The following is an 88887-nucleotide window of genomic DNA, read 5'->3' as shown; positions in this document are numbered from 1 at the left end:
AGTTCTTTCGATGTAAAGTTAAGACTAGTAAGAAGAAATTCAGAAGTAAAGTTAAGACAATGAAAGAATGGATTAAGAAGAATAGGATAATGCCAGTAGGTGAATTGATTAAGAAAATTAATCAGAAGCTAAGAGGACACTATCAGTATTATGGGGTCACTGATAATACAAGAGGTGTGAAGAGTTATCAAAATGTTGTAAAATGGTTGCTCTTTAAGTGGTTAAATAGAAGGAGCCAAAAGGAGAGCTATACAGAAGAAACATTCTATAAAGGTTTACTGAGAACTTTTCCATTATTAGAACCGAAAATAAGCATAAGCTTATTCTATAGATGATTAAATATGATGTGAAAAGCCGTATGCCTTAATAGGGCACGTACGGTTTTGGTGTGCCACGAAAGGCACTTAGGTGATGGAGGAAGGTCCTCCGATGGGGATTGAGAAGGCAGACCCATCAAACAACCCTATGCTGCTGTAGTCAAAAGCTATGGTAGTGAGCAATTAGGGAAAAGGCTATCAAAAATAGTCATGTAGGATATACGAAGATGAACGAAAGTGAATTACTGAAGAAGTATCGATAGCGTGAGTTTTGTCAAAACCTGTTTTTCAGAACTGAACAGGGATAAGAATAGCAGAAAACCTGAATAGCTGGCTAGTCGGCAGACGGTATTGAGGTGACATGAGCGTATATTAGGCATCTAAGTGAAACGTGGGAACCTATACCATAATGAAAATCGAAAAAGCACAAGTCGCAGAAAGATGAGGCTGAAAGTAGAGAGGTATGGTATAGGGGCGGAGACATCTGTAGTAGTGAGGAAATTGCTGTAATGGCAGTGGAGCAAAGGGATGTCATCATTCGGCTTAAAACTGAAAACAACTGGAAACAGGAGGATTTGATGAAAGAGAGCAAACCTTATAACATTCCCAAAAAGATAGTGTTAGAAGCCTACAAATTGATAAAAGCCAATAATGGAAGCGCAGGTATTGATGGTGTAGACTTTGAAAAATTTGAGAAAAATCTTAAAAACAATCTATACAAGGTATGGAACAGAATGAGTTCTGGAAGTTATTTTCCTTCTCCTGTTATGTCAGTTGAAATACCAAAGAAGTCAGGGGGAACAAGAAGATTAGGAATACCTACAATAACGGATAGAATAGCTCAGATGGTGGTAAAGATGTATGTCGAACCAAAAGTTGAACCGATGTTTCATGAGGATTCATATGGATATCGACCACATAAATCTGCGATTGAAGCAGTAGGCCAGGCAAGAAAAAGGTGCTGGAAATATGATTATGTCATAGAATTTGATATTCGAGGATTGTTTGATAATATAGACCATGAATTGTTGATGAAAGTGGTTGAAAGACATGTGGAGGAAAAGTGGATTCGACTTTACATTGTAAGATGGCTTAAGACACCATTTGAACTGAAAGATGGGACGAAGGTTGAAAGATCAGCTGGAACCCCGCAAGGTGGAGTTATTAGTCCTTTACTCGCAAATATGTTTATGCATTATGTATTTGATAAGTGGATGTGTAGAAACTTTCCATATGCCCCGTTCGAACGATATGCTGATGATGCAGTGGTGCATTGTAGAACTGAGAAGGAGGCAGAGGAAATTTTAAAGATGTTAGATGGCAGGATGAAATCTTGTAAGCTAGAACTACATCCTCAAAAGACAAAAATCATATATTGCAAAGACGAAGATAGGAAAAGAGAATACTCAAATGTTGAATTTGACTTTTTAGGCTATACATTTAAAGGAATATTCATAAAATACAAAACAGGCAGAATGGGAAAGAACTTTATTGCCTCTGCCAGTAAGAAATCGAATAAATTATTTCGAGAAAAGATGAAAGCATTGGAAATCCACAAGAAAACAGGATGTAAAATTGAAATGATAGCTGAAAATATAAATCCTATTGTAAGAGGATGGATAAACTATTTTGGAAGGTACAATGCAGAAGCGATTAAGTATTCACTAGATTGTGTTGAAAGAAGATTGATTAGATGGGCAATGTGTAAATACAAAAGGTTTCGAAGGCATAGAAGGATGGCTGAAAAATGGTTGTCAAATGTTAGAAAGAGAGAACCCAATTTGTTTGCACATTGGAATTATCGAAATAGGAATGTTGTAAAGAATTGAATGATAAGAGCCGGATGAAGGGAGACTTTCAAGTCCGGTTCCGTGAGAAGCTAGAGGCGAAATTCCTTTGGCTTACTCGACTAGAGGAGCATGGGCGGTAACGCCTATGTTTACTCAAGAAATTAGATTTACTATGGGAAATTTTTGATGAGGTTTATATTACAGAAGATGTTTATAAAGAAGTAACAATAAATGAAAAGATTGGGAAAATAGGGTCAAATGAATTAATTGAAGCTGTTAAAAATAACCATATAAAAATATATAGTGTAAAAAATAAGCTTTTGGTGGAGCAGTTATATGGAAGACTTCATAGAGGAGAACTTGAAGTAATGGCTGCAGCAAAAGAATTAAAAATAAAAAGAGTGATAATTGATGATAGATCAGCTAGGCATTTTGCAGAGACAATGTTATTAAGGTCAATTGGATTAATGGGAATTTTATTGTTGGCAAAAGAGTATAAAAAAATTGAAAGTGTAAAGAAATATTTAGATATATTAATAGAAAAGGGATTTAGAATGTCGGTAAAGTTATATAATCAGATTCTAAAATCTGCAGGAGAAATTGATTAACTATTGAAAAAACACAAACTATCGGTAAAATTTCAGGGGTTTTTTTAATGCATCAAAATATTTTAGAGGTACAGTTTATGCCAAGAAAATATCAAAGACCTTGCAGTTATCCAGGATGTTCTGAATTTACAGGTGAAAGATACTGTAGTATAAAAATGGAATGAAAGTTGATTGGTGTAACGGATTTGAGAAATTATTACATTTCTTAGAAAGTAGATAAGGTTTTAGTATAGTTAAAATTAATCATAGTGATAAAAAACATGAAATAGGATACTCTAAAATTTATGTCTTTCAATATAACTATTTGATATAATATTAAGTAATAAGAATTATAATTATATAGAGTGGAGCTAAATATGAAATGGGAAGAAGTAAGGAAAATTTATTCTAATCAGTTCGTTAAACTTCAAATCTTAGAATGGCACATGGAAGGAAACAATAAATACATAGATAATATGGCTATTATTAAGGCAATAAAAGATAATAGAGAAGCTACAAAAGAATTGGTAAGATCAAAAGGAGATGTACTTGTTTATCATACAGGAAACGAAGATATTGTTCTTGAAGTTAGAAATATAAAGGGTTATAGAGGTATAATATAATGAATATACAAATAAATTTAGGCATATAGCTTATATATATGATGGGGTAATTAAATGGGAAAGAGATATAATTCCTAAATGGAGTAGTTACATTTTAAAATAATACTAGTTTAGTATATTGAATATTAAGCTAGTTTTTTTATGTTCAAAATATTAATAACGTAAAATTGAGGAGGTTATTATAATATGGCTTTAATTGAAAAATATAAATTAATACAAGCAATTGAAGCAAAAACAAAAAAGTTAAGGAATTAGGACCAACAGAATTAGTAGTTTTAGAAACTAAAAATATGTTCATGGACTACACTTTTCTAATGGAAGATGACACTTTTATACATTTTGAGTTCCAGACGACTAATAAAGGAAAAGCAGATTTAAGAAGGTTTAGAGCCTATGAATCAATGCTAAATCATCAGACTGGAAAAGATGTGCTTACATATGTTGTTTATTCAGGCAGCATAAAAAATCTAGCAAATACTTTAAAAACAGGATATAATATCTTTAACATTTACTCCTATAATAGGTGGAAAGATAGGTACAGTAGACAAGATAATTAATGCTATAAACGTAGTAAAAGATATAAACAATGACTATAAGTATGATGTGGAATCAATACTATATGCTTTTGCAAATAAATTTTTAAGTGGAAAAGATTTAGAAAGAATAAAGGAGAAATTGAAAATGACTGAACTCGGTAAAAGCTTAATAAATGAGGGCATCGAAAAAGGAAAAGATGAGGGGAAAAAAGAAAAAACTATAGAGATAGTCAAAAGAGCAATAAAAAAGGGCATGGATAATGAAACAATAAAGGAATTAACAGATTTAGACATTGATGAAATTGAGTTGATAAGAAAAGTACTAAAGTAGGATGGTTATAAATACAAAAAATCTTTCACATTAAATTAGCTTATTATGGTTATAGTAAGCTAGTTTTTTTATTACCCCAAATTAAATAGAAGGGAGGTAATAGAAATGATATGCATCTATGATAAGAAAACTACTAAAGGAAACTTTGATAACAATAGTCATAGAAGTTATGGAGAATTAAAACAGCAGCATATTGTTCCGGCTTCATCACATACTCTTCTATCTGAAGCAGTAGCCAAAACACCAACAGGGTTGGTTTGATGGAGCCTTTCTTGTTGATATTTCTTATTTTATAGAAATAGCAGAAATTCTATTATTGAAAGCGTGTAAAAACTTTGTAAAATAATATATAATTATGTATAATACTTTAGCAAGAAAAAACGTTTGCTTTTTAAAGCGAGAAATGAGATTACAAGAAAAGAGGTTTGAATATATATGATAGGCAGAATTAAAAACTATAATAAAATTAAAAAGTTTGGTTTTATAATCGGTGAAGATAATAACGAGTATTTTTTTCACGTCTCAAATGTTAAGTCATTTGAACTTCCACAAGAGGAAAGTATTGTTCAATTTATAGTGTCTAGTAATGAAAAAGGGGCATGTGCTCTTGACGTATTTGTAATAAATAATAAAAAATCTTCTATTATTATTTTGGGGGACGTAAGAATAAAAAGCTCTAATATTAAAAACTATGGGATAACTAAAAAACAATTTCCCTATGAAAAAATATATGAAATTCAAGAAATACAAGGTAAATTAGCTAGGTTTTTACACGGTGAAATAGAGTATGTATGGAAAGGTAAAACACAGATGATAAGTGAGGCACGCTATAAAAATTTAAAAGCGATAAATGATAAGGAAAAAATCCATCAACCTGGGTGTATGCCATTTCGTGTGGATAGAGATGGAATATGTTCAACATATTTAAAATATATAGATTCGAATGGAAGAATAATAGAATCAAAAATATATACTAATGAGTCAGATAACGATGATCCACCTTACGTTATGAAAGATATTGAATGCCTATATATTACTACTTATCAAAATGATAATTATTTATTTAGAAAAGATGAAAGCTCATTTGATATAAATGAAAAATGTGAAGAGATTGATAAAATTTTTTCTTAAGAATAACAAATAACTTATTAAGTCTTTGTAATCTAATAACAGGGAAGTTTATTTCCTGCCTCCAGCATTTTATATATATTCTAGTATTGTTTTTTTCTAAATAGGATTGTGCGACGCCAGATAACGTCAAAGATAGCTGGGGCAATATTTGTTTCCGGGTTTGTATAAATCCTGAAGCCTACATAAGAGTTCTTATTGTTATCAACACCGTATGCTGATCCAGACGGGTTACCAGTACTGTACGGGCATTGAGAAAAAACTATACGTTGGAGTGTTAAAGTAGTAAGAATATGTCTTATGTATATTATAAGTTCCTTTCAAAGACTCTTTATCATATTATGTTAAGTGAGTAAAATATGTGCATTAATATGCAGAAATGATATGTTCTTGTGGTTATATCCAAAATGAGGGAAAAACTTGAAATAATACTTGAAATAATGTATTATCAAATAGTCATCGGATAAAAGTAGGCAAAAACCGAAATAGAAAAGTGAAGAAAATCTTGAGCAAAAGCTTGAAAAAAATCAATAGATTTTTTATTGTATAAGAACATATTATAGACAAAAGTTAATAATATGAATAGCCTGAAGCCCTTGAATGTACACACATTCAAGGGCCTTCCTGTGTGGAAACATATAAATATAGCAAAGTGTTCTGGGTAATATATCTCAAAAGGCAATACATGGAGTGTATTTATTTTTAGAAGAAGAATATGTGAAAAAACACAGTAGGAAGATTAATTTAGAGGAGGATTATTATGAAAATTTCAAAGAAAGATGCGCTACAATGGTTTGAATTTTTTTCAATATTGCCAGAGGATGAGGAAGTTATGACAAAACAACAAGAAATTATTTACTCTACCTTTGCACAAATTGAAGCAGCAATTGATCATAGGAATGATATGCTAATGTCGGAAATTAGAGGTTTGAAAACCTTAAAGAATAGAACTTTTTTGTGGGAAATGAAAGCAAATTTCCAAAAGGATGTCGTTCTTGTTTGCTTGGAACTGGTTTGAGTGCAATTAGGAAAACAAATAAATGTAATTTAGAGTGTAAGTTCTGTTATGATTATGGAGAGATAGAAGATATGCCTCCAATTGGTGAAGGTATGTGGGAAATTGGAGGTACAAAATTTTATGAGAAGGATATTGATTTACTTCTTTCCATTCACCAGAAACCTACTGGCATTTCATATGTTTATTTAGAGCCATTTATGGAAATTGAAAAATACTATTCCATAATAAAGAAATTTAGTGATGCAGGGATTTATCAACATCTATATACAAATGGTACTTTAGCCTCGGAAGAGACATTGAAAGCATTAGGTGAAGCCGGTCTTGATGAAATACGTTTCAATCTGGGTGCCACTAATTGTTCAGATAAAGTTATTGAAAATATTGCAATAGCAAAAAAATATATTAAAAATGTAGGTATTGAAACTCCAATGACCCCTGAGTTTTTCAAAGCTTTTTTTGAGAAAAAGCAAGCTATATTAGATACAAAACTGGATTTTATTAATTGTGCAGAATTACATTTAAATGAGAATAACATAAACAATTATTATGGGGAAAACATGTATATTGCAAGGCAGGGCTATATATCTCCAATTTGGAGTAGGGAATTAACTTTGAAATTTATGAAAATAGCTGATGAAGAAAACTGGGATTTAGCAGTTCATGATTGCTCGAACCATACAAAGTTTGCCAGAGGCTTGAACTTGAGCAGCAAAGAGGGTAAGTGGTTTGGAGCTAGTGATTATTCATGTGAGTTTTCTAGGATACCATACGAAGTATTTTTACCAATACTGCGTGATGACAATTTCAAGTTTTTAAGTGAAGAAGAATTGCCTGAGGGTTATAAACCAGGAGAGTTGATTTTTTAGAGAGTCTTTAATTATGCACTTTTGTAGAAAATATAGATAGGGAGAGTTCTTGAGTGTCAGGGATGCACGAGAGAGCTTTTTTTATGTTTAAATATGCCTTTTAGTTTAGGCATTATCACGTAAAAATATGATATAATTTCCTTAGATGTAGAAAATATATATAAATGGGGATGTTTATCATGGAATGCAGAGTATTAGAATATTGCATTATACACAGGGATGGCTGATTAGCTGTCCCTATATTTAAAGGAGGTTAAGGAGAGAAAATGAAAATTATTAAATATGTAAATAACTATAATATGGCTAGCAAATTCAAAAATGTGATTTTAATGGCAGCTATTTTTAGTCTTTTTCTTCTAATATCATTTAATGTGCAGGCAGCAAGCTTTACTGATAATCAAACAGTAGATTCTAATAAAACATGGACAATTAAATTTACAAGTGATATTGGATTTGACGATTTGACTAAACAAAGTATAACAGTAACAGATAGTAAAGGGACTAAAGTAAATGTAGGATTACAGCTGGGACAAGATGGCAGAACAATTACAGTGACAGCTCCACAAGGTGGATATACATCAGGAAAAAGTTATATATTGAACATTGGAAATAAGGTGCATTCTACAAAAGGTAAGGTTTTGAATAAAGAATACAAATTGAACTTTAACATTAAGAGTAATGGAAATAAAATCTTCAGCGGGAAAAAGATTAAATCAGGTAGTCTATCCATAGATTATGATATTAAACAAGCCTTAAGTGATATAGATAAGTTTAAATTGAACACTTTAAATATACCTGTAGAGATAAAAATAGATAATCTTTCTTCAAGTAATATGATAATCGACGAACTAAGTGAAGAGAAAGCAATAAGTTTAATTAAACAATTAAAAGGTAAGGATATAAACATAATATTAGAACCCTATCCTTGGATAACTGGGGGAAAGAGTGAAACAAAGTGGAATCCAGATAATATGAGTACTTTCTTTTCAAATTGGAAGATGAATGTACTAAAACCATTAATAGATAATATTGCAAATCCATACAATGTAGATGTTCTAAATATAGGAAGTAACTTTGTAAATATAGAACCCGAAGAAAAGAATTGGTGTGATACTATAGATTATGTTAGAAAATATTATAAAGGATTAGTGACCTATAGAACTAATAAGTGGGATACAGCATCATGGGCTCCTAAAAGTATTACTGATTATGAAAATAAGCTAAATAATAAACTGTTTTCAAAATTAGACTTTATATCTATCGCAGCTTATTTTGAGCTTACAAATAATGATACAAATACCGTTGAAAATCTTGTAAGTGCAATAGAATGTTCTCAGGCAGTACCTGATAAAGGACAAGTCAGAAACCAAAATATAAAACGAGAGATAAAAAACTTTTATGATAAATGGAATAAACCTATTTTTTTTGGAGAGCTTGGATTCCCTAAAATTAATGGAGCATCCATTCAGCCTTGGAATCCATGGGAAAATAGCACTGTAAATAATGCTGAACAAGCTAATTGTTTTGAGGCTTACAGGAGAGAGTTTGAGGATGAACCGTGGGTTTTAGGGTTCTCTGTATTTGCAATAGGTAGCCAAAAGGGAGAAAAAATCTATTATCCTAGTAAACAAAGTACATCAGTTATTAGGGATTGGTACAGCAAAGAACAGTAGGTGAATTATTTTTGCTATTAATTTCATAGTATCATAATATATATATTGAATAAAATAGTAAGGTGATAGTAGAGAAATTCTAAAATAAAACTAGCTTAGTATGTTGATATTAAGCTAGTTTTTTGTGATTACGATGATAATAATATGAAAGTAAAAACAAACAGCAAGTAGCTTTAACTGCACAAAGTCAAGCAGAACTTGCACAGAAATTTAATGAACTGGTGATGAAAGTTCCTTCTAAAAAAACATTTTCTGAATCCAGTAGAATAACAAATATAAAGTAAACAGTACTGTAGTAGGGACTACTACAATTGTTACATTTATATATTCTCTCCATGGGACCCTAATATCATTTTTCTTTAGTATAAACATCCACATTAGTGAAGCTAATGTTCCAATTGGCAGAAGCAATGATCCTATATCGCTGCCAATAATATTAGCTAAATAAATTGTTTTTAGTGTAATTGGATTTAATCCCATATTGCTTAATGTTATAGTACCAATCATTAATGCTGGGTGATTATTAAAAATATTAGATAGGACAGAAATTAATCCTCCCATTAAAAAACTTGCATGAAGAAGACTTTTACTCACAATTGGTTTACAGAAGCTTACGAGATAGGCTGTTAATCCAATATTATTCAAACCATAAATAATCACATACATTGAAAAAGCAAATAATAAGATATGCCAAGGAGTTTTCCTTAAAATATCCTTTGGACTTGTTCTTAAATAATACCATCTCCATATTAGTAAGATAATTGAACCTGATGCTGCAACAATTTCTATTGGAATTCTAAAATAGGATGCAACAAATAATAAGCAGCGTATTACAAAAACAAAGGCTAATATTTTTAACATAAAACTTTTTCTTTTTTCTTTTGTATCAAGAGAAAAATTTCCTTTAAAAGAATGAAACTTCTCTGTAAAAAACATTTCATCAAGTTCTATTGTTGGTTTTGGGAGAGTACGTGGCAGCTTGCTTTTTAGTATTAAAAACATTAAGCAAGACATAAATAAAAGCCCAAGTGTACCAGGAATAAACATCATTTTCGTATAATTATAAAGTGTCATATTTATAATATTTAATGATATTAAATTGGTTATATTACTTACCCCTATCGGTGTACTTGAACCTGTTGCAATTAATGCTCCACTTAGCAGATAAGGGATAAATTCATGTGGGTATACAAAACCGAAGTTTCTCAATAACAATATAAGGATAGGTGTAGTAATTAAAATACTACCATCATTATTAAAAAGTAAGGTCATAACAAAGCATAATAATTGTATATACCAATATAATCGATAACCAGATCCCTTTGCAAGCCTTGCTAGTGCAGCTGCAACCCAGTGAAAGAAACCAAAACTTTCTAGAATAACTGCCATAACAATGGTTGATATGATAGTAATAGAAGCTCCGCCAACTTTATTAGTAATATCCTGTAAATTAGCATAGTTTACAACTCCAATTAAAAGTACAATTATTGCTCCTACAGAGGCAGGATATGCTTCATTTATATCTGCTGGCCTTAAAAAAATAATTATTATTGTCATAATAAATACAAAAATTGTTGCTATAACTATATTAAAAGTAGATATAATTAAGCTTCCACCTATTAATATAGAAAAAAGAGCAATCACATTAAAATCCTTCCATGGCTTCACTGGCTTTGGAGGTGGTGGAGGTGGCGGAGGTGGAGGTGGTGGAACGTGTCTATTCTCATCATGCTGAGAAAATTGTTCTATATGACGCGGCGTTTTCCATAGTCCTCTGAGTGGAGATTTAGGTCCGTTATATATATTAAAAATATTATATTTGAAATTTCCTGATTTTCCTTCATATTTATAACACCAAATTGTATACAACAGTATAAAAACTATTATTAGTGTGTTACTCATTTTTTTATCCTCCTGATTTTAATAGGAATCATAGTATAAAAAAGTTATTCATAAGGCTAACTTTTAATATATACTATGATATATAAAGATAATTTGTACGTTTCTTAACAAGGGTTCAATCAAATAAGTCAGATAAACGCAAAAAGGATATGGATTTAATTCCATACCCCATAATTACAGGAGAATTTGATGGTGAGTAACTTAACCTATTTGAATTCAAAATAAATTTTATTTCATATTCTTTATTAATACCATATTAATTTTCAGCATATCTTTTTATATCAACAGTCAGTTCAATTAAAGCTTTATTAATAAATCCTTTTATAAATTTCTGTTTTTCTTCGCCACGCATTATAGAAACAGTTGCTTCTTCTTCATCTTCATCTTCATAAATTGAATTCATAGACATTGATTTCAAGTCATCTAAAACAGCTGAAGATGTAACTGAGCATACATCTCCTTCTTGAGCTTCTTCTGCAGGTATAAATGATTTAAATGGTATCCAAACAGTTGTATGTCGAACAACACCGTCTAAAGCAATGTTATTATCTACAACACCGCAGCTTGGTTTGGGTTCTTCTTTGTTTTTATTATTCTCATTATTTTTATTATTTTCATTATTTTTATTGTTTTGCATGTTTACATAGCCAGGACTGTCAGATTTGTTTGAGCTTTCGCTGCTTTTTTCTTGGTTACTATTTTCCAATGGTGGTCTTTTCATAGTAGTATACATAATACAACTATTTAAATAACCACTTACTAAAATAGTGCCACTAGTTACTGTTACATCTTTTATTTCAATTTCATCTTGGACATTAATTACCTTTAACACCGCGTCTTTTTTAGGAGCATCAAAGATAATTTTTCTTTCGATTAGTTCTTTACGTGTTACTTCCCCAATTGATTTAAGCTCAATACTTTTAGCTATATTATTGTTACTTGCACCCTGTGGGTTTAAGTTTGTTTCCATATGTCAGCCTCCCTCTATAATCTGTTAGTGTAAAGTTTTTCACACTACTTATACTAATATTTATAATTCGATTATTACTTTACGCTGCACTTACTTAGTTTAAAAAATTAATCCTAATTATAATATATTTTGAAATTTTTAAAATGTTCATTGCTAATTGAAGAAATTTCATATTTATTATTTTTACAAACTTTAATACTGTATACAGCGGTTTTTATCAAATTAAATCTCAATATAGAAAGTATTCCTTTTTAATAGAAATTCTTTTATGTTCATTAATAAAGCTGTAAAATTTATAGTAAATAATATTTGAATAAAAATCTAACCTTTTTCAAATGTGTGACATATTATTTTATTTTTGTTAATATAAATAACTTTATTTTTATTATCTTTAACTATAAGATGTTCACAGGTCTCTCCTAAAAATATTCCATTAATATATGAATGTCTATGACCATATTCAATCATTACCGAGACATATTTTCCTTTACAATCTATTTTTTCGTCATTACTTTCATCAAAATGTTCTGACACGGATTTCTCCCCCTTTCTTGTATAATTGGTGATTTACAAAACTCTCAAGATATTGGAATCTTTACGATGTGATGAATGGCATAAGTTATGGGCTTAATACATTATACTAATATGACCAATAAAATGTTAAACTAAATTATTTTATCCAGTGGTTATCATCTACGATTATGTGAGATTTAAAAATTTTTATAGTTGTAGGAATTTTCGTAACATTATTGACTAAAAATTAATAATATATAGTGAAGAAGTTAATTTTTACAATTAAATTTATGTAGATAATAAATAAGCATATTAAGAGAGAGATTTTAAGGAGGATATTTATATGAATATCAAAATGATAGAAGAAACGTATATGGGAACAAATATGACAATCGTAACGAAGAATGGTAATAAAATACAAGGTGAACTTTTAAAAGCTGGTGAAGACACTGGTTTCTTAAAACTTAAAACTGAAAATGGAATAATAATGGTTAATACTAATGCAATTGAAAGTATGTATTAACCTTTACAAAAATTTAATATAAAATAATTTTTTACAAATATAACGTTTATATAAGATTATAGTAATATTCGTAAGGGGAGGAAGAGTTGATGAATATTAATAAAATAAATGAAGGTGAAATTGGCAATAGTGTGACTATCGTTACAATGAGTGGTAATAAAATACAAGGTACTATTATAAAATCTACGGAAGATACTGAGGAAGATACTGATGTATTAAAACTTAAAACTGAGAAAGGAATAATAATGGTCAATTGTAATTCTATAGAAAGCATATACTAAAATGGTACATTCTAATCATAATATTTTATGATTAGAAGTTTAAATAAATACAAGCAATTTAGAGGCTACCTTATAATGGTACCTCTTTTACTTATACAATTACCTTTTAGTTAATATATTAATATTTTATTAGGAGGATTTATAATGGTTGATTGCTATATTAATGATTATGATAAATTTATAGGAAAACATATTACTGTTATTTATGAATGTGGCTCAAAATGTAAAAAACTCCATTGTAAACTACTTAAATATTGTGAAAAAGACTCAAAAGAAAAGTATATTATACTAAAAATGCGCAATAAAATAATTTACTATATGAATTGTAATAAAATTATATATTGGATAGCAGATTATAAAGATATGCTTAATGAGAATCAAGATGCATGTGTGTCTAGCACTAAATCTATGGAATCTAATGCAATTGCTGAGGGTGAAAATTTATTTTTAAAAGAAGCACAGGACAAAGAGATTACACCGTTTGAGACAAATGCTTCCAATATCCAGTTACATGATGTAGAACTTTTAGAGAATGAAAAAACTACTGACTTATGTTCCATAAATCCTTCTGAAGAAAATATATCCTTAATGCCAAATGAAGATACTACTCACGTAGAGTTACAAAATAATGATGTCATACTATCGGATAGTAAAAATAAAATAGATATACCAGAGGATACTATTAGTAATGTCCCAATTATTTCAGAAGAACATGGCATTAATCATATTACGACAGATGTGAAACTTAATGATGATAAAATTGCAGCGGAATACAATCCTAAAAATATCTATAAGAAAAATGTTTTAAGGTATCCTTTAGCAGCATTTATAAACTGTAATTTTCAAGGAGTATATTTAACAATTTATACTACATCTTCCCAAGCAATATCAGGAGAAGTTATTTTTAACTATGATTACTTAATTGTTTTAAAATCTGATGAAAAAACCTATTATATTAATCCTGAACAAATTACCTATTTTTGCTAAATGCCAAGTAATAAATATTAAGTGAACATTTCAATATTTATTTCGTATTATGATAGTGGTTAAAAATATAAGGAGAATGTTTATGTTTTATTGTCCATATGCTCGCAGAATAAATAATTATTATAGGGCTAATCAAATGAATTCTTCTATTAGGGTATTTCATGCCGCACCTAATGCACCAGCTGTAGATGTTTATGCCAATGGAAAGCTTATCGTAAAAAATATTTCCTATAAGGAACTCTCACAGTATATTTCTGTTGCTCCCGGCAGCTACAATATTATGGTTTATCCTTCAGGACAAAAGACAAACCCTGTTATAAATGCTAATTTAAACATTCCTGCAAATACTGTATTTAATGTAGCTGTAATAGGAACTCTTCCTGACATTAGTTTATACCCTATACAGGAACCAACTACCGCTGAGAACTTTGGCAGACCTTGTGTAAGATTTGTTCATCTTTCTCCAAATGCACCAGCTGTTGATATAAAGTTGTCTGATGGTACAAAAGTATTTACTGATGTTGGTTATAAAGGTATTACAGATTATGCCTGTATTCCTACAGGAACATATACTTTCACAGTTAGCCCTACTGGCAGGGACAATGTAGTATTAACTGTTCCAAATGTTAAATTGGATCCGAACAATTACTATACCTTGTATGCAGTTGGCCTGGTTGGAAAATCTCCAACTTTAGAAGTTATGTTAGTGCCAGAACCAAGATAATAAATCAAAAATACTGTAGTTTTAAATAACTGCAGTATTTTTGGTTAAACATTAAATTTGACAAATAACAACAACCTTATAAGGCGTTGTTTGAGCTGGTATACTCTTCGTAGAAGCTCCATAGATTACGATTAGATTACGATTTGCAGGATTTCTAGTAAAAGTTTGATCATTCTCTAGAACTATTTCAGTATCTGGCCCAATGTTTAATTTTAACATATTGTCACTGCTTACTAGTTTACTATTGAAATAGTCTACCTTTACATTTTGATATTGAACATCTCTGGCTATAACAATTGCCCTAAATTGTGGTGGAAAAATAAGAGGAACAGCTGCATTCGCATTATAAAAACCAGTTATTGCATCTCCAACTGACACTGTTACATGATCTACAAAATAAGTGGATGGTCCTACAATAAAGTTTACCAGATCGCCCAGCCTGTTTTCTACAGATATTAATTTGTAACATCCTGCGCTTTCTTCACGCCTATTTATAAAAAAGTCATTAATCATGGTAATTACACCATGGAAAGGTTGAAATTTTTTCATTTTATATTTCTTCACTCCTATTTAAAAAATCTGTTTATATAGACTATGCATTTTTAAAACATTATGTTTATATGAAATTCCATTAACATGATATTAAGGAATGAACATACTTCTTCAAATTGTGTATATTATGTTCGATAACTTAATTGATATTTAATCGATATTGGAGGGGAGATAAATTGAAAAAAATACATATTTTATTTTGCTTTTTATTTATAATGCTTTTTATGGCAGTGCAAGATGCAGCAGCAGCTCCATCTAATATCAGATTTGGTGGAATGGATAGATATGAAACTGCAGTAAATATTTCGCAAAATAACTTTCAAAAATCAGAGTATGTGGTTTTAGTTTCAGGAGAAAATTTTCCAGATGCTATTTCTGCAGCACCTCTTGCAAAAAAATATAATGCCCCTATTTTAATAACAGAAGGCACTAATTTAAATTCTAATGTAGATGAAGAAATTAAAAGATTAGGAGCTAAAAATGTTTTTATAGTAGGTGGTATAGGAGCAGTCTGTAAAACTATTGAAGAACAATTAACTGCCCTTAATATTCAAGTTACACGTATAAGTGGACAGGACAGATACGAAACGAGTGCTAAGGTGGCAGAAAATATAGGTACAAGTAATGGAGTAGTACTAGCTTCAGGAGAAAATTTTCCGGATGCTTTATCTATAGCTTCTATAGCAGCGGCAAAACAAATGCCAATACTTCTTACACCAGCTAAAATATTACCTGATAGTGTTAAAGCTTATATAAATAATAATAGTATTTCTAAAAGTTATGTAGTTGGTGGCATTGATGTAATAAATGCCAATGTTGTTAAAGATTTACCTAATATGAAAAGACTCAGTGGAATAGATAGATATGAAACGAATTTGAATGTAATAAATGAATTTATAGGAGATTTAAATTTTAGCAATGTATATTTGGCATATGGAGGAGATTTTCCAGATGCTTTATGTGGCTCAGCTGCAGCAGCAAAAGACTTTGCACCTATTGTTTTGGTTAATAAAAGTTACACCAAGGCACAGTCCTTAATCAGATCAAAGATGGATTCAATATCTTTATTAAAGATATTAGGAGGTACATCTGTTGTATCGGATGCTTTAGTACAGTCTATCTTGTATCCAGATAAAACTGTACTAGGATATACTACTTATTATTATGAAGGAGATAGTTCTTCCTATAACTCTTTAGTAAATCATTCACAGGCAATTGATTCAATTGCTACAGATACTTATATTATGGATAGTACAGGTAATATAAATGGTTCTGTACCATATAATCAGGTAAGCTATGCAAATGATAATAAAATTAAGACATATGCAATGGTATCAAATAGTTTTAGTGGAGATATAGCAAAAGGTGTACTGGAAAATTCAACAAATAGGCAAAAACTTATAAGTAATATACTTCAAAACTTGAAGTCAAATAATTACAAAGGCGTAAATATTGACATAGAAAATGTTTATTATTATGATAGAAGTTATTTTACGACATTTATGGGCGAACTATATAATACGCTGAGTCCACAGGGATTTGAAGTGACAATAGCAGTTCCTGCTAAAACAAGTGATAGTATGTGGCAGAGCTGGATTGGAGCTTATGATTATGCTGAGATTGCAAAAGCTTCAGATAAGATTGTATTGATGACTTATGATGAACATTGGTCTGGTGGAGACCCTGGTGCCATAGCGCCTATAAGCTGGGTAGAAAATGTAATAGATTATGCAATTACGGTTATTCCTAAAGATAAAATATTATTGGGACTAGCAGCCTATGCCTATGATTGGCCATCAAATGGAGCAAAAGCAAAATCTTATGGCATAAGTGAAGCATATAATATGGCTTCACGAAATGGTGTTCAGGTTAAATGGGATTCTGCAGCTAAAAGTCCATACTTCAATTATACTGATAGTTCAGGCATATATCATACTGTATATTTTGAAAATAGTACAAGCATCTCATATAAACTTGATATTGTAAATAATTATGATCTAGGTGGAGTTTCTATATGGAGATTAGGATTGGAAAATTCTGATTACTGGGAAACTATTAGTAATAAATTTAACAGATACTAATTAAACTTTCCATTTAATAAAACGAGGCACTTGTTACTGTATTGCCCGCTGGGATTAAACCTAACAAATCGAATTTAAACAAAGTTCTATATTTATATGAAAGCTGGCTTCCTGTTCCGGTAAATACGAAAAAACTCAAGGTTGCCCTTGAGTTATATAGTAATTTTATTAGCAGCAATGCTCTGTTCCAGATGTAATTATTGCCCCTAGCATTGCATTGTTGATAGAAAGTGTTCCAACGGTAACTGCACTAGTAACAGTTGCAACCACTGTATACGTACAGCAGTCATTAAAGCAGCTGCAATCACAATCGCAAACGAAGAAGGAAAATGTTTGACTAGAAAGTAATGCTACTAAGTTAAAAGTGTAAGCTGGTCCAACAGGAGTAGGTGTAATTTGATTTCTGCATTGTTTAAATACTTGGAAATTTATAGTACCAGTAAATGCCACAGCTGCAACAAGGTTACTTGCAAATTCAAGCTTAATACATGGATTATCGAATTTACAACCATTTATTGTTAAGGAAGTAAGAGTAAATTGAGTACCCAAAACTGTGGCAGCAGGTATTGTAATTGAACTAGGGCAGCCGCATTTTATAATGGTGGCAGCTATTTTTTCGCTTTTACAAGGGTCAAAGTGATGTTTACAAGGATCAAAATCCTCCTTGCAAGGGTTGCAATCGTCTTTATAATAATATCTTGACATAGAATTCATAAATAAAATCCTCCTTTTTGTATTGAAAAACAAAATAAATTGATTAAAAATAACATCAAAATATATTGGTAATCTTGCTATTATCTTCTACTATAATATATGATTTCATTAAAAAAAGGTGATGATAGTTTTTACAATTTATTTGTTTTATGCTAGTGCTATTCTATCATTTTTGTTATTTCATATGATTTTTGTCGAAATCATCATTTGAGTTTTCTTTGTTACAATAGGAAAATAGCGGCTCTAAATTTTGATCAGGATAGAATTTTGGAACAGGGGATTTTTCGAATATTTCACGTGGATTTTCTTTAGCATTTTCTCCAGAAGCTTCTTTTGGAATAGTGCTGTAACTGTAAGCTGGTATAAGAAGCTGTACAACAAATTCACTTTTTACAACAATATAATATCCTAGAGTTATATCAAGTACGTAATTACTATCGGCATCTTTGATAAGTTCAGCGTCTAATGCATTTGCAACCATTTCCAAATTAATAATATTGGAATCCTGATCTTTGGATTTGATGCTGTTATAAGTTTCGGATACAGGATCAGGACAATATAAACTTTCTATATAATCTGTTCTATTAATTTCATAAAATTCACTCTTATTTACACCGTTAATATCTACATAATCGGCGTAAAATGAAATTATATAAGAAAGAATTATTTTTTTAAAACCTTCTTTCTTTTTTAGAGGAATCTTATCTATAGAAATTAATTTTATATTAAAATCTCTGGAGTCTATATATCTTTTTGGATCGACAATGATATTGCTCCTTAATTCGCAATCTGTTTTATCTGTATCTGGTCCTTCACTGTATACAAGACATTTTTTGATTAAGCATTGATCAAATATTTTAGGAACTTCAATGCAAACAAGTTCAGAAGGATCAGGTAATTGTCCTTGTTTGTTTACAAGACCAGGCCGTGGCTCAAACTTATTGAAATTAATGGACATAAATTATCCTCCTTTTAAATATTAATATAATAGAAAAATATATAATTATCACTTATATATTATGTTTTATTGATATAATTGTGATTTAATAAATTTCTTTATGGAAATAAAAGAGGTGAAATAATATGGAAGATAATTATCCATGGGTATTTATTACCAGTGATAATAATATGTGGAAAGTTTATTTAAATAGTTCAAATGAATTGATGTATAAAATAATATATGAAAATGGGAAGTGGACGGAGGAAAAACTTATTGATACTAATGTAGTTGAGTTTTCTATATGCATACAAGATCAAACTATTCATATAGTATATGTAAATAAAAAATATGAACTAAGATATTGTACTAGAAAATATGAAAAGTGGTTTGGAGAAAAAATTTGTGATATACAAAAAAATAATTTTGAAATACAAACTTTAAAAGCTTTGATTTCACAGGATAAAATGCATTTATTTTATTTGCTTAAATCAAAGGGTGGCAGTAAGCGTGGAATTTTAAAACATTGTATATGGGATGGAAAAAAAGTAAATCAGTATAATATACAATATATTGTTTTGTCAGACAGAATTAAGACATATTATCAAGTTTATGCTGAAAAAAAAAATTTGATCAAAATTTTTTTCGTTTCAAATAACAAAGATGAACTTTCTCTTGGTTATTCTGAATATAAGGACGGATTATGGACAGATTCAAAGAGACTTTATGGAATTCACGGCAGCAATGTAATATTTAAAGTGCTAAAAACTCACTATACGATAAATATAATTAACAAAATCAAGGAGAATTTTACATATTCATTGGAGCATGTATGTATTGAAGAAGATACTATGAATATGAAAAATTATAAAATCTATGAGGGAAAAGAAGAACCTGTTGAACCAATTATATTTTTGGTAGATGGTACTTTATTTACTTCTTGGCTTAAAGAAAATAGCATATTTTGTTCAAAATATAATCTAGATAAGTGGGAAAAACCTATTGAAATTAATGAAGATTTAAAAGAAGTAATTAATGCATATGCTTTTTTAGATAACAAAAAGTTAAATGATGCTTATGTAGTATATGGAATGGAAAATACCAGCTTAAAAATTATTTCCTTTGAAGAAATTTCAAAAAATACAGTTAAAGCATTAAGCAAAAAAAAATCTGATACGTCTAATTATGATGAATATGTTGAGAAACTAAAGCAAAAATCAAAAAACACATATTATGAAAATAATATTCTTAAAGAAAAAATAAATTTTTTAAATAAGGAAATAAAACAAAAAAAGGTTAGTATAAATGAATATGAAAATAGGCTTATGAAAATTGGTGGAGAAAAAAAGATACTGAAAGAAAATTATAATTTTTTTATACAGGTGAAAGAAAATATACAAAAAGAACTTGAAAATACAAAAGAGCAATTGGAAAATTACAAACTATTTATTAATAAATTGCAAAGTAGTTTGGATAAAAAAGAAAAGAACAATAATAGATTGAAACAAGAAATTACTTATTTAATTAAGGAAAATTTAAAAGTTAAACAGGAATTGGAATTTGAAAAAAATAGATCTATTGTAGATAAGCTATTTAAGAAAAAAGAATAGCATTTGTTAAGTATACAATAAAATAAGCTGTCCACCTAGAGTTTAATTCCTAGGTGGATTTTTTAGGGTGCGCCCAGCATGTGTTATTGTCAATAAAAATTCCTTGGATATAAAAATTCCCTGTAGGATAACACAGACTTTTTCTATGTTCATCTTACAGGGTACAGTTTACCGCATTTTATAGATTTTTGGGGAAATTGCATGGTAAGTTTGACTTTAGAGATAATTTACACATGATCCATAATGATTAGTTTTACTCTATTATGAATATTATAATAAGTAAAGTTAGAATTTAATGTTGTTTTGCAATAAACTTTTATCCATAAATTTAATTGCGCACTAGGTTTTCAATTATTCCATAGGCTCATTTTCTCCATAATCACCTTCATTCATTTCATCTTCATTCGCTTCGTCTTCATTGGATTCTGGGAATAGAGGCTCTAAATTTTGATTTGGATAAAATTTGGGTACAGGAGATTTATTAAATCTATTACAAATATTTTCTTCTGGTTCAGGCTGACAAGGTTCTTTAGGTATTGGGCAATAATCGTAAGCAGGTATTAAAAGTTGAACTATTATTTGGCATTTGACTACTATATAATAACCTAAGGTAATATCTAAAAATTTGTTGTTATCACATTTAGTTATCTCTCCATGAAGTGCATCTGCTACCATTTCAAGTTTTATCATACTTGTATCACAATCTTCTAGTTCTTTAGAATGCATTCTACTGCTTGACATCTTGGAAATAGAATCAGGGCAATAAAAATTCCAAATTACATCTTCCCTGTTAATTTCAAAAAACTCACTTCTATTTACTGCATTGCAATCAACATAATCAGCATGAAAGGATATTACATAACATATTACTAGTTTTTTAAAATCCTTTTTTCTTGGTATAGGTATTTTTTCTACAGATTTTAATGAAATTTTGAAGTCTCTACATCCTAAAAATATTTTAGGATCTTCTAAAGGATTACTCCTCAATTCACAATCTGTAGTATTTGTATCAGGTCCTTCGCAATAGGAGAGACATTTTTTAATCAAACATTGATCAAAAACCTTAGGTACCTCAACGCAGACTAATTCAGATGGATCTGGTAAACATCCCTGCTTATTTACACGTCCGGGACGTGGTACGAATTTATTAAAACTTATTGACATAACCTTCCTCCTTTTAAAAAGTATACAATATTTACATTATATATTATGCTTGAAAATTATAGTTGTGATTTTTTATAGTATACTATAGTTAAGAAAATTTAATAACATATATTTACAATGAAAATTTTATATTTTTATTTATAAGCGTACTTTTTAGAAACTTTAGAATAGTATATATCAGGATATAAATTATTATAGTAATATCCTAAGCTTTTAAAAAGGAGATAATAAAATGGATAATGCTAATTTTTGTCCTGAACCTACTTGTAATGCTAGAGTTATAAGCGCAGATACACTATCAGGTGCTAACAATTATCCTTTGCCAAGGGGAGCATACAAGGTTCCAAAGGTTCTTGCAGAATTTGTAGTTCAATTGGATTCAGAATCAAAAATCAGACTCAATGAGCCTGCTTATGAAATAAAAAGAATAGAAAAACAAATATTTTTAACTCAGTGCAGATATATCGCTCCAACAGATAAAATTTTTATTCAGGGCTATATAAGAAAAAATATAGAATATGCTACAAAAGAATGCACAACTCGTTCTGGAATAAGTGGAGTTATTAAGGATACTACTGTTCACATTCCAATTAAAGCATATACTCAAGTAAATTTCACTAATTTACCAAGAGTTTTTCCAAATCTTCCTCCGGTAGTAGCTAGATATTTTGATTCAAAAAGAAAAGGAAAAAATATAAGAGAAGCAGACAGGGGAAACATTGAAATTTTCAATGAACCTGTTTTCTGCGAGCTTGAATGGTCTGCAATTTTTGATGCAGATATCGACGATAAGGGAATTCCAATTGAAGGATTTAACAATGAAGAAGAATTTCAAGAGTTTACTGATAAGTCAGTAGTATATCTATGCTTAAAATTATTGCAAAAGCAGCAAGTTTGGTCTTTAGATAACAAGACTGGTAAGTGCTGTGGTAGAAATGATATTAAAAAATCAACTAGAAGTGATGATACACCATTAAAATCTAATTGGAATTTTTCAATTAATGATTTTATCCAAAGAAAATAGTAATCATTTATCAATGAATCTTACTTAGTGGGAAAAGCAGATATCTCAAATCTTTGATTTGCTGGTAGTCGCTTTCTCTTTAGAGTTTTATTTCTCCCACTAAGTTTAGATGAATTATCTAGGGGCGTAGCTACTGTAACACTCACACTTTGATAGAAGTGTGAGTGTTACAGTAGGTAGCCATCAGATAAAGGGGCTGGTTATTTATAACCAGCCCCTTTAAGTCAACAAAATATATTAAAATGCATACTATAAATGGAAAGCAAAATTGGAGCAAGAATATGCGAAAAAGTAAATTCAAAAACAAGAAATATTTAACTTCTTCGAATTTAGTAAAAAATCAACATAATAAATACTGTGTTAAAACAAAACAAGAGGATACTTCTGAAAATAAAAGCAAGGTTAGTAAAAATAGTGAACTCCATAAGGGGACACTAAAAGTTAATGTTGAGATGAAAACTGATGAAATAAAATCTGTTGATTTAAAATCAAATATGTGTAATTCCAAGATGATTGTAGAATGTAATAGCAATATGGTAAAACCATTTGTCAATAATGGGCTTTTCCCTGTAAGATTACCTGTTATAATATCAGAACCTTCCGTTAGAATTAACATTGAAAATACTGTAAGCTTTTCAAAACCGGCTGCTTATATAAAGTCTATTAGGAGAACAGCTTTTATTACTCAATGTAGTTTAATCCCTGATCTAGGAAAACTTTTCTTAAGTGGAATTGTAAAAAAGAGCATCGAGTACTCAGAATCAATGATAGATAATACTGATTTAGTGGATGGACAAATTAGAAACATTGTAATAGAAGTTCCCTTTGATTGTGTTACTAAAATTAAATATATTGTCAATCCATTGATGTGCGAAAAAAATTATAAAAATAAATCTACATTAGCTAATGCTCAAAATTGTGAGCAAATTTTTTATGAAAGTTATAATGAACCGTCTAAAATATCATGTGACCTCATTCGTGCTAGTTTTGAAGAAATAAATATAAAAGATAGTGAAAGTACTTACAATAATTTTAACGGAAAAACGTTTTTTAAAACAATTAACCAAAAAATGGTTATGATATTAGTTATAAGACTAACTCAAAATCAAAATATTTATGTAGCAAGCCGTATTAATAATTAAGAAAGATATATTCCTTAGATATGTTAAAATTATTCTATCGTGTAGCATAATAGATGGTATTATGACAGTTTATATTAATTATTTGCATGGAAAGTAAAATGAGAAAAGAAAGGTCAAAGTTGAATTGAAAATTTATTATATAAAGATATTCATTTGGTAATTATATGTAGTAAGGATAAACCTTGTATAGTCTATTCTATTTTTAAAATAAAAATAGAATAGGGTATACAAAGTTATTTCACTTGCTTTTTACTTTTATTATGTGATGCAGTTTCTTTTTCAATAATATCTAGAGATTCAGATAGACATTCTTCAATAACATCAGAAGTTATTAATATTGATTCCTTATCGTTTAGTTTATTCAAAGTTACCAACCCCTTTCGTTTTTATTATTATATACTCATAAAAAGAAAATGTCAATTAAAATTATCACTAAAATTAAAAGATTTTTATATTGTAAAATTAAAATTCAGAATTTAATGAATTTTCATATTAAATGTACAAGCTACTATACTTTAAAGAGATTTGGAATAAAAACTCTATTTTTTTATTGGAGAATATAAATGAATTTGCAAAAAAAGTATTATTTAAAATTTATTTATATGAATTTTTATGAAATTTTACATAACATTAAATGTCAATAAATTACTATGAGTAAATTGAACAGGTATGAAAAATTTTTTGGAAACACTACAAAAAATATGTTAATATAATTATAAGCAAGTCGATTACTAAAGTGTAGAAAATAAGGGAATAACATTTAAATTAAGAAAGTTGGTGGAATTATGAAAGATATTAAAGTAGTAGTTGTGGATGATTCACCTTTTTCAATTGCATTACTCAGGGATATGCTTACTGATAATGGATTTGATGTTGTTGGTGAAGCTACTTCCCTTGAGGAGACCATTGAAGTGGTAGGTAAATTGAGACCAAATATTGTAACAATGGATATGACTATACCAGGTACAGATGGTATTGAATGTACTAAAGCAATTCATTCTATAGACCCAAACATAAATGTTATAATAGTAAGTTCAATGATGGATGATGAAATAGTGAAAAAAGCTAAAAAAAATCATGCTTGTGGATATATTCAAAAACCTGTTGACCCTGAAGAACTTACTTTGTTGATAAATAGAATAATGGCAGATGATGAATTATTTAAGGACCTTGATGAAGTTTATTACAGTGTTTATAAAGAATCCTTTATGGATGTTTTTAATAAATTAATGAAAACAGTACCAAAGTTTGGCGAAGAGAGTAACTCAGATGTAGAGCTAGTATCTAGGGGAATATCAATCGTTATGGGCATTATAGGTAAGTATTCAGGAAGAATGTTACTAGACATGTCTTATGATACTGCAGAGAAACTTTCTGAATTTGCATTAAGGAGAAAGCCTAAAGATGCAGAGGAAATGTTAAACATTATGGGAGAAATTTGTAACATGGTAGCAGGGAATGCATCCTCTGTACTCAATAGAAAAGATAAATTGTTAGGACTGCGTGTAGCACCTCCAAGTATATTTTATGGAAATTCCATAAATATATCTAAAGCGGAATTAGATACAACTACATCTTCTGTAGCTAATACTGAATTTGGTGAGATCTATGTAAATGTAGGATTTCAAAGGAGGTCTGGAGAATGGATGTCAAATATATAAATCCATTTTTTGATGCGTTTTTAAATGTCATGCCTGAACTTGGAATAAATGATATAAAAAGAGGAAAGATTAGTCTTAGGGGAAAGACTATAGAAAGTATGGGAGTTTTAATTATCATTGGAATTGTAGGCGATTTGAAAGGTAACATCATATATGAAACTACTATAGAAAATGCAAAAGCTATAGCTTCTAAGATGATGATGGGAGCTCCAGTCAAAGAATTAGATGAAATGGCACAAAGTGCGATTGAAGAACTTACAAATATGCTTACTGCCAATGCATCTACATCATTTTCAAATGAAGGTATTAGGATAGATATATCAACCCCTACATTGATGTATGGAAATTTTAAGGCTTCATCAAATGCAGATAAGACTATATGTGTGGAAATGATTATAGATGGCCTTTCATTTCGAGTAAATGTTGCAATAGAGAAATGTAAGTAAAGGACTGTTTGTTTAAGATTAAGAATTTAATGTATATATTTTGAAAAATTATTATTTAGATATATGAAAAGTGGAGAATAAGGTATATTCTCCACTTTTATTGATGTATTGACATATTATATTTAATGTTTAAAAATATTTTAAATATTTTGGAATGTAATATAAAATTGGGTTTCATTGGACCAAAGTATTTGAAACCTCCTAAAATTATTATAACTCCTGAAAAAATTATTATCGAGCTTAAGATTTTATCTATAAATTTTACATTTTTTACATTAAGCTTATTATTAAATTTACTCATGGTAAATACCAATAGAATCCACCATAACATGCTTCCTATAAATACTCCTATTATTAAAAGTAATTTATGATCTGGTTCTTGTCCAATATGTGCCAAGCGCAGCCCTGTAAATACAGCTATAAAAGAAAAAATTGTTGCTGGATTTGCTAGCGCAATAAAAAATGTTGAGATAAAAGCTTTAAACATAGAACCGCTAGGTGAATAGGATTTTATATTTCCTGTTTTATCTATATCTTTGCCCGGACTTTTTTTAATAAAAGAATAGACGCCGAAACAAATTAATATAAGACCTCCTATTATATGAAAGTACAATTTATGAATAAGAATAAATTTTTCTATTAACATAAAACCTAATGCTGCAATTGTTGCATAAATAGTGTCTGTAAGTGCTGAACCAAGGCCGGATATTAAACCACATTTACGTCCAAATGTGATAGTGTTTCTAAGGCACATTGCACCAATGGGGCCTAAGGGCATACCTGTTATCAATCCTATAAGTATTCCTTTAAATAAACTTAGTAACATATAGTTTCTCACTTTCAATATTGTATTTAAAATTTAGTCTAATGAAAATATTTTATTCATACCTTATTATTTTATCCTTAACTAGATGCATATTCAACATAATATGTTCCATTTCTATAAATTTTATAGTATAAATTTATTGTACCGCAAAATGCGACAATAATTAACATGAAATTTAAATAATATAATAAATGAAAATAGAGCTGATGCATGAATGCTCTTAGGAGCATAAATGAGAGTAATTAAAGATATATTTCAGGACTAGCCCTTATTTTTTTGTTAACAATAATGTAATAAAAAACATGTTGATAAAAAAAAGCATTAGTAGTAAAATATTTTACACATAAAGGTTCGCATACGAAAGATTTGAATACAAAATATTATGGAAAGTTTAATTAAAAATAGAAAAGAGGTGAGTACATGGATGAAAATAAAAGTATTGTAATAATGAGGGAAATGAAAATAATATTATGTTCTTTAAAAAAGAACATGAAAAATAGTTTTAATAATTTTAATCTTACTGCGCCTCAAGGAATGCTTATTGAGATGTTACGCAGATATGGTGAAATGAAAATAAGTGATTTAAGTAAAAGAATGGGACTATCCAATAGCACTGTGTCTGGAATTGTAGATAGATTAGAAAAGCAAGGATTAATAAAAAGGACTAGAAGTGATGATGATAGAAGAGTAGTTTATGTAAATGTAACTGATAAATTTAAAAATGGATTTCAGGAAAATTTTAAAAAGGTTGAACAAGAATTTGAAGATATAATGAGTAAAGCTTCTCCTGAAGAAATTGACAGTATACTTAATGGACTTAATATATTAAAAAAGCTATTTAGTAAGAATGAGTAATCTAAAAAAATTATAGTATTTATGTAAGGAGAATATACAATAATATGATTAAATTAATAAAGTATTTAAAACCTTTTATAGGACTAATTATTGCAGCTATAATTCTTTTGTTTGTACAGGCAATGTGTGACCTTGCCCTTCCGGATTACACATCTAATATTGTAAATAAAGGTATACAGCAGGGGGGTATTGTAAGCTCCGTACCACAAGCAATAAGAGAAAGTCAAATGAAAAAGTTAGAAGTATTTATGAATAAAAGTGATTTAAAAGAGATTTCTAAAAATTATGTTCCTGTTGATAAATCAAATGCAGACTATTATAGATATTTAGAAAAATATCCAAACCTTAAAAATGAACCCATTTTTGTTCTTAAAGATGTTGACAAAAATGAGATGGATAAATTGAATTCTATAATGGGGAAATCTATAATTGATGTTTCAGGTGTTGAAAAAATTAAATCCAATGCAAGAAATGGAATAATTTCATTTAATGGAATGAAATTACCTGCTAGTGCAAATTTATTTGATATTCTTTCTAAGATGCCAGATAACCAGCGTTTGAAGGTAATTGAAGATATAAACAAGAAAACTTCAAGTTTTGGTGAGAGTATGACTGTTCAGATGACTGCTCCAGAAGTTAAGGCAGAGTATAATGCACTTGGAATGAATACAGATAAGATTCAAAGTAAATATATAATAAACATTGGAGTACGTATGCTGCTTATAGCACTTCTTGGAGGTATATGTACTGTTGCAGTTGGATTTTTGGCATCAAAAACTGCAGCAGGACTTGCCAGGAACTTACGTAAAAATATATTTGAAAAAGTTGAGAATTTTTCAAATGCGGAATTTGATAAGTTTTCAACTGCATCTCTTATAACAAGAAGTACAAATGATATTACACAAATACAAATGCTTATGGTTGTTATGATAAGGATGGTATTTTATGCACCAATTATGGGAATTGGTGGTGTAATAAGAGCTATGGGAAAAAGTAAATCAATGTCATGGATTATTGCACTTGCAGTTATAGTGCTTTTAGGATTGATACTTGTAGTATTTGCAGTAGCTTTTCCAAAATTTAAAATTATACAAAAACTTATAGATAAACTAAATCTTGTTACACGTGAAAATCTTTCTGGAATGATGGTAATAAGAGCTTTTAATACACAAAAATTTGAAGAAGAGCGTTTTGACAAGGCAAATAGAGATGTGACAAAGACAAATTTGTTTGTAAATCGTGTGATGGTGTCCATGATGCCTATAATGATGTTTGTGATGAATGCAGTTACATTGCTCATAGTATGGGTTGGTTCCCATCAGGTTGCAAATTCCAGTATGCAGGTAGGAGATATGATGGCATTTATGCAGTATGCAATGCAGATAATTATGTCATTTTTAATGCTTGCTGTGATGTTTATTTTAATACCAAGGGCATCTGTTTCTGCAGGACGTATTGATGAAGTTTTAGAAACTGATATTTCAATTGTAGATCCAAAAGATATAATACATTTTGATGGTAGTTTGAAGGGAAATGTTGAATTTAAGAATGTGTCTTTCAGGTATCCTGGAGCAGGTGAGGACGCCTTAAAGAATATAAGTTTTAAAGCTTTACCTGGAAAAACAACTGCATTTATAGGATCTACAGGCTCTGGAAAAACAACTCTTTTAAATCTGATTATGCGTTTTTATGATGCAGCAGCTGGTGAAGTGCTTGTAGATGGGGTAAATGTAAAGAAAGTAACTCAACATGAACTTCGGGATAAAATTGGATATGTACCACAAAAGGGATATCTATTTAGTGGAACGATTGAATCCAACCTTAAATATGGAGATAAAAATGTAAGCTGTGATGGTATAAATCATGCTGTAGAAGTTTCTCAGTCTGAAGAATTTATAAATGAAAAAATTAAAGGAATTGAAAGTGAAATTTCTGAGGGAGGTTCAAATGTATCTGGAGGTCAAAAACAGAGACTTTCTATTGCACGTGCTCTTGTAAAGAAACCTGAAATTTATGTGTTTGATGACAGCTTTTCTGCTCTTGATTTTAAAACAGATGCTGCCCTTAGAAAGGCCCTTAGAAAAGAGACTACTTCAAGTACATTTATCATTGTGGCACAGCGTATTTCTACAATTATAGATGCAGATCAAATAATAGTTCTTGATGATGGTAATGTGGTTGGAATAGGTACTCACGAAGAACTTATGAAAAGCTGTGAAGCGTATAGAGAAATTGCCTTTTCACAACTTTCAAAGGAGGAATTGGCATGAGTGATAAATATAAAATAAAAAGACAAAAAGTACATCAGCATGGACCTGGTGGTATGATACAGGGTGGCGAAAAGGCTAACAATTTTAAGAGTACTATGAAAAAGCTTATAGAGTATATGAATGAGTATAAACTAGCTGTCATCATAGTATTTGTATTTGCATCTGCAAGTGCTGTGTTTTCTATAGTGGGACCTAAAATATTAGGTAAGGCAACAACTAAGCTTTTCGAAGGGATTATGGGAAAAATTTCAGGTTCAGGGTCTGGAATAGATTTTGATTATATAGCTAGGATATTAATAATACTTGCAGGATTATATGCATTAAGTACACTTTTTAGTTATATTCAAGGATGGATTATGTCTGGGGTTTCCATGAAAGTAAGCTACAAGATGCGAAAGGAAATTTCAGAGAAAATAAATAGATTACCTCTTAAATATTTTGATGGAACAAATCATGGGGAAGTATTGTCCCGTGTCACCAATGATGTAGATACGGTGAGCCAGACTTTAAACCAGAGCTTGACCCAGATAATTACTTCAATTACTACTGTAATAGGGGTACTTGTGATGATGCTTAGCATAAGTTTTACTATGACCATAGTAGCACTTTGCATAATTCCACTATCTATGGGAATCATGATGCTTATAATCAAGCAATCTCAGAAATATTTTAAAGAGCAGCAGGATTATCTGGGGCATGTAAATGGGCATGTAGAGGAAATGTATGGTGGACATATAGTTATGAGAGCTTTCAATGGCGAAGAAGATAGCATTCAAAAATTTGATAAGCTGAATAATACCTTATATAAATCTGCATGGAAATCACAGTTTTTGTCAGGCATGATAATGCCAATTATGAATTTTGTAAGTAACCTTGGATATGTAGGTGTATGTGTACTTGGAGGATGGCTTGCTATAAAGAAGACTATTGAGGTAGGAGATATTCAAGCTTTTATACAATATGTAAGATCCTTTACACAGCCAATTACTCAGATAGCAAATATATCAAACATACTTCAGCAGACGGCTGCGTCAGCAGAACGTGTATTTGAATTTTTAGAGGAGGAAGAGGCAGTTCCTGAAACTTGCAATCCTGTAAAGCTTGAAAACATTGAAGGATGTGTAGAGTTTAAAAATGTTCACTTTGGATATAATTCTGACAAAGTTGTTATAAATAATTTTTCAGCTAAGGTAAAACCAGGTGAAAAAGTTGCAATTGTGGGACCAACTGGTGCTGGGAAAACTACTATGGTAAAACTTTTAATGCGATTTTATGATATAAGCAGTGGAGCTATTTTAGTAGATGGACATGATATAAGAGATTTCAATCGAAATGACTTGAGATCTATATTTGGTATGGTACTCCAGGATACATGGCTCTATAATGGAAGCATAATGGAAAATATACGATATGGAAGACTTGATGCTTCCGATGAAGAGGTTAAAATTGCAGCAAAGGCAGCCCATGTAGATAGTTTTGTGAGGGCCTTGCCAGGTGGATACAATATGATTTTAAATGAAGAAGCTTCTAATGTATCTCAAGGACAAAAGCAGCTTTTAACAATTGCAAGGGCCATACTTGCAGATCCTAGAATTCTTATTTTTGATGAGGCAACCAGTTCTGTAGATACCCGTACAGAAGTTAGAATAAAAAAGGCAATGGACAATCTTATGAAAGGTTGTACTAGTTTTATTATTGCACACAGGTTGTCTACAATACGTGATGCAGATTTAATTCTTGTAATGAATAATGGAGATATTGTAGAACAGGGAAGTCATGAAGAACTTTTGAAAAATAAAGGATTTTACTTTAACCTATATAATAGCCAGTTTGAAGATTCTCTGGCTGCTGAATAAATGCAATTTATTACAATATAATAACTAATTGATAGCATGTCAAGAATATCTTGAAAAAGAATATTTTTGATGTGCTATTTTTTTAGTTATTTAAGGTAAATGTATTTGATGCAAATCCATAAAAAATTATTTCACATAAATTTTATAGTATCAAAATATAATTTAGTGTGATGTATATTAAGTCAGAATTATCACTTAGAAGATTTAGAAATATAAATTGGTAACAATTTATAAAATGTAAAATCTCTAAAGGAGGATAGCTAAATAATGGATAGTAAGGCTAACTTAGTAAAAAATGAATTAAAGGATAATGAACAAATAAATAGTGCAGCTAATAAGATAGATGGCGAACACACACAACCAATTAGTAGTCTAAAACTTAAACTTGTATTTTTTGTAAAACAGGGAATGGATGTTTTTTTGGATGATATTATAAATGGATTATCCAATGAGTATATAAATAGAAAAATTGTAGTTACTGATTACAATCAAATAGATACATGGATGCAGTGGGCTGATATTTGCTTTTTTGAATGGTGTGATGAACTTGTTATATATGGCAGCAGGTTACCCATATCTAAAGAAAAAAAGATAATTTGCAGGTTGCATAGCTATGAGGCATTTACTAGTTATCCTAATAATGTTCAATGGAACAATATAGATGTGCTTATATTTGTGGGAGAGTATATTAAAAAATTTGTAGTTAATAAATTTAAAATAAGCGATCAAAAAGTAGTAGTAGTTCCTAATGGAATTGATATTAGCAAATGGACTTTTGAAGAAAGAAAACCGGGATTTAATATTGCTTATGTAGGATATATTAATTATAAAAAAGGTCCAATGTTGTTGATGCATACTTTTAAGGCCATCTATGATAAGGATTGTAGATACAAATTGTTTATTGCAGGGCAATTTCAGGATGATAGGGATGTTTTGTATTTTCACCAGATGATTAAAGAATTTGGTATGGAAAAAAACGTTGTATATGAAGGATGGCAAGATAATTTAGATAAATGGCTTGAAGACAAAAATTATATTTTGTGTACAAGTATATTGGAATCTCAAAATGTGAGTGTAATGCAAGCTATGTCTAAGGGAATTAAGCCTTTAGTACATAATTTTGTTGGGGCTAAAACAGTATATCCAAAGGAATATGTTTGGAATACAATAGATGAAGCTATAGATATGATTCAATCTGATAGATATGATTCAGGTGAATATAGGAATTATATATCGGATAATTATGGATGTAATAAACAAATGAGTAAAATAAGGCAAATAATTAAAAATATAAAAATTGGTAACAAAATAAAGCAGCAAAAGTTTGATTATAAACAATATTGGAATAATAGATTAAACAGTAAATTTGATATAGAGGGAGTAGGCTACATAGGCCTTGGACAGATTTACAACGAGTTTTTGTATAAATCCAGATTTGAAATATTAGAGTATATTATTAAAAATTTAATTAAAACCATTAAATATGCAAATGTTTTAGAACTAGGCCCAGGAATTGGAATGTTTACAAATTACTTTTATAAAAATGGTTTTGAAAATTATTGTGGAATAGATATTAGCGAAAAGTCACAAAAAGAATTAAGCAGAAAATATATAAAGTATAAATTTATGCTGGGAGATATATCAGAAAAAGGGATTTATCCTAAGGATAAATATGATTTGATTCTCGCAGCGGATGTATTGCTGCATTTGACAGATGAAGAAAAATATAAATGTGTAGTGAAAAACTTATCAAATGTATTAAAAGATACAGGTTATATTATAACTTTTAATCCTATAACAGTGATAAATTCCAAAAGTGAATCTCCACATTTAGTTATAAGAGACATAAAATATGTAGAAAACATTTTAAAAGAAAATGATTTAGAAGCTGCAGGAATGCTGCCATCTACATTTTTCATGAACTATCCTTTTGATAGGAATATTCTTAAAGATAAATCAGATATAGCTCAAAATATATTTAATTTAATACAGAGTATATTTAGTAATCCAGAAATATGTGATGATTCTAAAAGAGATATAGCAGAATGGATATCTCTATTAGACAAACAATGTCTAATCAACAACAAATTTGGACTATCCCAAAAGGTTTTAATAATAAAAAAGAAAAGTAATCAAGAATTATTTAATTTTAGCATCAGTGATGTATGGAATTATAATAATGTAAGGCTGCAGTCAATTGAAAAAGAGACATTATTAAATAAAGATACTCGGATTAGTAAGTATAATTTAATAAATTTATTAAAAAATGATATAGGCAAATTAATTAATCTTAATGATAAACATGATTTAGAAATAAAGCCACTAGTTACAGTAGGAATTACCGTATACAATTGTAAAAAGTATTTAAAAAAGTGTGTAGATTCATATTTGAATCAAAGTTATTCAAATATAGAAATTTTATTAATTGATGATTGTTCAACTGATGGTTCAAAAGAAATTATACGAGAATATGAAAATAATTATAGTAATGTAAAAGGCATTTACCATAAACTAAATTCAGGTGGAGCTTCCCAAGGGTTACAAGAGATTATCAAGAATGCAAAGGGAAAATATTTTCAATGGATAGCTTGTGATGATTTTGCAGAAAAAAATGCTGTAGAAATATTTGTTCATTATTTAGAAAAAAATCCAGACAAAGATTATGTATATAGTAACTTTAATACAGTAGATGAAAATGACATAAAAAAAGGTGAATGGAATTATAGATTACCTGATTGGCAAGATGCTATCAGATATATATTTTTTAATGCATCGGGTATAATTCCAATGAATTGTATGTATAGATTAAAATTCTTTAAAAAGAATGGAATTACCTGGATTGTATATAAAGGAAATGATTTTTCAGCTGACACACTCAATTCACTGCAATTTATTAAGTATGGTTGGAATTATGGTAGAGTAGATAAAAATTTGATAAATTATAGGATTCATTCTAATAATGCATCTCATAATTTAGAAAAAAGGATAAAAACTCTAGTGTCAGTTTTTGATTATATAATTAAGAATTTTTCAGAAGAAATTTATTTCTCACAAATTGATTGGAATAATGTTCAAAATAGAGAGCAATTTAAAAATTATATGATTGCAAAATATTATTATGATCAATTTAATAATAATTTAAGCGGGAAAGCTATACCAGGTTATTTAAATGTCAGTGTTACAAAAGAAGAACTTAGGGCATATTGTGGGGTATTTTTGAAAGAAGGCATGAAATATATTAATGAAGGTTTAAATCAAGGGGAAACATATAAAGCTCAAATTAATAAATTAAAAAATGAATATGAAAATTATACGAAGTAAGTTGTTGGGGGGATAGGGTGTATGTTTAAAGATAAATGTTTATTGATTACAGGAGGTACTGGTTCTTTTGGAAATGCAGTATTAAAAAGATTTTTAAATACTGATATTAATGAAATTCGTATTTTTTCCCGTGATGAGAAAAAACAAAATGATATGAGAAAATTTTATAAAAATGATAAAATCAAATTTTATATAGGTGACGTTAGGGATTTAGCTTCTGTGAAAAATGCCATGCATAGTGTGGATTATATATTTCATGCGGCAGCATTAAAACAAGTTCCATCTTGTGAATTTTTCCCGATTGAAGCTGTAAAGACTAATGTTATGGGAACAGATAATGTACTTACGGCTGCTATAGAATATGAAGTAAAAAAAGTTATATGTCTTTCAACAGATAAAGCAGCATATCCTATAAATGCAATGGGAATATCAAAAGCTATGATGGAAAAAGTATTTGTAGCAAAATCAAAAACTGTATCAACAGATAAAACTGTGATTTGTGGTACAAGATATGGAAATGTTATGGCTTCACGTGGTTCGGTTATCCCGCTATTTGTTGAACAAATCGAGAATGGACAGCCATTGACTGTAACTAATCCTAAAATGACGAGATTTTTAATGAGCCTTGATGAGGCAGTTGAACTTGTAATATTTGCTTTTAAAAATGCTAAGCAAGGAGATATAATAGTTCAAAAAGCTCCAGCTTCAACTATAGGAGATTTGGCACAAGCAATTAAAGAATTATTTCATGCAGATAATGAAATTAAAGTAATAGGTACACGTCACGGTGAAAAATTATATGAAACATTGCTTACTAAAGAAGAATATCTTCATGCAAAAGATATGGGCAGTTTTTTTAGAGTCCCAGCAGATACGAGAGATTTAAACTATGACAAGTATTTCATAGAGGGTGATGAAAAACTTTCTACGGAGAAAGAGTATAATTCTCAAAACACAAAAATTCTGACTGTAGAACAGATTAAAGAAAAACTATTAAAACTTGATTATATAAAACAAGAACTCAAGGCGTCATAAGCTGTAAACGAAGCTGCTTTTATTAAATAAAAATTTATCTTAAAAGAAAGGTAGGCGTATTCATGAAAATACTTGTAACTGGAGCAAATGGATTTGTAGGTAAAAATCTTATTGCAGAGCTCAATAACAGAGGATATAAGTATATATATAAATTCGCTAAAGATACAGATAAATTATTACTTGATGAGTATACAAAAGATTGTGAATTTGTATTTCACTTAGCGGGAGTAAACAGACCTAAAAGTGAAAGTGAGTTCATGGAAGGCAACTTTGGTTCTACACTGGAACTTTTGAAACTTTTAAAAAAGCATAATAATAAGGTTCCAATTTTAATAACTTCTTCTGTTCAAGCTGAAAGAAACAACTCTTATGGAATAAGTAAAAGAAAAGCAGAAAAATTGTTGTTTGATTATAGTAATGAAACAGGAACAAAAATTTTAGTATATAGGTTACCAAATCTTTTTGGAAAATGGAGTAAGCCAAATTATAATACAGTAGTAGCTACCTATTGTTATAATATAGCAAGAGGATTAGATATACAGATAGATAACCCTGATACAGAACTTACATTATGTTATATAGATGATGTTTTAGCTGAATTTATACGAGCATTAGAGGGAAAATATACAAAACAAGTGAAATACTATTATATTTCTACAATATATAAGATTAAGTTAGGAGATTTAGCAGATACAATAAATAGTTTAAAAAAAACCAGAGAGAATTTAAGTGTTCCCAATATGGATGATGAATTGACTAAGAAGTTGTATAGTACGTATTTAAGTTTTTTACCCGAAGGTGAATTTTCATATAATTTAAACATGAAATGTGATGATAGAGGTTCTTTTACAGAATTTATAAGGACATTAGACAGAGGTCAGGTCTCTATAAATGTGGCAAAACCAGGTATTACAAAAGGAAACCACTGGCATCATACTAAAAGTGAAAAATTTTTAGTAGTAAGTGGAAAAGGACTTATTTGTTTTAGAAAAATAGGCTCCGATAAAATTATAAAATATAAAGTAAGTGGAGAAAAATTTCAAGTAGTAGATATACCAACGGGATATACACATTCGATTTCAAATATAGGTGATACTGATATGGTAACTGTGATGTGGGCAAATGAAGCTTTTAATCCTGAAAAGCCGGACACTTACTTTTTGGAGGTTTAATAAATGAAGAAACTAAAGGTAATGACAGTAGTTGGAACAAGACCGGAAATAATAAGATTATCTGCTGTTATAAACAAGTTAGAAGAATCTGAAGCAGTAGAACACATATTAGTGCATACCGGCCAAAATTATGATTATGAATTAAATGAAGCATTTTTTAAAGATTTTAAGTTAAGAAAGCCAGATTATTTTCTAAATGCAGCTGCAGGAACAGCTGTAGAAACTATAGGGAATATTCTCATAAAAATAGATCCAATTATGGAAAAAGTAAAACCAGATGCTTTTTTGATACTTGGAGATACAAACAGCTGCCTCGCAGCCATTGCAGCTAAAAAAAGACATATACCAATATTCCATATGGAGGCAGGAAACAGGTGCTTTGATCAAAGAGTACCTGAAGAAACTAATAGAAAAATAGTAGACCATATATCAGATATAAACTTGACATACAGCAGTATTGCAAGAGAATATTTACTTTGGGAAGGCTTACCGGCAGATAGAATAATTAAAACTGGAAGTCCGATGTTTGAGGTAATTAATTCAAGAAAAGAAGATATAGAAGAGTCAGATGTACTTCAAAGACTACATTTAGAAGAAGGACAATATTTCGTGGCGTCAGCTCACAGAGAAGAAAATGTAAATTCTGAAATAAACTTTTCAAATCTAGTTGATAGTCTAAATACAATTGCAGATAAATATAAGTTGCCAATTATAGTTAGTACACATCCAAGAACAAAAAAAATTATAATTTCCAGAAAAATAAAATTTAATTCACTGATATCACTTATGAAACCCCTTGGATTTAATGATTATGTAAAACTTCAGATAAAGGCAAAAACGGTATTAAGTGATAGTGGAACTATAAGTGAAGAATCTTCCATACTTGGATTTAAAGCATTAAACATAAGACAAACTCATGAGAGACCAGAGGCAATGGAAGAAGCATCGGTTATGATGGTTGGTCTTGAAAAGAAGAGAATACTACAAGGTTTAGAAGTTTTAGAAATTCAAAACAAAGATACTTTAAAAAGAGTATTAGATTATAGTATGCCTAATGTATCTGATAAAGTACTTAGAATAATATTGTCTTATACTGATTATGTAAATAGAGTTGTATGGAAAAGGTGTTAAATATTTATAGAAACTAAATTATTTAGAGTACAAGACGCTGCTGAATAATTTAGTTTTTTATAACACATTAAATAACTGTAAGCATAGTATATGTAATGGGAAATCAAATCCCTAAAATCTTAATAGGAGATGTTTAAATTGGCACTTTCAGCAAGTTTTGATACACCTCAATCTGGTAGTGTTAGTCCTGTAGCTATAAGCGGAACTGTTCCTGCACAATCTCAGTTATATGCGTATGTTACAATTAAAGTTTCTAGCACTAATCCTAGTTCTGCAAGAAGTCAACTGTATTCTAATGTACAGTATTTTAATAATACAACTTTTACAGCAAAAGCATTTACAGCTACAGCTAATATAACCGTTGTACCAAAAGTTCGAACTATAGATACAGTTACAATTTCTAATATTGACTGGGTTGTAGAATAGTATTATTAAAATTTTAAATTTGTTGGAGCCATTTTATTTTGGCTCCATTTAATAATAAAAAGGAGGAATAGATTTGCCAAGTATGATAATTGCAGCCGATAAAAGTCTTACTGTAACCAATAAATTGCCAAAGGAAAATATAAATTCTGATTATATAAAGATAGGATATTATCACAAATTTAAATATATTAGTTATCTGTCTTTTGACATTTCTAATATTCCTTCCAATGCTAAAATTTTAAATGCAGAACTTATATTATTTAAAACAAATAATTTTTATGAAGGCAATAATAAAAAACTAATCATTTACCAATTAAAGGACTATTTTAGCAGCTATACAACTTATGATAATCGTCCAAAAATAAAAAAAGATATAAAAGAAACTTTTTGTCCGTTTACTTCAAAAGTTTATGTGGCAGTAGACATTACAAAATTTGTATTATTATGGGCCAAATCAAAATCGATTTGTACGGGAATAATGTTGACTAGTAAATCTGATTGCCTTCTTTCATCATTTGCTTCTTCAAAAAACGATGATAGTTACAATTACCCTTTTATTAAGCTTAAATACAAGACATACTGTAAAAATTGTTGCAGTGAAAAAGTTACTATAAGAGAAGTTAATGTTAAGGGAACTGTTTCACCTGAATCAAAATATGAAGCAGTTGTGGATGTTCAAGTGAAAAGACATAAAAGTAATGATATAGAAAATTATTATATTACTGATGAATATGATAATTCATCAGGCATTAAACCCCTTCATATAGATAAAAATTACAAAGTTGTTATTATCCCAAAAGAAAGAAAGGGTGATACAGAAGAGGTTCATTTGTATGGTTCTTATAAGGAAGACAAAAAAATGTAAAATTAAAGTGTATAGGCATATTAAATTAGCCAGGTATGCTAGCTAATTTAATTGCTATAATTAACAAATGAAAAGTGTGACAATTAATGTCGTTTTATTTTTTAAAAATAATAATCCATTCTCATTTAGCTCCATATATACTTTTCTGAGTATATTCTTTTTATAAAATCTAACTATTTTCCCTTTGAAATTATTTTATATATTAATTTTCATTTATACACCTTCATTAAAATTTACATATTATATATCGGTGTATATAGTATGTAAATAAAAATATCTAACTATTTCAATATTCTATACCTAGGGGGAATAAATGTGAACAATGAAATAAGTTTATGTATGATTGTAAAAAATGAAGAGAAATATTTGCCAGCATGTCTTGAAAGTATTAAAGATATTGTTGATGAAATAATTATTGTTGATACAGGTTCTACAGATAAAACGGTGGAGATTGCACAAAATTATGGTGCTAAAGTTTATTATTTTAAGTGGAATAATAATTTTAGTGAAGCCAGAAATGTTTCATTAAAATATGCTACCAAGGATTGGATATTAATAATGGATGCAGATGATGAATTACAACCTAAATATAGAGATAATTTTAAATTGTTATTAAATAGTAAATTAGATGACAATGCAGTTTATTTTTTTGAAACATTGAACTATTGTGGGGATAAACCTGATGATAATTGTATTACCATAAATTTGAATCCACGAATGTTTAAAAATGGTCGTGGATTTCATTATGAAGGAGAAATCCATAATCAGTTAATATATCCACATAACGAATATAATGCAATTTATAATGCTGTAAAAATATATCATTATGGATATTTGAATGACAATATAATATCTAAAAACAAGAGAAAAAGAAATATATCAATTTTAAATAAGCTGATCGAAAAAGATCCTGGTAATAAATTTAATTACTTCAATTTAGGCAATGAATATACAGCCTTAGATGATCCAAAAAAAGCACTTGAATATTATTATAAAGCTTATGAAAATTTTAACCCTAATGCAGGATTTAGTCCGTTATTGCTTTTAAGAATAGTCATTTCTAATTATAATATACAAGAATATACTAAAACATTAAATTTTATTGATATTGCTGTTAAATATTACCCTAAATTTACCGATGTATATTTCTTTAAAGCTCTTGTTTACAAAAATTTAGGCAGAGTTACACTTCAGATAAAAGCTTTGAAAAAATGTGTAGAAATTGGAGAGCCACCTTCACAATTAAAATTTTTTTATGGGAATGGAAGTTTTAAAGCATATTTTGAATTAGGTAACATTTATATGAACTTCAAAGATTATGATACTGCATATGATTATTATATTAAATCTCTTAAATCGAAGCCGGATTTCATTGATCCAATATATTGTATTGCCCATATATTAAAAGAAAAGAATACTAACTCTGTTGAATTTAAAAATACAATAGAAAAATTTTTCCATGATTCTATTAAAGCTTATCCTATTATTGCTGATATATTTTATAAAGAAGGACTTTATAAAATATCATTGGAATATGTCGAAAAATGTGAAGAAGCAAAAATATTTACAGATTCTATTAATATGCTAAAAGCGGAATGCCTTATAAGGACTGGCGCTTTTGATGAATGTATTAATATGGATTCTATAAAGGTTGAGTCGTCTTTTTATACGCATTTTTCCATGTATAGGGTTTTAAGCTGTATATTAAGCAGTAAAATTGATTATGCTTCATCTATATTGAGCAGTTTTGAGAAAAATACCTTATCAGATAATGATAAAAAATTATTTAAAGTATATTCTGAACTAGTAAAATTATTTAAAAATGAACCAACAGAAATTATATCTGAAAATGAAAGCCAAATAGAATATGCTATAATTCTTGAAATTTGTGAGATATTGCTTATAAATATGAAATTTGATGAATTAAAGATAACTGTAAATTTATTCAATTTAATAGACAATAAATATGCACTCCTTTACCTTGGAAAGCTATATAATAATTATGGCTTTGTTGATCTTGCTAGAAAAGAAGTATTGAGGTCTATAAAAGAATTTACTATATATGATAATGAAGGTCTTGACATATTAAAAGTATAAAATTTGCTTGACAAATCGAGACTACAAATGTAGTATGATATTAAAGACTACACTTGTAGTACGAAAGGAGGTGAAAAAGTTGAACAAAATACCTAAAATATCGGATTCAGAATGGGAAGTTATGAAAGTCTTATGGAAAAAATCACCCCTTACTTCCAGCGAAATTATTGAGATTTTAAAGGAGCATAGTTCGTGGAATCCCAAAACTATTCATACTCTTATTAGCAGACTGGTAACTAAAGATGCTATCAATGTAAAAAAAGATGAACCTCTTTATTTATATTCCCCTAATATATCCGAGAAAGAATGTAAAAAAGTGGAGACAAAATCTTTTATTAAAAAGGTCTATGACGGCTCAATCAATTTGCTGGTTTCCAATTTTATAAAAGATGAAAAATTATCCGAGAAGGAAATAGAAGAATTAAAACAAATATTAGATGAAAAAAAGAAGTAGGGGGCAATTTTTATGCAGCTTTCTTATATATTTAAAATGGTTGTGTTATCGTCAGTTGTAGGTAGTATAGTTACAATTATAATTCTTGTTTTAAAAAATTTATTAAAAAATAAACTTAATGCTTCTTGGCAATATTTTATATGGTTTTTGCTTATCATTAGATTGATTATACCTACTGGATTTGATACCCCGCTAAGTAAGTTTAATGTATTTGCAAATGCCACTCAGAAAATTCAGACATCTCAAAATATAGTTACAAATACTAACTATGAAGAAAATAATATTAAGAGTGATAGTCAAATTTCGAAATCTGATTTGGAAAAAAGAAATGACTTCAAAGAAACAAAAGTTAAGGATTTTAATTACTATTTTAACGCAGCAAGTGTAGTATGGGCATTAGGTGTTATCCTAATTTTGTCTATTATATTATCTATGAATGGAATATTCTTTTTAAAGGTAAGAAAGCAGTCTTATTGTGAAGATATAGATACAATTACAATTTTAAAAAAATCTAAATCTATTATGAATATTTCTAGATCCATACCTATTATTTATGATAAATATGTAAAGACTCCTTCACTTTTTGGAGTTGTTAATCCTAAGATTTTAATTGATTCGGATTTAGTGCAGAAACTTTCTTTTGAGGAAAAAAAGTGTATTTTTTTGCATGAACTTTCTCATTTTAAGAGAAAAGATATCTTTGTAAACTGGATAACATTGCTTTTAGAAATAATTAATTGGTTTAATCCTGTAATATGGTTTGCTTTTAGCAAGATGAGGGAAGATTCTGAATTAGCCTGTGATGCTCATGTGTTGTCCTATTTAGGGGAAGAAGAGCAGAACAAATACGGTGAAACTATTATAAAACTTGCTCGATTTGTTTCAGGTATTAAGTCGGTTCCTGGAACTAGTGGAATAATTAAAAAAGGGTCAAATATAAAGAGGAGGGTAATTATGATAAAAAATTTTAAGAAACATCCGTTTAAATGGATAGGAGTACCTGTTTCAATTTTAGCTGCTGTGTGCATGATTGGTATAACTAATATACCTGCCCAAGCTATGGAATTAAAAACTAATGATGAAGTATTAAAACCAAAAGAGAGTAAAATAAATTATCCCAATATAGCTAAGGAAGTTTCAACTGGAAGTTCACAAACTACGACTTCCAATAATAAAAAAGAAACTAAAAGTGGATCATTAGAAACAGATCAAAGTAAAACAAATTATGTAAATGTAGTAAAAAGTTTTTTACCTAAAAATGCACAAATTGTAACTTGGGGTAATACCAAAGAAGAGGATAATGTTTTTTTAAGGGATCTGGATGGGGATGGCACGAATGAAATTATTACTTCATATAAGTTAAATGAGAAAAATGAAAAAATAAATGTAATGGCTTTAAAAAAAGTAGGGGAAAATTGGACTAAGATTTTGGATGAGCCTGGAGAAGGTTTTAAAATAGACTTTGTACAGACAGCAGATATAGACGGTGATGGAGAAAATGAAGTACTTTTGGGCAGAAGAATTGGTGGAACTACAGGACAACTTTCCGTTTATAAATGGAATAATAATGCCTTAGGTAAAATATCAAATGAAGATATATATTATTCTAAACTAGACATAGTAGATGTCCCAGGAGAAAATATGAAGGCAATAGCTGTATGGAACCATGATACGGGAGATGCCTATATGGTTGATGTATTAAAGTGGAATGGAAAAACTTTTAAATCAGCAGAAGACCTCTATCCTAATTACTTTAAGCAGTCAGTGGTTCCTTACTATGAACAAAAAGTAAAAGAAATGCCTAAAATAGGATTTTACTGGTACTATCTAGGAGATTCACAAATAAAAGCAGGAGATAAAGAATCAGCAATAAAATCCATAGAAGAAGGTTTGAAATTAAATACAGGTTATCCGTCCCAAGAAGAATTTAACAAACTTAAAGAAAAAGCTTCTAAATAGATACTAAGTGAAAAGTTGATATATACTCGGGAATAAGAGGGTACATTTTCGAGTATATATTCAATTTTACGTATACTTTTATTCAAAGTAAGTTTGAGCTTTAGGAGGATTCATAGTAGTAAATGGTAGAAAGTATAGACAGAGAAGAAAGATTGATAAAAAAACAAAAATTGAAAATTAATAAAAAGAAAGCAGTAAGGTCTCTTTGTATATTAGTTTTATTTATATATGCTTTACACGTAATATGGGTACATTTTTTAGTTAATAGATATAATAAACTCATATATCCAGGAGTTAAAGTTGAAGGTGTAAAATTAAGTGGAAAAACGAAAGAGGAAGCAGCAGACACCTTAAAAAGCAAATATATAAATAAAATATTGAATAAGAACATAATAATTAGAATTGAAAGCAAAATGTATACAATAAATTATTCAAAGTTAAATATAAATTATAATGTAGATGACACTGTAAAAGATGCATTTAACTATGGAAAAAGTGGAGATGTGTCTTACAAATACAAGATCATAAGCAGCGGTAAAGAAAAAAATTTTTCTCTAGAATACAGTTATGATAAAAAGGAAATTGAAAAAACTATATCAAAAATTGAAGGTGAATGTGATAAAAAACAAGTAAATGCAAGTATGACTAAAGACAAAAACGATAAATTTCAAATTACTAAAGAAAAAATAGGATATGAGGTTGAAAAGGACAAGCTTCTTAAAGATATTGATAGGGAAATAGGTAATAGGGATATTAAGGACATTATAGTTGATGTTAAAATAAAAAAAGTGGAGCCTGCTATAAAAAAATCAGATTTACAAAAAATAGATACAAAAATATCCAGTTTTGCTACGGATTTTTCTTCTTCTACAGCAAACAGAGTTAATAACATACAGGTAGCTTCTAAAGCATTGAATGGAACTGTTGTTATGCCAAATGAAACTTTTAGCTTTAACAAAATAGTAGGAGAGAGGACAGCAGAAAGAGGATATGAAGCTGCACACGTTATTGTAGGTGATAAAGTGGAATCTGGTCTAGGAGGAGGAGTGTGTCAGGTATCAAGTACTCTTCATAATGCTGTAGTAGGATCAGGCATAGTGCCCACAGAAAGAGACCACCACAATATGCCTGTAAGTTATGTAGGTATTGGAATGGATGCTACTGTGGATTATGGAAACATAGATTATAAATTTAAAAATACACTGGGGTATCCCATATATATAGAATGTACTACTGATGATAAGAAACTTGCATTTAATATTTATTCAAACTCTAAGTTGACAAAAAAGACCTATAAGCTTGTAAATAGTGTAAAAACAGTAAATAGATCTGGCAAGGATGTATGTGAGGCAAAAGCGTATAAAGTTACTTATGAAGATGGAAAAGAAATTTCAAGATATGAGATAAACAGTGATTGCTATGTAAAATGAGATAGGTTGATATATTATTTTAGATATAGTAATATATAAGATATATTATAGAAAGGGCAAGGTATGTAATTAATGAAGATTAACTAATTCAGCGTTTTTTAAACAAATTGAATTTTATTTTAAGGCTTTTTGTGCCTTTATTTTTGCTGGGTTAGTTTAAATGAAATAATAATTACTATAGATGTTTATGCTTTTTTGGCATAGCTATATACTTATGGATTCATTTATCTTTCCGGCGTTTGCAAAGGAGAGATTTTTTTATGCTTATTTTAGAAGCTGTTAATTTGAAAAAATATTATGGAGATAGATTAATCATATCTACCAATGATTTAAAAATACTAAGAGGAGATAAAATTGGTATTGTAGGAGAAAACGGTGCAGGTAAAACTACACTTTTGAATATCTTATCAGGAGAGACAGATGCAGATACAGGTGTTATTAAAAGGTATTGTTCTGCAGCATATATAAAGCAATTTTCAGATGAAAATGTGAATACGCAAGGTAAGCTTTTTAAAGAATTTGGAGTCAATGATAAATTTGATCGTCAGAAGGCAAGTGGAGGTGAACGTGCTAAGCTTATTATTGCAGCTGAGTTAAGTAAAAACAGTTCTTTGCTTCTGGCAGATGAACCTACATCCAATTTAGATTATAAAAGCATTAAAGTACTGAAAGAAAAGTTGAGTAAGATAGAAACTATTGTGTTAATAAGCCATGATAGAGCTTTTATGGATGCCATATGTAATAAAATTATTGAAGTAAAAAATGGCAAACTTTCCTTTTACGAAGGAAACTATTCTTTTTACAGAAAGCAAAAGAATTTAAAAATAAAGAGACAGAAGATGGAATATGAAGAATATATAATGGAAAAAGCAAGACTTGAAAAAGCAACAAGAGATGTACAGAGTAAATCAAAATCTATGAAAAAAACTCCAAAGAGAATGGGAAATTCCGAAGCAAGGCTTCATAAACGTGCAGTCAATGAAAAAAAGAAAAAATTAGATGGTGCAGTAAAGGGAATAAAATCCCGCATTGAAAAGCTGCAAGTTAAGGAAAAACCCGATAAAATTTTAAAAGTAAAAATTGATTTTTCTTTAACCAATCCTCCACAAAATAAAATTATTATGTCTAGTTATAACTTTTGTTTTAAATATAATAGAAATGAGATTTTTCATAATGCTAAATTTAAAGTTTATAATGGAATGAAGACAGCAGTTGTAGGAGATAATGGCTCTGGAAAAACTACTTTATTAAATCTTATAAATAGGAAAAGCCATCAAATTTACACTGTGCCAAAAGCAGTTATTGGGTATTTCCATCAGAATTTTGAAGATCTTGATTTTGATAAAACTGTACTCCAAAATGTTATGGTTAGTGGCGTTCAAAGTGAAAGCTGTGTGATGACAATTTTGGCAAGATTATTGATTTTTGGTGATACAGTGCATAAAAAGGTTGGAGTTTTAAGTGGTGGAGAGAAAATAAAGGTTTCTTTTGCAAAACTTTTTGCGTCAAAGGCAAATGTACTGCTTCTTGATGAACCTACAAACTATCTTGATATGCAGTCTATTGAAGCACTAGAAGATTTCCTAAAAAGTTATGAAGGAACTGTACTCTTTGTATCTCACGATAGAGCTTTTATAAATTCTGTAGCAGATAGACTTCTTATAATTGAGGATAAAAAGATAGTGGAATTTGAAGGTAATTTAAAAGAATTTGAAGAAAGTAAAAAAGTATCAAAAAACCAAGGAAATATATATATAGAAAAATCAATTTTACAGATGAAACTTACGGAAATTGTCTCTAGAATGTCCTTAAAAAATTGTGATAAAGAGGTACTGGAAAAAGAATACCAAAATGTTGTAAAAGAATTAAATAGGCTGCAATAATGTAGTAATATGGAGTGAAAATATTTATAATTAAAGTAAAATGTAGGAAAATTAATTGCAAAATTTCCTAAATACTATAATTATAGAAAAGGAGCAGAATGTTATATGGTACAAACAAAAAGAAGAGATCAAATATTAAAAGAAGATAAATGGAAGGTAGAGAAAATATATAAAGATATAGAAAACTGGAAAAAGGATTTTGAAAAGTTAAAATCCATGGCACCAAAATTAAGTGAATATGCTGGTAAATTATCTGAAGGCAAGAAGCTTTTAGAATATTTTAAGCTGGATGAAGAAGTTTCAAGATTAGCAGGAAAACTAGCTGTTTTTGCACACATGAAAAATGATGAAGATACGGCTAATCCTACTTTTCAAGTTTTAAGAGATAAAATATATGCATATAATGCTGAAATAAAAAGCATGGAAGCATTTTTTATTCCTGAAATATTGAGTTTACCAGAAGGAACTATAGATAAATTTATGAGAGCTGTTCCCGAATTAAATATGTATAAGTTTTTACTAGAAAGAATTTTGAAAAAGAAGCCTCATGTTTTAAGTGTGGAGCAGGAGGAAATTATAGCTTCAGTATCAGATTGTCTAAATGCCCCAGAGAAAGTGTACAGTATGTTATCTAATGTAGATATGACTTTCCCCAAAATAAAGAATGAGAGGGGAAAAAGAGTTGAGCTTACCGATGTAAATTATTCAACTTTTATAAGATCTAAAAAGAGAACTGTTAGAAAAGAAGCCTTTAAAGCCTTATTTAACACTTACAAAAAATATAAGAATACTTTAGCTGCATCCCTTACCTCAAATATTAAAAATTTTGTTTTTATATCAAAAACTAGAAAGTATAAAAGTTCAATGGAATGTTCATTAAAACCTAATGATATTCCTTTAGATGTTTATAATAATACTGTTGCTACTATAAATAACAATTTAAAATCACTGCACAGATATGTAAGCATTAAAAAGAAACTTTTAGGACTTGATAAAATGCATATGTACGATTTATATGTTCCACTAATAGACACTGTAGAAGAACATATGGAATATGATGAAGCAGTAAAAATAGTAAAAGAAGGATTAAAGCCTTTAGGAGAAGAGTATTTAGATATATTTGATGAAGGAATAAAGGATAGATGGGTAGATGTATATCCAAACAAAGGTAAAAGAGGAGGAGCTTATTCCACAGGGAATTATGATACTATGCCTTATGTGCTTCTAAATTATGACTATAAGCTTACAGATGTTTCTACTTTAGCACATGAAATGGGTCATTCCATACATTCCTATTATTCGAGAAAAAATCAACATTATATATATTCAAATTATTCTCTTTTCTGTGCAGAAGTGGCTTCCACTACTAATGAAAGCTTATTGATACATTATTTAATTGACAACGAAAAGAATGAAAAAAGAAAGCTTTATCTCATAAATCAAGAATTAGAGCAAATTAGGACTACCGTATTCAGACAGGTTATGTTTGCTGAATTTGAAAAAGTAACTCATGAAAAAATAGAAAATGGAACACCACTTACAGGAGAAGATTTATGTAAAATTTGGAGAGAATTAAATGTAAAATATTTTGGACCAGATATGGTTGTAGATGAGGAAATAGATATAGAGTGGTCAAGAATTCCTCATTTCTATTGGGATTTTTATGTATATCAGTATGCTACAGGCTATGCAGCAGCACATTCTTTTGCTAATGCAATATTGAAAAATGGAGAAAAGGCCGTAGAATCTTATAAGGGATTTTTGAAGAGTGGATCCAGTGATTATCCAATAAATGTATTGAAAAAAGCAGGGGTGGATATGACTGCACCTAAGCCTTTAGAGGATACTATAAAGAGGTTTGATGAATTATTAGATATGTTAGAAACTGTGTAAAGTGAAAAGGTTGAACTTTTTATAGACGTATTAAGGAGTTTGAGGTTAATATATAGTTTTGAATTATATTTAGGAAAATAAGTTATCAAGGTAGCAAGAGTGTTACTACCTTGATAACTTAATAGTTGATTTTTGTAAAATATTGTTAAGCTATGATGCCTTTAACTCCGAATATAGGTTGCATAAAAGGTATTTTTGCCTTTTGATAAACATTTATATCACCAACAACCTTTAAATCTTTTAAAACAAATACCTTGATATCTTGATATTTATAAATATCATATAGTTCCTTGTCTAAAACTTCAGTTTCAAATAAAACCTTAATTTTAAGAGTTCTGACGGTAGTATTACAATTTCCACAATCGCAATTTATTGATGTTTTTTTAACGCATACTACAAAGCATAAATTTTCACCCTGAACATAATTCAAAGCCTTGTCATCAATTTTTACCATAATGTATCATCTCCCAACTAATTTTATAATAAATTAAATTACATACGCATTGCCATTGGAAGCATGAATAGTACTATGTTTATAATACCTAGTATTACTATTAAAACACTATATACTATTGAAGTTCCTAAGGACTTATTGTTCTTACTACCATAATTACTCTTAGCAAGTCTATATGCAGTATATATTGAACCTATAGTTCCAAGAGCAATTAAAAGATACTGAAGGACTTGTATTGTTGGAGTATCTAAAATTGCTGTTGAACCCTGCATTTCTATGCCAAATAGCCCCATAAAGGTAAATAATATTGATTTGCCTTCTGCTAGTAGATGGAAAAGGTTATGGGCTATATGAGCAGACAGATCTAGTGGGATGATGGCATATCCAAATTTAGCAAAGTTTTGTTTAATAGAATCTCCATTAAATTTTTTAGCAATTAATCCTGTTGTCGTTAACATTAGTATAGGAATTAACATTGCTATAATAAATGTTATAGTAAAGGTTACATAGTAGCTTGTAGTTCCAGTTATATGTTCAAGCCAACTTAAGATACCATTCCATATATCAACCATGGTAATATTTTGTACAAATACAATACCCATAATTACAACAGCAAGGAAGGATTCTTCAAGTTTTGGCTTGCGAATAAACCACAACTCTCTAGTAGGTACACGTTGTGATATTCTTATAGAGTCATTAGGACAATTCTTTACACAGTTTCCACAAAAATTACATTCTGCATTGGTTTCCATAGCCCTTGGGAACTCAAACATAGGACACCCAGCAGCTTTATCACTGCCTTTGTAACAAGCTAAGGCCTTACATTTAGCACACTTTTCAGGAGTAGCTCTAAGTTCCATCATTCCTGTTCTAGTATAGTTACCAGATAATCCACCTAAAAAGCATAAATATCTACACCAAGTTCTACGTTCAAATATTGCACCAGAAAGTACTACACCAGTGGTAATTAGTAACAATAGTGTTCCAGAACCTCTAGGTGATTCAACAACTCCAAAAACATGGTCACTCCAAGTTATTGCAATAAACGTTGCATCTATAATCCATATTCCATATTTTTTTAAAAACTTAGGAACTGGATGGTTATTTCCAACAAATTTTTGAACAACATCGTTAAGAAGTCCAAAAGGACAGATAGCACACCAAAATCTGCCTAATAGGAATAACATAATTGGCAGTATAGGCCACCATAATACCCATGTACCCGCAGTACCAAAATTATCATGGGCTTCAGCTGGTCCAAAGAGTAGTTGATATACGATAAATGCAAAAACTATTGCTACTGGCCATTGAAAGATACCAGGATACCACTTGCTTTTAATAAAGCTTGCAAATTTTTTATTATTTAAAAGATTTCTATCATCTGATGAGGATGTTTTTTCTTCATCAACTAAAGGTTTCTTTTTTTCTGACATAAAACATTACCTCACTTTTTATGCTTTTATAGTTTTTTTCTTCTTTTTCTTTGTAATCCCAGCAATCACTATTATTAAAGTAATTACAACTAAGAAACCTCCAACAACAAACCAGTTAGGTCCAGAACTTATTACGTCTACATTAAAATCAGCCATTTTTTCTCCATTACTTGCCATAAAGTTTGTTTTAACTTTCCATTTGCCTTTATCGCTAAATTTTACAGTACCAACATATTCACCATCTTTATAGCCTTTTTTGAATTGAACAATATCAGACTTTGAGCTATCCATATTCATATCACTCATACTGTCTTTATCCATTTCTACGGATACGTTCACGTTAGCATTGACTATAGGTTTATCTTTATCATCATACAGTTTCAATGTTAACTTATTTTCACCTGTTTTTACCTTATCTTCTGTGAAAGTGAGAGTTGCTTTAACACCATCAACCTGCTGCTCTATATTTTTTCCACCGCCGGCAGCTAATACTGATGTAGATAAAGTTAGAACTAGAGCTGAAATAATTGATAGTCTTTTAATTAATTTGTTTTTCATTTTTTATCCTTCCTTTACTTTAGTGTAGTATTTTATCTTTGGAAAATTGGCAACATAAAAAGAATTACGTCACTATATTTACATTAGAATTCTTGGGGAAAAGTTTCTTTAACTTAGGCAAGATAAATCTATCAAGGCCGAATAGGTAAGCATTTGTTCCAGCTGCCATAAGTAAAATTGCTACAGTATATAAATTAGGATTTGTACTAGTTGTACCAGCTAACATATAATTTAAATTCATAAATGCCCCAGCAAGTAGACCAACAATTGTTAGAGCACCAAGAATCAATGAAATACCTACTAATACTTCACCAAAAGCTACCATGTAGCTAAAAATTTTTGCATTCGGCAGAGCAACATTTTGAACGAAGCTAGCATACCAACCTTGTACTAAGGGATGATCTCCAGTAGCCTTAGCTAGTGCTCCTTTAAGAAAACCTGTAATTGCTACTCCAGCTTTACTTCCTACCCAAGTTGGATTAGATACTTTTTCAATACCTGAGGATATCCATTCATAACCAAGCCAGATTCTAAGCACTGTCCAAAGAACAGCAAATCTTTTGTCACGGAAAAATTTCATCTTTATACACACTCCTATATTTTAGTTATAAATCAAAGTTACAGAAAATAGTCACTATAATGAGTTCTCTACCTTAGGACTATAAAAATCTAAAACATAATCCACTAATATAATTAAGCTTTGCTTGTACGCTGAGTCTTTTAAATTCTCAATAGAAGATTTAGCAACATATGCAAATTGAAATCCCTCTTCAATAGTTACATTTTTCATTGCAGCGTGATCTTCATCGATATAATCATCTAGTATTTGATATGCCATACCAAGGTTTTCACCGTATTTAGAAAGCATATTGCATTCTTTTTCACTTGCTCCGACTATACTTCCTCCAAGACTACAACAGGCACTCATAAAAGCTGCTGTTTTTCCTAAAATTATTTTCGAATAAGTTTCCCGATCTGGAGAAGTATTGTTAGCATTTAATATTTCAGCCATAGACATTGTTTCAGTAACTCTTCCTATTACCTGCGCAAATTCTCTTGGCAGAGTATCTGAGAAAATAGTAAAGGCTCTTGAGTACAAAGCATCACCAGCAAGCACTGCTATTTTATTTCCAAAGGTTTTATTTAAGGTTTTTTGACCGCGCCTTAGTAAGTCACCATCTATGATATCATCATGAATTAGACTGGCACTGTGAATAAGCTCAATACCTATTGCTAGCTGAATTAAGCTATGTTTTGCAGATGGTGTAAGTTCACTACTAATAGCACCTGCAGATAAAAATGTTAATGTAGGTCTTAGACGTTTGCCCGGAATTGAAAAAAAGTAACTAAATATATCTTTTTTGATAGTCTCATCTAATTCTGTTGCAACGTTTTTTAATTCTAATTCAAATTGATTGAGTTCTTTTATTATTGGAATTGAAATTTCATCGAATCTCATTTTTTCACCACCTATATATTCTAATTAAGTAAGTTGATGTATAATTGATTTTTTATATCCCGACTACAATTGTTATTATAGAGATTTGCTGTGAAGAAAATATGAAGATATTTATTAAAAGCCAAAAATCTATAAAATAAGTTAAAACTCGAATTTAGTCATGAATTTTATAACTAAATTCGGGTTTTAAATTAGAAAAACCTACAATTGTATTTAAATTCTCCGATATAACCGATAGCTGACTAGGAGTTAAGTTAACACCAGTTTTTATTTTAAATATTATATTGGATATAAATCCAATATAATATTTCTATAGGATCTATTTTTTGACTCCGTAATGAATAGAAGCAATTCCACTGGTTAAAGATATATATCCAGTTCTTATAAAACCAGTATCATCAAATAAAAGCTTCAACTTTTTTTTCGGCATAAAATTCTTAATAGAATCTTTAAGGTAAGCATATGCTCCTTTGTTTTTTGTGCCTATATATCCAATAGTAGGTAGAACAAAAGTTAGATATACAGAATGAAGCTCTTTGAGAATAGGAAGTTCTGGATTAGATAGCTCAAGGCAAACTAATTTTCCACCAGGCTTTAAAACTCTATACATTTCCGACAATGCTCTATTTTTATCCTTAACATTTCTAAGGCCAAATGCAATTGTTACACAGTGAAAACTGTTATCTTCAAAAGGCAATTCTAAAACGTTACCTTTTATTAATCTAAAATTATAAGCCTTTATGTTTTGATTAAGTCTTTTATATCCAACATCAATCATTTCTTGATTGAAATCGAGTCCTATAACTTCAGTATTTTTCCCTACTTTTCTGCAGGCATAATTAATCATCTGTCCTGTACCACAGCATAAATCTAAAACTTTGCTATCGACTTTTAGATCACACACTCTTATAGCTTTCTTTCTCCACACTTTATCTATATTAAAAGTTAAGATTGAATTCAACTTATCATAGTTTTCTGCAATAGAGGAGAAAATGTTTTGTACATCTATAGTATTATTCATCATGTGAAGTATACCTCTTTTCATAACTGAATTTAAAATATTCTACAGATTATTTTAAATCTAAATTACATCTTTGTTATTAGCATTAGTTTTTTTAGTATCGCAGCAACTTCCTTTTTTATTACTACCCATCATCATTGGCATCATAAAAATCATCATTATTGGACACAAAAATGGTGCTATTTTCCCAAGTGTATTACCAGCACTAGGACTAAATCTTGTTATTACTGGTAATAATCCTATAATAATTATAGGTAATCCACAGCAGATAACCATATGCAACATATGCTTTAATGGACTATGATTTTGTTTTCCTTGTTTTTCTTTGTTATCTTCATGACAATTCATACTTATCCCTCCAAAATGTTTTTTTAAATTTAGAAAATAATTATATTCTAATTAAACTATATATTGTGTATATAAAGAAGTTATGAAGAAATTCAAAATCTATAAAAATTTATTATTGTATATATTTTATATAAGACCAAAATACTACATTAGTGGAAACAAGACGAATATTGTTAAATCCCAAATGGCATGGGATATAAGTACAGGAATAAGGCTCTTCTCTTTTTTGTAAAGCCACCCCCAGAATAATCCACATACTAAAGCTGCTATAATTAGCATAAAGTTGCCGGTAACAATATGCACACCTGTATATAATAAAATAGATATTAAATACCCTTTGGTATCTCCTAACTTTTTACCTAAAGTATTTTGTATAAACCCTCTCCAGTATAGCTCTTCTCCTGGACCAATTATAAAAAATAGCAATAAGCTTATCAGTGTTAGATTAGCATTTGATTTATTACTATAAACTGATGAGATTTGAGTATCTTTGAATGGAAACAAATATCCTGATATAATATTTCCTACATAAAATATTCCATACAAGGCTACCGCAGAGATTACTCCAATTAAAATATGTCTCGGTTTTATTTTTCCAAAGTGGAATATATCTCTATCAGCAAAGAATGCCATTAATATTAATATTAATATTGATACACTCATTTCTATCCAAAAGTTAAAAGGCTTTATAACAAACATTAAGTACCATAAGATTGCTGCTGAAAATAATGTAAAAGTTAAGTATTTATAATTTTTATTGTTCAAGACAATGCCTCCCTCAATTTTGTATTACTTACGGTGTTTTTAAGTTTTTATTTTCTTCTATAGAAATTTTTAAGTTATAAAGATTTTCTATTAAATAGACCTGGATTTTATTTTATAGAAGAAAATAGTAGTGAAATAATAAGGATAGCTCCAAATTGTGCTTGTAGTTTTGCTGTTTCCTGGTCAAGAGCTTTTAACCCAGAAGCAGAACCATTGGATATACGCAATTTATTTATGTTTTTTAGTGCTGTTGGCAATGTAATTAGACAAAGTAAACTCCAAATAGGGGTAACTCTGTAATAAGTCATAGCTAAAACAGAAATATAGGATAAATAAACTAAACCATAATAAATATAGCAGGCATTAGCTCTTCCAATAATTATAGATAGAGTTTTTATTCCAGCTTTTTTATCATGATAAATATCCCTAATATCATTTGCGTGCAAAATTGCTGTAGTTAAAAGTCCAACTGGTATAGATAACAAAAGTACGTTAGTGCTAATTCTTTGAGTTTGTACAAAATATCCACCTAAGACCATTAGAGGGCCAAAGATTATAAATACTAAAGGAGCACCTAAACCTCTATATTTTAGCATAAGTGGCTTTCCTGTGTATGAATAACCACTTAAAGCTCCTATAGCCCCTAGAATTAGAATAAAAGGTCCTTTTTTGAAAGCTAGAAATAATCCGATGATGCAGCCTAAAGCTAAAACTAGACGCCCACCTTTAGATATTTCTTTAGGAGTTAACAAATTTTCTAAAATAACACCATTAGAAGAGCTTGAATCTTTTGTATCAACTTTATTTATAAAATCATCATAGTCATTAAGCATATTTACTGAAGCTTGTAAAAGTACAGCAGCAAATAGGGAAAGTAGGTAGTACATTAACTGAAATTTTGATTCTTTTGCAGCAAATATAGCACCTATTGTAACTGGAATTATAGAAGCAGTTAAGGAAAAAAGCCTTGCAGCTCTTAACCATATTTTTATTTTTTGTTTCATCTTTTTTTATCCTCCTCATATATTTGTTGCCACTAAGATTATAGTGTTTTTATCAAGTGATTCTTAGACTCAGGTGGAGTTTGCTTATGAGGAATACCTCTCCCATCTGAGTCTTGGAAGAACTTATCCAGGGGCGTATCAGCCGTTATGCACAGCATAAGAACTCTAAATCGCTTTCGCTGTGTGTGATGGGAGTGTTACGGATGGTAGCCATCGGATAAAATAGTAGATTTAAATTATTGATTTATATATACTATAGATTAAGAATGTGAAGATTTTATAAAGATTTTATAGGAATAAAAAATATCCAAATGAGAGAGGTTACTGTAATTTTTATATAGTTCTATAATCTACATAAAATCTTTACAAAATTCAGTTATTATATAAAAATAATATAAAAATAAGTTCAAGAATTTGTTAGTTTTTAACAATATAAAATTGAGGTGAGTAGCATGAATAAAATTTTAATAATAGAAGATGAGGAAAGAATATCCAATGTGCAAAAGGCATATTTAGAAAAGGAAGGCTATGAGGTACATACCTCAACTACAGGATTACAGGGTTTAGAGCTATTTGATTCAATTGAATTCAGTTTGGTAATACTTGATCTAATGCTGCCAGATATTCAAGGAGAGGAAATATGCAAAATTATAAGAGGTAAATCTGATGTACACATATTTATGGTTACTGCTAAATCTGCATTAGAAGATAGAATAGAAGGTCTTAATACAGGTGCAGACGAGTATTTAGTTAAACCTTTTAGTCCAAGAGAACTGGTTGCAAGAGTTAATTCTCTATTTAGAAGATTAGATTCAAACAATAGTTCAGTTTTATCTTTTGATAATGAAAATATCCAAATTTACAAGGATAGTAGAATTGTGAAAGTTAGAGGACAAGAAATACCACTTACCCCTAATGAATTTGATATTTTATATGTTCTTGCAGCGAATAAAGGAAAAGTTCTTACTAGAGAACAATTAATTGATAGGGCTTTTGGTATGGATTTTGAGGGGTTTGATAGGACAGTAGATGTTCATATTAAAAATATAAGAAAGAAGATAGAGGAAGACAGCAAAAATCCTAAGTATATTTTGACGGTTATAAGGCTGGGATATAAGTTTGGTGGTGACAATTGATGTATAGTATTAGGCGAAAGCTAAGCATTATAATTTTAGTTTGCTCCATATTAGCTGCACTATTAACTGCTATCTTTGTAAATATCACAATAAGCAATAAATTTAGTGAATATATGGTGAATACCCAGAATAAAAGAAATGATAGAATAGTACAGTATTTCCAAGAGGTTTATAAAAGAGATAAAAAATGGACAGCAACTTCAGGAAGTGAAATGAAGCATGAGGCATATATGAGTAATTACTGCATAACTCTTTTAGATTCAAATAAAAAGTTGGTTTGGATGATGGATCCAAATGATATTAAAGAAAAAGAACATTTTAAATCCTTAGATGGTAAAAATGGAGTTTTTACCACAAATAGTTTCCAAATTAAATATAATGGCGATGTTGTTGGATATGTACAGATAGGTCAATATTCTTCAATATTATTATCTGCTGATGATGTAAATTTTAAATTATCCATTAACAAAGGAATTATTGCTAGTATTTTTTTAAGTCTTCTTATTGTAATAATTATTAGCCTGTATATTTCAAAGCAGTTTTCAGTACCTATTAGAGATGTATCAAATGTATCGGTAAAACTATCTAATGGAGATTATAATTCTAGAACTAATATAGACACAGACATATTAGAGATTGAGAAACTTAAGATCAGTATAAATACGTTAGGAGAAAAACTTAATCATCAGGATTTACTAAGAAAAAGGCTAGTTTCTGATATATCGCATGAAATAAGAACTCCACTTAATATTCTTCAAAATAACTTAGAAGCCATGATTGATGGAATTTTTCCAGTAAATACAGAACAGTTAATAGGTTTAAATGATGAGGTTATCAGGTTTGGAAAACTTTTAAATAACCTAAATACCCTAAAGGAATTTGAAGCAGAGACAATTTCTATTAATAAAGAGAAGATCTTATTAGATGAATTGTTATCTGCAGTATGTGATGATTTTTCAATTGCATTAAAAGAGAAAAATATAGAACTAATCTATAATATAAGACCAGATAAGGACTATAGTATAATTGGTGATGTAGATAAATTAAAACAGGTATTTATTAATCTTTTATCTAACTCAGTAAAATTTTCAAATTATGGAGGAAAAGTTTGGATTAACTTAACTAGAGATAAAGAAAATATTATTGTCAGTATAAGAGATACTGGGATTGGAATTAGCAAGGAAGATTTACCTTTTATATTTGAAAGACTTTATAGAGGAGATAGGAGCAGAAATAAAATTGAAGGAAGCGGAATCGGATTAACCATAGTAAAGGATATTTTAACTCTACATTCAGCTTCTATTACTGTTGAAAGTGAAGTAGGTAAAGGATCTACATTTACTATACGTTTTATGAATTAATAAAAAAGGGACCTCCTTGTGTTATGTATTTTGTAAAAAAGCTATAGCACAAAGAGGTTTTAGTATTACTTTATTTAATATATGTTTGCCTAATATTTTCTAGGTTAGCTTTTTTGATATCATCCACCACTTCAATAATACCTAACAACTATAAGAGGTTTAAACTCATAGCCAATGCCCTTGATTGTAGCACTTTGATTTTTACTAATTACCATTGCAGTATTAGCTACAGTTTCAGCTGGAACCTTGCTTAGATCACTTCCATATATGCTTTGATTTTGTTATTTAGTTGATGAATTACCACCAGGTGCTACTGCACCACCGCTGCAGCAATTTGGGCCGCCAACTGGTGGAGCTGAAGGATCTGGCTTAGATGTATCAACAGAATCTAAGTTATCTACTACTCGAATTACACCATTTATCATTCCCATCCAACAGCTGAAGTTTATATCTTTGTCCTCTGGTGTAAACTCTATTACATTTTTACCATTATCCAACTGCTTCTTTATATTTAATGATGGTACTACAATTGCATTGTTGCAGGAATTTATTTGTTTTCCATCTATTATCCACTTAACAGGAATACCTTTCTTTACATACAGTACATTAGGTGTATACCCATTTCCATCTGCAGTCATATTCACTACCTGAACTCCGTCCTTTAAAATAGCTTTAGTGCTATTTGCCGCAGAAGCAGCAAGGGATTGATTGGTGCCAGGCAAAAGAGAAGCTACAGATGAAACAACATTTATTCCAGCTAAAGACAGTCCTCTATTACTCATAATTAATCCTAGAACAATTACAAGGACTCCACTAAATTTTAAAATCTTTTTTGTGTACCCTTTGCTTAATAGGCCAGAAACTGCACCGAAAGTTAACATTAAAGGCACTGTACCTAATGCAAAGATGAACATAGAAAGAGCACCTTTAGCAGCGCTGCCTGTACCAAGAGCATACAGCTGCATAGTTTGAAGAGGTCCGCATGGCATTAAACCATTTAAAATACCTAACATAAATGGAGTTTTAGGCTTATTCTTTACGGAACAAAAGGACCAAGGTAGTTTTATTTGCAGTTTTCTAAATAAAGAAAAACCAGCCATATTAAATCCCATGATGATCATAAATAAACCAGCAAACAGTTGAAGAGCAGCTTGAGTTTTTATAGATAGTGAAAGTACGGAACCCAAGGCACCAATAATTCCACCTAGAATTGTATATGATATTACTCTCCCTACATTATAAAGTATTGCAGGTTTAATTGCCTGAAATTTATTGGTACTTTCATTAGATAAGCTTTGAGAGAGCATTATTCCACCGCACATTCCCACACAGTGTATGGAGGTGAGAACTCCAACTACAAAGAGTACAAAATAGGTTGCTCCTTTAAGCATATTGTTCATATCGAAACCACCAGTAGAATTACCTATAAAAATAATAGCAATCGCTACCATTAGTATACCAGCAAATCCGAAGTTAGAGGAGTTTTCAGTACTATAACCAGCACTATTTATACAATCTTTTATATCCTTTAGACTGCAAAGTTCAGAATCATATTCTATGTCGACAAATTGACCACTATAGTTGGCTTTTGCATTAAAAACTCCTACTAATTTTTTTAATGCTCTTTCTATGGCTTTTTCACAAGATGTACAAGTCATATTATATACTTTTAGTCTTATATTTTTTATACTCATAAATTCACCTCATCAGTATATTATTATTGTTATTTTATAAGCTGTGTACATGGGTACAGTCCTCACGGTATGAAGTGAAAACTTGAATCAGATGGAGTTCCAAACTCCACATGATTTTTAGTTGAACGAATCCAGGGACGTAGCTACTCTTTACTTCCACTTTGAAGAAGATGGGAGTATTAGAGCGGGTAGTCATCGGATAAATACATTTAATAGATATAATATTACATAATAGTTGTGTAGAAGTTATGAAGATTTATATAAAAATATTTACGTACCAAAACTTGTTTTAAATAAATTTTTTAAATTATTTAATCTTCATTTTTTCTTCACATGAGACTTATATAATAGAGCACAAATAATGAAAAATGATTGTAAATAATAATTTTAAATAAAAATTGAAGGAGTTGTTGTTTAGTTGCATACTTTAGTTTGTGTGAAACAAGTACCGGATACTACAGAAATTAAAATGGATCCAAAAACAAATACCTTAGACAGATCAAGTGCACCTACAATTATTAATCCTTATGATGAACATGCTGTAGAAGAAGCTGTAAAAATTAAAAATAAGTTTGGTGGTAAGGTTTCTATTATTTCTATGGGTCCACCTCAAGCACAGGAAGTTATTAAAAAGTGTATTGAAATGGGAGCAGATGAAGGGTATCTTCTTTCAGATAGGGTCTTTGCTGGATCTGATACCCTAGCTACAAGTTATATACTTTCAGTAGGAATAAAAAAAATAATGGAAAAGGAGCCTATTCACTTAGTATTTTGTGGAAAGCAGGCTATAGATGGAGATACTGCTCAGGTTGGACCAGGTATCGCATCTAGACTTGGTATACCTCAGTTAACCTATGTGCAAAAAATAAAATCTTTAAATTTAAAAAATAATACTGTGGTAATATACAGAAAAATTGATAATGGTTATGAGGTTGTTGAATCAAAACTTCCATGCTTAATCACAATAGAAAAAGATATAAACGATTTAAGTTTTTCTCCACTACCAAATATGATCAGAGCAGCTCGTTATAAATCAACAGCTTGGGGAATTAATGATTTTGAAGCAGACATGAGTCAGTTAGGACTTAAAGGTTCTCCAACTTCAGTTCGACGTATATTTCCTCCACCTCAAAGGTCAGGTGGAAAATTATTAAAGGGCAATGTTGATGAAATGGTAAAACAGCTTACAGATAGCTTGAAAGGAGGAATAGTTAGATGGCAGTTATAATTTCAAATTCCTGTATTGGATGTGAATCATGTATCCCAAGTTGTCCATTCGATGCTTTGGAGATTAATGGGGAAAGTAAACTAGTAGTTAGTAAAGAAAAGTGTATTGAATGTGGAAAGTGTGTATCTGTATGTCCAGTTTCTGCATTAAGTGTTTTAGATGGCAAAAAGAAAGCTAATGATACTCTAAAGAATGATACTAAGGAAGATAACAAAGTTTCAAAGTCAGAAAAGCATACTGGAGATGTATGGGTTTTTGCAGAACAATTGGAAGGTGAGTTAGCCTCTGTTACTCTTGAACTTATTGGTGCTGCAAGAAAGCTTGCTTCGAAATTAGGGGTAAAAGTATGTACAGTTTTATTAGGTGATAAAGTTGAAGCTATAATATCTGAGCTTTTTTCATATGGCGCAGATACCATATATGTTATAGACGATGAAGTATTTCATTTCTATAGAGCTGAGACTTATAGCAGAGCTTTCTGCTATTTAATAGATAAGTATAAACCAGAAATATTGTTAATGGGAGCAACAACTACAGGTAGGGATTTAGCTGGTGCCGTTGCAACTGCAAAGAAAACTGGACTTACAGCAGACTGTACTCATCTGGACATTGACTTAGATAAAAGAGTACTACTTGCCAGTCGTCCGGCCTTTGGAGGAAATATAATGGCCACTATTGTATGTGAAAAACGTCGTCCTCAAATGGCTACTGTTCGCCCAAGAGTTATGCAGATGCCAGAATCTAAAGTAAATAAAACAGGCTCTATAGTTAAAGAGACCTTTAAAATTGAAGAAAAATCTCTTAAAACTAAAGTTGTAGAAATTATTAAGGAACAGTCAGAAAATGCAAAACTTGAGGATGCTAAAATTATAGTTTGCGGCGGAAGAGGTGTACAGAATGAACAAGGATTTAAATTGCTGGAGGAACTAGCAAAAGTCATTGGGGGAGTAGTGGCAGGAAGTCGTGGTGCAGTAGAGAAGGGATTGGTAGATCATAAACGTCAAGTTGGGCAGACAGGTCAAACTGTATCTCCAAAGCTATACTTTGCTATAGGGATTTCAGGTGCAATACAGCATACCGTTGGAATTCAGGGAGCAGAAACTATAGTTTGTATAAATACAGATACTGAATGTGAAATGATGAAGCTGGCTACCTACGGAATTCAGGGAGACATATTTGAAGTATTGCCTAAGCTAATTATTAGTTTTAAGGAAGCACTTGGAGATATTTCAAAAGCAAAAACTAGAAATTTATCTGCAATTACAAAGGAGGTTTAAAGATTGGCTGAAAAATTTGATGTTATTGTTGTAGGTGCCGGAGTTTCAGGGCTTGCAGCAGCATATGTAATGGCAAAAGAAGGTCTAAATGTTATTGTTATTGAAAAAGGTAAATATCCTGGCTCAAAAAATGTTATGGGTGGAGTATTATACCGCCACATGATGGAAGAAGTTATTCCAGAGTTTTGGAAGGAAGCACCTCTTGAGCGTCCTATTGTTGAGCAAAACTTTTGGCTTCTAGGTAAAGAATCGGTAGCGAAAACAGGTTACAGAGGGATAGAATGGTCAAAGCCTCCTTATAATAATTTCACAGTCTTTAGAGGCAAGTTTGATCAATGGTTTTCAAAAAAATGCATAGAAGCTGGTGCGCTAATTGTAAGCGAGACCGTTGTAAAGGAATGTATTGTAGAAAATAATAAGGTGATTGGAGTTAGAACAGATAGACCAGATGGAGATATTTATGCTGATGTGGTTGTTCTTGCCGATGGGGTTAACTCATTACTAGCTAAAAGTCTTGGCTTCCATAAAGAATGGCGTAAGGATCAGGTAGCTCTTGCAGTTATGGAGGAATTAAAGCTTCCTTCAGATAAAATTGAAGAAAGGTTCAACTTGGACAAAGGTATGGGTGCAACCATAGAAATGTTTGGTGATGGAACCTTAGGAATGGTAGGTACAGCTTTTATCTATACCAATAAGGAACATATATCTATTGGCTGTGGAGCTTTGCTTTCACAGATGAGTGAGAGAAATGTTAAGCCTTATGAGTTATTAGAATATATAAAACAGCACCCTGTTATAAAGCCTTTAATTGCAGGAAGTGAAGCAAGTGAATATTATGCACACTTAATTCCAGAAGGAGGATATAACAGTATACCTAAATTAGTAGGAGATGGAGTACTCGTAATTGGTGACTCAGCACAGTTTGTAAATGGTATTCATAGGGAAGGATCAAATTTAGGAATGACCTCCGGACGTTTTGCTGCTGAGACTATTATACAAGCTAAGAAACTAGGCAAATTCAATGAACAGACACTGTCACGTTATCAAGATTTACTTAAAGAAAGTTATGTTATAAAAGATCTAAAAAAATATAAGAATGCATCTACAACTATGGAAGAAAATCCGCACTTCTTTAATCATTATATACCAGCAGCTAACAAGGTAATGAGTGAAATGTTTACTGTAGATGGAGTATCAAAGAGTAAAAAGCAAAAATTAGCTATTAAACACATGGCTGGTGGAAAATCTATATTAAGTATGGGTATGGATGGATTTAAAATATGGAGGGCGATGAAATAATGGAAGATACAAAAGTAAAAGCTAATATTGATGATAAATTATTTTTAAATACTTATAATGTGGATACTCTTTCACACCTAGCTATAAAGGATCAGGCAGTATGTGAGAATTGTAAGGAAAAGACCTGCACTTTCATTTGCCCAGCCCATGTTTATGAATTTAAGGATGGACATATTACTGTTGGTTATGAAGGTTGCCTTGAATGTGGGGCCTGTCGTATAGCTTGTTCTCATGATAATATTGATTGGAGCTTCCCAAGGGGAGGCTTTGGCATACAGTTTAGATTGGCATAACAGAATTATGTGTTAAATAGAAACAAAAAATCTGAGATGTGATAAATGCATTTCAGATTTTTTATTTTAATTATAGTTTGCTAATGGCTAGTAAAATCCACTGCACTTAGTACATATAAGGAGGTTTCATTTATTTGTCAAGACCAAGGAACCGGAACTGATTTGAATGGTATCTTTAACTATGCAAGGAGTTTTCTAATAGAAAAAGCACTTCGTGAAGATACAATTATTAGAAGCTATATGGAATGGAAAAGGATATGGCTATAATGCAGTGTATACTATTCATGTAAATACCAGAGACTATAAGAATATTTTTAAATTCGTTCCTTTATAACTGCGTTAGGTTTCATATAAGTAAAAACAATTTTAGACACTTCTACAGCAGTATTTACAGGATTACTACTGCATATTCTTGTAGTATTTGATGTAAGTGGACATCTGTTTGAGTTCTGATACATTATTTTCCTCCTAAGAACTTATCTGTAGATATTATATGGTTAAAATATATATTTAATGATAGATATATGGCATAATACTAAGAAGATTGTGACTTAATTACAATATTTGAATATAATTTTTAATTACGTCAATAATTAATGTTGTATTAATTACAAAGGGAGTGAAAATGTGGAAAAGAGTGTTATACATAAATTTTGTGAAAAAATAAAAGACTATTCTTTTTCAATTGATTACTGGGATGGATCAAGTGAAAATTATGGTCAAGGTGCTCCTGCCTTTAAAGTTATATTTAAAGATAAAATTTCTGGAATGAAGATGTTAAAAGATCCTTCATTAGCTTTCGGAGAAGCTTATATGGATGGAATTATTGATTTTAAAGGTAATCTTGAACAAATTGTTGAAACAGTCTACAAAATTAAGATTCCTTTTTTTGAAAAGAAAGGTTTCCATGGAGTACAAAAATTCTTTGCTAGTGAAAATAAATCAACTTCTCTAATAAATCAACGAAAAGATATTGAGCACCATTATGATTTGGGAAACGATTTTTATGAACTGTGGTTGGATGAAACTATGAGCTATTCCTGTGCTTATTTTTGTTCACCAGAGGATTCTCTTTATCAGGCTCAATTACAAAAAATTGATTACATACTAAAAAAACTACAGCTGCATCCAGGAGAAACATTACTAGACATAGGTTGTGGGTGGGGTTGGTTGATTATTCGTGCTGCACAGCAATATGGAGTAAAAGCTTTAGGTATAACCTTGAGTGAGAAACAGTATACCAAAACAAAGCAGCGTATTGCCGAACTTGGGTTAACAGGACAGGTAGATGTAAAATTGATGGATTATCGAACCCTTGCAGAAAGTAATGGTGGTAAATTTAATAAAGTAGTCAGTGTTGGAATGGTAGAGCATGTGGGAAAAGCAAACTTACCTAAGTATATGCAGGCAGTAGATAAACTTCTTGTTCCTGGAGGTATATCTGTTTTACATTGTATTACAGGAAAGATCGAGATGCCTTGTAATCGATGGATTCGTAAATACATTTTTCCTGGGGGGTATGTCCCTTCAATTCGTGAGTTAATTTGGCTTTTACCCGAAAACGACTTTCACTTATTAGACACAGAAAGTCTGCGATTACATTATGCAAAAACTTTAGAACATTGGGCAAAAAACTTTGAGAAGAATATAGATTGTATTCGAGAAAAATATGGTGAACGTTTTGTTAAAATGTGGAGACTATATCTAAATTCTTGCGCTGCATCTTTCCGTGCTAGCGATTTAGACATTCACCAAATTATTTTCTCTAAAGGACTTAATAACAAATTGCCAATGACAAGACACTACCTTTATCGATAAATTTACATTAAAGCATTTTTAAAGATTATTTACATTAAACCTAATAGAGATTTTTATTTTGCAGTATAATATCATTAAATAGTAAAGTGTACTACTTTAATTTACGTAGTACACTTTACTTTAAATTCTATAAACTTTTAAATACTAGTCATGTTTCTGCATTTTGCAGTATATTGACGATATGTATCTTCGCATACTTGACAATGATAATTGTCTTTAATCAAAACAATTATTATTTTACATTATACATACCATGACTATTCATATAATTAAAGAGGTCTTGACCATGTTGTTGTTCATCATGTTGAATATGTTGAAGCGCTTGCCTTATTACAGGATTTACAGCTTCGAAAATTCCTGTGTCATAAGTACCTGATACATATTTTTCAGTTGCTAATAAATCACTGCAAAGTACTTCATCACCTGCATTACTCATAGCTCCCTGATAAGATGATTGCTGCATTTGTCCTCCTTGAGCCATAGGTTGCTGACCATGACTGAGATTAGGTTGTTGTCCTTGAAGCATTTGATCAATAATATTATAGTGATGTTGCTCCTCTCCAGCAAGCTTATTGAAAAGTTGTTTCAATTGGGAATCCTGAGCTTGCTCTGCATAGTTTTGATATTTTTTTATACAAATTCCCTCTTGATGTTTTTCATCTTCTAAAAGCATTCTTTCTTTTTGACTAAGTTGTATTTGCATAATACCCCTCCTGTATTCCTTATTGATACTAAATGATTATTAATCATTCAGCCTCCAGCATATATTTTAAGCAATAAAAATAATATTATACACTTAGAGTTTAGTAGCGGAAATCTTAAATTCTATTGGATATATTGTATTACTTATATAGTAAAAGTTTTTTATTGAATATAATGATTCTAAAAATATCATACTAAATATGAGTTTTTTAGAAATAATAAATTAAAGTATATGGTCCTAAAATGCATAGCCTTATAAGTCCATCTACACCACAAAATCAAGAAAATTAGATAGAAATGACTAAAATCCCAAATACTTCCAAAGTTTTATCAAAAACTCATTTATATGCTGGTATCATCATTATTATCCTGGCAGTTATTCTTTCAGGACTACTTGAAAAATAATTACCAATGATAATAGTTTAGGAGGCATGAAGATTAATAATCTTCATGTACTTTTGAGGAATACAGGAGGGTTTGCTTTGAATTGGAATTCATTTATGGAAGGAAGTAAAAATTTATCAGCGTTTGCTTTGGCTTTAAGGGCTGTTATACTTTATATTGCATTGATTATTGCAACTCGCTTGATGGGTCACCGTCAAGTAGGAATTTTGTCAGGTCATAACTATTTGGTAGCCGCTGGAATTGTCAGTTTAGCTGCTATTAGAATGTTAAATCCAGAATCTTCTCTTACTTCTGGATTAGTAATTACTTTTGTTTATGCCTTTGTAAATATCTTTTTGTCTTATTTAGATATAAAATGGCCTAATTTAATCGATCGAAAACCAACAATTCTTATGAAGGATGGAATAATACTCAGGCAAAATATGCTTGATTGCCATGTAACACTGGATAATTTATTAGGACAATTAAGATTAAAAGGAGCTCATAATCTATCAGAAATTGATACCATTGTACTAGAGCCTTATGGAAAAATAAGTATTATCAAAAAGCCTGAAGCATTACCAATTACAAGAAAACAGATGAACTTACCACCTAAAATGGCAGCACTACCTACAATTCTTATTTATGATGGAAAAATAGACGAAAAAAATCTTCATGTCATGGGATTGGACCATGATTGGCTAATGACAAAATTAAAAGAAAAGGGCATTACCAATCCAAAAGACATATTTTTAGCTATGCTTGAGTCAGATGGAACAATCTACATGAGTATATAGTAAAGAAGGGATGACAATGGAATTATTAAAAGATGTATTTGGAAGTGCTAAGGAAATTAGCCCATTTATATTTACTTTACGTAGTATTGTAGTTGGAATTTTGCTATTCCTAGAAGGAAAAGTTTTACCACACCGAGCTGGAGGCCAGTTTGCAGGCTATGATTTTGCATTTTTCTGGATGATGGGTGGAGTAACAGCAGCTCCATTATTTGAAGCTAAAATAAGTTTTATTAATACTGCTGTTATAATTGTTGTGATATACAGTCTTCATTATCTTATATCCTATATAGCTGTAAAAAATAGAACTTTTGCTAAGGTTGTAATGGGAAAATCAATACCATTAGTATCCGGTGGGAAGATTCTCCGACCTAACATGGCAAAAGCTTTCTTTCCATTAGAATTACTATTATCTGATATACGTAGCATAGATGCCCCTAATCTTAGTGAAGTGGAAGCTGCAGTTTTGGAAACCAGCGGTCATGTAAGTGTTCTAAAAAAATCAGATTATCAGCCTGTAACTCCAAAGGATTTAAATATTCAGACCATGGGTGCTGGTCTTCCAACTCTCCTTATCAATGAGGGGAAGATTGAAGAAAAAAATTTAAAAGAATTAGGATATGATGAGAAATGGCTGAAAGATGAATTGCTTAAAAAAGGTATTGCAAATGTAAAAGATGTTTATGCCGCATTAATTGATTCGTCAGGAGAATTATACTATTCTGTGATTACTGAAAAATAAGGAGGTTATAAAAATGCTTACTGAACAAGAAATAATGAATAATGCTTTTAAGAAAATGCAATTCCATGAAGACGGCATGGCAAAAAAATATGCTTCTATGTCAGGACAAATTAACGATCCAAAGTTAAAGCAAATGTTAAAATCAATGGAACAGGGATCACGTAATCACTACAATACATTAACACAAACTATGTCAAAGTTTTCAATTGTTTAAATCTTAGACGTGACATACGTAAAGGTATGTCATCCTTAATTAAAGGAGTGATACTTCATGAATAATATGGACTTTTTACACGATTCTTTACAGGATGAAATGATGTTACAATCTATGTATAATAAATACATGATGGAGATTAGTAACCCAGAAGTACGTCAGCTTTTCACCCAACTAAGGGATGCAAAAATGAAAAATGTCTCTCAACTTCAGCAAGAAATTAAAACCATGATGGAGCAAGGAAAATCTTAATCCGAAAGAAGTATATAATGAAACTGTTGATGATAAGTTGGCGTTAAAATCCGAAAATGAGAATAAGTTAAATGAACTTAATAAAAATAAAAATGATCAAAAAAAGCTAATAGAGCAAACTAAACAGCAGCAGAGACAATATGCGTTGGCTGAACAAAATGCTGTGAGTACAGCTGTAAACCAGGTCGCTAATATAAGAAGTGAAGCACCTAAGATAACTCTTTCTAGAGGGGGGGCATCTATAAGTAATGATAATGTTGTAGCGTATGCTTCAAATTTTCTAGGAACACCATATTTATGGGGTGGAACTACACCTAGTGGGTTTGATTGTTCTGGTTTCACTCAGTATGTATATAGACACTTTGGAATTTCTGTAGGAAGAACTACTTATGATCAGATAAATGATGGAGTAGGTGTATCGAGAGACCAATTACAGCCAGGAGACTTAGTTTTCTTTGGTAAGGATGGTAACCCTACTCATATGGGTATGTACGTGGGTAATGGTGCAATGATACATGCTCCTCATACTGGAGATGTAATTAAGATTTCTCCAATTAGTAGGAGCGACTATATAACAGTTCGCAGGGTTAAATAATGTGTAAATTTATGAGCGTATGGACGAATTTTAAAAAAATAAAATCTCCATATTTCCTCCACATTTATTAGCTATAATTAACTCAAATAATAAATTAAGAACAGTAAAAAATTAATATTTTAGGGGGAAATTAATATGTTTTGCGGATTTGGAGGTTCAGGTTTTGGATTTAGCCCATGGATGTCTATGATGATGGCTATTAGAATATTAGTATTCATAGTTTTAATAGTACTTGGAGTTAAGTTTATAAAAAGTTATACACCAAACTCTAATGGCGCTTTAAAAATACTTGATGAAAAGTTTGCTAATGGAGAAATTAGTGAAGAAGAATATACTAAAAGAAGAACTATTATAACACAGAAGAAATAAAAAATTTAACTTCTAGAAAAAGCTAACTGTATACCCTCTAGTTTTTACAACTAGAGGGTTGATTTATATTTATTAATAATGACGGTTTGACATATGATAAAATATAGTAAAGTTTAAAAACAAGATGTTATGGTAAAGAGGTGTTAATAATGAGTGATATAAAGACAATATTAGTAATTGATGATGAACCTAAGATTGTTGAAGTAGTAGAAGCCTATTTAAAAAGGGAAGGCTTTGATGTGTTAACTGCTGAAGATGGTGAAAAAGCGTTAAAATTATTTAAGAATGAAGTGATTCATCTAGTTGTTTTGGATTTAATGCTTCCCAAGGTATCAGGAGAAGAGATTTGTAATAGAATAAGAGCGACATCTGATGTGCCTATAATTATGTTAACAGCCAAATCAGAAGAAGATGATAAAATTGAAGGGTTAGCTATTGGAGCAGATGATTACTTAACTAAGCCTTTTAGTGCTCGTGAATTAGTTGGAAGAGTAAAGGCTCTAATAAGAAGGTCATACAGAGAGTCAAGTCCTCTAGCTGATTATCTGATCTTTAATAACGGTGATTTAGAGGTAGATGTAAATAAAATGAAAGTAAAGAAGGCTGGTCTGTACATAAGCTTAACTACTAATGAATTTAAAATATTGTTAGCATTGTTAACGAATCCAGGACAGGTGTTTTCAAGGGAACAATTAGTGCAGAAAGCTTTTGGAGTAGATTATGAAGGGTTTGACAGAACTATTGATAGTCATATAAAAAATATAAGACAAAAAATAGAGGATAATCATAAAGAACCTAAATATATTATTACTGTATACGGTATGGGATATAAATTTGTAGATTAGCAAGAGACATAATAATTTAAAATATTGTAGGTTTATAATGAGTGGGGTGGACTGAAATGAAAATGTCCTTGATGAAAAAGTTATCTGTAGGCTTTCTTATCACTGTATTAGGTGCCATATTAATAGCAGGCTTTGTCTCAAATTATATGGTGGGAAAAAAGTTCGATAATTATTTAGTAGATGAGCAGAAAGATAAAGTAAATAAAATCGTAGCTACTGCTCAGGATTTATATAATGATAAAACTGGATTTACGAATTCTAATAAAGACGAACTATTACGATATGCTGTATTAGAAGAACTTTATATACAAGTAAAAGATACAAGTGGAAATATAATATTTGATTCAGGTAATTCTCATCTTCAGCACAAAAACATGATGGAATCAATGATGGGAAACATGATGAAAAATGGGATGGGTAAATATTCAGATATGAGTGCAGGAGAATATAAGGAAGAGACACATTCTTTAGTAAAAGATAAAAAAAATATTGGAACAATAATTGTTGGATATTTTGGAACCTCATATCTAAGTCAAGGGGCACTGACTTTCAAAATGACATTAAACCATTCCTTTATACTTTCAGGTTTCATAGCATTAATATTTGGATTAGGAGTAAGCTTTATTTTAGCTAAACAACTTACGAAACCATTAGTTAAAATAACTAAAACTGCTAATGAAATGAGAAAAGGAAATTTAGCTGTTCGTTCAGAAGTTAAAAGTAAAACTAAGGAAATAGAAGAACTTTCAGCTTCAATAAATTATTTAGCAGAAACACTACAAAACCAAGAAATGCTTAGAAAAAGATTGACTTCTGATATGGCACATGAAATTAGAACACCTCTTACTACGCTTAAAACTCATGTAGAAGCATTAATAGATGGTATATGGGAACCAACAGAAGAGAGACTTCAGAGTTTTTATGATGAAATAGAAAGATTAACAAGCTTAGTAGATAATCTGCGTAATTTAGCAAAGTTGGAGCAAGCAGATTCAAAACTAAATAAAACAAAATTCAACTTATCAAGTGAATTAGAAAAAATTATATTAAGCTTTGAGCTTTTATATTCAAAAAACAATTATACTATTATGTTTAATATTGATAAAAATATATGGGTGTATATGGATAAGGATAAGTTGAAGCAGATAATGCATAACTTATTATCAAATAGCTATAAATATTTAAAATCCCGGGGGAAAGTATTAGTAGAGCTTAAGAGAGAAAAGGAAGGCATTTGCATTAAAGTTCAAGATAATGGAATAGGTATTCCAGAAAAAGATATACCTTATATTTTTGAGAGGTTTTATAGAACTGATTTATCCCGAAATAAAAATACAGGTGGCTCAGGAATAGGGCTGACTATTACTAAAAGTTTAGTAGAGTCTCACGGTGGAAAAATAAGTGTGGAAAGTAAAGAAGAAGAGGGAAGTACATTCATAGTACAATTTCCTAAACGGACAATTTGTGAAATTGGCAAGAAGGGGTAGTAACTACTTCTCCTTATATTTTTTTCTCGAAGATTTCTTCTCCATATTTTCTACACAATTAAAACTTATAATAAAAACATAGAGAAGAGAAAATAAAAAGGGGAGATTCTTATGAAAAAGAGATTAATTGTTTTGATAACAGCAGCAATATTAGCTATAGGAGGAATTTCAGTAGCTTATGCACAAGGAAAAGATTATATAAATTCTAATAAAGTGAATGACAATGTAAGTTACCAAAATACAAATAATTTTAATAATATGTTAAAGATTATGAGAGAAAATGGCTTTAGTGATGAGGCAAAAGCGATGGAAAATAACGATTTTGATTCTATGAATAAATTTATGAGCAACCTAACAGATGAAGATTATAAGAAAATGATTGATATAATGAAAGCCAATGGATATGCTCCAATGGCAAAGATGATGGAATCTGTTAGCAAACAAGATATGATAAATATGCATCAATCTATGATGGGAAGATAGCAAATGTAATAAAAGGTGAAATTTAGTGATAGATACTAAGTTTCATCTTTTATTATATTTATAAGTAAGCTTTATTAATTATTATTTACTACTAGTACAAAATATGGTTAGAGATAATGTGATTTTATTTAGATTTTAAGTTAACAATAAACGATTGTTGTAAACATACCGCCAGAAGGTTCAGTTCCGTTATTAGACATGTGGTGAGGTATATATATTTATAATTCTAGTAGGTGCTATTGGATTATTTATTTACTATAATGTTCACAGTGTCGTATAAAAACGTTAAAGGCAGGCAGAATACATAAACAGGTATTTGCCTGTCTATTATGTTTTAAAATATAGGCAACAATTTGAAGAGTGTTTATAAACCAGGTACTTTTTAAAATACTGGATTAAGTTTTTCTTTTGTTATTTATCTATAATTTCTACTATACAATTCTACAGGAAGAGCTAAGTTAGCCTGAGATGGCTTGAATGAAGAATTTACAATGGAGGATAAAGTATGCTTAATAAAATAAAGAAGGAGTTATTCTTACAGGGTTTGTACGGTGAAACAAGTGCTAAAATCATAGAAGAAAGAGTTAATGCATTAAATGGGGTTAGTGACGCTATTATGGATTTTGAAAACCAAACACTTACTATACAAATTACTAATGTTAATGATATTGATTCTATTATAATTAAAGCAAAATATATTATACAAGATAAGGAACCTCAAGTTGTTGTTAGAATAAAGTAACATTATTTAGAAATAAACGATACAGTTAGTTTTTAATTTACTAATAAAGACTTTAAAAATGAAGGCATATAACTCACGATTGCAAACAGGAAAATCCTGATAAGAGCTATAAGCTGTAGATAATAATTTTAGAGTCCAAATTTTGGCACTCTATACTGTAATTGAAAAAATTGAATACGTATTCATTAAAAGAGAAGAAATAACGTTATAATATTACTGTGTGGGATAGTCCGTAGCAACATACAGCATACACATGTGGTGGAGAATGGTTAGATTACCTTTGAATGGACTTGTTGAAATTGAATGTATCACATTGAAAAAGTAGTTTGTGCAAGATAAAACTATTAAATACTAGTGATTCTAGAGATTTGTTTATTATAGGAGACCGTTGCAAAATGCGACAGTCATTTTTGTGTAACAAAGTAAACCACTTGCTTAGCGGTTTATTTTGTTACACAAACAATCTGTAGGTAGAATTCTTCTACCTACAGATATTTTTTTAAGCACCTTGTTTGAAATCATTTTCAAATTCGTCAATTGAATCCTTTAATAAAGTTACAGTATATGCCATAGAAGGCCCCCCACCAAATGCTACTGCAACCATAGCCGCATCCATTATTTCTTCTCTATTTGCGCCTGCTTCTAAAGCCTTGTAAACGTGAAAAACTATACAATATTCGCATCTATTGTATGCCCCAATAGCTACACTGATCAATTCTTTTGTTTTTGTATCTATAGCTCCTGGTTTGTAATTAGTTTTTAAAAGGTGCATGAAAGCATTTACTTGTTTACCGTTAGTTTGTCCTACCTCTTGTAAGCCGCCCATGAAGTCATTTAAAATTTCCCTTGGATTCTTTGCCATAATAAATTCCCCCTATACTAAAATATTTGCAATGCTTACCGTTAGTATAGCAAGTATTTTAACGCATTGCAATACTTTATAAAAATATTATTTATAACTAATTAAGGCTACTGTAATAAAAAACATCAGTACAGTAGCCCCAATTAGGATTTGCAGTATGTATATTTTCTTAATCATCTGCATTTTCAGCCATCTTATTTAAAACTTTATTAAAAATTTCAAATTCTTCATTACTTATATTTTTAGAAAAAACTTTGCTCATTTCCTCTCCAATTGGGAGTAATTCCTCAATTCTTTTTTTGCCTTTTTCAGTTAGTAACACATAAGTAACTCTTCTATCTTTCTTATCTTTAACTCTTTCTACAAATTGTTCCTTTTCCATTCTATCTATTAGTCTAACAACAGTTGAATCTTTTATATCCATTTTTTCACCTAGGTCACTTTGACTCATTCTACCATCTCTTAACAAGTAATACATAACAAGCCATTGAACTCTGGTTGAACCAACTAAAACTAATCTTTCATTCATCTTATCTGCCATTTTCTTAGCAACTTTATTCGTAATAAAACACACACATGTATCAACATCGAACATTTAAACCTCTCCTCGTATAAAAGTTAACATTAATTATTATACTATAAAATTTTTATATAATTAAATAGAATTTTACTTTGTTAAATTAACGTTTAGCATAACACTGAAAAAATTTTAATATCGTATGCGATACACTATTCTATATATTTCAAAGAAGTCTTAATTTCGTAGACTGTTTCAACAATTTGTTCAAGATTGCCTTTAAAATCAATGGTTACATTAATATAAGCTTCTCCGAAAGCTAGTGAAGGATCTTTTAATATCTTTATCCTAGAAATTTCATATTTAAATACAAATTTGAAGGCATGATCACTTTCAACATAATTTTTGATTGATCTATCCCAGTAATTAATTGAAAAAGAATAGTTTCTGCTTTTTTATTGTAAAATTATCAGATTTTACGCTTCTTGAATGGCTAAAATAGCTCGAGCAATGTATTCTTAATTAACCAATTAGGGATTTTTTCACTAATTTATACATTATCTTCATAAAATCTACATATTAGTTATATATAATATAGCAGAATTTGATAAATTGTAGATTATTTATAAATAAACTTAAAGTTGTAAAAATATGAGCTTGTGGAGTGGTATACAGATATACTATACAAGATATTTAAGCAAGTTAAAGAATATAGAGGAAGGAGTGATGGTGTAGAGGTATTAAGCAAAAGATCACTTGTAATCAGATGATTTAGTTTTTTATTCAATGGACAACTATCACCACATAGCCATGTTTGCTGATAACAGGACATATTCGTAAATTTCGTGCTGAAGATATGGTAAATTTTTTGTTCAGTGATTACCGAACATCTAGGATAATAAAATAATAATTTAAAAACTACTCTATCGATAAAAAGGCTAGGAGGAATGAGTTTGAAGTCTATAAAGGGTATTACATTATTCACTTTGTCAATATTGTTTTTAATACTTTCTGTTTCAAGTAAGTGTTTGGCAGCAAGTGATACAGATTATGTGGATATTAACTCTAAAATTAGTCCTGTTTCAATAAATAAGGTATTAACTGTAAAGTTTAATAATAGTTTAAATAGCAATACAATAAATAATAATAATGTTTTGGTGCAAGATGAAAATAACAATGCTATTAACGTAAATGTTAATATAGGAGATGATAATAAATCTATAATAGTTTCACCAACAGACAATTATGAATATGGAAAAAGTTATACATTGATTGTAACAAAGGGAGTGCAATCTTCTACAGGAAAAAACTTATTAAAGCCAGTGAGGATGAAATTTATAACAGTAAGTGAAAATATAGGAGAGTCTCCAATAAACTATAACTATTGATGCTGGACATGGAGGATATGATTCTGGAGCAGTTGGCCCTACAGGAGTTTTAGAAAAAAACATTACATTGCCTATAGCGTTAAAAGTAGGAGAAATACTATCTAAAAATGGGATAAATGTTGTCTATACAAGAACATTTGATAAAGTAGCTTGGCCATCTAATGAAGGGGAAGATCTTCAAAAAAGGTGTGATATATCAGATAAGGTTAATGCAGATTATTTTGTGGCTATACATGCTAATAGTGCGGATGTATCAAGCGTTAATGGATTGGAAACATATTATTTTCAAGGTAGTTCAAAAGGACAAAAACTAGCAGAATCAGTAGAGCAGGAGTTAGTACAGGCAACAGGATTAAAGGACAGGGGTGTAAAAACTGAAGGATACTATGTTTTAAAAAATACAAATGCTGTAGCTATATTGACAGAGATTGGATTTATAAGTAATCCTGAACAGGAAAAAGTTTTAAATACTCCCGAATATCAAAATAAATATGCCGAAGCAATTGCTACAGGTATTCTCAAGTATTTAGGAATGAAAAAGTAAAACAACTATAAAAGAATTAGGTACTGTAATTAAATATAGAAAACTAAGAGTAGAGAGATTAAAAAAATAACAGGTAGCTAATACCTGTTATTTTTTTAATCTTCATATCTCCTTCATAATTCAGGATTATAATCTAAATAAAGCACATTTAAGATGAGGAGGAATTTAAGTATGATTTTTACTAATGCATTAGATATGGGTAGGGGGGGACACCTTTACTTAAACTTAGTAACCTTTTAGATGATAATATGGCTGAGGTATATGTGAAGCTTGAAAAGTTTAATCCAGGTGAAAGTATAAAAGATAGAGCAGCTATTGGTATGATAGAAAAGGCAGAAAGAGAAGGTATTATAAAGCCAGGAGATACAATAGTAGAACCTACAAGTGGTAATACAGGAATCGCTATTGCTATGATAGGAAAGTTAAAAGGCTATAAAGTAGTAATTGTTATGCCAGAGACTATGAGCTTAGAAAGAAGGAAATTGATGAAGGCTTATGGTGTAGAACTTATTCTCACAGATGGAACCAAGGGAATGAAGGGAGCTATTGAAGAAGCCATAGAGTTAGCAGAAGGTAAAGAAGGATACTTTATACCGCAGCAGTTTACAAATATAGCTAATCCACTTAAGCATTACGATACAACAGCAGAGGAAATACTAAACGATTTAGGGGATATAGATGCCTTTGTAGCTGGAGTAGGTACTGGTGGAACTATTTCAGGTGTTGGCGAAAATTTAAAAAAACATAACAAGGATGTAATAATTATAGCTGTAGAACCTGCAAAGTCGCCAGTAATATCTGGAGGACAGCCATCTCCCCATAAAATTCAAGGTATAGGTGCAGGTTTTATCCCTGAGATTTATCAGGTGCTAATATAGCAGCAGCTATAAAAATCGCCAAAGAATTAGGAAAAGGTAAAAAAGTAGTTACTGTTGCTCCAGATGGTGGTGAAAAGTATCTATCTATGGGCCTTTATGATTAATTGTTAGTATTTCATAAAAAAGTAATGTAGTTGTAATTATTTACTAAGTAAAAAGTATTTTAATAGAGTAAAACTATAGTAAAGAGAAAGGTAGGTAAAAAACCGTAAGCAACAAAAGAATTTATTATAGATATATAACAAAAGCCTATTATGTAATATCTATGAACACAGAATCATAAGAATATGTATCTATATATTTATAAATTTGCAGCGGTTAAGGTATTATATTATGAATATAGCATTTTTTTTGACACCTAAAGGTGAAGTAGTGTGTGAAAATATAAATTCAACAATGAGACAAGCTTTAGAAAGAATGGAGCACCACAGATATACAGCTATCCCTGTTCTAGATGATAAGGGAAAATATGTAGGCACACTTACAGAAGGAGATTTGTTATGGAAATTAAAAAATACCCCTAGCTTGGATTTTAAGAATAGTAATAAAGTGAGATTAAATGATGTACCTAGAAGGATGATGAATAAACCTGTTCACATTAACTCTAATATAGAAGATTTGTTTTATACCTCCGTAAATCAGAATTTTGTTCCTGTGGTAGATGACGAAGATGTATTTATAGGTATAATAAAGAGAAGTGATATAATCAATTATTGCTACGAAAATCTTTTCAAGAAGGAATTAGAAGAAAGGCAAAATATATGTTCATAAAGTTTTTTTATAAACACCAACTTGTGCAAATATAGAGCTGATGCAGTTCGAAGTACACCTCAAATGTTATATATATATATACAACATTTGAGGTGTACACTTTATGATTCATTTCCCTACAGTAGCATTTGTAATTTCTAAAAATAATATATTAAATTAGCCATAGCATTGTCCTATGATATGATATGAAATTTGACACAATCCTGTCTAAGTCTTTTAAATTTAAGTCTATTATAGAACTAATTCTAGATTGTTTATTTGCGTTAAAAATCTACATAATATTTTCGTAACATATATATATAATTACTATAAATTGAAAATAATATTGATTTTTCGAATAAATTGACTTATGTAATGAGGAATACTATGATATAATAATGACTGTAATTCTTATAATTAAAAGGATATTTTACTAGATATGAGATATAAAAGTAGAGTATCTTTCTTTATAAAATTATTAGATAATTGTGGGGGGATCATAAATGAAAATATTTAAAAACTTAAAAATTGCACCAAAACTTATAAGTTGCTTTTTATTAATATCACTTCTTATGGCAGCAGTAGGTACTATAGGAATATTACAAATAAAAAAGATAAATATAAATTCAACTTCTATGTATGAAGATAATCTATTGCATATAAGAAAAGTAGGGGCATTGAAAGAAAATTTTCTGCAGATACACTCTAATTTAATCTCTCTTTTAACTACAAAAGATTCGTCAAAAAAGCAACAAATAGTAGATGAAATAAATAAATTAACAGAAGAGGATATGGCTATATCAAAAGAATTTAAAGATACTAATGCAACAGGTCAGGAAAAGGAGTTGCTAACCCAATTTAACAAAAATCACAATGACTACATGATGGCACGTAAAAAATTTATGGAATTAATAGATTCAAATAAATATGATGAAGCTCAGATGGCTTTTAATATGGTGCTAGATGCAAGACAAAAGACTTTTGACAGCATTAATGAGCTTATAAACTTAAATTTAAAAGAAGCTCAAGAAGCTAACGAAATTAATAAAACAATATATAAGACAGCATTTAATACTATGGTTTCTATCGTAATATTTGGTTTTATCATTGCTATACTGCTAGGAATATTAATATCAACATCTTTGTCAAAAGCAATAAATAAGGTTCTTATATTTGCGAATGCTTTGGGAAATGGCGATTTAACTAAGAGAATTGATGTTTATGCAAAGGATGAAATTGGTAAGCTTTCTGAAGCTTTAAATAAAGCTGTTGAAAATACTCGTAATTTAATATCTACAATAATTTCAAGTTCTGCTAACATAAGTAGCTCCAGTGAAGAGATATATTCAACTATAGAAGAAATCTCTGCAAAAATGACTAATATTGATAAATCAACTAAGGAAATATCATCTGGAACAGATGATTTAAGTGCAACTTCAGAGGAAGTAAATGCTTCAATTCAAGAGATAACTTCAAATACGACGGAGCTTTCAGACAAAGCTAAAGATGGTGATAAAGCATCAAATGAGGTGCAAGCTCGTGCAACTGAAATAAAGAATAAAGGACTAAAGGCTATTGATATCTCTCAAAAAATATATAAAGAAAAGCAAATTAATATAGTTAAGGCTATAGAAGATGGAAAAGTTGTTGAGGAAATCAAGGTTATGGCAGATTCCATAGCAAATATAGCTTCTCAAACTAATCTTTTAGCACTTAATGCTGCTATTGAATCGGCAAGAGCAGGAGAAATGGGGAGAGGATTTGCAGTAGTCGCAGATGAAATACGTCAGCTTGCAGAGCAGTCAGCAAGTAATGTTTCGAGCATTCAGAATGTTATAACACAGGTAAATGAAGCTTTCAATAACTTATCTAATAATACACAGGATATACTAGCTTTTATTGATAATAATGTAAATCCAGACTATGAATTGTTTTTAGAAACCGCAGAAAAATATGAGAAAGATGCTGCTTTTATAAAAGCTATGTCAGAAGAAATAGCAAGTGGTACCACACATATATTAAGTTCTATAGAACAAACTAGTTTGGCTGTTGAAAATGTATCAACAACAGCTGAGCAATCTGCATCAAGTTCTGAAGGAATACTAAACAGTGTTGATGAAACAAGTTATGCAATTGAAGAAGCAGCTAAATCAGCTCAAAGACAAGCAGAATTAGCTGAAGAGTTAAATAGTTTAGTACAGAAGTTTAAAATATAAATTTCAACTAATATTTTTTAAAATTTAAGTTAGATAAAGACTAGTTACTATAGTTTAATAGGTGCCCTTAAGGAAATAGAGGTGAGAAAATGAGCTTTCGTACAATAATAAAGCTTATGGATATAAAAACTCTTGTTGCGGGAATTGTCCCTGTAGTGCTAGGTACGATTTATTCAAGGTATGCTTTCGGAAAGTTTAATATTATTTATCTTATATTGTTATCAATTTCCATGATATTGATTCAAAGTGCCACTAATATGATTAATGATTATTCTGATTTTAAAAGTGGAGCAGATAGCAAAGAAAAAGGGAATGAAAAAGCTCTAGTAAGTGGTGAGGTTACTCCAAATCAAGTTTTAGGTATTATATGCGTATATCAATTTATTGCTTTTCTAATTGGTATTTTTATAGCTAGCCAAACAAGTTATTATATTTTACTAATTGCGGCTGTTGGTGAAATTATTTCAATTTTATATGCTTGTGGACCTTTACCTATTTCATATACTCCAATAGGTGAAATTGTATCTGGAGTAACTATGGGAATAGGTATAACAACAACGGTTATTTATATTTATTCTGGCATATTTAATTTAAATACAGTACTTATAGCAGTTCCTACTGCAGTTTTTATTGGTACTATATTACTATCTAACAATTTAAGTGATATAGAAGAGGATAGAAAAATTGGCAGAAAAACATTACCCATACTGATAGGAATTAAAAATTCTGAGAGACTGTGGATTTTTAGTGTAATAATGTTGCTTGTACTAACATTTACTTTAATGATAATAGGTATTTATCCTATTATTGTATTAGTAGCTGTTATTTTATTATTTCCTTATAAGTCAATTTCTAATTTTTTATCCTATGATAAGAGTATCTGTACAAAAGGCAAAACAATGGGGCTTATAGCTCAGGTCGGATTAAAATATCACTTAGCTGTGATTATTGGATTATTAATATCGATTATGTTCAAGATAGGCATCTAATAATAGCGACTTCTAAAAAAAGACTACTCTAAGAGATGCGTAGGATTATAATTTAATAGTAAAATAAGAAACCTCTTTGTGATTTAGTGGATTTTACGGGAAACCATAATACAAAGAGGTTTTGTATTGCTTTTTATAAAATCAACAATTTAAATTTCTTCATTTTACCTACATAACTCTATTCTATACTATATATGTAAATAATAAAAATTAAACAAATTAGGATGTGATTTTAGTATTGAAGAGAGGTGTTTGTGTTGAGATTTTTAGCAGATAACTGGTGGTATGTTCTATTTTTGGGATTGATGTCATGTATGATATTCAGAGGGGGAGGCTGCTGCGGAGGTGGACATTCAGTTCATAGCAGACACCATGATTCTCATTGAAAATACCTTTTGATGTATCAAATCCTATAATGATGGATGCTTTTTTAAGCTATGTAGATGAGTTTTTTATATCTGATAGGGATGTCATTTCTAAGCCAACTTGTTTATTAAAGGATCTTAATGAATTGGAACTTTACTATCAAAAGATAAATCTTTATTATTCTTTCTCTAAGGTTTTTAATTTAGAATTTGATGAACAGTGGGTTTATGATGAACGTAGTGTAGTAAGTGAAGATATTAATAAAATATTATTGAATATATAACAATATTAAATTATTTTAAATATAATAATAGAGTGAAGTTATATTTAAAATTTGTAGAAAGTGATTTGGAATTTGATAAGAGTGGAGAAGTAGGAGCAAAAGAAAAGTCCTAGAAAATTGTACTCGAGCACCAAAGATTTGCCAAGAAGCCCTGTATGGAAATGATTTCCATACAGGGCTTCTTATGAGCGAGCCTATGCGCGAGGCTCACTTGCTAATGGTGTACTTTAGTTTGTCCTTGAGTCTCTGAAACTTGTTGTGTTTTTTCACTAGTTTAAGTCATTGCTTGAAAAGAGTTTTTTTACTAAATTTTAAATTTATTTATATCTATGTTCAATTTTTCTGTACTTTCCCTTGATAGTGAAGCTTGATGCATTATTTCACTAGATTCTTGATTTATATTGTTCATTTTTTCAACTATATCTAAAGTTCCCTGTGCACCTTTAACTGAAGAATTAGCTACTTGATCTATAGCTTTTAGCATCTCTTGAATTGAAAGTGTTAAGTCTGTTGCAGTAGAACCGAATTCATGGATAATAGTATTTATAAAGCTTGTATCTTCTATATATTTTTCTGATATATCTAACATTGACTTATAGTCATTAATAACATATTTTGAAATATATTTTAGTAGCTCATCGGAGCTAACTGATAGTATGTTAACGGTTTCGGTCACTCTAGCATTTATATTTTGTATTTCAAATATTGTAGCTTTTGATTTTTCTGCTAGCTTTCTAACTTCGTCAGCAACCACTGCAAACCCTTTTCCTTGTTCACCTGCTCTAGAAGCCTCAATTGCTGCGTTTAAAGCTAGTAGATCTGTCTGAGATGTTATTTCTATAATAGCTTTTGAAAGCACATTAATCTGATCTACAATTTTTGAATCCTCAATGGCCTTTTCTAAATCTGCTTTTGTTTTTGAAAAAATTAATAATGTTTTTTCCTGTGATTCTTTAAAATTGCTTTTTGTATTGATAGCTCTATTATGAATTTCTGTTGAAGTTAACAACCCGTTTTGAGACTTTTTTGTGATGAAATCTAATGAACGTTCAATTTCGTGAGAAGATGCTATCATTTGTTCAGCATATGTAGCGTTTTCCTCCATACCTTGAGTTAAATCTTCTGTAGTCATTAAAACATCATCTATATTTGTGTTTAGGTTTGAGGTGTTTTTTGAAATATTGGTAACTAACGCCTCAATATGGCTTGAACCACCTTTTATGTTATTTACTAAATTTTTGAGGGAACATAACATAATTTCTGTAGAATTTTCAATTTCACCAATTTCATCTTCACGTTTTTTTCTGCTTTTACAGATTACAGTAGAAAGATCTCCTGTAGAAATAGTGTTCAAATTACTAACAGCCATTTTTAATGAATTTACTATTGATTTGTTTACAAATAGTACAATAATAATAAAAGTTATAAAAGTTATAATGGTAATAAAAAGTTGAACAATCTTTATTAAATTAATTTTTGATTCAGATTCTTTTTGAAGAGAAGTAGCGATATCGTTAGATAGAGATAACAATTTATTATTATTTTCGGCTATAAACTTAACAGATTTAATATCATCCTTTTCTAAAACATTTTTTACACTTTCATAAAATGGTTTCCACAGATCATCGGCTTTTTGAGCTATAGGAACATTTTTTCCTAAATTATTAATAGTTACTTCTGTGTTATTAGTATCCAAAGTGGTTCCGCCATTTAAGAATGCTTTACTAGTTTTGTCATAAAGGTCGGCTGACTTTTTTAAGTCTGCCTTTACAGCGTCTATATTAACACCTTGAATTTTGTTATTTTGAGCAAGTAAAAAGGTATCTTTGCTCATTGTCTGACTTAGCATTCTTTGTCTGCCAGCTAGGTTAACTAAAAGAGCATCTTGCTTTTGTAATTTAAGCATGTTTAAAATAAAAATGAAATTAACTATAATTAGTAATAGTAGAATGAGAAAACTCCCAATAATTTTGAATTTGATACTTTTCATAAAGGTCCCTCCTCGTATAATAAGTTTACTTGTAGGTATAACAGCAAGTTGCATAGCAAACGATGTGCCACACATATTGACTAAAATATCTGAGGTGATTTCCGAATTTCAATAAGTAGCAACAAAAACTGTTCCAGTTTTTGTAAGGGACTTGACCCTTTACAAAGATTGGGAGTGAAACGTACAAGCTTTGTTGCTAAGAATAGAGGTAGATTCTGCTACTTCATTTGTATGAGCATAAGCGGTTAATAACAGTCAAGATAGCTGTTATTAACCACTTACATTAATTAAAGCACATATATTTGCCTAGAAAATTGCTAACCTATTACCCTACTAGCAGCTTGCTTAAGAGTATCTGTAGATGCTGCCAATTCCTCCATCGTACAGGATAACTCTTCTGTAGCAGCAGCCTGTTGATGCCCTATAGCGGCGTTATCATTAATTTTTTCATCCATTGTTTCTATTTTCTCTTTAATTTTATTTAGAATATTTTCAACATCTTTTATAGCAATTGCACTATTTTCAGCCATTTTACGAATTTCATTTGCTACAACAGAAAAACCTTTTCCATGTTCTCCCGCCCTTGCAGACTCAATAGCAGCGTTAAGACCAAGCATATTTGAAGTATGTGCCACTCCACGAGTAATTTCTATTATTTTTCCAGTTTATTATTCTTAAAGAAATTAACTTGTTCTACAATCTCTGTTGTATCCATAAGTTCGTCTTTATCAATTTTACTTTCGTTTATATAAAAGCATTTTGTATTCTATTATAGCTTTAAATGGATAATTATACCGTGACTATAATCACATATTGTAGATATTTTCAATTTAGCAACAAAAACTATTCCGGTTTTTGTAAGGGGGTCTGACCCTTTGTCCTCGCAGGGGGTCTGACACCACCCGAAATTTGTATAAATTTAGCAAGTAACTCCAGCAGGTCTTATAGTTGTAGATAGTTATGAACACTGATAATGAAAATGATGCATAGACTATAGAAATAGTAAATAATGCTGTAATGAATTATAAGCTACAAATTAGAGTTTTGAATGGAGAAATAAGAAAAATTTTTGAGTGAGCATCAATGCTTTGAGAAATATCTATGATGCTCTATTTTTGTTGTTACTTAAAATGTTAAAAATACTTTTAAAGAAAATATAGATAAATATCATGTTTACTATTTTATTTTTTGTGATTAATGTAAAATGTGTATTTGGTTTATAATAATTTGAGGAATAGTTATATAATTAAGATGCAATAAAGTAAATTTATAAACCTCATAAGATATAAAAATATAGTATTTGAATAATTAAATAGACTAGGCGGAGGAAAATGCATGAAGAAGAATTCATCACAAAAGGAATTTAAAAAATTAAAAAGCCAAATTAATCATATTGAAGAGATCGTATATTATTCAAAACCAGGGGTACTCATAGAACACGAAAGTGCCATAAGAAAAAAGCTAGTTAAACTTAAAGAGATGAAAAATGAAGGATTAAAAGATTTTGAATATGTCTATGAAACCTATGAAGAATTACTAGAAAATGTATCAAAGAGAATACTTGATAATTACAATAAGAAGAATAATACATGTTTTGATTTTTATGAAATTATAAAAGAAAGTTATAATGCTTTTTTAAATTCAGGGATAATGACAGTGCTTACTAAAAATCATATACCTAAATTAATTGCTGAAGAGTTTGAAAAAACATTCCCTGATAATCCTAAGGATGAATATATTGAGACTAGACACATGAAGAGAAAATTCTATATTCATTTAGGGGACACGAATACAGGTAAAACTTATAATGCTATAGAACGCCTCAAAACGGCAAAGAAAGGAGTATATTTGTCACCACTTAGAATTCTTGCTTTGGAGAATTTTGAAAAGTTAAATAAAGAAGGCATAATTTGTGACTTATTAACTGGTGAAGAAGAAGTATTAAAGATAGGTTCAACCCATACTTCCTGTACAATAGAAAAGCTTAATTTAAAGGAACACTATGATATAGCTGTTATTGATGAAATTCAAATGATTAGTGATAAACAAAGAGGAATGGCATGGAGCAGGGCATTATTAGGGCTAAAATGTGATGAAATTCATATATGTGGAGCTCTTAATGCTAAAGGTATACTAGAAACAATTATAAATGATTGTGAAGATCAGTATGAGATAAAAGAATATAAAAGGGCTATTCCCCTAGAAGTTGAAAATAAGAAATTTAATTATGATGACATCAAGGAAGGTGACGCTGTTGTAGTCTTTTCTAAAAAAAGAGTGCTGGAGATAGCACAGAAATATTCAAGTAAGAGCATTAAAGCCAGCATAATATATGGTGATTTACCACCGGAAGTTAGAAAAATGCAGTATGAGCAATTTACAAATAAGGAGACAAAAGTGCTAGTTACAACTGATGCAATAGGTATGGGAGTCAATTTGCCTATTAGAAGAATTATTTTTATCAATATAAAAAAGTTTGATGGCGAAGAAGTACAGGAACTTACATCACAGGAAGTAAAACAGGTAAGTGGACGTGCGGGACGAATAGGTATTTATGATATAGGTTATGTAGCTAGTGCTGGAGATACTCAAGATTTTATTAAATCCAAATTGAAAGCTGAAGATGAAAAAATAAAAAGAGCAGTTATTGGTCCATCAGATGCAATATTAAAGATTAAGAGTTTGCCTTTAAATGAAAAGTTGGCTTTGTGGGGGACTAGAGAAGAAAAATTAGATTATTATACAAAGATGGACATTAGTGAATATATATTGATTTTAGATAAAATAAAGAAATATAAGCTAAAAGAAAAAGATCAGTGGGATTTATTGAAGGTTCCCTTTGATGTTTCAAAAGAAGATTTAATGAATGAATTTTTAGAATACGTAGATGAATTGTTTGTTAATAAACAAGATAGTTTATTTAAACCACAATGTTTTGAGGGTGATTTGGATGATTTGGAAATATATTATCAAAAGATAAATATGTATTACTCATTTTCTAAAATATTTAATTTAGAATTTGATGTTGAATGGGTTTACAGTGAAAGAATAAAAGTAAGTGAGGAAATAAATGAGATATTAGTTAGAATATAATTTCAGCGAAAATGCTTATACAACTTCATAGAAATTTATTTAGTTAAAATCAAGATATTGATCTATTTTAACAGTTGCAATTCGTAATTTGAAATTAAATAAAAAATTTTTTTATAAAAAAGTACATTACGAATTGCAGTTTAACAAGTAGATAGTTGAAAATTTGAGAGAACTTTGTGGATGGAAAAATATAGAAGTACAAAACTATAATTTCTCTATAAATATAATTTATAAGTGTGCAGCAAACAATAACTAATAATGATTAGACCAATAGTATTTTAAATGTTAAAATTATTTAGTAGATGATAACAAAATAGTATAGGATTATCTATAAAGTGACATAACACAAAAGATATTGTAAATTTATTTTTAAAATTATATGTTAATTAGATTGATGGAGACTTGCTTGATGACAAACTACCTATTAAAGAAATCTATGCTGGCTGTATTTGTTGTAGTTTAGTAAAAAAATTTAAAGAGAGTATAGAGAAATTAACATTAATATATAAACCTGAACACATATTTATAAAACCATCTGGGGTAGGAAATTTGTCAGATATTGTGAAAGTTTGTAAAAAAATTTCTGAAAATTCGGATTTTCTAACAAGGATAAATCATCTTATAATAATTGTAGATGTAAGCGCATTTGATGACTACTTAGATAACTTTGGTGGATTTTAT

Annotated in this window: 80 protein-coding genes and 6 pseudogenes (1 of these 86 only partly in view); 61 read left to right on the top strand and 25 right to left on the bottom strand. The window is 29.9% G+C overall.

The annotated features are described in order from the left end of the window. The 9 genes and pseudogenes from WY13_RS07570 to WY13_RS07535 all read left to right on the top strand — a co-directional run. The coding region (locus WY13_RS07570; RefSeq protein WP_278321765.1) for a group II intron maturase-specific domain-containing protein at positions 1 to 335 on the top strand (335 nt) is incomplete at its 5' end. A 560-nt stretch (positions 336 to 895) separates the two neighbouring features. Next, complete coding sequence (ltrA, locus tag WY13_RS07565; protein WP_063555092.1) at positions 896 to 2146, top strand: group II intron reverse transcriptase/maturase; 1251 nt, start codon at positions 896 to 898, stop codon at positions 2144 to 2146. 284 nt (positions 2147 to 2430) lie between these two features. Further along, the gene (locus tag WY13_RS07560; protein ID WP_204377954.1) at positions 2431 to 2715 is read left to right on the top strand and encodes a DUF3368 domain-containing protein; all 285 of its coding nucleotides are present in this window, start codon (positions 2431 to 2433) and stop codon (positions 2713 to 2715) included. Between the two features lie 356 nt (positions 2716 to 3071). Then, positions 3072 to 3317 carry a hypothetical protein gene (locus tag WY13_RS07555; protein ID WP_063555072.1) on the top strand — a complete coding sequence of 82 codons (246 nt, stop codon included), beginning with the start codon at positions 3072 to 3074 and terminating at the stop codon, positions 3315 to 3317. Positions 3318 to 3550: 233 nt separating this feature from the next. Beyond that, positions 3551 to 4184 (top strand): annotated as a pseudogene (locus WY13_RS07550) (hypothetical protein); the annotation flags it as partial. Between the two features lie 105 nt (positions 4185 to 4289). Next, complete coding sequence (locus WY13_RS20925) at positions 4290 to 4445, top strand: hypothetical protein (RefSeq protein ID WP_156498990.1); 156 nt, start codon at positions 4290 to 4292, stop codon at positions 4443 to 4445. 174 nt (positions 4446 to 4619) lie between these two features. Beyond that, positions 4620 to 5315, top strand: a complete 696-nt coding sequence (locus tag WY13_RS07545) for a cold-shock protein (protein ID WP_063555071.1) — start codon at positions 4620 to 4622, stop codon at positions 5313 to 5315. A 757-nt stretch (positions 5316 to 6072) separates the two neighbouring features. Beyond that, positions 6073 to 7196 (top strand): annotated as a pseudogene (locus WY13_RS07540) (radical SAM protein). A gap of 266 nt (positions 7197 to 7462) precedes the next feature. Next, on the top strand, positions 7463 to 8869 hold the full coding sequence (locus WY13_RS07535; RefSeq protein WP_242866354.1) for a glycoside hydrolase family 113: 1407 nt from the start codon (positions 7463 to 7465) through the stop codon (positions 8867 to 8869). A gap of 237 nt (positions 8870 to 9106) precedes the next feature. On the opposite strand, the gene WY13_RS07530 is transcribed toward WY13_RS07535, so the two are convergent. The 3 genes from WY13_RS07530 to WY13_RS07520 all read right to left on the bottom strand — a co-directional run bounded on the left by WY13_RS07530 (position 9107) and on the right by WY13_RS07520 (position 12275). Beyond that, on the bottom strand, positions 9107 to 10771 hold the full coding sequence (locus WY13_RS07530) for an arsenic transporter (protein WP_082848428.1): 1665 nt from the start codon (positions 10769 to 10771) through the stop codon (positions 9107 to 9109). 256 nt (positions 10772 to 11027) lie between these two features. After that, a complete protein-coding gene (locus tag WY13_RS07525; protein ID WP_063555070.1) occupies positions 11028 to 11741 on the bottom strand; it encodes an SPOCS domain-containing protein in 714 nt (237 codons plus the stop codon). 321 nt (positions 11742 to 12062) lie between these two features. Continuing rightward, complete coding sequence (locus tag WY13_RS07520) at positions 12063 to 12275, bottom strand: hypothetical protein (RefSeq protein WP_063555069.1); 213 nt, start codon at positions 12273 to 12275, stop codon at positions 12063 to 12065. 322 nt (positions 12276 to 12597) lie between these two features. On the opposite strand from WY13_RS07520, the gene WY13_RS07515 reads away from it, so the two are divergent. From WY13_RS07515 to WY13_RS07500, 4 genes are all read left to right on the top strand, one after another. Continuing rightward, complete coding sequence (locus WY13_RS07515) at positions 12598 to 12777, top strand: hypothetical protein (RefSeq protein WP_063555068.1); 180 nt, start codon at positions 12598 to 12600, stop codon at positions 12775 to 12777. Positions 12778 to 12866: 89 nt separating this feature from the next. Further along, the gene (locus WY13_RS07510; protein ID WP_063555067.1) at positions 12867 to 13058 is read left to right on the top strand and encodes a hypothetical protein; all 192 of its coding nucleotides are present in this window, start codon (positions 12867 to 12869) and stop codon (positions 13056 to 13058) included. A gap of 144 nt (positions 13059 to 13202) precedes the next feature. Then, positions 13203 to 14045: a hypothetical protein gene (locus WY13_RS07505; RefSeq protein WP_063555066.1), complete on the top strand. Its 843-nt coding sequence runs from the start codon at positions 13203 to 13205 to the stop codon at positions 14043 to 14045. 82 nt (positions 14046 to 14127) lie between these two features. Further along, a complete protein-coding gene (locus WY13_RS07500; RefSeq protein WP_063555065.1) occupies positions 14128 to 14769 on the top strand; it encodes a DUF4397 domain-containing protein in 642 nt (213 codons plus the stop codon). Between the two features lie 51 nt (positions 14770 to 14820). On the opposite strand, the gene WY13_RS07495 is transcribed toward WY13_RS07500, so the two are convergent. Then, entirely contained in the window at positions 14821 to 15318 is a 498-nt protein-coding gene (locus tag WY13_RS07495; protein ID WP_063555064.1) for a hypothetical protein, read from the bottom strand. Between the two features lie 179 nt (positions 15319 to 15497). On the opposite strand from WY13_RS07495, the gene WY13_RS07490 reads away from it, so the two are divergent. Next, entirely contained in the window at positions 15498 to 17402 is a 1905-nt protein-coding gene (locus WY13_RS07490) for a cell wall-binding repeat-containing protein (RefSeq protein WP_192845002.1), read from the top strand. 168 nt (positions 17403 to 17570) lie between these two features. Here the strand turns inward: WY13_RS07490 and WY13_RS07485 are convergent, their stop codons facing one another. Together WY13_RS07485 and WY13_RS07480 are read right to left on the bottom strand one after the other, a co-directional pair. Then, on the bottom strand, positions 17571 to 18116 hold the full coding sequence (locus WY13_RS07485; protein WP_063555063.1) for a DUF4489 domain-containing protein: 546 nt from the start codon (positions 18114 to 18116) through the stop codon (positions 17571 to 17573). Between the two features lie 175 nt (positions 18117 to 18291). Beyond that, on the bottom strand, positions 18292 to 19074 hold the full coding sequence (locus WY13_RS07480; RefSeq protein WP_063555062.1) for a hypothetical protein: 783 nt from the start codon (positions 19072 to 19074) through the stop codon (positions 18292 to 18294). A 125-nt stretch (positions 19075 to 19199) separates the two neighbouring features. Between WY13_RS07480 and WY13_RS07475 the strand changes: the two genes are divergently transcribed. After that, positions 19200 to 20663 (top strand): hypothetical protein, encoded by a 1464-nt coding sequence (locus tag WY13_RS07475; protein WP_063555061.1) that lies wholly within the window; start codon positions 19200 to 19202, stop codon positions 20661 to 20663. A 351-nt stretch (positions 20664 to 21014) separates the two neighbouring features. On the opposite strand, the gene WY13_RS07470 is transcribed toward WY13_RS07475, so the two are convergent. Further along, entirely contained in the window at positions 21015 to 21827 is an 813-nt protein-coding gene (locus WY13_RS07470) for a hypothetical protein (RefSeq protein WP_063555060.1), read from the bottom strand. Positions 21828 to 22059: 232 nt separating this feature from the next. Between WY13_RS07470 and WY13_RS07465 the strand changes: the two genes are divergently transcribed. Together WY13_RS07465 and WY13_RS07460 are read left to right on the top strand one after the other, a co-directional pair. Further along, positions 22060 to 22851: a CsxC family protein gene (locus tag WY13_RS07465; RefSeq protein WP_063555059.1), complete on the top strand. Its 792-nt coding sequence runs from the start codon at positions 22060 to 22062 to the stop codon at positions 22849 to 22851. 281 nt (positions 22852 to 23132) lie between these two features. Beyond that, positions 23133 to 23993 (top strand): hypothetical protein, encoded by an 861-nt coding sequence (locus WY13_RS07460; RefSeq protein ID WP_063555058.1) that lies wholly within the window; start codon positions 23133 to 23135, stop codon positions 23991 to 23993. Between the two features lie 233 nt (positions 23994 to 24226). On the opposite strand, the gene WY13_RS22065 is transcribed toward WY13_RS07460, so the two are convergent. Further along, a complete protein-coding gene (locus WY13_RS22065) occupies positions 24227 to 24358 on the bottom strand; it encodes a hypothetical protein (RefSeq protein ID WP_278321775.1) in 132 nt (43 codons plus the stop codon). A 420-nt stretch (positions 24359 to 24778) separates the two neighbouring features. Between WY13_RS22065 and WY13_RS07455 the strand changes: the two genes are divergently transcribed. After that, entirely contained in the window at positions 24779 to 25654 is an 876-nt protein-coding gene (locus WY13_RS07455) for a response regulator (RefSeq protein ID WP_063555057.1), read from the top strand. After that, positions 25636 to 26100: a chemotaxis protein CheX gene (locus tag WY13_RS07450; RefSeq protein WP_013238540.1), complete on the top strand. Its 465-nt coding sequence runs from the start codon at positions 25636 to 25638 to the stop codon at positions 26098 to 26100. Before WY13_RS07455 ends, WY13_RS07450 begins: the two co-directional genes overlap by 19 nt. Before the next feature lie 97 nt (positions 26101 to 26197). On the opposite strand, the gene WY13_RS07445 is transcribed toward WY13_RS07450, so the two are convergent. Further along, entirely contained in the window at positions 26198 to 26926 is a 729-nt protein-coding gene (locus WY13_RS07445) for a LysE family translocator (RefSeq protein WP_063555056.1), read from the bottom strand. A 420-nt stretch (positions 26927 to 27346) separates the two neighbouring features. On the opposite strand from WY13_RS07445, the gene WY13_RS07440 reads away from it, so the two are divergent. The 15 genes from WY13_RS07440 (at position 27347) to pepF (ending at position 49573) form a co-directional block, all read left to right on the top strand. Continuing rightward, entirely contained in the window at positions 27347 to 27781 is a 435-nt protein-coding gene (locus tag WY13_RS07440) for a MarR family winged helix-turn-helix transcriptional regulator (RefSeq protein ID WP_063555055.1), read from the top strand. Between the two features lie 44 nt (positions 27782 to 27825). Continuing rightward, positions 27826 to 30051: an ABC transporter ATP-binding protein gene (locus WY13_RS07435; RefSeq protein ID WP_063555054.1), complete on the top strand. Its 2226-nt coding sequence runs from the start codon at positions 27826 to 27828 to the stop codon at positions 30049 to 30051. Then, entirely contained in the window at positions 30048 to 31907 is a 1860-nt protein-coding gene (locus WY13_RS07430; RefSeq protein ID WP_063555053.1) for an ABC transporter ATP-binding protein, read from the top strand. The genes WY13_RS07435 and WY13_RS07430 overlap by 4 nt, the downstream gene beginning before the upstream one ends. Before the next feature lie 267 nt (positions 31908 to 32174). Continuing rightward, entirely contained in the window at positions 32175 to 35228 is a 3054-nt protein-coding gene (locus WY13_RS07425; RefSeq protein WP_063555052.1) for a glycosyltransferase, read from the top strand. Positions 35229 to 35249: 21 nt separating this feature from the next. Beyond that, a complete protein-coding gene (locus WY13_RS07420) occupies positions 35250 to 36263 on the top strand; it encodes a polysaccharide biosynthesis protein (RefSeq protein WP_063555051.1) in 1014 nt (337 codons plus the stop codon). 62 nt (positions 36264 to 36325) lie between these two features. Continuing rightward, complete coding sequence (locus WY13_RS07415) at positions 36326 to 37435, top strand: NAD-dependent epimerase/dehydratase family protein (RefSeq protein WP_063555050.1); 1110 nt, start codon at positions 36326 to 36328, stop codon at positions 37433 to 37435. Between the two features lie 3 nt (positions 37436 to 37438). After that, a complete protein-coding gene (wecB, locus tag WY13_RS07410) occupies positions 37439 to 38566 on the top strand; it encodes a non-hydrolyzing UDP-N-acetylglucosamine 2-epimerase (RefSeq protein ID WP_063555049.1) in 1128 nt (375 codons plus the stop codon). 138 nt (positions 38567 to 38704) lie between these two features. Beyond that, on the top strand, positions 38705 to 38992 hold the full coding sequence (locus tag WY13_RS07405) for a hypothetical protein (protein ID WP_063555048.1): 288 nt from the start codon (positions 38705 to 38707) through the stop codon (positions 38990 to 38992). An 82-nt stretch (positions 38993 to 39074) separates the two neighbouring features. Continuing rightward, positions 39075 to 39857: a DNRLRE domain-containing protein gene (locus WY13_RS07400; RefSeq protein WP_242866371.1), complete on the top strand. Its 783-nt coding sequence runs from the start codon at positions 39075 to 39077 to the stop codon at positions 39855 to 39857. A 315-nt stretch (positions 39858 to 40172) separates the two neighbouring features. Further along, on the top strand, positions 40173 to 41954 hold the full coding sequence (locus WY13_RS07395; RefSeq protein WP_063555046.1) for a tetratricopeptide repeat-containing glycosyltransferase family 2 protein: 1782 nt from the start codon (positions 40173 to 40175) through the stop codon (positions 41952 to 41954). Between the two features lie 79 nt (positions 41955 to 42033). Next, the gene (locus tag WY13_RS07390; RefSeq protein ID WP_082848427.1) at positions 42034 to 42408 is read left to right on the top strand and encodes a BlaI/MecI/CopY family transcriptional regulator; all 375 of its coding nucleotides are present in this window, start codon (positions 42034 to 42036) and stop codon (positions 42406 to 42408) included. A 12-nt stretch (positions 42409 to 42420) separates the two neighbouring features. Then, the gene (locus WY13_RS07385; RefSeq protein WP_063555045.1) at positions 42421 to 44367 is read left to right on the top strand and encodes a M56 family metallopeptidase; all 1947 of its coding nucleotides are present in this window, start codon (positions 42421 to 42423) and stop codon (positions 44365 to 44367) included. Between the two features lie 122 nt (positions 44368 to 44489). Continuing rightward, positions 44490 to 45797 carry a VanW family protein gene (locus WY13_RS07380; RefSeq protein ID WP_063555044.1) on the top strand — a complete coding sequence of 436 codons (1308 nt, stop codon included), beginning with the start codon at positions 44490 to 44492 and terminating at the stop codon, positions 45795 to 45797. 260 nt (positions 45798 to 46057) lie between these two features. Next, positions 46058 to 47680 (top strand): ribosomal protection-like ABC-F family protein, encoded by a 1623-nt coding sequence (gene abc-f / locus WY13_RS07375; RefSeq protein ID WP_063555043.1) that lies wholly within the window; start codon positions 46058 to 46060, stop codon positions 47678 to 47680. A 105-nt stretch (positions 47681 to 47785) separates the two neighbouring features. Next, entirely contained in the window at positions 47786 to 49573 is a 1788-nt protein-coding gene (gene pepF / locus WY13_RS07370) for an oligoendopeptidase F (protein WP_063555042.1), read from the top strand. 145 nt (positions 49574 to 49718) lie between these two features. On the opposite strand, the gene WY13_RS07365 is transcribed toward pepF, so the two are convergent. From WY13_RS07365 to menA, 9 genes are all read right to left on the bottom strand, one after another. Continuing rightward, positions 49719 to 50027 (bottom strand): hypothetical protein, encoded by a 309-nt coding sequence (locus WY13_RS07365; RefSeq protein WP_063555041.1) that lies wholly within the window; start codon positions 50025 to 50027, stop codon positions 49719 to 49721. A 38-nt stretch (positions 50028 to 50065) separates the two neighbouring features. Then, positions 50066 to 51460 carry a 4Fe-4S binding protein gene (locus tag WY13_RS07360; protein WP_063555040.1) on the bottom strand — a complete coding sequence of 465 codons (1395 nt, stop codon included), beginning with the start codon at positions 51458 to 51460 and terminating at the stop codon, positions 50066 to 50068. A gap of 18 nt (positions 51461 to 51478) precedes the next feature. After that, positions 51479 to 52018, bottom strand: coding sequence for a FixH family protein (locus WY13_RS07355; protein WP_063555039.1), 540 nt, complete (start codon positions 52016 to 52018; stop codon positions 51479 to 51481). A gap of 64 nt (positions 52019 to 52082) precedes the next feature. Then, the gene (locus WY13_RS07350; RefSeq protein ID WP_063555038.1) at positions 52083 to 52598 is read right to left on the bottom strand and encodes a DoxX family membrane protein; all 516 of its coding nucleotides are present in this window, start codon (positions 52596 to 52598) and stop codon (positions 52083 to 52085) included. 54 nt (positions 52599 to 52652) lie between these two features. Next, positions 52653 to 53477, bottom strand: a complete 825-nt coding sequence (locus WY13_RS07345; RefSeq protein WP_063555037.1) for a polyprenyl synthetase family protein — start codon at positions 53475 to 53477, stop codon at positions 52653 to 52655. A gap of 319 nt (positions 53478 to 53796) precedes the next feature. After that, entirely contained in the window at positions 53797 to 54501 is a 705-nt protein-coding gene (ubiE, locus tag WY13_RS07340; protein WP_063555036.1) for a bifunctional demethylmenaquinone methyltransferase/2-methoxy-6-polyprenyl-1,4-benzoquinol methylase UbiE, read from the bottom strand. A 57-nt stretch (positions 54502 to 54558) separates the two neighbouring features. Next, complete coding sequence (locus WY13_RS07335; RefSeq protein WP_063555035.1) at positions 54559 to 54846, bottom strand: hypothetical protein; 288 nt, start codon at positions 54844 to 54846, stop codon at positions 54559 to 54561. A 144-nt stretch (positions 54847 to 54990) separates the two neighbouring features. Next, entirely contained in the window at positions 54991 to 55617 is a 627-nt protein-coding gene (locus WY13_RS07330) for a type II CAAX endopeptidase family protein (RefSeq protein WP_063555034.1), read from the bottom strand. A 101-nt stretch (positions 55618 to 55718) separates the two neighbouring features. Further along, the gene (gene menA / locus WY13_RS07325; RefSeq protein WP_082848425.1) at positions 55719 to 56615 is read right to left on the bottom strand and encodes a 1,4-dihydroxy-2-naphthoate octaprenyltransferase; all 897 of its coding nucleotides are present in this window, start codon (positions 56613 to 56615) and stop codon (positions 55719 to 55721) included. A gap of 452 nt (positions 56616 to 57067) precedes the next feature. Between menA and WY13_RS07320 the strand changes: the two genes are divergently transcribed. Together WY13_RS07320 and WY13_RS07315 are read left to right on the top strand one after the other, a co-directional pair. After that, on the top strand, positions 57068 to 57751 hold the full coding sequence (locus tag WY13_RS07320; RefSeq protein ID WP_063555033.1) for a response regulator transcription factor: 684 nt from the start codon (positions 57068 to 57070) through the stop codon (positions 57749 to 57751). After that, positions 57751 to 59112, top strand: a complete 1362-nt coding sequence (locus tag WY13_RS07315) for a sensor histidine kinase (protein WP_063555032.1) — start codon at positions 57751 to 57753, stop codon at positions 59110 to 59112. The genes WY13_RS07320 and WY13_RS07315 overlap by 1 nt, the downstream gene beginning before the upstream one ends. 143 nt (positions 59113 to 59255) lie before the next feature. Here WY13_RS07315 and WY13_RS07310 read toward each other — a convergent pair. After that, a pseudogene (locus WY13_RS07310) lies at positions 59256 to 60806 on the bottom strand (sulfite exporter TauE/SafE family protein); the annotation flags it as partial. 436 nt (positions 60807 to 61242) lie between these two features. On the opposite strand from WY13_RS07310, the gene WY13_RS07305 reads away from it, so the two are divergent. Genes WY13_RS07305 through WY13_RS07290 form a run of 4 tightly spaced genes read left to right on the top strand, consistent with a single transcriptional unit; the run spans position 61243 to position 64903 of the window. Then, on the top strand, positions 61243 to 62034 hold the full coding sequence (locus tag WY13_RS07305; RefSeq protein WP_242866353.1) for an electron transfer flavoprotein subunit beta/FixA family protein: 792 nt from the start codon (positions 61243 to 61245) through the stop codon (positions 62032 to 62034). Further along, entirely contained in the window at positions 62022 to 63311 is a 1290-nt protein-coding gene (locus WY13_RS07300) for an FAD-binding protein (RefSeq protein ID WP_063555030.1), read from the top strand. The genes WY13_RS07305 and WY13_RS07300 overlap by 13 nt, the downstream gene beginning before the upstream one ends. A 3-nt stretch (positions 63312 to 63314) precedes the next feature. Continuing rightward, positions 63315 to 64610, top strand: coding sequence for an FAD-dependent oxidoreductase (locus WY13_RS07295; protein ID WP_063555029.1), 1296 nt, complete (start codon positions 63315 to 63317; stop codon positions 64608 to 64610). Continuing rightward, positions 64610 to 64903 carry a ferredoxin family protein gene (locus WY13_RS07290; RefSeq protein ID WP_063555028.1) on the top strand — a complete coding sequence of 98 codons (294 nt, stop codon included), beginning with the start codon at positions 64610 to 64612 and terminating at the stop codon, positions 64901 to 64903. The genes WY13_RS07295 and WY13_RS07290 overlap by 1 nt, the downstream gene beginning before the upstream one ends. Positions 64904 to 65217: 314 nt before the next feature. On the opposite strand, the gene WY13_RS20920 is transcribed toward WY13_RS07290, so the two are convergent. Beyond that, positions 65218 to 65361 (bottom strand): hypothetical protein, encoded by a 144-nt coding sequence (locus WY13_RS20920; RefSeq protein ID WP_156498988.1) that lies wholly within the window; start codon positions 65359 to 65361, stop codon positions 65218 to 65220. 169 nt (positions 65362 to 65530) lie between these two features. On the opposite strand from WY13_RS20920, the gene WY13_RS07285 reads away from it, so the two are divergent. Continuing rightward, the gene (locus tag WY13_RS07285; RefSeq protein WP_063555027.1) at positions 65531 to 66721 is read left to right on the top strand and encodes an SAM-dependent methyltransferase; all 1191 of its coding nucleotides are present in this window, start codon (positions 65531 to 65533) and stop codon (positions 66719 to 66721) included. A gap of 232 nt (positions 66722 to 66953) precedes the next feature. On the opposite strand, the gene WY13_RS07280 is transcribed toward WY13_RS07285, so the two are convergent. After that, entirely contained in the window at positions 66954 to 67424 is a 471-nt protein-coding gene (locus tag WY13_RS07280) for a spore coat protein (protein WP_063555026.1), read from the bottom strand. Positions 67425 to 67854: 430 nt separating this feature from the next. Between WY13_RS07280 and WY13_RS07275 the strand changes: the two genes are divergently transcribed. The 10 genes and pseudogenes from WY13_RS07275 (at position 67855) to WY13_RS07230 (ending at position 74330) form a co-directional block, all read left to right on the top strand. Next, the gene (locus WY13_RS07275; RefSeq protein ID WP_242866352.1) at positions 67855 to 68604 is read left to right on the top strand and encodes a YetF domain-containing protein; all 750 of its coding nucleotides are present in this window, start codon (positions 67855 to 67857) and stop codon (positions 68602 to 68604) included. 16 nt (positions 68605 to 68620) lie between these two features. Continuing rightward, positions 68621 to 69343: a YetF domain-containing protein gene (locus tag WY13_RS07270; protein WP_063555025.1), complete on the top strand. Its 723-nt coding sequence runs from the start codon at positions 68621 to 68623 to the stop codon at positions 69341 to 69343. Between the two features lie 13 nt (positions 69344 to 69356). Next, a complete protein-coding gene (locus WY13_RS07265; RefSeq protein WP_063555024.1) occupies positions 69357 to 69557 on the top strand; it encodes a hypothetical protein in 201 nt (66 codons plus the stop codon). A 57-nt stretch (positions 69558 to 69614) separates the two neighbouring features. After that, positions 69615 to 69809, top strand: a complete 195-nt coding sequence (locus tag WY13_RS07260) for a hypothetical protein (RefSeq protein WP_063555023.1) — start codon at positions 69615 to 69617, stop codon at positions 69807 to 69809. Positions 69810 to 69840: 31 nt separating this feature from the next. Continuing rightward, positions 69841 to 70404: pseudogene (locus tag WY13_RS07255) on the top strand (C40 family peptidase); the annotation flags it as partial. 135 nt (positions 70405 to 70539) lie between these two features. Beyond that, on the top strand, positions 70540 to 70773 hold the full coding sequence (locus WY13_RS07250; RefSeq protein ID WP_063555021.1) for an SHOCT domain-containing protein: 234 nt from the start codon (positions 70540 to 70542) through the stop codon (positions 70771 to 70773). Positions 70774 to 70922: 149 nt separating this feature from the next. Beyond that, on the top strand, positions 70923 to 71618 hold the full coding sequence (locus WY13_RS07245) for a response regulator transcription factor (RefSeq protein ID WP_063555020.1): 696 nt from the start codon (positions 70923 to 70925) through the stop codon (positions 71616 to 71618). 56 nt (positions 71619 to 71674) lie between these two features. Then, entirely contained in the window at positions 71675 to 73105 is a 1431-nt protein-coding gene (locus WY13_RS07240) for a HAMP domain-containing sensor histidine kinase (protein ID WP_063555019.1), read from the top strand. A 111-nt stretch (positions 73106 to 73216) separates the two neighbouring features. Beyond that, positions 73217 to 73588 (top strand): hypothetical protein, encoded by a 372-nt coding sequence (locus tag WY13_RS07235; protein WP_063555018.1) that lies wholly within the window; start codon positions 73217 to 73219, stop codon positions 73586 to 73588. Positions 73589 to 74093: 505 nt separating this feature from the next. Further along, positions 74094 to 74330 carry a cation transporter gene (locus WY13_RS07230; RefSeq protein ID WP_063555017.1) on the top strand — a complete coding sequence of 79 codons (237 nt, stop codon included), beginning with the start codon at positions 74094 to 74096 and terminating at the stop codon, positions 74328 to 74330. Between the two features lie 499 nt (positions 74331 to 74829). Here WY13_RS07230 and WY13_RS07225 read toward each other — a convergent pair whose 3' ends face one another. Then, positions 74830 to 75192, bottom strand: a complete 363-nt coding sequence (locus WY13_RS07225; protein WP_063555016.1) for a carboxymuconolactone decarboxylase family protein — start codon at positions 75190 to 75192, stop codon at positions 74830 to 74832. 169 nt (positions 75193 to 75361) lie between these two features. Then, the gene (locus tag WY13_RS07220) at positions 75362 to 75787 is read right to left on the bottom strand and encodes a MarR family winged helix-turn-helix transcriptional regulator (RefSeq protein WP_063555015.1); all 426 of its coding nucleotides are present in this window, start codon (positions 75785 to 75787) and stop codon (positions 75362 to 75364) included. Positions 75788 to 76662: 875 nt separating this feature from the next. Between WY13_RS07220 and WY13_RS07215 the strand changes: the two genes are divergently transcribed. From WY13_RS07215 to WY13_RS07185, 8 genes and pseudogenes are all read left to right on the top strand, one after another. Next, the gene (locus tag WY13_RS07215; RefSeq protein WP_063555014.1) at positions 76663 to 77097 is read left to right on the top strand and encodes an Ig-like domain-containing protein; all 435 of its coding nucleotides are present in this window, start codon (positions 76663 to 76665) and stop codon (positions 77095 to 77097) included. Then, positions 77087 to 77641 (top strand): N-acetylmuramoyl-L-alanine amidase, encoded by a 555-nt coding sequence (locus WY13_RS07210; RefSeq protein WP_082848423.1) that lies wholly within the window; start codon positions 77087 to 77089, stop codon positions 77639 to 77641. The genes WY13_RS07215 and WY13_RS07210 overlap by 11 nt, the downstream gene beginning before the upstream one ends. 171 nt (positions 77642 to 77812) lie before the next feature. After that, positions 77813 to 78623, top strand: a pseudogene (locus WY13_RS07205) (PLP-dependent cysteine synthase family protein). A 229-nt stretch (positions 78624 to 78852) separates the two neighbouring features. Continuing rightward, entirely contained in the window at positions 78853 to 79290 is a 438-nt protein-coding gene (locus WY13_RS07200) for a CBS domain-containing protein (protein ID WP_063555012.1), read from the top strand. A gap of 482 nt (positions 79291 to 79772) precedes the next feature. Further along, a complete protein-coding gene (locus WY13_RS07195; RefSeq protein WP_063555011.1) occupies positions 79773 to 81485 on the top strand; it encodes a methyl-accepting chemotaxis protein in 1713 nt (570 codons plus the stop codon). An 89-nt stretch (positions 81486 to 81574) separates the two neighbouring features. Continuing rightward, the gene (locus tag WY13_RS07190) at positions 81575 to 82474 is read left to right on the top strand and encodes a prenyltransferase (RefSeq protein WP_063555010.1); all 900 of its coding nucleotides are present in this window, start codon (positions 81575 to 81577) and stop codon (positions 82472 to 82474) included. 257 nt (positions 82475 to 82731) lie between these two features. Next, entirely contained in the window at positions 82732 to 82860 is a 129-nt protein-coding gene (locus tag WY13_RS22060) for a DUF2933 domain-containing protein (protein ID WP_156498987.1), read from the top strand. Next, positions 82857 to 83123, top strand: a pseudogene (locus tag WY13_RS07185) (SUV3 C-terminal domain-containing protein); the annotation flags it as partial. The gene WY13_RS22060 and the pseudogene WY13_RS07185, both read left to right, overlap by 4 nt. A gap of 304 nt (positions 83124 to 83427) precedes the next feature. On the opposite strand, the gene WY13_RS07180 reads toward WY13_RS07185, so the two are convergent. Next, positions 83428 to 85113, bottom strand: a complete 1686-nt coding sequence (locus WY13_RS07180; RefSeq protein ID WP_063555008.1) for a methyl-accepting chemotaxis protein — start codon at positions 85111 to 85113, stop codon at positions 83428 to 83430. 317 nt (positions 85114 to 85430) lie between these two features. Next, a complete protein-coding gene (locus tag WY13_RS07175) occupies positions 85431 to 85730 on the bottom strand; it encodes a methyl-accepting chemotaxis protein (protein ID WP_063555007.1) in 300 nt (99 codons plus the stop codon). A gap of 718 nt (positions 85731 to 86448) precedes the next feature. On the opposite strand from WY13_RS07175, the gene WY13_RS07170 reads away from it, so the two are divergent. Next, positions 86449 to 88206 carry a helicase-related protein gene (locus tag WY13_RS07170; RefSeq protein WP_063555006.1) on the top strand — a complete coding sequence of 586 codons (1758 nt, stop codon included), beginning with the start codon at positions 86449 to 86451 and terminating at the stop codon, positions 88204 to 88206. A gap of 402 nt (positions 88207 to 88608) precedes the next feature. Continuing rightward, positions 88609 to 88887: the 5' portion of a GTP-binding protein gene (locus WY13_RS07165; RefSeq protein ID WP_242866351.1), read on the top strand. The gene runs 99 nt beyond the window's last position; only the first 279 of its 378 coding nucleotides appear in the window; the start codon lies at positions 88609 to 88611; its stop codon lies off the right edge, out of view.

Origin of the sequence: Clostridium ljungdahlii (assembly GCF_001636845.1) — a bacterium.
Taxonomy (GTDB): domain Bacteria; phylum Bacillota; class Clostridia; order Clostridiales; family Clostridiaceae; genus Clostridium_B; species Clostridium_B ljungdahlii_A.
Note: the sequence above shows the minus strand (reverse complement) of the source record. Positions and strands in the feature narration are given on the sequence as shown.

Excerpts from the sequence above, each read along its gene's own strand:
- WY13_RS07220 (WP_063555015.1), bottom strand. The coding sequence starts at position 75,787 with ATGTTCGATGTTGATACATGTGTGTGTTTTATTACGAATAAAGTTGCT.
- WY13_RS07250 (WP_063555021.1), top strand. The coding sequence starts at position 70,540 with ATGTTTTGCGGATTTGGAGGTTCAGGTTTTGGATTTAGCCCATGGATG.
- WY13_RS07555 (WP_063555072.1), top strand. The coding sequence starts at position 3,072 with ATGAAATGGGAAGAAGTAAGGAAAATTTATTCTAATCAGTTCGTTAAA.
- pepF (WP_063555042.1), top strand. The coding sequence starts at position 47,786 with ATGGTACAAACAAAAAGAAGAGATCAAATATTAAAAGAAGATAAATGG.
- WY13_RS07335 (WP_063555035.1), bottom strand. The coding sequence starts at position 54,846 with ATGAATTGTCATGAAGATAACAAAGAAAAACAAGGAAAACAAAATCAT.
- WY13_RS07535 (WP_242866354.1), top strand. The coding sequence starts at position 7,463 with ATGAAAATTATTAAATATGTAAATAACTATAATATGGCTAGCAAATTC.
- WY13_RS07180 (WP_063555008.1), bottom strand. The coding sequence starts at position 85,113 with ATGAAAAGTATCAAATTCAAAATTATTGGGAGTTTTCTCATTCTACTA.
- WY13_RS07450 (WP_013238540.1), top strand. The coding sequence starts at position 25,636 with ATGGATGTCAAATATATAAATCCATTTTTTGATGCGTTTTTAAATGTC.
- WY13_RS07320 (WP_063555033.1), top strand. The coding sequence starts at position 57,068 with ATGAATAAAATTTTAATAATAGAAGATGAGGAAAGAATATCCAATGTG.
- WY13_RS07460 (WP_063555058.1), top strand. The coding sequence starts at position 23,133 with ATGCGAAAAAGTAAATTCAAAAACAAGAAATATTTAACTTCTTCGAAT.
- WY13_RS07480 (WP_063555062.1), bottom strand. The coding sequence starts at position 19,074 with ATGTCCATTAATTTCAATAAGTTTGAGCCACGGCCTGGTCTTGTAAAC.
- WY13_RS07505 (WP_063555066.1), top strand. The coding sequence starts at position 13,203 with ATGGTTGATTGCTATATTAATGATTATGATAAATTTATAGGAAAACAT.
- WY13_RS07400 (WP_242866371.1), top strand. The coding sequence starts at position 39,075 with ATGATAATTGCAGCCGATAAAAGTCTTACTGTAACCAATAAATTGCCA.
- WY13_RS07280 (WP_063555026.1), bottom strand. The coding sequence starts at position 67,424 with ATGCAAATACAACTTAGTCAAAAAGAAAGAATGCTTTTAGAAGATGAA.
- ltrA (WP_063555092.1), top strand. The coding sequence starts at position 896 with ATGAAAGAGAGCAAACCTTATAACATTCCCAAAAAGATAGTGTTAGAA.
- WY13_RS07445 (WP_063555056.1), bottom strand. The coding sequence starts at position 26,926 with ATGTTACTAAGTTTATTTAAAGGAATACTTATAGGATTGATAACAGGT.
- menA (WP_082848425.1), bottom strand. The coding sequence starts at position 56,615 with ATGAAACAAAAAATAAAAATATGGTTAAGAGCTGCAAGGCTTTTTTCC.
- WY13_RS07365 (WP_063555041.1), bottom strand. The coding sequence starts at position 50,027 with ATGGTAAAAATTGATGACAAGGCTTTGAATTATGTTCAGGGTGAAAAT.
- WY13_RS07465 (WP_063555059.1), top strand. The coding sequence starts at position 22,060 with ATGGATAATGCTAATTTTTGTCCTGAACCTACTTGTAATGCTAGAGTT.
- WY13_RS07245 (WP_063555020.1), top strand. The coding sequence starts at position 70,923 with ATGAGTGATATAAAGACAATATTAGTAATTGATGATGAACCTAAGATT.
- WY13_RS07270 (WP_063555025.1), top strand. The coding sequence starts at position 68,621 with ATGGAATTATTAAAAGATGTATTTGGAAGTGCTAAGGAAATTAGCCCA.
- WY13_RS07440 (WP_063555055.1), top strand. The coding sequence starts at position 27,347 with ATGGATGAAAATAAAAGTATTGTAATAATGAGGGAAATGAAAATAATA.
- WY13_RS07355 (WP_063555039.1), bottom strand. The coding sequence starts at position 52,018 with ATGAAAAACAAATTAATTAAAAGACTATCAATTATTTCAGCTCTAGTT.
- WY13_RS07265 (WP_063555024.1), top strand. The coding sequence starts at position 69,357 with ATGCTTACTGAACAAGAAATAATGAATAATGCTTTTAAGAAAATGCAA.
- WY13_RS07240 (WP_063555019.1), top strand. The coding sequence starts at position 71,675 with ATGAAAATGTCCTTGATGAAAAAGTTATCTGTAGGCTTTCTTATCACT.
- WY13_RS07495 (WP_063555064.1), bottom strand. The coding sequence starts at position 15,318 with ATGAAAAAATTTCAACCTTTCCATGGTGTAATTACCATGATTAATGAC.
- WY13_RS07360 (WP_063555040.1), bottom strand. The coding sequence starts at position 51,460 with ATGTCAGAAAAAAAGAAACCTTTAGTTGATGAAGAAAAAACATCCTCA.
- WY13_RS07300 (WP_063555030.1), top strand. The coding sequence starts at position 62,022 with ATGGCAGTTATAATTTCAAATTCCTGTATTGGATGTGAATCATGTATC.
- WY13_RS07470 (WP_063555060.1), bottom strand. The coding sequence starts at position 21,827 with ATGTCAATAAGTTTTAATAAATTCGTACCACGTCCCGGACGTGTAAAT.
- WY13_RS07455 (WP_063555057.1), top strand. The coding sequence starts at position 24,779 with ATGAAAGATATTAAAGTAGTAGTTGTGGATGATTCACCTTTTTCAATT.
- WY13_RS07415 (WP_063555050.1), top strand. The coding sequence starts at position 36,326 with ATGAAAATACTTGTAACTGGAGCAAATGGATTTGTAGGTAAAAATCTT.
- WY13_RS07345 (WP_063555037.1), bottom strand. The coding sequence starts at position 53,477 with ATGAGATTCGATGAAATTTCAATTCCAATAATAAAAGAACTCAATCAA.
- WY13_RS07545 (WP_063555071.1), top strand. The coding sequence starts at position 4,620 with ATGATAGGCAGAATTAAAAACTATAATAAAATTAAAAAGTTTGGTTTT.
- WY13_RS07500 (WP_063555065.1), top strand. The coding sequence starts at position 14,128 with ATGTTTTATTGTCCATATGCTCGCAGAATAAATAATTATTATAGGGCT.
- WY13_RS07200 (WP_063555012.1), top strand. The coding sequence starts at position 78,853 with ATGAATATAGCATTTTTTTTGACACCTAAAGGTGAAGTAGTGTGTGAA.
- WY13_RS07235 (WP_063555018.1), top strand. The coding sequence starts at position 73,217 with ATGAAAAAGAGATTAATTGTTTTGATAACAGCAGCAATATTAGCTATA.
- WY13_RS07435 (WP_063555054.1), top strand. The coding sequence starts at position 27,826 with ATGATTAAATTAATAAAGTATTTAAAACCTTTTATAGGACTAATTATT.
- WY13_RS07380 (WP_063555044.1), top strand. The coding sequence starts at position 44,490 with ATGGTAGAAAGTATAGACAGAGAAGAAAGATTGATAAAAAAACAAAAA.
- WY13_RS07475 (WP_063555061.1), top strand. The coding sequence starts at position 19,200 with ATGGAAGATAATTATCCATGGGTATTTATTACCAGTGATAATAATATG.
- WY13_RS07290 (WP_063555028.1), top strand. The coding sequence starts at position 64,610 with ATGGAAGATACAAAAGTAAAAGCTAATATTGATGATAAATTATTTTTA.
- WY13_RS07420 (WP_063555051.1), top strand. The coding sequence starts at position 35,250 with ATGTTTAAAGATAAATGTTTATTGATTACAGGAGGTACTGGTTCTTTT.
- WY13_RS07260 (WP_063555023.1), top strand. The coding sequence starts at position 69,615 with ATGAATAATATGGACTTTTTACACGATTCTTTACAGGATGAAATGATG.
- WY13_RS07225 (WP_063555016.1), bottom strand. The coding sequence starts at position 75,192 with ATGGCAAAGAATCCAAGGGAAATTTTAAATGACTTCATGGGCGGCTTA.
- WY13_RS07195 (WP_063555011.1), top strand. The coding sequence starts at position 79,773 with ATGAAAATATTTAAAAACTTAAAAATTGCACCAAAACTTATAAGTTGC.
- ubiE (WP_063555036.1), bottom strand. The coding sequence starts at position 54,501 with ATGATGAATAATACTATAGATGTACAAAACATTTTCTCCTCTATTGCA.
- WY13_RS07175 (WP_063555007.1), bottom strand. The coding sequence starts at position 85,730 with ATGCTTGGTCTTAACGCTGCTATTGAGTCTGCAAGGGCGGGAGAACAT.
- WY13_RS07170 (WP_063555006.1), top strand. The coding sequence starts at position 86,449 with ATGAAGAAGAATTCATCACAAAAGGAATTTAAAAAATTAAAAAGCCAA.
- WY13_RS07525 (WP_063555070.1), bottom strand. The coding sequence starts at position 11,741 with ATGGAAACAAACTTAAACCCACAGGGTGCAAGTAACAATAATATAGCT.
- WY13_RS07230 (WP_063555017.1), top strand. The coding sequence starts at position 74,094 with ATGCTTAATAAAATAAAGAAGGAGTTATTCTTACAGGGTTTGTACGGT.
- WY13_RS07510 (WP_063555067.1), top strand. The coding sequence starts at position 12,867 with ATGAATATTAATAAAATAAATGAAGGTGAAATTGGCAATAGTGTGACT.
- WY13_RS07485 (WP_063555063.1), bottom strand. The coding sequence starts at position 18,116 with ATGAATTCTATGTCAAGATATTATTATAAAGACGATTGCAACCCTTGC.
- WY13_RS07530 (WP_082848428.1), bottom strand. The coding sequence starts at position 10,771 with ATGAGTAACACACTAATAATAGTTTTTATACTGTTGTATACAATTTGG.
- WY13_RS20925 (WP_156498990.1), top strand. The coding sequence starts at position 4,290 with ATGATATGCATCTATGATAAGAAAACTACTAAAGGAAACTTTGATAAC.
- wecB (WP_063555049.1), top strand. The coding sequence starts at position 37,439 with ATGAAGAAACTAAAGGTAATGACAGTAGTTGGAACAAGACCGGAAATA.
- WY13_RS07430 (WP_063555053.1), top strand. The coding sequence starts at position 30,048 with ATGAGTGATAAATATAAAATAAAAAGACAAAAAGTACATCAGCATGGA.
- WY13_RS20920 (WP_156498988.1), bottom strand. The coding sequence starts at position 65,361 with ATGTATCAGAACTCAAACAGATGTCCACTTACATCAAATACTACAAGA.
- WY13_RS07350 (WP_063555038.1), bottom strand. The coding sequence starts at position 52,598 with ATGAAATTTTTCCGTGACAAAAGATTTGCTGTTCTTTGGACAGTGCTT.
- WY13_RS07190 (WP_063555010.1), top strand. The coding sequence starts at position 81,575 with ATGAGCTTTCGTACAATAATAAAGCTTATGGATATAAAAACTCTTGTT.
- WY13_RS07425 (WP_063555052.1), top strand. The coding sequence starts at position 32,175 with ATGGATAGTAAGGCTAACTTAGTAAAAAATGAATTAAAGGATAATGAA.
- WY13_RS07315 (WP_063555032.1), top strand. The coding sequence starts at position 57,751 with ATGTATAGTATTAGGCGAAAGCTAAGCATTATAATTTTAGTTTGCTCC.
- abc-f (WP_063555043.1), top strand. The coding sequence starts at position 46,058 with ATGCTTATTTTAGAAGCTGTTAATTTGAAAAAATATTATGGAGATAGA.
- WY13_RS07515 (WP_063555068.1), top strand. The coding sequence starts at position 12,598 with ATGAATATCAAAATGATAGAAGAAACGTATATGGGAACAAATATGACA.
- WY13_RS07385 (WP_063555045.1), top strand. The coding sequence starts at position 42,421 with ATGCAGCTTTCTTATATATTTAAAATGGTTGTGTTATCGTCAGTTGTA.
- WY13_RS07275 (WP_242866352.1), top strand. The coding sequence starts at position 67,855 with ATGAAGATTAATAATCTTCATGTACTTTTGAGGAATACAGGAGGGTTT.